At 64.2% G+C, this 104422-nt stretch carries 101 protein-coding genes and 2 tRNA genes (1 of these 103 running past the window's edge); 39 read left to right on the forward strand and 64 right to left on the reverse strand.

Features of this window, described 5'->3' with window-relative positions; all coding sequences use genetic code 11:
- The 10 genes from leuC to FHS69_RS13270 all read left to right on the forward strand — a co-directional run.
- On the forward strand, positions 1-162 hold the 3' portion of the coding sequence (gene leuC / locus FHS69_RS13225) for a 3-isopropylmalate dehydratase large subunit (RefSeq protein ID WP_166778071.1). Its footprint begins 1290 nt before the window's first position; only the last 162 of its 1452 coding nucleotides appear in the window; the start codon falls outside the window, past its left edge; it ends in the stop codon at positions 160-162.
- A gap of 13 nt (positions 163-175) precedes the next feature.
- Entirely contained in the window at positions 176-334 is a 159-nt protein-coding gene (locus FHS69_RS13230; protein ID WP_067468179.1) for an isopropylmalate isomerase, read from the forward strand.
- 26 nt (positions 335-360) lie between these two features.
- Positions 361-1203: an N-acyl homoserine lactonase family protein gene (locus FHS69_RS13235; RefSeq protein ID WP_166778072.1), complete on the forward strand. Its 843-nt coding sequence runs from the start codon at positions 361-363 to the stop codon at positions 1201-1203.
- Positions 1203-1808, forward strand: coding sequence for a 3-isopropylmalate dehydratase small subunit (leuD, locus tag FHS69_RS13240; protein ID WP_172603200.1), 606 nt, complete (start codon positions 1203-1205; stop codon positions 1806-1808). The genes FHS69_RS13235 and leuD overlap by 1 nt, the downstream gene beginning before the upstream one ends.
- Entirely contained in the window at positions 1805-2803 is a 999-nt protein-coding gene (locus tag FHS69_RS13245; RefSeq protein ID WP_067468187.1) for an NADPH:quinone oxidoreductase family protein, read from the forward strand. Before leuD ends, FHS69_RS13245 begins: the two co-directional genes overlap by 4 nt.
- 100 nt (positions 2804-2903) lie before the next feature.
- Positions 2904-3230 carry a DUF1476 domain-containing protein gene (locus FHS69_RS13250; RefSeq protein WP_166778073.1) on the forward strand — a complete coding sequence of 109 codons (327 nt, stop codon included), beginning with the start codon at positions 2904-2906 and terminating at the stop codon, positions 3228-3230.
- Between the two features lie 5 nt (positions 3231-3235).
- Positions 3236-3469, forward strand: a complete 234-nt coding sequence (locus tag FHS69_RS13255) for a BolA/IbaG family iron-sulfur metabolism protein (protein WP_166778074.1) — start codon at positions 3236-3238, stop codon at positions 3467-3469.
- A 35-nt stretch (positions 3470-3504) separates the two neighbouring features.
- Complete coding sequence (grxD, locus tag FHS69_RS13260) at positions 3505-3837, forward strand: Grx4 family monothiol glutaredoxin (protein ID WP_067468195.1); 333 nt, start codon at positions 3505-3507, stop codon at positions 3835-3837.
- A 294-nt stretch (positions 3838-4131) separates the two neighbouring features.
- Positions 4132-4914 (forward strand): NUDIX hydrolase, encoded by a 783-nt coding sequence (locus FHS69_RS13265; protein ID WP_094062653.1) that lies wholly within the window; start codon positions 4132-4134, stop codon positions 4912-4914.
- A gap of 112 nt (positions 4915-5026) precedes the next feature.
- On the forward strand, positions 5027-5935 hold the full coding sequence (locus tag FHS69_RS13270; RefSeq protein WP_166778075.1) for a glycoside hydrolase family 5 protein: 909 nt from the start codon (positions 5027-5029) through the stop codon (positions 5933-5935).
- Positions 5936-5945: 10 nt separating this feature from the next.
- Here FHS69_RS13270 and FHS69_RS13275 read toward each other — a convergent pair whose 3' ends face one another.
- From FHS69_RS13275 to FHS69_RS13295, 5 genes are read right to left on the reverse strand one after another with little or no spacing between them, the layout of a single operon-like run.
- The gene (locus FHS69_RS13275; protein WP_166778076.1) at positions 5946-6752 is read right to left on the reverse strand and encodes a hypothetical protein; all 807 of its coding nucleotides are present in this window, start codon (positions 6750-6752) and stop codon (positions 5946-5948) included.
- Positions 6749-7678 carry a response regulator gene (locus tag FHS69_RS13280; RefSeq protein ID WP_166778077.1) on the reverse strand — a complete coding sequence of 310 codons (930 nt, stop codon included), beginning with the start codon at positions 7676-7678 and terminating at the stop codon, positions 6749-6751. Before FHS69_RS13280 ends, FHS69_RS13275 begins: the two co-directional genes overlap by 4 nt.
- Positions 7679-7707: 29 nt before the next feature.
- Positions 7708-9174, reverse strand: coding sequence for a hypothetical protein (locus FHS69_RS13285; protein WP_166778078.1), 1467 nt, complete (start codon positions 9172-9174; stop codon positions 7708-7710).
- Positions 9171-11057: a glycosyltransferase family 2 protein gene (locus FHS69_RS13290; protein ID WP_166778079.1), complete on the reverse strand. Its 1887-nt coding sequence runs from the start codon at positions 11055-11057 to the stop codon at positions 9171-9173. The genes FHS69_RS13285 and FHS69_RS13290 overlap by 4 nt, the downstream gene beginning before the upstream one ends.
- Positions 11058-11059: 2 nt before the next feature.
- Positions 11060-12991, reverse strand: a complete 1932-nt coding sequence (locus FHS69_RS13295) for a cellulose biosynthesis cyclic di-GMP-binding regulatory protein BcsB (protein WP_166778080.1) — start codon at positions 12989-12991, stop codon at positions 11060-11062.
- Positions 12992-13190: 199 nt separating this feature from the next.
- Here FHS69_RS13295 and FHS69_RS13300 point away from each other — a divergent pair, with 199 nt between their 5' ends.
- Positions 13191-15596, forward strand: a complete 2406-nt coding sequence (locus tag FHS69_RS13300) for a PAS domain-containing protein (RefSeq protein WP_166778081.1) — start codon at positions 13191-13193, stop codon at positions 15594-15596.
- A gap of 67 nt (positions 15597-15663) precedes the next feature.
- On the opposite strand, the gene FHS69_RS13305 is transcribed toward FHS69_RS13300, so the two are convergent.
- Positions 15664-15740: transfer RNA gene (locus FHS69_RS13305), tRNA-Arg, on the reverse strand.
- Between the two features lie 61 nt (positions 15741-15801).
- Here FHS69_RS13305 and FHS69_RS13310 point away from each other — a divergent pair.
- On the forward strand, positions 15802-16533 hold the full coding sequence (locus FHS69_RS13310) for a queuosine precursor transporter (protein ID WP_166778082.1): 732 nt from the start codon (positions 15802-15804) through the stop codon (positions 16531-16533).
- Positions 16534-16614: 81 nt separating this feature from the next.
- On the opposite strand, the gene FHS69_RS13315 is transcribed toward FHS69_RS13310, so the two are convergent.
- From FHS69_RS13315 to FHS69_RS13360, 10 genes are all read right to left on the reverse strand, one after another.
- Positions 16615-19575 carry a TonB-dependent receptor gene (locus FHS69_RS13315; protein ID WP_166778083.1) on the reverse strand — a complete coding sequence of 987 codons (2961 nt, stop codon included), beginning with the start codon at positions 19573-19575 and terminating at the stop codon, positions 16615-16617.
- A 202-nt stretch (positions 19576-19777) separates the two neighbouring features.
- Positions 19778-20803: a P-type DNA transfer ATPase VirB11 gene (gene virB11, locus FHS69_RS13320; protein WP_166778084.1), complete on the reverse strand. Its 1026-nt coding sequence runs from the start codon at positions 20801-20803 to the stop codon at positions 19778-19780.
- A gap of 13 nt (positions 20804-20816) precedes the next feature.
- Positions 20817-21932 (reverse strand): TrbI/VirB10 family protein, encoded by a 1116-nt coding sequence (locus FHS69_RS13325; protein WP_166778085.1) that lies wholly within the window; start codon positions 21930-21932, stop codon positions 20817-20819.
- Positions 21933-21947: 15 nt separating this feature from the next.
- On the reverse strand, positions 21948-22718 hold the full coding sequence (locus tag FHS69_RS13330; protein WP_166778086.1) for a TrbG/VirB9 family P-type conjugative transfer protein: 771 nt from the start codon (positions 22716-22718) through the stop codon (positions 21948-21950).
- Positions 22715-23887, reverse strand: a complete 1173-nt coding sequence (locus FHS69_RS13335) for a TrbL/VirB6 family protein (RefSeq protein ID WP_166778087.1) — start codon at positions 23885-23887, stop codon at positions 22715-22717. The genes FHS69_RS13330 and FHS69_RS13335 overlap by 4 nt, the downstream gene beginning before the upstream one ends.
- Positions 23884-26322: a VirB4 family type IV secretion/conjugal transfer ATPase gene (locus FHS69_RS13340; protein WP_094062642.1), complete on the reverse strand. Its 2439-nt coding sequence runs from the start codon at positions 26320-26322 to the stop codon at positions 23884-23886. The genes FHS69_RS13335 and FHS69_RS13340 overlap by 4 nt, the downstream gene beginning before the upstream one ends.
- On the reverse strand, positions 26312-26596 hold the full coding sequence (locus tag FHS69_RS13345; protein WP_166778088.1) for a VirB3 family type IV secretion system protein: 285 nt from the start codon (positions 26594-26596) through the stop codon (positions 26312-26314). The genes FHS69_RS13340 and FHS69_RS13345 overlap by 11 nt, the downstream gene beginning before the upstream one ends.
- Position 26597: 1 nt before the next feature.
- On the reverse strand, positions 26598-26897 hold the full coding sequence (locus FHS69_RS13350; RefSeq protein ID WP_094062641.1) for a TrbC/VirB2 family protein: 300 nt from the start codon (positions 26895-26897) through the stop codon (positions 26598-26600).
- Positions 26898-26901: 4 nt separating this feature from the next.
- The gene (locus FHS69_RS13355; protein WP_425128231.1) at positions 26902-27531 is read right to left on the reverse strand and encodes a lytic transglycosylase domain-containing protein; all 630 of its coding nucleotides are present in this window, start codon (positions 27529-27531) and stop codon (positions 26902-26904) included.
- 147 nt (positions 27532-27678) lie between these two features.
- A complete protein-coding gene (locus FHS69_RS13360; protein ID WP_166778089.1) occupies positions 27679-28062 on the reverse strand; it encodes a hypothetical protein in 384 nt (127 codons plus the stop codon).
- 266 nt (positions 28063-28328) lie between these two features.
- Between FHS69_RS13360 and FHS69_RS13365 the strand changes: the two genes are divergently transcribed.
- The 3 genes from FHS69_RS13365 (at position 28329) to FHS69_RS13375 (ending at position 33618) form a co-directional block, all read left to right on the forward strand.
- Positions 28329-29897 carry a hypothetical protein gene (locus FHS69_RS13365; protein ID WP_166778090.1) on the forward strand — a complete coding sequence of 523 codons (1569 nt, stop codon included), beginning with the start codon at positions 28329-28331 and terminating at the stop codon, positions 29895-29897.
- A 127-nt stretch (positions 29898-30024) separates the two neighbouring features.
- Positions 30025-32775, forward strand: a complete 2751-nt coding sequence (locus FHS69_RS13370) for a TonB-dependent receptor domain-containing protein (RefSeq protein ID WP_166778091.1) — start codon at positions 30025-30027, stop codon at positions 32773-32775.
- A gap of 507 nt (positions 32776-33282) precedes the next feature.
- Complete coding sequence (locus tag FHS69_RS13375; RefSeq protein WP_166778092.1) at positions 33283-33618, forward strand: hypothetical protein; 336 nt, start codon at positions 33283-33285, stop codon at positions 33616-33618.
- 54 nt (positions 33619-33672) lie between these two features.
- Here the strand turns inward: FHS69_RS13375 and infA are convergent, their stop codons facing one another.
- The 7 genes from infA to FHS69_RS13410 form a co-directional block, all read right to left on the reverse strand.
- Complete coding sequence (gene infA, locus FHS69_RS13380; protein ID WP_166778144.1) at positions 33673-33939, reverse strand: translation initiation factor IF-1; 267 nt, start codon at positions 33937-33939, stop codon at positions 33673-33675.
- A gap of 274 nt (positions 33940-34213) precedes the next feature.
- Positions 34214-34891 (reverse strand): winged helix-turn-helix domain-containing protein, encoded by a 678-nt coding sequence (locus FHS69_RS13385; RefSeq protein WP_166778093.1) that lies wholly within the window; start codon positions 34889-34891, stop codon positions 34214-34216.
- Positions 34892-34996: 105 nt separating this feature from the next.
- Complete coding sequence (locus FHS69_RS13390) at positions 34997-36019, reverse strand: aldo/keto reductase (RefSeq protein ID WP_166778094.1); 1023 nt, start codon at positions 36017-36019, stop codon at positions 34997-34999.
- A gap of 13 nt (positions 36020-36032) precedes the next feature.
- The gene (locus FHS69_RS13395; RefSeq protein WP_166778095.1) at positions 36033-36770 is read right to left on the reverse strand and encodes an SDR family NAD(P)-dependent oxidoreductase; all 738 of its coding nucleotides are present in this window, start codon (positions 36768-36770) and stop codon (positions 36033-36035) included.
- A 14-nt stretch (positions 36771-36784) separates the two neighbouring features.
- Positions 36785-37927 carry an acyl-CoA dehydrogenase family protein gene (locus FHS69_RS13400; protein ID WP_130587062.1) on the reverse strand — a complete coding sequence of 381 codons (1143 nt, stop codon included), beginning with the start codon at positions 37925-37927 and terminating at the stop codon, positions 36785-36787.
- Positions 37928-37940: 13 nt separating this feature from the next.
- Positions 37941-38918: an NAD(P)H-dependent flavin oxidoreductase gene (locus FHS69_RS13405; RefSeq protein ID WP_130587063.1), complete on the reverse strand. Its 978-nt coding sequence runs from the start codon at positions 38916-38918 to the stop codon at positions 37941-37943.
- Between the two features lie 60 nt (positions 38919-38978).
- On the reverse strand, positions 38979-39569 hold the full coding sequence (locus tag FHS69_RS13410; protein ID WP_067468275.1) for a flavin reductase family protein: 591 nt from the start codon (positions 39567-39569) through the stop codon (positions 38979-38981).
- A gap of 154 nt (positions 39570-39723) precedes the next feature.
- Between FHS69_RS13410 and FHS69_RS13415 the strand changes: the two genes are divergently transcribed.
- Positions 39724-40452: a 3'(2'),5'-bisphosphate nucleotidase CysQ gene (locus FHS69_RS13415; RefSeq protein WP_166778096.1), complete on the forward strand. Its 729-nt coding sequence runs from the start codon at positions 39724-39726 to the stop codon at positions 40450-40452.
- Between the two features lie 37 nt (positions 40453-40489).
- Here the strand turns inward: FHS69_RS13415 and FHS69_RS13420 are convergent, their stop codons facing one another.
- Complete coding sequence (locus FHS69_RS13420; protein WP_166778097.1) at positions 40490-41383, reverse strand: HpcH/HpaI aldolase/citrate lyase family protein; 894 nt, start codon at positions 41381-41383, stop codon at positions 40490-40492.
- Between the two features lie 107 nt (positions 41384-41490).
- On the opposite strand from FHS69_RS13420, the gene FHS69_RS13425 reads away from it, so the two are divergent.
- The 3 genes from FHS69_RS13425 to FHS69_RS13435 are packed head-to-tail and all read left to right on the forward strand — an operon-like array spanning position 41491 to position 45090.
- Positions 41491-42702 carry an acyl-CoA dehydrogenase family protein gene (locus FHS69_RS13425; protein ID WP_166778098.1) on the forward strand — a complete coding sequence of 404 codons (1212 nt, stop codon included), beginning with the start codon at positions 41491-41493 and terminating at the stop codon, positions 42700-42702.
- Positions 42703-42721: 19 nt separating this feature from the next.
- Positions 42722-43792 carry an acyl-CoA dehydrogenase family protein gene (locus FHS69_RS13430; RefSeq protein ID WP_166778099.1) on the forward strand — a complete coding sequence of 357 codons (1071 nt, stop codon included), beginning with the start codon at positions 42722-42724 and terminating at the stop codon, positions 43790-43792.
- The gene (locus FHS69_RS13435; RefSeq protein WP_243844663.1) at positions 43789-45090 is read left to right on the forward strand and encodes an MFS transporter; all 1302 of its coding nucleotides are present in this window, start codon (positions 43789-43791) and stop codon (positions 45088-45090) included. The genes FHS69_RS13430 and FHS69_RS13435 overlap by 4 nt, the downstream gene beginning before the upstream one ends.
- Here FHS69_RS13435 and FHS69_RS13440 read toward each other — a convergent pair.
- Positions 45082-46308 carry a TetR/AcrR family transcriptional regulator gene (locus FHS69_RS13440; RefSeq protein WP_166778100.1) on the reverse strand — a complete coding sequence of 409 codons (1227 nt, stop codon included), beginning with the start codon at positions 46306-46308 and terminating at the stop codon, positions 45082-45084. The genes FHS69_RS13435 and FHS69_RS13440 overlap by 9 nt on opposite strands.
- A complete protein-coding gene (locus FHS69_RS13445; protein WP_166778101.1) occupies positions 46305-48032 on the reverse strand; it encodes a class I adenylate-forming enzyme family protein in 1728 nt (575 codons plus the stop codon). Before FHS69_RS13445 ends, FHS69_RS13440 begins: the two co-directional genes overlap by 4 nt.
- A 178-nt stretch (positions 48033-48210) precedes the next feature.
- Here FHS69_RS13445 and FHS69_RS13450 point away from each other — a divergent pair, with 178 nt between their 5' ends.
- From FHS69_RS13450 to FHS69_RS13465, 4 genes are all read left to right on the forward strand, one after another.
- On the forward strand, positions 48211-49446 hold the full coding sequence (locus tag FHS69_RS13450; RefSeq protein WP_166778102.1) for a serine hydrolase domain-containing protein: 1236 nt from the start codon (positions 48211-48213) through the stop codon (positions 49444-49446).
- A 10-nt stretch (positions 49447-49456) separates the two neighbouring features.
- Positions 49457-51493 carry a 3-hydroxyacyl-CoA dehydrogenase NAD-binding domain-containing protein gene (locus FHS69_RS13455; RefSeq protein ID WP_166778103.1) on the forward strand — a complete coding sequence of 679 codons (2037 nt, stop codon included), beginning with the start codon at positions 49457-49459 and terminating at the stop codon, positions 51491-51493.
- Positions 51494-51655: 162 nt separating this feature from the next.
- A complete protein-coding gene (locus FHS69_RS13460; RefSeq protein WP_166778104.1) occupies positions 51656-54394 on the forward strand; it encodes a TonB-dependent receptor in 2739 nt (912 codons plus the stop codon).
- 260 nt (positions 54395-54654) lie between these two features.
- Positions 54655-57627: a TonB-dependent receptor domain-containing protein gene (locus FHS69_RS13465; RefSeq protein ID WP_243844664.1), complete on the forward strand. Its 2973-nt coding sequence runs from the start codon at positions 54655-54657 to the stop codon at positions 57625-57627.
- Between the two features lie 66 nt (positions 57628-57693).
- Here the strand turns inward: FHS69_RS13465 and FHS69_RS13470 are convergent, their stop codons facing one another.
- Genes FHS69_RS13470 through FHS69_RS13485 form a run of 4 tightly spaced genes read right to left on the reverse strand, consistent with a single transcriptional unit; the run spans position 57694 to position 61940 of the window.
- A complete protein-coding gene (locus tag FHS69_RS13470) occupies positions 57694-59103 on the reverse strand; it encodes an efflux transporter outer membrane subunit (RefSeq protein WP_166778106.1) in 1410 nt (469 codons plus the stop codon).
- Positions 59100-60083 carry an efflux RND transporter periplasmic adaptor subunit gene (locus FHS69_RS13475; protein ID WP_166778107.1) on the reverse strand — a complete coding sequence of 328 codons (984 nt, stop codon included), beginning with the start codon at positions 60081-60083 and terminating at the stop codon, positions 59100-59102. The genes FHS69_RS13470 and FHS69_RS13475 overlap by 4 nt, the downstream gene beginning before the upstream one ends.
- Position 60084: 1 nt before the next feature.
- Positions 60085-60828, reverse strand: coding sequence for an ABC transporter ATP-binding protein (locus FHS69_RS13480; protein ID WP_208380357.1), 744 nt, complete (start codon positions 60826-60828; stop codon positions 60085-60087).
- Complete coding sequence (locus FHS69_RS13485; protein WP_208380358.1) at positions 60828-61940, reverse strand: ABC transporter permease; 1113 nt, start codon at positions 61938-61940, stop codon at positions 60828-60830. Before FHS69_RS13485 ends, FHS69_RS13480 begins: the two co-directional genes overlap by 1 nt.
- Positions 61941-62047: 107 nt before the next feature.
- On the opposite strand from FHS69_RS13485, the gene FHS69_RS13490 reads away from it, so the two are divergent.
- From FHS69_RS13490 to FHS69_RS13510, 5 genes are all read left to right on the forward strand, one after another.
- The gene (locus tag FHS69_RS13490; RefSeq protein WP_341801796.1) at positions 62048-62659 is read left to right on the forward strand and encodes a TetR/AcrR family transcriptional regulator; all 612 of its coding nucleotides are present in this window, start codon (positions 62048-62050) and stop codon (positions 62657-62659) included.
- 70 nt (positions 62660-62729) lie between these two features.
- Positions 62730-65789 (forward strand): PAS domain-containing sensor histidine kinase, encoded by a 3060-nt coding sequence (locus FHS69_RS13495; protein WP_166778110.1) that lies wholly within the window; start codon positions 62730-62732, stop codon positions 65787-65789.
- Positions 65782-67443 carry a response regulator gene (locus FHS69_RS13500; RefSeq protein ID WP_166778111.1) on the forward strand — a complete coding sequence of 554 codons (1662 nt, stop codon included), beginning with the start codon at positions 65782-65784 and terminating at the stop codon, positions 67441-67443. Before FHS69_RS13495 ends, FHS69_RS13500 begins: the two co-directional genes overlap by 8 nt.
- An 84-nt stretch (positions 67444-67527) precedes the next feature.
- The gene (locus FHS69_RS13505) at positions 67528-68175 is read left to right on the forward strand and encodes a heme NO-binding domain-containing protein (RefSeq protein ID WP_341801797.1); all 648 of its coding nucleotides are present in this window, start codon (positions 67528-67530) and stop codon (positions 68173-68175) included.
- Between the two features lie 3 nt (positions 68176-68178).
- Positions 68179-69591, forward strand: a complete 1413-nt coding sequence (locus FHS69_RS13510; RefSeq protein WP_166778112.1) for a sigma-54-dependent transcriptional regulator — start codon at positions 68179-68181, stop codon at positions 69589-69591.
- 24 nt (positions 69592-69615) lie between these two features.
- Here the strand turns inward: FHS69_RS13510 and FHS69_RS13515 are convergent, their stop codons facing one another.
- Genes FHS69_RS13515 through FHS69_RS13575 form a run of 13 tightly spaced genes read right to left on the reverse strand, consistent with a single transcriptional unit; the run spans position 69616 to position 79075 of the window.
- Positions 69616-70446, reverse strand: coding sequence for a flagellar motor protein MotB (locus FHS69_RS13515; protein WP_067468333.1), 831 nt, complete (start codon positions 70444-70446; stop codon positions 69616-69618).
- Between the two features lies 1 nt (position 70447).
- The gene (gene motA / locus FHS69_RS13520; protein WP_166778113.1) at positions 70448-71311 is read right to left on the reverse strand and encodes a flagellar motor stator protein MotA; all 864 of its coding nucleotides are present in this window, start codon (positions 71309-71311) and stop codon (positions 70448-70450) included.
- Positions 71312-71336: 25 nt separating this feature from the next.
- On the reverse strand, positions 71337-72248 hold the full coding sequence (locus tag FHS69_RS13525) for a flagellin N-terminal helical domain-containing protein (RefSeq protein ID WP_130587080.1): 912 nt from the start codon (positions 72246-72248) through the stop codon (positions 71337-71339).
- Positions 72245-73585 (reverse strand): flagellar hook-associated protein FlgK, encoded by a 1341-nt coding sequence (gene flgK, locus FHS69_RS13530; protein ID WP_166778114.1) that lies wholly within the window; start codon positions 73583-73585, stop codon positions 72245-72247. The genes FHS69_RS13525 and flgK overlap by 4 nt, the downstream gene beginning before the upstream one ends.
- Complete coding sequence (locus FHS69_RS13535) at positions 73585-73878, reverse strand: rod-binding protein (RefSeq protein WP_243844665.1); 294 nt, start codon at positions 73876-73878, stop codon at positions 73585-73587. The genes flgK and FHS69_RS13535 overlap by 1 nt, the downstream gene beginning before the upstream one ends.
- Before the next feature lie 5 nt (positions 73879-73883).
- Positions 73884-74981 carry a flagellar basal body P-ring protein FlgI gene (locus tag FHS69_RS13540; protein ID WP_130587082.1) on the reverse strand — a complete coding sequence of 366 codons (1098 nt, stop codon included), beginning with the start codon at positions 74979-74981 and terminating at the stop codon, positions 73884-73886.
- A gap of 11 nt (positions 74982-74992) precedes the next feature.
- Entirely contained in the window at positions 74993-75646 is a 654-nt protein-coding gene (locus tag FHS69_RS13545; protein WP_067468518.1) for a flagellar basal body L-ring protein FlgH, read from the reverse strand.
- A gap of 11 nt (positions 75647-75657) precedes the next feature.
- Positions 75658-76446, reverse strand: a complete 789-nt coding sequence (gene flgG / locus FHS69_RS13550) for a flagellar basal-body rod protein FlgG (protein WP_151886301.1) — start codon at positions 76444-76446, stop codon at positions 75658-75660.
- A 19-nt stretch (positions 76447-76465) separates the two neighbouring features.
- Positions 76466-77206, reverse strand: coding sequence for a flagellar basal body rod protein FlgF (locus FHS69_RS13555; protein WP_166778116.1), 741 nt, complete (start codon positions 77204-77206; stop codon positions 76466-76468).
- A 5-nt stretch (positions 77207-77211) separates the two neighbouring features.
- A complete protein-coding gene (locus tag FHS69_RS13560) occupies positions 77212-78024 on the reverse strand; it encodes a flagellar hook-basal body complex protein (RefSeq protein WP_067468354.1) in 813 nt (270 codons plus the stop codon).
- A 15-nt stretch (positions 78025-78039) separates the two neighbouring features.
- Positions 78040-78324 carry a flagellar hook assembly protein FlgD gene (locus FHS69_RS13565; protein ID WP_067468357.1) on the reverse strand — a complete coding sequence of 95 codons (285 nt, stop codon included), beginning with the start codon at positions 78322-78324 and terminating at the stop codon, positions 78040-78042.
- Positions 78321-78731: a flagellar basal body rod protein FlgC gene (gene flgC / locus FHS69_RS13570; RefSeq protein ID WP_067468361.1), complete on the reverse strand. Its 411-nt coding sequence runs from the start codon at positions 78729-78731 to the stop codon at positions 78321-78323. Before flgC ends, FHS69_RS13565 begins: the two co-directional genes overlap by 4 nt.
- The gene (locus FHS69_RS13575; RefSeq protein WP_067502321.1) at positions 78728-79075 is read right to left on the reverse strand and encodes a flagellar basal body rod protein FlgB; all 348 of its coding nucleotides are present in this window, start codon (positions 79073-79075) and stop codon (positions 78728-78730) included. Before FHS69_RS13575 ends, flgC begins: the two co-directional genes overlap by 4 nt.
- A 193-nt stretch (positions 79076-79268) precedes the next feature.
- On the opposite strand from FHS69_RS13575, the gene FHS69_RS13580 reads away from it, so the two are divergent.
- The 9 genes from FHS69_RS13580 to FHS69_RS13620 all read left to right on the forward strand — a co-directional run bounded on the left by FHS69_RS13580 (position 79269) and on the right by FHS69_RS13620 (position 85946).
- Positions 79269-79967, forward strand: coding sequence for a MotA/TolQ/ExbB proton channel family protein (locus tag FHS69_RS13580; RefSeq protein ID WP_166778117.1), 699 nt, complete (start codon positions 79269-79271; stop codon positions 79965-79967).
- Entirely contained in the window at positions 79964-80383 is a 420-nt protein-coding gene (locus FHS69_RS13585; protein WP_166778118.1) for a hypothetical protein, read from the forward strand. Before FHS69_RS13580 ends, FHS69_RS13585 begins: the two co-directional genes overlap by 4 nt.
- 56 nt (positions 80384-80439) lie before the next feature.
- Positions 80440-80955: a flagella basal body P-ring formation protein FlgA gene (locus FHS69_RS13590; protein ID WP_225982166.1), complete on the forward strand. Its 516-nt coding sequence runs from the start codon at positions 80440-80442 to the stop codon at positions 80953-80955.
- Between the two features lie 79 nt (positions 80956-81034).
- Positions 81035-81319 carry a flagellar biosynthesis anti-sigma factor FlgM gene (locus tag FHS69_RS13595; RefSeq protein ID WP_067468377.1) on the forward strand — a complete coding sequence of 95 codons (285 nt, stop codon included), beginning with the start codon at positions 81035-81037 and terminating at the stop codon, positions 81317-81319.
- Positions 81319-81654: a hypothetical protein gene (locus FHS69_RS13600; protein ID WP_243844666.1), complete on the forward strand. Its 336-nt coding sequence runs from the start codon at positions 81319-81321 to the stop codon at positions 81652-81654. The genes FHS69_RS13595 and FHS69_RS13600 overlap by 1 nt, the downstream gene beginning before the upstream one ends.
- Positions 81655-81726: 72 nt before the next feature.
- Positions 81727-82581 (forward strand): transglycosylase SLT domain-containing protein, encoded by an 855-nt coding sequence (locus tag FHS69_RS13605; protein WP_341801798.1) that lies wholly within the window; start codon positions 81727-81729, stop codon positions 82579-82581.
- A complete protein-coding gene (locus FHS69_RS13610) occupies positions 82578-84680 on the forward strand; it encodes a flagellar biosynthesis protein FlhA (protein WP_166778119.1) in 2103 nt (700 codons plus the stop codon). Before FHS69_RS13605 ends, FHS69_RS13610 begins: the two co-directional genes overlap by 4 nt.
- Complete coding sequence (locus FHS69_RS13615; protein ID WP_067676042.1) at positions 84677-85402, forward strand: sigma-70 family RNA polymerase sigma factor; 726 nt, start codon at positions 84677-84679, stop codon at positions 85400-85402. Before FHS69_RS13610 ends, FHS69_RS13615 begins: the two co-directional genes overlap by 4 nt.
- 226 nt (positions 85403-85628) lie before the next feature.
- On the forward strand, positions 85629-85946 hold the full coding sequence (locus FHS69_RS13620) for a hypothetical protein (RefSeq protein ID WP_166778120.1): 318 nt from the start codon (positions 85629-85631) through the stop codon (positions 85944-85946).
- A gap of 31 nt (positions 85947-85977) precedes the next feature.
- On the opposite strand, the gene FHS69_RS13625 is transcribed toward FHS69_RS13620, so the two are convergent.
- The 18 genes from FHS69_RS13625 to FHS69_RS13710 are packed head-to-tail and all read right to left on the reverse strand — an operon-like array spanning position 85978 to position 100763.
- Positions 85978-86370 (reverse strand): flagellar protein FliS, encoded by a 393-nt coding sequence (locus tag FHS69_RS13625; protein ID WP_067502297.1) that lies wholly within the window; start codon positions 86368-86370, stop codon positions 85978-85980.
- Position 86371: 1 nt separating this feature from the next.
- Positions 86372-87733, reverse strand: coding sequence for a flagellar filament capping protein FliD (fliD, locus tag FHS69_RS13630; protein WP_243844667.1), 1362 nt, complete (start codon positions 87731-87733; stop codon positions 86372-86374).
- 59 nt (positions 87734-87792) lie between these two features.
- On the reverse strand, positions 87793-88947 hold the full coding sequence (locus FHS69_RS13635; RefSeq protein WP_067499712.1) for an EscU/YscU/HrcU family type III secretion system export apparatus switch protein: 1155 nt from the start codon (positions 88945-88947) through the stop codon (positions 87793-87795).
- Entirely contained in the window at positions 88944-89729 is a 786-nt protein-coding gene (gene fliR / locus FHS69_RS13640; protein WP_166778122.1) for a flagellar biosynthetic protein FliR, read from the reverse strand. The genes FHS69_RS13635 and fliR overlap by 4 nt, the downstream gene beginning before the upstream one ends.
- Before the next feature lie 10 nt (positions 89730-89739).
- Positions 89740-90012, reverse strand: coding sequence for a flagellar biosynthetic protein FliQ (locus FHS69_RS13645; protein WP_067468411.1), 273 nt, complete (start codon positions 90010-90012; stop codon positions 89740-89742).
- Between the two features lie 5 nt (positions 90013-90017).
- A complete protein-coding gene (fliP, locus tag FHS69_RS13650) occupies positions 90018-90785 on the reverse strand; it encodes a flagellar type III secretion system pore protein FliP (RefSeq protein WP_067468414.1) in 768 nt (255 codons plus the stop codon).
- Complete coding sequence (locus FHS69_RS13655) at positions 90782-91063, reverse strand: flagellar biosynthetic protein FliO (protein ID WP_067468417.1); 282 nt, start codon at positions 91061-91063, stop codon at positions 90782-90784. The genes fliP and FHS69_RS13655 overlap by 4 nt, the downstream gene beginning before the upstream one ends.
- Positions 91063-91386, reverse strand: coding sequence for a flagellar motor switch protein FliN (gene fliN / locus FHS69_RS13660; RefSeq protein WP_082834793.1), 324 nt, complete (start codon positions 91384-91386; stop codon positions 91063-91065). The genes FHS69_RS13655 and fliN overlap by 1 nt, the downstream gene beginning before the upstream one ends.
- 6 nt (positions 91387-91392) lie before the next feature.
- The gene (locus FHS69_RS13665; protein ID WP_067676056.1) at positions 91393-92289 is read right to left on the reverse strand and encodes a FliM/FliN family flagellar motor C-terminal domain-containing protein; all 897 of its coding nucleotides are present in this window, start codon (positions 92287-92289) and stop codon (positions 91393-91395) included.
- The gene (locus tag FHS69_RS13670) at positions 92286-92867 is read right to left on the reverse strand and encodes a flagellar basal body-associated FliL family protein (protein WP_166778123.1); all 582 of its coding nucleotides are present in this window, start codon (positions 92865-92867) and stop codon (positions 92286-92288) included. Before FHS69_RS13670 ends, FHS69_RS13665 begins: the two co-directional genes overlap by 4 nt.
- Positions 92868-92897: 30 nt before the next feature.
- Positions 92898-94175, reverse strand: a complete 1278-nt coding sequence (locus FHS69_RS13675) for a hypothetical protein (RefSeq protein ID WP_166778124.1) — start codon at positions 94173-94175, stop codon at positions 92898-92900.
- A gap of 58 nt (positions 94176-94233) precedes the next feature.
- Entirely contained in the window at positions 94234-94620 is a 387-nt protein-coding gene (locus FHS69_RS13680) for a hypothetical protein (RefSeq protein WP_166778125.1), read from the reverse strand.
- Complete coding sequence (locus FHS69_RS13685) at positions 94610-95941, reverse strand: FliI/YscN family ATPase (protein ID WP_067502273.1); 1332 nt, start codon at positions 95939-95941, stop codon at positions 94610-94612. Before FHS69_RS13685 ends, FHS69_RS13680 begins: the two co-directional genes overlap by 11 nt.
- Entirely contained in the window at positions 95929-96516 is a 588-nt protein-coding gene (locus FHS69_RS13690; RefSeq protein WP_166778126.1) for a FliH/SctL family protein, read from the reverse strand. The genes FHS69_RS13685 and FHS69_RS13690 overlap by 13 nt, the downstream gene beginning before the upstream one ends.
- Positions 96500-97519 (reverse strand): flagellar motor switch protein FliG, encoded by a 1020-nt coding sequence (gene fliG, locus FHS69_RS13695; RefSeq protein WP_067502269.1) that lies wholly within the window; start codon positions 97517-97519, stop codon positions 96500-96502. Before fliG ends, FHS69_RS13690 begins: the two co-directional genes overlap by 17 nt.
- Complete coding sequence (fliF, locus tag FHS69_RS13700; protein ID WP_243844668.1) at positions 97516-99132, reverse strand: flagellar basal-body MS-ring/collar protein FliF; 1617 nt, start codon at positions 99130-99132, stop codon at positions 97516-97518. The genes fliG and fliF overlap by 4 nt, the downstream gene beginning before the upstream one ends.
- A gap of 3 nt (positions 99133-99135) precedes the next feature.
- Positions 99136-99498, reverse strand: a complete 363-nt coding sequence (fliE, locus tag FHS69_RS13705; protein WP_166778127.1) for a flagellar hook-basal body complex protein FliE — start codon at positions 99496-99498, stop codon at positions 99136-99138.
- Positions 99495-100763: a sigma-54 interaction domain-containing protein gene (locus FHS69_RS13710; RefSeq protein ID WP_166778128.1), complete on the reverse strand. Its 1269-nt coding sequence runs from the start codon at positions 100761-100763 to the stop codon at positions 99495-99497. Before FHS69_RS13710 ends, fliE begins: the two co-directional genes overlap by 4 nt.
- 220 nt (positions 100764-100983) lie before the next feature.
- On the opposite strand from FHS69_RS13710, the gene FHS69_RS13715 reads away from it, so the two are divergent.
- Together FHS69_RS13715 and FHS69_RS13720 are read left to right on the forward strand one after the other, a co-directional pair.
- On the forward strand, positions 100984-101811 hold the full coding sequence (locus FHS69_RS13715; RefSeq protein ID WP_166778129.1) for a flagellin N-terminal helical domain-containing protein: 828 nt from the start codon (positions 100984-100986) through the stop codon (positions 101809-101811).
- Positions 101812-102052: 241 nt separating this feature from the next.
- A complete protein-coding gene (locus tag FHS69_RS13720) occupies positions 102053-102583 on the forward strand; it encodes a PilZ domain-containing protein (protein WP_166778130.1) in 531 nt (176 codons plus the stop codon).
- A 248-nt stretch (positions 102584-102831) separates the two neighbouring features.
- On the opposite strand, the gene FHS69_RS13725 is transcribed toward FHS69_RS13720, so the two are convergent.
- The 3 genes from FHS69_RS13725 to FHS69_RS13735 form a co-directional block, all read right to left on the reverse strand.
- Positions 102832-103272: a hypothetical protein gene (locus FHS69_RS13725; protein ID WP_166778131.1), complete on the reverse strand. Its 441-nt coding sequence runs from the start codon at positions 103270-103272 to the stop codon at positions 102832-102834.
- A 93-nt stretch (positions 103273-103365) separates the two neighbouring features.
- The gene (locus FHS69_RS13730) at positions 103366-103644 is read right to left on the reverse strand and encodes a cold-shock protein (protein ID WP_166778132.1); all 279 of its coding nucleotides are present in this window, start codon (positions 103642-103644) and stop codon (positions 103366-103368) included.
- Between the two features lie 688 nt (positions 103645-104332).
- Positions 104333-104409: transfer RNA gene (locus FHS69_RS13735), tRNA-Met, on the reverse strand.
- Positions 104410-104422: the final 13 nt, after the last annotated feature.

Genomic DNA, 104422 nt, shown 5'->3' on the forward strand with positions numbered 1-104422 from the left:
GGTGAGCGCTGCGCCTCGACCAGCAACCGCAACTTCGTCGGTCGCCAGGGACCGGGTGCACGCACACATCTGGTCAGCCCGGCGATGGCCGCTGCCGCCGCTGTTACCGGGCGTCTCGCCGATGTGCGCAAGCTCGCCCCTTGCCAAGCTGCCAGCGGCTGACCATTGAGATCGCATGACCAAGAAGCTTACCGGAAAAGCCGCCATTGTCGGGGCAATTGGCTCCGCCGCCGTTGCCGCTGCGCTACTCTATGCGAACAAGCGCAAGGACAAGAAGAATGGACCCCGCCAGCCGGGCCCCATTCCTTCGGGAGAAAATCCCGAAACCGATTGAGGTCGCTCGTCACAGGGGAGGTAGACATGTCGCCACATTCAGGAATTCTCGCCGCGTTCGCCGCGGTGCTCGCCATGCCGGTCGCGGTGTCCGCGCAGGAAGCGGCGGATGTCGAAATGTGGCGGCTCGATTGCGGGACACTCGAATTGAGCGATACCGGGCCGTTCTCCGACACGCATCTTTACGACGGCCAGCCCCGCCGACTGACCGACAGTTGCTACCTGATCCGCAACGGCACCCGCTACCTCCTGTGGGATACGGGCCTTTCCGGCGCGCTCAAGGGCACCCGCGAAACGCGCGGCGTGTTCACTTCGAGCGTCGACCGGACGATCGTCGAACAGCTGGGCGACCTCGGTCTCGCCCCCGAAGATATCGCGATGGTCGGGATCAGCCACTACCACAACGACCATATCGGCCAGGCAGCCGACTTCCCCCATGCCGAACTGCTGATCGGTGCAGGCGACGCAGAGGCGGTGATTGCGAACGGGCGCGAGGAAACGATCGCACAGCTCGCCCCGTGGTTCGGTGCTGATGCCGACGGCAAGGTTACGCGGATCGCAGGCGATCATGACGTGTTCGGCGACGGCACGGTCAGGATGATCGCGACGCATGGGCATACGCCGGGCCACAAGGCGCTGGTGGTGGAGCTGCCGCGGATGGGCACCTACATGCTGACCGGCGATCTCTATCACTTCGAGGAGCAGATCGAGAACGAGGGTGTCCCCACCTTCAACACCGACCGCGCCGATACGCTGGCATCGTTCCATCGTTTCAACCAGATGGCCGACAGCCTGGATGCCACTGTCGTGGTGCAGCACGAACCGCGGCACATCGAACGCCTGCCAGCGTTTCCGGAAAGCGCAAACTGATGAAAGCCGTTTCCACCATCGAAGGGCGCGCCATTCCGCTCGGCCTCAAGAATGTCGATACCGACGTCATCATCCCTGCACACTGGCTGAAGACGATCAGTCGCGAAGGTCTGGGCAAGGGTGCCTTCGAAACGATCCGCGCGGCTCCGGGCAATCCGTTCGACGTCGAGGATTTCGCCAATGCCCCGATCCTGATCGCTGGCGACAATTTCGGCTGCGGATCGAGCCGCGAACATGCCGCATGGGCCATGCTCGACATGGGACTGACCGCGGTTATCGCGCCCAGTTTCTCCGACATTTTCGCAGGCAATGCGTTCAAGAACGGCATTCTCGCAGTCGAGCTGCCACAGGAACAGGTTGATCGCCTGCTCGAAGTCGCGAAGGATCAACCGGTGACCATCGATCTCGAGAACCAGGTCGTCACCACCCCCTTCCAGGATCGCTTCGAATTCGAAATCGATCCGTTCCGCAAACGCTGCCTGCTCGAAGGGCTCGACGAGATCGGGCTGACGCTCGGCAGCGAAAGCGCGATTACGACGCACGAACATATGCGTCAGGGCAGCATGCCCTGGCTCGACAAACCAAAGAGGAGAGAAGCAGCGTGAAGGCAGTCCTGTCCAAGGAAGTCGGCGGCCCCGAAACCCTGGTCGTCGAAAATATCGACGAACCCACCCCCGGCAAGGGCGAGGTGCTGATCAAGGTCGCCGCCTGTGCGATCAACTTTCCCGATACGCTGATCATTCGCGACATGTACCAGTTCAAGCCGCCCCGCCCCTTCGCGCCTGGTGGCGAGATTTCGGGCACGATCGAAGCGATCGGCGAAGGGGTCAGCGATTTTGCCGTGGGCGATCGCGTGATGTGCGGTGTCGGCAATGGCGGCCTGCAGGAAAAGGTCGCGGTCGCGGCCGAACGTCTGTTCAAGGTTCCCGACGGGATCGACCTGGTGAAAGCCAGCGCGTTGCTCATGACCTATGGAACGACGATCCACGGACTGAAGGACCGTGGCGACATCAAGGAAGGCGAAACCGTGCTCGTGCTCGGTGCTGCCGGCGGGGTCGGCCTTTCGGCAGTCGAGCTGGCCAAGGCCTATGGCTGTCGCGTCGTGGCGGCGGTCTCCACCGAGGAAAAGGGCGAAGTCGCCAGGAAACACGGCGCTGACGAAGTCGTGATCTATCCCCGCGCCCCGTTCGACAAGGACACGTCGAAGCAACTCGCCAGCGACTTCAAGGCTGCGGTGGGCCCGAACGGTGCGGACATCGTCTACGATATCGTTGGCGGCGACTATTCCGAACCTGCACTGCGCGCCATCGCCTGGGAGGGCCGCTTCCTCGTGATCGGCTTCCCCGCCGGGATTGCCAAGATGCCGCTCAATCTCACGCTGCTGAAAAGCTGCGACATCCGGGGCGTATTCTGGGGCGCGTTCACTGCGCGCGAACCCGAACGCAATCAGCAGAACATCGCCGAACTGTTCGACCTGTGGAAGGCAGGCAAGATCGATCCGCTGGTCAGCGAGACCTACGATATCGAGCATGCGCACGAAGCGATCGCCAAGCTCGAGAACCGCGGCGCGATCGGCAAGCTGGTTGTGACGATGGACTGACCGGGTTCGGGGGCGCTTGTCGATCTATCGGACAAGCGCCCTTGCGGCCTCGATGGGGCGGGCCTATTCCGGCCGTGAAATTCCATCCGAGAGGACCATCATGACCGATTTCAAGGATCGCGAGCGCGCCGAAGAAGCGAAATTCGCGTTCGACGAGGAAAACGCCTTCAAGATCGCCGCCCGTCGCAACCGGCTGGTGGGCGAATGGGCCGCCGGCCTGATGGGCCTGACCGAAGAGGAAACCGACGCCTACAAGAAGGCCGTCGTACAGGCCGATTTCGAGGAAGCAGGCGACGAGGACGTGATCCGCAAGCTGCTGGGTGATCTGACCGCGGCCGATTGCGACGTGTCCGAAGCCGATATCCGCACCAAGCTCGAGGAATGCTCCGTCGAAGCGCGCCGCCAGTTCATGAGCGAACGGGGCTGATCGTCATGCCAATGGCAGCCGAGACAATCGTTTCGTTGATCGAACAGGCGCTGCCCGGCGCAACAGTCGAAATGCGCGACCTCGCAGGTGACAACGATCACTGGGCGGCCAAGGTCACCGCACCGCAGTTCGCGGGGCTGACGCGCGTCAAACAGCACAAGCTGGTGTATGACGCGCTGGGCGAACGGATGGGCGGCGAACTGCACGCCTTGCAACTCACCACGCAAGCCCCCACCTGAATTCCACCAACCCAATTCATACAAAGGACGGACCCATGTCCGACACCAACCAGCGCATCGCCGACATCGTCGGCGACAACGATGTCGTCCTCTTCATGAAGGGCACCCCTCTTTTCCCGCAATGCGGTTTTTCGAGCCGCGCGGTGGCCATCCTCGATCACTGCGGTGTCGCCTATGACAGCGTCGACGTGTTGCAGGACATGGAAATCCGCCAGGGCATCAAGGCCTATTCGGACTGGCCGACGATTCCGCAGCTTTACGTGAAGGGTGAATTCGTCGGAGGCAGCGACATCATGATGGAAATGTTCGAAGCCGGCGAACTCCAGCAGATGATGGACGAGAAGCAGGTTTCCAAGGCCGCGTCCTGAACCGCTTAAGCCGCTCGCCGGCAATTCCGACACTGATCAGAACGGGTAAGGCCCGCCGGGTGGAAAACCGGGCGGGCCTTTTATTCGTTCGGGGGCGCTAGGGGGCACACCCACGAAGACTGAACGAATGCACCGGACCGTGCATGCGCCATGCCAATCCACCCCAGGCGGCGCTTTCTTCCCGTTTGCGATGGTAAACGCGAATTTTGCCGCGTCGCTTAGTGTAAAGCAGCCCGACACCCCGCATTTACCTTTGCGCTTGGCAAGCTGCGCGGCCCTCGTCACAACTAGCCTATGAGAGAGACAATCGAGACCGGGCCCGACGGCATACCCGCCGCCACCGTCGTTATCTTCCGCAATGCGCCTGCGGGCGGCCCCCCTGAAATCCTGATGACGATCCGATCCCGCGAGATGGTGTTCGCCGGCGGGATGGCCGTTTTCCCCGGTGGCCGGGTGGATCCGGCGGACTTCGATCTCGGCGCGCGGATCGGCGGCCCACTCGATCCTGACGAGGCCGCGCATCAGGTTGCCGTCGTCCGCGAAACGCTCGAGGAAACCGGCCTGGCGATCGGGCTATCGGGCGAAATCGACGCGGACAAGGCGCGCGCTGCGCGCAGCTTCCTTCAACAGACAGGCGAACTCGCACCGGTGCTCGACCACTTCGGCTGGGACCTGGACCTGCAGCAACTAGTGCCCTTCGCGCGCTGGTTTCCCAAGAACGAGCGCATCCCGCGCGTCTACGACACGCGGTTCTACCTTGCAGATCTCGGGACGGGGGCGGTCGAAATCGAAGCCGATCTGTCGGAAAACACCCATCTGTTCTGGACCAGCGCACAGGATGCGCTCGCTGCGGCCGAACAGGGCGATATAAAGCTGATCTTTCCCACACGTCGCAACCTCGAGCGCCTCGCCCTGTTCGACAGTTTCGCCGCTGCACGCGCGCAGGCCGAGGCGATCCCCGTGCGCACGATCACGCCTTACATCGACGAATCCGAGGGACGCTCGTGGCTGCATATAGGCGAGGACTACGGCTACCCCGTAACCCGCGAGGCGCTCGAGACCGTGGCGCGGGGGTGAGCGCGAGTTGCGCGGTCCGTTCCCAGTTCTCACGCGGCGCACGCTGCTCGCTGCGGCAGCTGCCGCCTCACCGGCGCTGCTGTCCCCCCCGCTGCTTGCGCGACCCGGCGCCATGCTGACCGGTGCGAACCTTATCGAGGATCCCGCGGCTCCCTTTGGCAGCAGCATGGCACGCGAAAGCTTCAGACTGCTTGCCGAAGCTGGCGCGAATATGGTCGCGCTGATTCCCTTCTTCTGGCAGGCCCACGCCGCCGATCCCAACCTCGTGCGCGGCAGCGCGCTTCCCCGTGATCGGCTGCGTCGGGGCGTTCGAGATGCAGTGGATGCAGGATTGCAGGTGCTGGTCAAACCGCATGTCTGGGTGCCCGAGCGCTGGGCCGGCAGCGTGGTCTTCACCGATGAGAGCGCCTGGAGGCAGTGGTTCGCCGCCTATGAGGTAGCCTTGCTCGAATGTGCCGAGACAGCGCAGGAGACGGGCGCGGTTGCCTTCTCGATCGGGACCGAACTCGAACAGACCAGCGCACGGCCGGAATGGATACCGCTCATCGAGAAGGTCCGACGCATCTTTGCAGGGCAGTTGACCTATGTTGCGCACAATACCGCCGAAGCGGAGCGTGTCGGCTTCTGGGACCGGCTCGATATCCTATCTATCTCGACCTATCCGCCGCTTGGCGCGGCGACTGATCGTCATGGCTGGCGTACGGCAATGGAACGCGAACTCGGCGCTCTGCGCAGGCTGGCGGATCGGCATGGCAAACCCGCATGGCTGGGCGAAATCGGGCTGCGTTCGGCCCGCGGTGCCACGCGCAAGCCATGGGAGAGCGCCGAGGAACGCGCCGCTCCGGCCGATCCGGGGTTGCAGCGTGACGTCCTGCAGATGTGGTTCGACATCGCGCGCGCGCATGCAATCGAAGCGGCATTCGTCTGGCGCTGGCTGAGCGATCCGGCAGGCGGCGGCATTCAAGACACCGATTTCACGATCCAGAACAAGCCCGCGCAGGACCTGCTCGGCATGCGCTAGCGGTGCCGGGTCAGAACGAGAACCACACCCCACCGAACATGCCACGCTCGCGCAGCGCGTTCTCGCCGCCCAGCGTTCCCATGACGCCCAATTGCAGGGCGACCGCCGGCGCGACGGTGTAGACACCGCTCAGTTGGACGTTGTGATAGCGGTACTCGTCGAAAATGCCGCGTCCTGCCCCGTCGCTGATCGTGTTGAGCGATTGTGCCATCAGCAGGAAATCCGGGTCGGGCCGGTAGCCCAGCGTCAGATCTGCATGAAATTCGTTCGGCGGGTCTCCTGCGCGCAAGCGATAGCTGGCCTGGGCATCGACGAAGCCGGTATCGCGGCCGAAGGTGAGGTTGCGGAAACCGCGAAGACGCAGATCGTATTCGGCGTCGGTGCTGCCTACCTGCGCCAGGTTGTCGTCGCGCGAAACGCCCGGAATCCGCACGGTAGCCTCCGCGGCGAGCCAGCCGTCCTGATCCCCGGCAAAGCGGTAGCGCCCACCGATGTCGGTATAACCCAAGCCGCGGTCGTCATCGCCTCCCTCTACCGAAACGCTTCGGAAGCTGGGTTTGAAAAGCAGCGTGAAGTCGGGCGCGATCGCGTATTCGGCGAGCAGGAACAGCTCAACCTTCTCGTAGTCCGCAATATCGATCGTATTGCCGTTGGCATCGTAGCCCTTCGTGCTGTTGGAATAATAGAAGGTCGCGATGACCTGGCCGCGGTCGGCCTGCTGGTCGGCATCGGTCACGATACCCTCCTGCGCCAGTGCCGGAGCGGCGCCCGTCACACAGGCCAGGGCGATGGCATAAGCGCTGAATTTGCCGGTCATTGTCGCTCCAGAAGGACTTGTTTGGTGGTATCGATTATCGTGTCGGCGGTTAGCGCCAGATTGCGCGGCTCGGCCCAGGCGGCTTCGGTCCACAACGTCACGCGGTCGGACTGGATCGAGTTGCCATGCGGGATATCCGCCTGTTCCACCGCCTCGCGCGCCTTGCGGTTCCAGGCTTCGAGGTCGGCCGAATGCGGCGCGCCGGGATGGATGAGCATGAACGAACCCGGGCCATTGGCGACCATGAGAATGTCGAGCGCGGCGGGAATTTCCTGCAACAGGCGAGCCAGACGCTGCGTCAGCCGCGTCGCCTTCTCTTCGCCATGTAGCGCGCCATAGGCTTCGAAATCGACGATCTGGATGAAGCTGATCGCCGCCGGGCGATCCTGCGAGCGGCAATCGGAAATGACGAGATCGAGCAGGCGGCGCTTGAGCAGATTGCTGTCCGCATCGATCAGGCTCATCCCGGCCTGCCCCTGCCGGAGCGTTGCGTTCTGGACCTTCAGATCCTCTTCGCGCAGTTCGCGGCGTTGCTGCTCGCGCTTGATCCGCATCAGCGTACGCACACGTGCCAGCAGGCGGATTTCGTCGATCGGCTTGGTCAGGAAGTCGTCCGCCCCCGCCATATAGGCCTGATTGAGCAGTTCCAGGTCATTGGTCGCGGTAAGCATGAGGATCGGCATGTAGCGGGTGCGCCGTGACATGCGCATGTGCGCGCAAACCTCGAGCCCGTCGATATCGGGCATCATGATATCGAGGATCACCATCTGGAATTCGGTTTCGCCCTCGGCCTCTCCCTGCCCGTCGACGGTAACGCCGCATTTCTCGAGCGCCTCGTACCCACCGCAGGCGATTTCGACTTCGGTGAAGTTACCCTTGGCGAGCAGCGACTTGGTTATCAGCGCACTCTCGGGAACGTCATCCACGATCAAAATCTTGGATCGCCGGTTCTGACTCATGGCTGGACCTCGTTGCTCAATTCGTACACCCGCCAACGCGCTCCGTCATAGGCCAAGCGATACCCGCTCGCCCCGCTGTCATAGAGCGTCGGGAAAATTCGGCCAATCCGGTCGCTCCCTAGTCCCGACGCGCGATTGCGTACCACGAGCACATCCGCATCGGTACGGTTGCGCAGCGATGCCAGGCGGAACTGTTGCGTTCCGCTGCTCCAGACGCCCGTTGCATCGTTGCGCAGCGCGATCACTGCAGGGGCGGCTTCCGCGTCGAACAGGATTCTCTCGCGCCCGGTCAATGCCCGGGCAAGGCCGGTCAGTTCGGGATCGCTTTCTGCCACTGACCGGCTGAGCATCGCCGCGCGCCAGCGTTCGGTTTCATGCGCATTGTCGACGAACAGCAAAACGGCCCCGCCGATCAGGCCGGCTGACAGCAGATTGAGCTCGACCCGGTTGAGACGACTGATCGGCCAGCGTGCGACGCAGGCCGCCGCCGCGGTCACGCCCAGGCTCGCCGCAAGCGAAACCGACGGGAAGAAACCGAAGGTCTGCGACAGGAACATCCCCGCCAGCAGGGTGGCGGACACCGCCAGCACAGCATAACGCAGCGGCCCCATGCCCCGCGCGGCCACGAAAAAGGCGAACAGCACCGGACTGACCGCAAACAGGCTGACCGCGGAAAGCAGCAGGTTGCGCACGTCGGACCCGTTGCCGCCGGGCGCCGTGTCGGCCCCCAACCCCGCGCCCTCGCGGCTGATCGTGTGGATGAAAGCGGTTCCATCGCCCACGAATACCCAGTTCACATACATGAAGGACAGCAGGCAGAAGATCATCGGGAACAGCAGCATCAGATACATCGGTATCGGTGCATTGCGCAGCCGGTCCGCGGGCATGACGAGCGCGAGGAACGGCAGGCTGGCGAAGACCAGCAGCATGCCGAAGGGATGCGCGAACGCCATTAGCGACAGGCCCACCGACACCAGCATGAGATCGTTGACCCGCTCGCCGCGGCGCAGGCTGAAAGTGCCCAATGCGGTCAGCCACAGCCCCCAGTGGATCATCATAAAGCCGATACCTTCGGTGGCAGCGCGCAGGAAGACCGGGTTGAGTGCAAGCGCCGCGCATGCGGCGCCGGCCTCGAGCAGCGACAGGCCGTTGGCGCGAAAGGCACCGAACCATGCTACCACCAGCAGTCCCGCCAGTACCGCGCTGGCGACTGCCAGATCGATTGTATCGGACAGCGGGAAGACGTAGCCCAGCCCGATCGCGGAAATATATGGCAGTGGCGGAAAAGCGGTAACGACGTTTTCGAAGCGGATCATGCCGCCAAGCGTCAGCAAAGTCCGTCCCTGCAGGTCGAGATTGCTGGCCGAGACATAACCGCGCGTCCACAGCAGCACCGCCAGCGCGACGATCATCGCGGCGAGCACCAGCGGGAACAGGTAGGGGGCGAAAGCGCGCCAGGTCATCCCGCCAACTGCCCTGCCTGCGCCTTGCTGACTTCCGAGGCGGTATGCTTGGACAGGCCGTGCTCGGTCTTTTCCCAGTAGAACGGTTTGGTGATGAGCTGCCACGCGCCCTTCCATGCAGCGACCGACATCAGCACCCAGTACCAGAACACCGTCAGACTATAGGGTGCCAGCGACAGCCAGTTTCGGCGGAACGGCGCCAGCATCATGATGAACATGAACAGTCCGTTCCCCGCCAGCAGGTTGAACAGCGACAGGTACAGCAGAACTGGCGGGAACAGCGGATCGAACACCCCGGATTCGGTCAGCAGCCAGAAGATGAAGATCAGCCAGAACAGCGGGTTCAGCAGTCCCGACAGCATGGTGCCACCGATGAAGAAGATGAACCCAAGCACGCCGAGCGGGCCGATGGTTTTCATCAGGTGGATCGGGCGGCGCGTATGCACGAGGAAGGTCTGCATGTAGCCCTTGATCCAGCGCGAGCGCTGCCGGATCCAGTTGCTCTGCGACACATTCGCTTCCTCATAGGTGGTCGAGGCGGCAAGCCGGACTTCGTAGCCCTTCTGCGTCAGCCGGATACCAAGATCGGCATCTTCGGTGACGTTGAAGGGGTCCCAGGCACGCAATTCGCGCAGCACGTCCATCTTGAAGTGGTTCGACGTCCCGCCCAGCGGGATCGGCACCTTGAGCTTTTCGAGCCCGGGCAACATGAGATCGAACCACAGCGAATAGTCGAGCGTGAACAGGCGCGTGAGCCAGTTCTCGTCGCGATTGAAATAGTTCAGCCGGCATTGCACGCAAGCGACATTGTCGGGCGCACGATCGAAGGTGACCACCACCTTCTTGAGCTGATCGGGTTCGGGCTTGTCCTCGGCGTCGTAGATCACGAGATACTCGCCCCGCGCAAACTGCAGCGCATAATTGCAGGCCTTGGGCTTGGTCTGCGGTTGCGAGGGCGGAACGAGGATGATTTCGAAAATGTCCTCCAGCCCCAGCGCGGTCGCGGCATCGATGGTCAGCTGATCGCCCTCCTCGAGGACGATCTTGATGTCGAGCCGGCTGGTGGGATAATCCAGTTCGCGCAGCGCATTGGCAAGGATCGGCAGCACGTCCGGCTCGCGGAACATCGGCACCAGCACGGTGTAGATCGGCAAGTCCTCGTTGCGCAGCAGGCTGACCGCGGTGTCGAGCCGCCGTTCGCTGGCATGCTGGTTCTTCCCGCCATACCAGATCAGCACGCTCTTGAAGAGGAAATTGCCGAGATAGAAAACGGTCATCACGAGGTTGATGACGATCAGCGTGGCAATCGGCTCGACTGCCAGCCCGATCGCCGTGGCCGTTACCAGCGCCCATGCGACCACTAACTGGACCGGCGTGAACACCGTCTGCGCGGACATCACCGGATCGTAATTGGCGAGATCGAATACCGCCGCATCGAGATAGCGCTCGGAGAACACCTCCTGCACCGCTCGCTGGATATCCTTCTTGGGCGCGATGCGGATCTTGACCCCCTCGCCCCATTTGCGGCGGGCATAAAGGATAAGCTCGGGTCCGGGGCGTGCAGTGACAATGGTGGTGGCGCCGTTCTCTGCGCGCCATGGAACGGCCAGTTCGCGCATGTAAGTCGCGACATCGGCTTCCTCGAGCAGATCGCGGTCCAGCGGATCGCGTTGCAGATCGACCAGTTCGACGCTGAACCGCTCGGCCAATGCGGTGTAGTATTCATCCTCCGCGATCCAGTTCTTCGTCAGCATGACGTCGGCGAGGTTGGCGCCCCAGCGCACCGCCAGTTCGCTCGCCTCGTTCAATTGCTGCGGCGTGACGAGGCCACGCTCGGCGAGGAAATCGCCGGTCCAGCTATCGATCGAAAGGAACCGCCCCACGGTCAGTCCTTGGATTTGTTCGAAGCGATCACGCGGCGCAACAGGTATACGAAGCCGAGCGTCACGAGAAGCCAGCCCAGACCGATCAGCCAGAGCCTGTAACGCTGGAGAAACTTCGAAATCGTGTTCTCTTCGGGGTAGCGGATATCGATCAATCGCTCGCGCTCGTCATGAAACGCGAAGTCGACCTGGTCCCCGGCAAGAAAGGCGACATTGCCATAGCCCAGCGCCGGCGGGCTCGCGCTCGATCCGAGCGTGGCAAAGTCGCTCCCGGGACGGATCCACAGCACCGAGCGACCATTCTGTTCGAGCAACTGGACGGTGGTCAGCGCATCGATCGCGTCGCGATCGAGGATCGTTTCACCGTTCTCGCCGCTGATTTCGATCGCTCCCTGGGTGAATTGGACCTTGGGTTCGCTGCCCGCCGGCGCATCGGCGCCTACGTAGACCACTGCGCCATTGGCGGGCATGCCATCGAAGGACACGCCCACAGGCCCTTCGCCGCTGGCCAGCGGGTTCAGCAATGCCGCCACCGGGGCAAGGCTGGCGGCGTCGGGCATCACCACGGTGAAACCGCCATTGAGGACGCTCGGAAGATCGGAAAAATCCTGCGGAGACCCTGCCTCACCCAGTTCGATGCGGCTCGAAGGCAGCAATTGCGCGGGATAGCCCTGCGGGACATATTTGCAGTCGCCACCCGCGGCCTGCCTCATCACGCTGACTTCGAGATTGTTGAGCGTATTGGCGAGACCTTCGGGCAGGTCGACCACGATCTGGGTGCGCCCATCCTCTTCGGCTTCGGCACTGGCAAGCAGTACGCCGTTGAACAGGACCGCGATGACGGGGCGCGCTTCGCCACCATCTTCTGCCACCGCAACATCGAGTGTCAGGCCGGTGATGCGCTTCCCTGCGGGGATTGCAGTCGCCGGGATGGCGACGTTCCACTGCCCGCGATCCGCAATGCTCTGGGCCGAGCTATCCGCGCCGAGATCCGCAATGGTCAGCGTCACGCGTTCGCCATCGGCCGAACCACGGCGCGCCGTCGCGAGACTGGACGATGCAGCTATGCTGTTCCAGCGACTGCGGAACAGGCGCGCGCTGGCGACCGGGTCCTCGCCGCCGATCCGGATCGACGGTGCCCCGCCCTCGTTTTCCACGGACAAGGCGGGCGCCGACGCATCCGCGAAACCGATCCGGCCAATCCGCCAGCCGTCCTGCGTCGCCGCATCGTCGGCGCGGGCCCCGCCCAGACGCGAATCGGAACCGCCAAGCATCAGCGTCAGCGCAGCTGCCAACTGTGCCTCGCTCGCTTGCGAGGGCAGCGATAGATCAAGCGCTGCGGGCATGACCGAAGCGACGGTGGAAACGCGGCCGAGACTTGGCCCTTGCAATCGCGCGCGCAGTCCACCTTCGCCAGCGAATGCGAGATAGGCTCCCGACAGGCGCTGATCGACGCAGCGGTCCTCGGTGATTGCTCCCGAATACACGATACGGGTTGCCAGAAATCCGTCCTGCGCCAGCGCGGGATCGACCGGAATGTCGATTACGCCTTCCGATAGGCCCTCGGGCAAGGCGGCAGTGTATTGCGTCCGGCCGCCAATCTCTATCGCGATCGAACGCCGGCTCCCGAACGACGAATCCGCACGATAGGGCAGCGTGAGGCGCAGGTCGTCGACGCCCACTCCGGCAGGTACGGGGAAGTACAATGTACGGCCGCCCGAGAGACCTTCGATTTCGAAGCCGTTGTCGAAGCCGAGTTCATCGAGCGTGATGACCCGCGTGACAGGAGCGAACGAGACCGCAGCCGCATCGGCCTCAGCCGGCGCGGGAACGCTCGGTACGGGGGCTTGCGCGGCCCCGGAAGAGGCCAGAATGGCGCCTGCCGCGATGGCGGATAAGAATTTCTGCTTCTTCATATCGGTCCCTGTACGCATGCATTCATTCCGCCAGCGCATTCCTTATCGAAGAAAAAGAAGCGGTTGAAAGGAATTGAAAACCCCAGCATTCTCGCCGAAATGCCACATTCAACTTCTTTATGGAACCGAGAACCGGGGTTACCCGGGATTGTACCTGCGGTGTCTTTCTTGCATATCGGACAGACAGTTGTGCCAAGCCGATGAATTGAGCCCCTTGATGATGAGTATTGATGTCCTGTCGGTTGTGCTCGGTTTCGTCGCCGGCTTGGCGGTGCTCGGAGCCCTCGTGGCGTACCGTTCACGCAGCCAACCAGGCCATGGGACGTCGTCCGAGACACTCGGAACGCCCACGGTCGGCAGCACGGACGACGTTGCAAATGGTGCGTACTTTGCTGAATTGGCGCGCACCGTGCCGGACATGGTGGTGGTCATCGGACCCGATCGCGTGCGCCGCTACATCAGCCCAGCCTGCGAGTGGTTGCTCGGCTATCCACCCGAAGAAATGATCGGGCAATCGCCCATCAACGGGATCCACCCCGACGACCGCGCCACTACGATGGAAGCCAGCGAGCGGCTGTTCAAGGGCGAGGTCTCGGTCGCGCTCACGACCTATCGCCATCGCCATGCGGATGGCCACTACGTCTGGCTCGAAGCCCATTTTGCCACGCGCTGGAACGAGGATGGTGAGCTTCGCGACTATGTCGGCGTGGTGCGCGACATTGGCGGGCGGCGACGCGAAAAGCTGCTCGATACCGAACGCAATGCGCGCATTCGCGAAAACAACCGCCTGCTGCAGATGGCGGAGCAAGTCGCCAATGTCGGGCACTGGCGCGTCGATGTTCAGGAGGACACGCTGATCTGGTCGGATCAGGTCTATCGTATTCACGGGGTCGACAGCGATTTCACACCTACCGTCGCCGACGGCCTCGAGTTCTATTACGAAGAGGACCGCGAGCGGGTCAGCGAAATGGTCGGCAAAGCCTTCGAGGAAGGCGAGGATTTCAGCTTCCAGGCACGCATCGTCCGCCCCGATGGCGAATTGCGCCACGTCGCCAGCGTGGGCCATGCCGAGACCTCGCCGACCGGCGAAGTGATCACGGTTTTCGGTGTCTTCAAGGACATCACCGAAACCGTGGTGGCGCAGGAGCAACTGCGCCAGTCGCGCGACGAGGCCGAACGCGCCTCGCAAGCCAAGGCCCATTTCCTCGCCAATATGAGCCATGAAATCCGCACGCCGATGAACGGGGTGATCGGTTTCGCCGACCTGCTGCTCGAGAGCGAGCTGGCCGACGAACATCACGAATATGCCCGGATGATCTCGGATTCGGGCAAGGCGATGCTGCGGCTGCTCAACGAGCTGCTCGATTTGTCGAAGATCGAGGCCGGCCGTATGCAGCTGTCGCGCGAAGCGGTCGACTACGGCCATCTGGTCCGCAGCAGCGTCCGTCTGTTCGAACCCAACGCCAAGGCCAAGGGTATCGCGCTCGACATGGAAATCGCGGACGACCTGCCCGAGGGCGTGGGCGACAAATTGCGCGTGCGCCAGATCATCCTCAATCTCATCGGCAATGCGATCAAGTTCACCGAAGAAGGTTCGGTGCGGATCCGGGCGCGCGAAGAGAACGGCAAAATCGTGATCCGCGTGATCGATACCGGACCCGGCATCGCGCCTGACAAGCTGAACTACATTTTCGAAGAGTTCACGCAGCTTGAAACCAACGCCCCTCCGGGAACGGTGGGATCGGGTACGGGCCTCGGCCTCGCGATCGCGCGCCAGCTTGCCGAACTGATGGACGGCGAACTCTCGGCCAGTAGCGAGATCGGCAAGGGCTCGGTGTTCACGCTTACCCTTCCGCTCGTGCGGTGCGGCGCGCAGGCCCCCGCCAAGGCATTGCCGAGTGATGCCGCCTCCTTCCGCACCAGCCTGGTCGGTCGGCATGTGCTGCTCGCCGAGGATGCCGACATCAATCGCAAGCTGGCAGTGGCCATGCTTTCGCGGCTTGGAATGACTGCCGACATCGCCGAGGACGGTCGGCAGGCGGTCGAGCAGGTTCGTGCAGCGCGTGCGCGCGGCGAGATGTTCGACGCTATCCTGATGGACATGCAGATGCCGGAAATGGACGGGCTCGAAGCCACGCGCACGCTAAGGGCCGACGGCTTCACCGCGAACGAGCTGCCGATCATCGCAATCACCGCCAACGCCTATGCCGACGATATCGAGCAATGCCTCGAGGCGGGTATGCAGGACCATCTGGCGAAACCAATCGCGATCGAGCGTCTGGGTCCCTGCCTCGAACGCTGGCTGGTTAAGAAGGCGCCCGCCGCGCCCGTTGCATCGCGCACGGTGCCCAGCGAGGAGGATGAAGCGCGGCAGATGTACGAGCAGCGCAAGGCTCGACTGCGCGACCAGCTCGCGGAGATCGACACCAGCCAGGTTCCCGGCACCGAACAAAGCGGGCATCTGCGCGATCAGCTCCACGTCATGGCCGGGATCGCCGCGCATTTCGGCGATGCCGAACTCGGCGACCTCGCCCGCAAGACCGAACGCGAGCTGAAGCTGAATACCGATGACGGCGCATTGGCCGCGGCCATCGACGAGCTGCAAACCTGGTTCGAGCGCTAGGCGGAAACCTTCCGCATCAGGAAGACGCCATTCCACTCCGAGTCGATCCACCGGAGAATTGACGGATTGGCGCGCCCGGCAGGACTCGAACCTGCAACTCCAAGCTTAGAAGGCTCGTGCTCTATCCAGTTGAACTACGGGCGCGCTGTGGGGGTGCCATAACGCGGGTTTCGCGCGGGGCCAATCGCCACTAACCCTGTTTGCGATGGAAAACACCGCCCAGCCCGCCCGCACCGCGCCGCAGCGCTTCCGCTATTACGATCTCGTAATGGCGGCCTTCGTCACCATCCTGCTGCTGTCCAACCTGATCGGCGCGTCCAAGCCGAGCTACGTGACACTGCCGCTGATCGGCCAATGGTCGTTCGGCGCGGGTGTGCTGTTCTTCCCCGTCAGCTACATCATCGGCGACATATTGACCGAGGTCTATGGCTATGCCCGCGCGCGCCGCGTGATCTGGACCGGTTTCGCCGCACTCCTGTTCATGGCTTTCATGGCCTGGGTCGTGGTCCAGTTGCCCCCCGCGGCTGGTTGGCCGGGCCAGGATGCCTACGAGTTCGTCTTCGGCAACAGCTGGCGTATCGTCCTGGCTTCCATGGTGGCCTTCTGGGCGGGTGAATTTGCCAACAGCTACGTGCTCGCCAAGATGAAGATCTGGACCGCGGGCCGCCATCTGTGGATGCGTACGATCGGATCGACCGTCGTCGGCCAGGGGCTCGACAGTCTGATCTTCTACCCGCTCGCCTTCTGGGGGCTGGCAGGCTGGCCGGTCGAGTTGCTGTGGCAGGTGGTGCTCTCGCAATGGGCGATCAAGACCGCGTGGGAGGCCCTGCTGACGCCTGTAACCTATGCCGCGGTGGGGGCTCTCAAACGCGCAGAGCAAGTCGACCTCTACGATACCGAAACCGATTTCTCGCCCTTCGCGCGCACGCGTGGCTGACGCGCACGAAGAGATGCGCATCGAAAAAGGGGCGACCCGCAGGCCGCCCCTTCCCCCTCTCCCCTATTCGCTGGGGTATCTTTAGAACTTCGCTCCCACCGCGATGCCATAGCGCCGCGGGTCGAGCGTGAAGATGTTGGTGAAATTGCCCGAGCTGGCATCGGTGACGTAGAGCCCCGTTACCGAATTGCTGTCGAAGATGTTCTGCACGAAGCCGCGCACGAACCAGCGGTCGTCCGCACCGTTGAACTGGATCGAGGCATTCGCCTGGACGAAGGGTTCGATCCGATTGACGTTGCCGTTGAACACATTGCCGAACTGTTCGCCGGTATAGGCGAGGTCGAAGCGAGGAACGAGCGACATCCCATTGTCGAATTCGGCAGTGTACTGGACACCGATCGAGGCCTTGTACTCGGGCGCCTGTGGCAGGCGGTTGCCCTTCAGGTTCACTTCGACCCCCGGGCTCAGCACACTGATCGGGCCAAGCGCTGCGAAGGCCGGGTTGGCGGTCTGCGCATCGAGCACGCTGCAGATGCTGAATGTCCCGGTCGAGGCGATTCCGCCATCGCTGGGGAAGGCGGTCGGACCCTGGAGCCCCAGTCCACCATTCACCGCGCCGACGAAGGCATTCGCGCCTGCTCCCGTCACCGCGCACAGCGAGCCGTTCGACAGATCCTTGATGATCACCGCATCGGGATCGCCGCCGCCCGGGTCGCGCGGATTGCTGAAGAACTGGTCACCCGAAACCTTCGCATTGAGATAGCTGAGGTTCATATTGATGAGCCAGTTGTAGCTCGGGCGCAGGATCGTCTCGAGTTCGAGGCCCCAGATATTGGCGTCGATCGTGTCGTTGACCGAAGTCCGCGCCACGATGCGGCTGAGCTGCAGATCCTTGTACTTGTAGTAGAAGCCGGTGAGATTTACCTGCGCGGCACCGTTGAGGAAGGTATTCTTCGAACCGATCTCGAATGCATCGATCTGTTCCGAACCGAAGCTCTCCGAGACCGCGAAGACAGGTGACAGCGGTGGGTTGATCCCGCCCGATTTGTAGCCCCGCGAGTAGGAGAAATAGATGTTGCTGTCGGGCGAGAACTCGTAATCGAGCACGGCGCGGCCGGTGATGGCGTCGAAGCTGACCTCGCGCTCTTGCAGCAACTGGTTTCCGGGCACCCCGGCATCGGCATCGAACCCGCCCACGAAGGGCGAGGTAAACGGATCACCATTGCCGAACGGGTTGAGGAAATTCGCCAGCGTCGTCCGTGCCGAGACACTCTTGCTGTCATCATTGTAGCGCAGACCGCCGGTGAAGGTCAGACGATCGGTGATGTCGAAATAGACCTCACCGAAAATCCCGAAGCTCTTCAGTTTGAAGTCGGTCGTGTTGTTGCGATACATCGAGGTCGCAAGGTACGACGGCGGCAGCGGCGCCGGATTGCCAGCACCATCGGTGTTGGCGAAGGCCGCAAATGTGCCAAGGATCGCCGTGGCATAGTCCAGCCCGAAGCCGTTCACATAGTAGCTGTTCTCGCTGACATCGGTTTCGGCATAGATGCCGCCGAGCAGGAAGTTGAACGGTCCGTCGAAATCGCTGCTCAGGATGGCCTCGCCCGACCACGACGTTTGGTATTGAACCGAGCGGTCGAAAGCGAGCGGCACGTCGGCACACAGGGAATTGCCTTCGAAAGCACCCAGATTGCCATCGTCGTTATCGGACGTGCACAGCTGCCCGCCGGGGCCGTTGGGGATCAGCGCAGCCGCGATGGGGGCGAAATAGGCACTTGAACCGGGGACGAATGCGGGCGCTGGCGGAGCCAGTCCGGTGGGCAGCCCGTTGGCTGCAAAGAACGCCAGCGTGTTGAGCCCGGTGGCGTAACCCGTCCGATCGAGCACGCCGAGGTTGTAGTCCTGTCGCGAATCGACCGTTGTTTCCTGATAGATCCCGGTGAGCGAGAGATTCATGGCGCCGACGGCCTGGTCGAGATGAGCCTGAAGCTGCAATTCGTCGGCGAAATATTCGGGGGTGAAAGCCGTATTCACCGTGCGAACGTCGTCGGGCTCGTCGAAATTGGCGTAGCCGTCGGGTCCGTAGACGCTCCCCAGCGCCAAAGCATCGGGGATGCCCTGGATGCGAAACAGTTCCTGCGACGTCAGAACGGTTGCCAAGGTCGAATTGGCATTGGTGCTGTCAAAGTCGCGACGATTGTTCAGACAGCCGAGCACACCGGTGGGATCGCGCTGGCACAGCTGCTTCTGTATCCGCAGGCGGTCGTCATTCTCGCGGAAGTAGAACGCCATGAGATCGAGCGTCGTCGTCGCGGTCGGCTCGAAACGAAGCGAGCCGCGCACCGCATACATGTCGCGCCCGTCGATGTCGCTGTTATCGTAGAGATTGGTCGTGTAGCCGTCCCGGTTGAGATAGAACCCGGCCGCGCGGAAGGCCAGCGTGTCCCCCAGCGGCACGTTGACCATGCCCTTGGCCTTGATGCTGTTGTAATTGCCATATTCGAACTCGCCCGAAGCGGCAAAAGTGCCGAGTTCAGGTTTGGCGGTCACGACATTGACCACACCCGAGGTAGCGTTTCGGCCGAACAGCGTACCTTGCGGACCACGCAAAACTTCGACGCGTTCGAGGTCGAAATATTCGGTCTCGAACAGGCGGGTCCCGAACAGGGGCGAGCCATTGGTATGGATGGCAGTCGCGCTATCGCAAGTCACGCCGACGCACAGGTCGCCGATGCCGCGAATGGTGAAGCTCGCACTGGTGAAGTTCGACTTGGTAAAGGAGACGTTGGGCAGGGTCAGTTGCAGGTCGCTGGCATTCTCGATCTGCTGCGCTTCGAGCGCCGCGCTGTCGAACGCGCTGACCGCGATCGGCACTTCCTGCAGCGACTGGTTCTGACGCTGCGCGGTGACGATGATGACATTGCTGTTCAGCCGCGGATCGTCGAAATCGGCGAAATCTTCTTCCGTGTCCTGTGCCTGAGCCGGAAACGCAATTGCACTCGCGCAGATACCCGCGAGCAAGGTAGCCCTTACCCTCATTAACCCTCTCCTCTCCATGTGGCCGTCTTTGCGGCCTATGGTGTATTGCTAACACACATTCGTATGCACGCAAGCGCCTGCGCATCAATGTTGCGCAAAACACGGAGGAATTTTGGCGAGTGTTGTCCGCGCACCGCAGAAGCACATCCGAGATTACGCTACGGAAAGCTGAAATTTTTTCAGGCGACGTGAATTGGCGCTGTCAGACCAACGTGTGGCTTTCGGCGATCTGGGCAATGCCGCGTTTACCGTTTTCGTCGCGCCCGAGTTGTACCATCACGTCGATTACGCTGGCCGCATAGGCGATCGTATCGCTGCGCGTGAGGCCGATTCCCGTCTGCATGACCATCAGCGAAAGCTGCTCCAGCGCGCCGCGCAGCGAGTTCGCGTGGACGGTCGAGAAACTGCCCGGATGGCCGGTGTTGATCGCGCGCAGGAAGCTGACGCTCTCGGCGCCGCGCAATTCCCCGAGCACGATACGGTCGGGGCGTAGCCGCAGCGCGGCCTGCAGCAATTCGTTGGCGGTAACCTTGGCCTCGCCCAGTTCGCCCTTCACCGCGACCAGACCCACACCGTTTTCGCCGGGCAGCTTCAGTTCGGGCGTGTCTTCCACCAGCACGACGCGTTCGTGCCCCGGTATCTCTCCGAGCATGGCGTTGAGGAATGTGGTTTTGCCGGTGCTGGTGCCGCCCGAGACGAGAATCGTGCGCCGCTGACGGATCGCTTCGCGCAGAAAGGCGATCGGCTGTGCCTGCGGATCGGGCAGCGCGTCGTGCTGATGCGGTGTCAAAGGGCCGGTGTCATAGGCGTCGAGCGGCAGGTCGAGCCGGCGATGGCGGCGGATCGCCATCGCCCAGTGCTTGCGCGCCGCGGGCGGGCCGCAGAACTGCACACGCGCGCCGCCCGGCAGCGTCGCGCCGAGCAGCGGGTGTTCGCGGTTGATCCCTTGGTGGCTCACCCGTGCGACCTGTTCCGCCAGCCGCTGGATCAGCCGGTCGTCGATGTCTGGGCGCAAGACCTTGTGCATGCCGCCGCGCGCCGCATCCTCGACCCAGACCTCGCCGGGGCGGTTGACGAGGATCTCGGTCACCGTGTCGCATTCGAGCCATTCGCGGAACGGCGCGAGATAGGCATCGAGATAAACGCTGCGCTCGCCGTGCAGGTCGACTGGTGGCGCGTCCTCTTCCGGATGGTCGTCCGGATGGAAGGGATGGATATCGGCGCTCATGTCGGCAGTTCGCTCAGCTGACCGAGGAAAAGTCGAGATCGCGCGCGGTGAAAATGCGGATCGGTTCGCCCTGGCGCACGCGGACGGTGGGGCCGCGCTGGCCATCCTGCTGCGCGGCTGTGGCAGCCGCCGAAGAACTCGCGCCGCCGATCAGCACGCCCGCTGCACCGCCCGTCGCGAGCGAGCCGACGCCGCCCACGACCGACAGCAGCATGGCCGAGCCGAAGCGCTTGAAGAAGCTGTTGCCCGACACCTCGCCGGCAAGCCCCGTGGTTCCGTCGAAGCCGATCGCGGGCGAGGCGAGGTTGACCGAGGCGCCATCGGGGCGGATGAGCCGCGTCCAGATGACATAGGCGCGCTTCTGCCCGTTCTGCAGGCCCGACTGGTACTGGCCGATAAGCCGGCTCGAACGCGGCACCAGCACCTTGGTCCCGTCGAAGCTGCGCACGTCCTGGCTCACCACCGCGCGGACGTAGCCGGGAACGTTGGTGTCGATCGCGGTTTCGAGGATCGCCGGAATCAGCGTGCCCTGTGTCACCGTAGTCGCCGGATTGACCATCGCCCGGGCCTGCGCGGGCGCCCCGCCCACACCGCCGATACGGCTGGCGAAATCGCTGGCGGCATTGCCCGTCGAACCACCGGCCGCTTCGCCCGCAGCGCCCGGTTCGGCGACCGCCAGAGTGGCGGGCGATGTGCCCGCATCATAGACCACGGTGGGATTGGCATAGGGATTGGCGGCAAGGCCGGGCTGCGGCTGTGCGGCGAGCACCGGCTGCGGTGCGGGATCGGGCCGGGCGACCTGCGCGGGCGCCGCGGCAGCGGGCGTCGGCGGCGTCACCGCTTCAGGCGCCACAGCCGGCGCGGCCGCTACCGGAGCCTGCTGTCCGCCGATGCCTTCGGGTTGAGCGACGCGCGTCGAGTTCATGCTCCACAGCGTCACCAGACCAAGCCCAGCGACGATGGCGATCCCCGCCACCATGCCCAGCGCGTCGGACTTGCCTGCGGGGCGCGCCACCGCCGGGAAGGCGTTGCGCTGCGCGAGGTCAATCACCTCGGCATCGCTGTCCTCGCGCGGATCGATATCGTTCGCGACCCCGCTGTCGCCGGGCTTCTTCTCTGGCAGTCGCATGGCAAGGCGCATCGGTTACTTCCCTTTCGCAGCAAGAGCGGGGCCGCCGCTCGCGCCGACTGCAGGCCGTTCGGGCCCGGTGTTAATCAGCGTGGCACTGTCTTCGCCCGACCGCAGCACGATGCTACGGGGCACGCCATCGACCACGATCGTGTCGCCGCGGACAGTGAAATTGACCGGTCCCTCGGTGCCTTCATTATTGGTCACGAGGATCGCGGGCACGTCCTTCCCGCTGGGCCAGGTGAGGAACGTGGCGGTGCCGTCGTCATAGGTGTTCTCGGGCAGGAGCTCGGGATCGCCCGAGGCATTCCACGCGAAATTGAGATTCGCCGGATCGACGACTGCATAGGGATCGCGTGCCGCCTGCCGCTCAACCGCATTGGGGGCTGCGGCCATCTGCACCGCTTCATCCTCCGGCTCGTCGGGATAGGCGAAGCGCATCAGGTAAAGCGGCTTGGCACCGGGGCTGGCGACAAGATCGAACAGGTAGGTGCGTTTGCTGGTGACGACCGTGAGATTGGTCGAGGCGCGCGGCTCGAGCGGTTTGACAAAAAGGATGTTGGCGCGCTTGTTGGGAGTGACCTGCCATGTCGCGCTGTCGCCGATCGCGACGTTCTCGATCACCTCGTCATCGCCGAACATGATACTCGCCTGCACCGCGACGCGCCCGTCGATGCGGACCACCTTGGTCTCGTCATACATCACTTCGACGAGGCGCGGATCTTGCGCCACGGCGGGGCTGGCCAGCAAAGCGAGGGCGAGCGCGGGGATGAGCGCGCGGATCATGCGTGTTTCTCCATGGAACGGTCGAGGGCCTTGGGCGCGGCGGATTTGAACCGGCTTCCGATGCCGGAGCCACGCGCGCGAGCCGAACTTGCGGGGGTTGTCGAATTGGTTGCAGAAGAAGTCGCATAGACCTTCACGGTACGCGAACCGCTGCCACCCGAGCTGCCGCTGTCATTGGCGGCATAGGCGGTCGGAACTGCCGAAACGTCGATCCGGCGGGCCTGCGAACTGGCTTTGCTGGCGGCCTGCGCCTGCGCAAGCGCAGCGGCTGGCGCAGCCTGCTGCGGAGCTTGCGCAGGCGCAGATTTGTCTTCCCGCTCGGGCACCAGCCCGAACACGCTCCAGCCCGCGACCATCGCCCCGGCCACCTTGAACACCAGCACCATCAGCGCGACATGGACCGCGCCGATCATAAAGAATGCCATGCCCGCCTGCGCATCGACCTGCCCCGGAGTAGCGGTCAGCGCGCCGAGGATCGGAACTGCGAGTTCGAGCATCACGCTGCCGCCCAGCACCGCGAACAGCGGGGCCAGCGCGCACAGCGTCAGTCCCTTGACCCAGCCGGTGAACAGGCCGCGCGTGCCGTTGAACAGCGCCATGACCACGAACAGCGGCCCCAGCGCGACGAGCACGCCGAGCGCGATCTTGGTCGTCACCAACAGCCCGACGGTGCCGAGCATGAACAGCATTGCGCCGAACCACATCATGCCTTCGGGCGAGAAGGTCGAAATATCCTGCGCGCCGGCGCTCGCTTCCTGGATCGCCAGGAAGACCACGTCGATCTTCTGTGCGAACACATCGGTCGCGGATCCCTGCGTGCCGGTGAGCACGCCGGCGAGATAATCGGGAGTGGCAACCGCGAGGTTCCACACCACGCTCTGATAGGCGATCCAGCTGGTGGCGAAGGTCAACACCAGGCCGAGCGTCATCATCCGCGGGACGAGACTGCGCACGCCGATATTGGTGCGGCCGGTAAGCAGCGCGAAAGCGAACAGCGCGATGAACAGCGTGAGCACCAGCGTCAGCACAGTGCCGAGCGATCCCCCGGGAGCGAACAGCCGACCGAAGGCGGCGGCACTGGCTTCACCCGCAATGCAATCGACCCCGCGCAGTGCGGCGGCGACACCATTGCCGACCTGCTCGGTGGCCTGCTGGCAGTTCACGCTCATTCGGCGGCCAGCCCGAGGGCTTCGACCCCGGTGTCGCCTTCGTCATTCGCACCGCCCGGCCACTTGGTGCCGGTAAGCGCGGGGAACCATTCGCTCGGGGCATCGCCCAGCGCTTCGCGGAGCAGGTCGAGCCGTCGGACCGAGCTTTCGCGCCCCGACAACAGCGTGAGCACTTCGGGCGCACCCGACAGGTCGAGCCGCACGACGACGCTGGCATCGGGCTGGCGCACGAGGAAACAGCGGCTGTGCGCCGGCAGCGTGCGGATCAGCGCAAGCTCGTGCTCGGTCAGGCCGAAGCCGTCGCAATAGTCTTCCGGCCGCGCGCGGCTGTTGGGCATGAACACCATGGTCGCAGTCTGCTCGACCAATGCGGTCGAAATGCGGCTCTCCAGTGCATCGCGCGCGCTTTGCGTGGCAAAACCGACCAGTGCGTTGCGCTTCCTGAGCGTCTTGAGCCAGTCGCGGATGCGCGCTGCGAAGATCTCGTCGTCGAGCGCTTTCCAGCCCTCGTCGATCAGGATCATGGTCGGCTTGCCGTCCAGTCGCTCCTCGATCCGGTGGAAGAGATACATCATGGTTGGGGTGCGCAGCTTGGGATTCTCGAGCAGCGCGGTCATGTCGAAGCCGAGGACGCGGGCCGACAGGTCGAGCTTGTCTTCCGCATTGTCGAACATCCAGGCGTTCTCGCCCTCACCAATCCAAGCGCCGAGGCGGTCGGCCAGATCGCCCGGCTGAGGGCGGCGGCTGCCGGACAGCAGTTCCTTGAAGTGGCGCAGGCGGCGCAGGCTGGCATCGTTGGCATAGGCCGCATCCACCGCGCCCGCGATGGTCTGCTCTTCTTCCGGCCCTTCGGCCTTCAATAACACCCCCAGCCAGTCGCGCAGGAAGGCCTTGTTGCCGGGCGTATCGGGCAGTGCGAGCGGATTGAACCCGGTCGGTTCGCCCGAGCGGATGCTGTCGTAGCGCCCGCCGATACCGCGCACGAAGAGTTCGGCTCCGCGATCCTTGTCGAACAGGATCGTGCGCGGGCTGAATTTCTGTGCCTGCGCGGCAAGGAAGTTCATCACCACGGTCTTGCCCGAACCGCTTGGCCCGATGACCGAGAAATTACCGAGGTCGCCGTGGTGGAAATTGAAGAAGAACGGGGTCGCGCTGGTGGTTTCCAGCAGCGTCACCGCCTCGCCCCAGTGATTGCCCTGCGCCTGCCCCAGCGCAAAGCCGTGCAGCGATCCGAAGCTCGCCATGTTCGCGCTCGAAATCAGTGCGCGGCGCACCAGATAGGCTTCGTTGCCGGGGAACTGCCCCCAGAAAGCGGGTTCGAGATTGGTGTCCTCGCGCACCGCGATCGCACCGGTATCGGCCAGCGCGGCGGCGCAGGCAGCCATCGCGTCGTCGAGGCGGCCGAGATGGCGTTCCTTGACCATCACGGTGAGGTGATGATCGCCGAAACCGACCGCGCCATTGCCCAGCGCATCGCGCGCGGCCATCATGTCGGCGCGCTCGGCGGCGGCTTCCTCGTCGGCGCTCTTGAGGCGGCGGATCGCGAGGTCCATCCGTTCGCGCGCGGTCTGCCGCTCGGTCGGGGCGTAGCTTTCGCTCACCACCATTTCGAAGGGCAGCCGCAGCAGACTGTCGAGCAAGCCTGGGCTGGTTGCCTCGGGATAGTCCTTCATGCCCAGCACGGCGGCGAAATCGGGCGAGCCCGAGCCGCGCATCTCGATCGCGTCGAGACCGAAGCTGACGCGGCGATAGGGCAACATATGGCCGATATCGACATCGTCGGCGGGCTTGCGCACCGGGCGCATTTCGCCATTGTAGAGCGCGCTCAGCAGTTCGAGCATTTCCGAATTGGTGTTGCCCTGCGGGCCGACGTAGTCGCCCAGCGGGGTCGCGCCATAGGCCTGCAGCGCAGCGACCAGCCCCTGCGAGGCGGCACGCAGGCTCCGCAAGTCCTTGGGATCGGGTTCAAGCCGCTCGCCACCCTTGCGCCTGAACTTCTTGCCCATTCGCTCGACCAGCCCGGCCTTGCCCCGCGCGGGGCGGCGGATCAGCGTGATGAACTGGTCGTTGACGAACAGTTGCCCCGAACCGAGCCGCTCGCGCCAGCGCGCATCGATGTGGCGACTGATCGGATCGGGAAATTCGGCTTCGAGATCGACCGAGACGCGCCGCCGGATGACGTGATGATACAGCACGAAGCGCGCATCGAGCGTCGAGCGCAGCACCACCTCGCGGGTCGCCGCATGCGCATTGAGCGCTTCGCTGTCCTCGGTTTCGAACAACAGGCCGGGAACCTGGATCGCAGTCATTACCGAACCGTCGCGCAGCAGCAGCGTGCTTTCGTCGATCAGGCGCAAATACGGCAGGCGGTCGCCCGCCCGTGCTTCCTTCGCACCCCAGGCGGCAGCGCCCATCCATTTGTCGTTACGCGGCATAGGAATTGCACCCCCAGCGCTGGTAGTTCTTTACCCGCGGACACTTGCTGACCTTGGTGATCCACAAGTCGAAGATGCGCGGTTCGCGCAGGCAGGCGAAATAGCCGATCGCGTGCATCACAGCGAAAACCACCAGCGCCAGCCAGCTCCCGGTGATGAGGAAGGCCTCGGTGGTCACCATCCCGTTGATGATGAAATAGTTATATGTCACCCCCGCGAACATCTGCGGACGCGTCAGCGCGCGGTGGACGGGATGGCGGACCAGCGCGGTCATCTCAGCCGGCCACGCCCTGGATACCGGCCACGATCGAAGCCGCGCCGAACAGGATAAAGACGCCGATGATCACGGTCGCGCCGAAGCGCCAGTTGAGCCGGCCGGTCAGCATCATGAAGCCGACCGCGGCCACTGCCATCACCGCGACTGCGGTGGCGACATTGCCCAGCAAGGTGCCCTGCAGCCAGCCGAGCGCGGCGACGATCGGGCCCGAACCGGCGGGATCGGCGGCCTGCGCGAAGGCGGCGCTGGGGGTCAGGAGGGCGGCCAGTACTGCCGGCAGGGTGAACTTGCGACTCAATTGATTACTCCCGTGAATGATCGGACAGGCGGCCCATGATGGCGGCCACGTAAAGCTGGGTTTCGCGAATGCGCGGAATGCCGCCCGCGCGGATCACGCGGCCGGGGCCGGCATTGTAGGCGGCGAGCGCCTTCTCGAGATCGCCATCGAACCGGTCGAGCTGTTCGCGCAGGTAACGCGCGCCGCCTTCGAGATTGGCGAAGGGATCGTCGGGATCGACGCCAAGGTCGCGGGCGGTGCCCGGCATCAATTGCGCCAGCCCCCGCGCCCCCACGGGCGAGACCGCATTTTCGCGCCAGCGGCTTTCCTGCCACACCAGCGCCTCGATCAGCGTCGGACTGAGATCGAAACGCGCGGAGAGTTCGGCCACCTTTGCCTTGTAGCCATCGGGCACCAGCAGCGCATGCGTGGCGGGATCGGCAACGGCGATATCGGGGACGAAGATTTCGGAAGGGACTTCGGCAAGCGGCTCGACCGCCAGCGTTTCCACGGGCGCAGCCGCTTGCGCGGTGCCTCCGCCGGCAACCCAGCGCGCTCCGTCGGCATCAATCTCCATGACATCCGCCTTCGCATCGAAAGCGGTCAGCGCCGTGCAGGACAATCCCATAACCAGCGCCAAGCGTGCGAGAATCATTGCACCCTCCGTCCGGCCCCCTTGGGCATACTACATGACAGGCGGGTGACAAAAACTCCAATGTGCGACGAAGCCATGGCGAGTGCGCACAAAAAAGCCCGCTTCCTCAAGGGGAAGCGGGCTCGGTGGCTCAACTGCTGCGAAGAATCAGCGGAGCGATAGTGCGTAATAGCGCGCGAATTCACCCCTATCCAGCATGGCCAGCGCCTTGCGCGCGAGGCGACGGGAATCGACCCATTCGCCATCGGCCGTTTCAAGCTCGATGCTGTTGCGCGCACCGGCAGCGGCTTCGAATTCCGCGCGGGCGGCGTCGTAATTGCCGGTCCGCGCCAGTGCGATGCCGTGGTTGATCAGCCGCGCGGGGTCGTTCGCGGCCAGTTCGTCGCAATTCTCGATCGCCTTGCGCGCCGCGACGTTCTCGTTGGCGACCAGTTCTTCGTAGCCGACATCGAACGCGGTGTCCGGGACCTGGGTGGTGGTGGCAGTACCCTGCGCCAGAAGGGCCAAAGCAACGCTAGTGATGATCGCCATGACAGCTCTCCCTTTCCTGTTGTGGGAGCCTTTATGAAACCCGCGAGCGAGAGCTGCAACCAAACTGTAACGATGTCATAAAACTGCAATCTCGGGGCGACCCATCATCTTTCTGCCGCATCGCATACGCGTCGGCGGAAGATAGGTGGCTTTTGCAACATAACGGTCACGAACCGACAAAAACTGTCACGAACCATCCCTAGCGGACGAGTCGCGATCACGAATTCGCATTTCGATTCATCCGGTTTTTGAGGGGACCGTTACCCGTGACCAATTTCCATCGTTCGCTCGTCCTCGGCTGCTCCGCACTGGCTCTCGCCAGCTGCGGTGCCGACGAAATCGTCTCGCCGGGCACCGGCGGTGACGTCATCATCAACAATCCGCCCGCCACTGCCACGCCGACCCCGACGCCGACCCCGACGTCGACGCTGGTGACGCCGGCGGCCGGCTGCCCGACCATTTCGGACCCTGTCGGCCTGACCGACGACAACACCATCACCGGCCCGACCGGCGAATATCGCGTCTGCACCCTGCCCGCGCGCTTCACCGCTTCCTCGACCCTCCCCTATGTCGAAGGCCTTCTCTACCGCATCAACGGCCGCGTCGACGTCGGCACCGATGGCGGTGCAGCCGATACCGGCGCCGATACGGATGTCGAACTGACCATCGAACCGGGCGTGATCCTGTTCTCGTCGGGTTCGGGCTGGCTCAACGTCAACCGCGGCAACACGATCGACGCGAACGGCACCGCCGACCGCCCGATCGTCTTCACCAGCCGCGATAACGTCCTCGGCCTCAACAACGCCAACTCGTCGGGTCAGTGGGGCGGCGTCGTCCTGTCGGGCCGCGCCCCGGTCACCGACTGCATCGCGCCGGGCGCCACGCCGGGCACCACCGCCTGCGAACGCCAGGTCGAAGGCGCGGCGCAGCCCGCACTGTTCGGCGGCGCCACCGTCAACGACAGCTCGGGCAGCATGAGCTATGTGCAGATCCGCTATTCGGGCTTCGTCCTCTCGGGCGACAGCGAACTGCAGGCGCTGACCACCGGCGGCACCGGCACCGGCACGCAGCTGAGCAACATCATGAGCTACAACAGCTCGGATGACGGCGTCGAATTCTTCGGTGGCCAGTTCAACCTGCGCAATCTGATCGTCGTCGGCGCGGAAGACGACAGCCTCGACACCGACACCGGCGTCAAGGTCGACATGCAGAACGTGATCGCGATCCAGCGCCCCGGCGTCGGCGACACGATCATCGAGGCTGACTCCTCGAACGGTCTGGAAGAAGACACCCCGCGCCAGAACACGCGCATCTCGAACGCGACCTTCATCGCCAACAGCGGCACCGGCGACCAGGCCATCCGCATCCGCGGCTTCGCCGACTACACGATCGTCAACTCGATCCTGGTCGACAACGAAGGCTCGACGCCGTGCCTGCGCATCGACAACACCGAAACGCTCAACCGCGCAGCCAATGCCGCGATCGACGAAGCCGGCCCGGTCGTCTTCAACTCGTTCGCGCTCGATTGCTCGGTCGACTTCCGCGACAGCTCGGGTGGCGTGACCGCCGCGCAGATCGAAACCCGCTTCAACGCCGGTTCGAACAATGACGCGGACTTCACCAACACGCTGACCATGGGCTTCGTGAACGGTTCGAACGAAGACGGCGTCGCCGTGTTCGACCCGACCGGGATTTCGTCCTTCTTCCAGCTGCCGACCAGCATCGGTGCCGTCTACGCCGGCAATGACAGCTGGATCCAGGGCTGGACCTGCAACTCGGCCACGGTGACCTTCGACGCCGCGGTGTCCGACTGCACCAGCCTGCCGGTCTACTAATCGGCCAGACGGGCCGCGGGGCGTGCACATCATGCGCGTCCCGCGGCCTTCTTCGCATTTTCGCACTGGAGCCGGACAGCGGCTCCCACCCAGTTTTTAAGGCCTGAACATGAGGGGGTCTCGAACCATGTCGACCGGCAAGCAGCTTTCCGCGCTGCTCCTGCTCACCACCGCGCTCACATTTCCTGCCGGCGCCGCTTTCGCCCAGGATGCGAGCACGGGCGCCGAAGGCGTACCCGCCGAAGAAGATCCCGCGACCGACGCCGTGATGGCGCAAGAGGCCGAGGGCATCGACGACACGCCGCAGGAGGAAGCGTTCGAGCAAACCGAGATCTCGGTCCCGGGCGGCGCGATCGTGGTCACCGGGCGCCGTCGCCAGGACGTCACCCGCGCCTCGTCGCAGGTCGTCTCGGTGCTCGACAGCGCCAGCATCGCGCGCACGGGCGAAGGCGACATAGCCGGCGCGCTGACCCGCGTGACCGGCCTGTCGACCGTCGGCAATGGCCTCGTCTATGTCCGCGGCCTCGGCGATCGCTACTCGCTCGCGCTGCTCAACGGCTTGCCGCTGCCTTCGCCCCAGCCGCTCAGCCGCGTGGTCCCGCTCGACATCTTCCCGACCAGCGTCATCGCCTCCAGCCTCGTCCAGAAGACCTATTCGGCCAACTTCCCCGGCGAATTCGGCGGCGGGGTCATCAATCTCACCACCCGCGCCGTGCCCGATGAAAGCTTCGTCAAGGTCAGCGCGGGTGTCTCGGGCGATACCGAAACCACCTTCGGCACGGGCTACACCTATTTCGGCTCGGATTACGACTGGTTCGGCTTCGACGACGGACGCCGCGATCCCGGCCCAGTGCTGCAGAGCTTCCTCGACAGCGGCCAGTCGATCAACGATCCGGACGTGGACCAGCAGGCGATCCTGACCGAGCTGGGCGATCCCAACCTGATCCTGCTGCAGAGCACCGACGAGCTGCCCGTCAACTGGTCGGGCGGCATCACCGCCGGCACGAGCGTGGACGTGTTCGCCGACGGGCGGTTCGGCGTCATCGCCACCGCTTCGCTCAGCAACAAGTACCGCAATCGCTACATCACCCGCCAGGCGGCACTGAACGGCGATCTCGATCTCGACCAGACGGGCAACCAGTTCCAGACCGACCAGCGCATGCTCGCCAATGTCATGCTCGGCTTCGGTCTCGAGGTCGGCGAACACCGCTTCCGCCTGACCAATCTCTACATCCGCGATTCGCTCAAGCGCGCCTCGCTCGCGCAGATCTCCGATCTGACCGACGACGATGACGACCTGATCCAGAACACCGCCTGGTACGAACGCCAGCTGTTCGACACACAGTTCGTCGGCGAACTCGAATTCGGCGATCTCTCGGTCGATCTGCGCGCAGGCTATGCGCAGACCCAGCGCGAAGCCCCCAATGAATGGGAATTCACCTATTCGCGCGATCTCAACCCCAGCGGCGGGCTCGACGACGTCTATCTCAACATCCAGAACGGCGGCCAGCGCGGCCGCACGACGGTGGCCTTCTCGAATCTGACCGAGGACCTCTATTACGGCGGTCTCGATGTCAGCTACCAGCTCGCGAACTGGCTCGGCGTGACGCTGGGCGGTGCCTATACCGACACCGACCGGCTTTCGCGCCGCCGCGAGTTCGACATCCGCACCACGGGTGACTACCCGATCGCCTTCGGCGCCTTCCGGCCCGACAATCTGCTCGGCGATGCGCTGATCTCGCTCGGCTACGACACCGAAGCGCAGACCGCGGCGGGGATCGGTCCGTTCTCCTACACGATCATCGACACCACCGCGGCCGACCCGGCCTTCTCGGCGGGGCTCGAGATCAAGGCAGGCTATGTCCAGGCGCGAGTCGAACCGGTTGCGGGCATCGCGCTCGACGCGGGCGTGCGCTACGAGGACGCGACGCAGGAAGTCGTCCCGCTCGGCCTCGACGGCCTGCCCAGCGGCTCGGCCAATGCCACGCTGCTGAGCAACGATTACTGGCTGCCTGCTGCCACGCTGACCTGGGAAATCGCCGACAGCCTGCAGGCGCGGTTCAACGCGTCGAAGACCATCGCACGCCCCCAATTCCGCGAGCTGATCCTGCAGACCTATTACGATCCTGAAAGCAACCGCCAGTTCACCGGCAACCCCGGCCTGGTCGACAGCGAGCTGACCAATTACGAAGCGCGTCTCGAATATTACTGGGGTTCGGGCAGCAAGTTCAGCCTCGCCGGGTTCTACAAGGACATCGAGAACCCGATCGAAGTGTTCTCGAGCTTCAACGACAACACCGTGGTCAGCCGCTTCGCCAATGCGCCGCAGGCCGAGCTCTACGGCGCCGAAGTAGAAGTCCAGTGGAACAAGGATCTCTACACGCTGGGCGAATGGTGGGACAGCAAGCGCTTCGTCGCGATCGCCAACTACACCTATACCAAATCGGACATCAGCGTGCAGGCGGGCGACCTCGTGAACGTGCCCGAACTGGGCGGCGAACAGGCGGCGACCAACTTCTTCGAAGACGGCACCGCGCTGACCGGCCAGTCGGACCATATCGCCAACGTGCAGCTGGGACTGGAAGACCTCGACCGGGTCAGCCAGGTCACCTTCCTGTTCAACTACGGCAGCAAGCGCGTGGTCAGCCGCAGCACGCTGTCACGTCCCGACATCCTCGAGAACCCGGGCCTGACGATCGATTTCGTCGCCCGCCAGGGGATCGAGCTGGCCGGAGCCGAGCTCGAACTGAAGTTCGAAGCGCGCAACCTGACGGGCCGCGACCATTTCGAATACCAGACCACCGGCACCACGCGGATCGAGAACAACAGCTACGACGTGGGCCGCAGTTTCAGCTTCTCGGTCTCCGCCGAGTTCTGATCATACCGGATACCCTCGTAGGATAGGGCCGCCCTCGGGCGGCCCTATTCATTTACGTGAGGCTCGCTACAGGTCGCATGAGCGCGAGCTTAAGCCGCTCCGCCTTTGCTCGTTCGAACGTTACCTTCTGCGCCATCTCGGCGAGTCCTCTCCAAGACTTTTCGGCGCGGAGGCTGCGCTGCCTGACATTGTCGAGCGTAGCCGCCTCGGCTTCGAGAGCGGCTTCCTGCGCGCGGGCAGTGTAAAATTCGAATGACAGTCTCATAGTGTACCTCTCTAAGCCGTGCTCAGATTTGGGTGCCCACTCGCGCGCCGGGTCGCAGAGCACGCGAGAGGAACCATTCAAACGCTAGGCGATGCTATTACGACGCGAGTCTCGCGACCTTCGCGAGTTGTCGATGGCAATGTGCTCGGGGAACAGAAGGCTGTTTCGGAACCTGTGTTCAGGATTGCCGCACCGTCAAATTGCGCCTTGCTCCATGCGCAAGCTGCAGCCGCACCCAGACCATGCTGAAACTCACTGATCCGTCCGGCGATGAGGGACGCTTGCGCAAGTTTGGCGATACGGTCGTCAACGTTCGCAGCACCGACAGCGCCCATCAGGGCTCGCTGATGCTTGGCATATTGCTGGTTCAGATCCATCTAGGTTCTCCTGCTTGGGCGGAGATGCTGGTGCATGGCCGCATGTTCGGTCCGCTGATCAATCGACCATCCCGGCGACGATCCGCCGCAGTTCGGCGCTCGGCAACGAGCTTGTGCCCGCTCGATCACGTTTGGCGCACAGCGCGGAGTTTGCGCCATAGCGCAACGAAAGTTTGGGGCGCGACGTATCGCGCATGTTAAGTGCATTCATTGATGTTTTGTCCGGCAGGCTAGCCCGCCGCCTTTACTGATGTCTCAGCGCCTGTATCCGCGCTTTCGAGCACCGGCGGGCATTTGCCCCGGGGTTCGCTCGCGGAAGACGATCCGGCCCTTGGTCAGATCGTAGGGCGTCAGTTCGACATGTACGCGGTCTCCAATGACCGATCGGATTCGGTAGCGACGCATCTTGCCAGCTGTGTAGCAGATGAGACGGTGCTCATTGTCGAGGACCACGCCAAACCGGCCGTCGGGCAGAATCTCATCGATCGCGCCCTCCATCGTAATGAGCTCTTCTTTCGCCAACCAGAACACCCTTGCGTACGAAAAGTCACCCGCACGGACGAATTCCGGTGCGGAGCCAGGAAGGATGAAAGGGATGTGGTGCCGACAGCGCGCCATAGCGCGGGAGGTGGCAATCAATATCCGTCGCAAACGACGTTAGGCAATTTCTATATAGCAGAGTGCAAAGAAATTACAATGCCTAGCGAAAAATAACATGGAAGTTACCGTAGGCATAAAGACCAGCGCAACCGGGCCGGGCAAAGGGGGGCGGCAAAGCCTTTGTTGCCGCCTATGCTCAATCGTAGCTGTCGTAGACATATCCCAGCGAGCGTACCGTGCGTACGCGTTCGCCCGCGCCGACCTTGCGCAAGGCACGACGCAGGCGGCCGATCCAGACGTCGACCGTGCGTTCGTCGATCGGCGGTTCCTGCTTGTCCAGCGCCGCGATCAGGTCGCCGCGCGACAGCACGCGATCGGGGTTTTGTGCGAGGAAATGAAGGAGGCGGAATTCATTGGGTCTGAGGTCGAGCGCCCGGCCGTTCCAGCGCGCCTGCAGCGCCGCCAGATCGACCAGCAGCGCGCCCAGTTCGAGCCGTTCGTTCACGCGCGGCTGCGCGCAGCCCATCTGCAGCGCCATCACCCGGTCGAGCACGGTGGTTCGATCAACCGGGCCGACGAGGTAATCGTCCGCTCCTGCGCGCAGGGCGCGGCGCTTGTCCTCGGCATCATCCTCCTCGAGCACGATGGTGATATGCGCGTCTTCCATGCGCGGGTCCGAGCGCAGCCTGCGGCACATCTCGAGCCCCGAGAGATCATCCATCACCCAGTCGACAAAGGCGCAGACGGGTCCTTCGACCAGTCGTCGCGGGCCGTCGGGAAAGAGGCGTGCGAAAGCATAACGCAGATCGCCATTGTCGAAGTCGGGAAAATCGCCCGCCACCGGGTCGGTCAGGAATATATTGATCGTTCGCACGCGGCTGTCACCCCACCAGTCGGGGCAGCGATGCCGCAGTCATATGACTTGTATGTGACCTCTAAGGCGGGTTTGTAACACTTGGGCGGAAAGGCCCGCTTCGGCCTAGCGCGCCACTTGCGTCAGCGACCAGTCGCGCGGCGCAGTGGAGGCCACGCCGACGGGCGCCTTGGGCAGATAGGGCGCTTCGAGCCGCGCCACTTCCTCGTCGGTCAGGCCAAGCGTCACCGCCTCGAGTGCCGCGCCGATATGACCCGGCTTGGTCGCGCCGATGATCGGCGCAGTCACGCCCTTGGTGAAATGCCATGCCAGCGCCACCGTCGCGCGCGATACGCCGCGATCTGCGGCAATCGCCCCGACTGCCTCGACGATCGCGCGGTCGGCATGCTCCTGCTGGCGGTAGAGCAGCTTCCCGAACCCGTCGGTCTCGCTGCGCACGGTCGTCTCGTCCCAGGCGCGTGCGAGCCGGCCACGCGCCAGCGGGCTCCACGGAATGACCCCCACGCCCTGGTCGGCGCAGAGCGGCAACATCTCGCGCTCTTCCTCGCGGTAGAGCAGGTTGACGTGGTTCTGCATCGCGATGAAGCGCGTCCAGCCATTGGCGCGCGCGACTTCCTGCGCCTTGGCGAACTGCCAGGCGAACATCGATGAGGCACCGATGTAGCGCGCCTTTCCCGCCTTCACGATGTCGTGCAGCGCCTCCATCGTTTCCTCGATCGGCGTGGTATCGTCCCAGCGATGGATCTGGAAGAGATCGACATAGTCCATGCCGAGGCGCGTCAGGCTGTCGTCCACCGCCTGTATCAGCGCCTTGCGCGACAGCCCGCCGGCGTTGGGGGCCTGCCGCCAGGGCAGGAAGGCCTTGGTCGCCACCACGATCTCGTCGCGCCGCGCGAACTCTGGCAGCAGCCGACCGATGACTTCCTCCGACGCGCCGAGCGAATACATGTTCGCCGTGTCGAAGAAGTTTATCCCGGCTTCCACCGCCTCGCGAATGAACGGGCGGCTCTCGTCCTCGGACAGCACCCAGTCGCCATGCCAGCCCTTGCTGGTATCGCCATAGCTCATGCAGCCGAGGCAGAGCTGCGAAACCTTCAGCCCCGAGTGTCCCAGGTTAACATATTCCATCGCTCGGCTCCGTTCATGAAAGCGTCAGTCCGCCGTCGACGCGGATGGTCTGGCCGGTGACATAGGCGGCCAGCGGAGAAGCGAGGAACAGCGCTACCCCCGCCATGTCCTCGGGCGTGCCCATGCGCCCGGCCGGGATGCGTGCCACCGCGCCCGCAGCGCGTTGCGGATCGTCCGTGGTGACCTTTGTCAGCTTGGTTGGCACAAGGCCCGGGGCGATACCGTTGACGCGAATGTCCTCACCCGCCCAGGCCTGCGCGAGCGATCCCACGAGGCTGACCGCGCCCGCCTTGCTGGCGGCATAGGCCGGATTGCCGATCATCGCATGGAAAGCGCCGACCGAGCTGACCACGATCAGCGACCCGCCCCCGTCGGCCAGCGCCGGACGCACCGCACGCGCACAGTCCATCAACGAATTGAGATTGACCTCCATCACCGCGTCCCAGCCCTCGCGCGTAAATTCCTCGCGGTTGTAGCGCACCGTGCCCTGGCACAGCACCACCACATCGAGACGCTGCGGCAGATCGAGCGCGGCAAATGCGCCAGGTCGCGCGACGTCCACGCTGTGGTAGACGAGGTCTGCGAGATCGCTGCCATCCTCTACGCGGTAATCGCCTGCAGAGGCCCGCGTGCCGGTGACATGTACGGCGGCCCCGCGCTTGCGAAACCCATGCGCAATGCCATTGCCGATACCGCTCGACCCGCCGACGACGAGAACGGTCTTTTTTGCGAAATCAAGCGGATCGGACATGGATAAACGTTCCTTCAGATCGAGCGGCTGATAACTTCCTTCATGATCTCGTTGGTACCGCCGAAGATGCGTGTGACGCGCGCGTCGCGCCACAGCCGGGCTATCGCATATTCGTTCATATAGCCCGCCCCGCCATGCAATTGCAGCGCGACGTCGCAGGCTTCCCACTGCAAGTCGGTGTGCCACAGCTTGGCCGCGCTTGCCTCGTCGGTGGTAAGCTCGCCCGCGAGGTGTTTCTTGATCGCCCAGTCCAGATGCGCCCAGCCGACCTGCAGCTTGGCCTTGAGATCGGCGAGCACGAATTTGGTGTTCTGGAATTCGAACACCGTTTTGCCGAAGGCCTTGCGGTCCTTGGTGAACTTGACCGCCTCGTCGAAGGCGCGCTGCGCCGCAGCCTGCCCGCCCACCGCGATGCCCAGTCGTTCCTGCGGCAGTTCTTCCATCAGGTGGATGAACCCGCGGCCTTCGCCGCCGAGGATATTGGTCATCGGCACGCGCACGTCGTTGAAGAACAATTCGGAGGTGTCGGCCGAATGCTGGCCGATCTTGTCGAGGTTGCGCCCGCGTTCGAAGCCCTCGGCATCGGCGTCGACCAGCACCAGCGACGTACCCTTGGCGCCCTGTGCGGGATCGGTCTTGGCGACAACGATGATCACATCGGCGTTCTGGCCATTGGTGATGTAGGTCTTGGACCCGTTCACCACGAGATGGTTGCCGTCCTTGATTGCGGTGGTGCGGATGCCCTGCAGGTCGCTGCCCGCCCCCGGCTCGGTCATGGCGATGGCCGAGATGATGTCGCCCGACACCATGCCGGGCAGGTATTTCTGCCGCTGTTCCTCGGTGCCGAGCCGCTCGATGTAATTGGCAGTGATGTCGTTCTGCAGCGTGAACCCTGCCGAGCTGCCGAGATAGGACAGCTCCTCGCAGAGCACGCAATTGAAGCCGAAATCGAGGCCGAGCCCGCCATTCTCTTCCTTGACCGTGGGGCACAGCATGCCCGCCTCGCCCAGCGCCTTCCAAGCACTGCGCGGCACGATGCCCTCCTCCTCGTGCTGGTCGAGAAAGGGGGTCATGTGCTCGGCAAAGACCTTGCGCACGGTGTCGCGGAAGGCCTCGTGGTCTTCGTTATATGCGGTGCGATAACTGGTATCGAGCATGTTCCGTCTCTCCTCAGCTATCCAGGAAACCGGCGAGCCGCTGGCGGATCAGCACTTCGGCTTCCGCCATGATTCCGTCGATCAATTCCTTGCAGGTCGGAATGTCGTTGATGAGGCCCGCAACCATGCCGCATGACCATGCGCCCGCGTCCATGTCGCCCTCGCTCATGATCCGCGGATAGACGCCCGCGACTTCCTCGATGATGTCCTCGAACTTCAGGTCCGCGCCCAGTGCGCGTTCCTTCTCGAGCAGCCGCTCGACCGCCTCGTTGGTCAGGACGCGCTCGGTATTGCGCAGCGGCCGCATGACCAGGCGCGTGTCGAGTTCGCTCGCCGCGACGATCGCCTTTTTCACGTTTTCATGCACCGGCGCTTCCTTGGTGGCGATGAAGCGCGTGCCCATGTTCATGCCTTCGGCGCCCATCGCGAGGCTGGCGACGAGGCTGCGCGCATCCGCCATGCCGCCGCTAGCGACAAAAGGAATGTCGAGCTCGTCCGCGGCGCGCGGTAGCAGGATCATGTTGGGAATGTCGTCTTCACCCGGGTGACCGCCGCATTCGAAGCCGTCGACGCTGACCGCATCGCACCCGATCGACTGCGCCTTGAGGCTGTGGCGCACGCTGGTGCATTTGTGGATCACCTTGACCCCGGCGTCCTTGAAATAGGGCAGCACCTGCGCGGGATTGTTGCCCGCGGTTTCGACCGCTTTCACGCCGCCTTCGATGATCGCGCGAACCAGTCCGGGGTAATCGGGCGAGTTGACCGTGGGCAGGAAGGTCAGGTTCACGCCGAACGGCTTGTCGGTCATGTCCTTGCAGCGCGCGATCTCGTTGGCGAGCTTCTCGGGCGTGCCCTGCGTCAGGCCGGTGATGATGCCCAGGCCGCCCGCATTCGAAACCGCTGCGGCCATCTCTGCGAACCCGACATAGTGCATGCCGCCCTGGATGATGGGGTGCTCGATGCCGAACATTTCGGTGATGCGAGTTTTCATGTGCTGTGCCTCTTCCCTTGGTTGCTTTTCGCAACGGGTATCGGCAGCGCGGCGCTGAGTCTAGCGCTTCGCCAGTGCTTCTAGCGCGGCCAGCAAATCCGCCCCGCTCGCCGTAAGGGAAAGCCCGCCGCCTTCGCGCTCGGCCAGCCCTTCGCGCTCGAGGTCTTCTCCCGTCGGTGCGCGCATAACCCGTCCATAGCGGCCGCCATGATAGATGAGCGGTTCGGCGTCGCGGCGATCGAAATCGACGACTTCGCCCAGGAAAATGGCGTGATCGCCGCCCTCATACTCGAATTGCGCACGGCAACCGAAACGCGCCGCATAGCCGCTTAGCAGCGGCGCGCCCTCGGGCCCGTCGCACGGATCGAGGCCTTCGAACTTGTCCATGCCCGGTCGGGCGAAACGGTCGGACATGCCTTGCTGGTCGGCTGCGAGCACATGCACCGCCCAGCTCGCTGCATCGCGGAACACCGGCAGGCTTCCGGAGCGCAGCGACAGGCTCCATAGAACCATCGGCGGGTCGAGGCTCACCGAGTTGAAACTGTTCGCGGTCAGCCCATAGGGGCGCCCCTCCCCGTCGCGTGCGGTCACGATGGTCACGCCGGTGACGAAGCTGCCAAGCGCATCGCGGAATGCCTGAGGATCGAACATCTCCTGTCCAGCTAGTCGCGCCCCGACCAATGGGCAACCGTCGTCATCGTCTGGCGGCGTAAAACCATGCGCATGAAGCGGAGCCCCTTCGCATTCTCCGATGTTTCTGCCATGCCCCCGCGCTGCTTCACACGACGGGGACCGACCGAGACTTATGACCGACGCCGAACTTGCCGCCCATCTCGCCCAGGTTGCGGGCCGAATTCTGGTCGAAGTCCGCGACAGCGCCATGTTCACCGGCAAGGCACTGGGCAAAGCGGGCGACGAAACCGCCAACCAGTTCCTCGTCCATGCGCTGCGCGAACAACGCCCAGAAGACGGCTTGCTGAGCGAGGAAAGCAAGGACACCGACGAGCGCCTGTCGAAAGAACGCGTGTGGATCGTCGACCCGGTCGACGGCACGCGCGAATATGGCGAGGCGCGGGCCGACTGGGCGGTGCATGTCGCGCTATGCGTGAACGGCAGGCCTCAAATCGGCGCGGTTGCCCTGCCCGGCCTCGATGTGGTCCTGCGCACCGATACACCGGTAACAGTGCCCGCAGCAGCGCAAACCCCGCGCATGGTCGTCAGCCGCACCCGCCCTGCTGCCGAAGCGGTCGCGGTGTCGGAGGCGATCGGCGCGGAACTGGTCGGCATGGGCAGTGCAGGAGCGAAGGCGATGGCGGTGGTCCGCGGCGAAGCTGAGATCTACCTCCACACTGGCGGCCAGTACGAATGGGACAGCGCCGCCCCCGCTGCGGTCGCGCTCGCGCATGGATTGCACGCCAGCCGGATCGACGGCAGCCCGCTGACCTACAACAATCGCGACACCTACATGCCCGACCTGTTGATCTGCCGTCCCGAATGGGCGGAGCGCGTGCTGGCGGAGGTTGCGAAGCTCTGAGCCGGGCCGAACAACCCGCGTTAGGTACTGGAGGGGTCTAGCCTTCGACCTGCGCGAGCAATTGGCGCGCGCGCGACAGATGCGGTCGATCGAGCATACCGCCCTTCCAGCCAATCGTTCCGGCGCCCGGATTGGCTGCGAACAGATCGACGATCTCGCGTGCTTCTGCCACTTCCTCTTCGGTCGGCGTGAAGGCCTCGTTGATCACCGGCACCTGTGCAGGATGGATCGCGAGCATGCCGCGATAACCCTGTCGGCGCACTTCGATGGCACGCTTGCGCAGCGCCACGAGGTCGCGGAAATTGGTGTCAATCGTCTCCACCGGAACCACTTCGGCAGCCACTGCACCGAGCAGGCACAGGCTGCGCGCGAGTTTGTAGGTGAAAGCGAACTCACCTTCGAAATCCTTGTTGCTCTGCGCACCAAGCGAATCTGCCAGATCTTCCGCGCCCCAGGTCATGGCAGCCAGCCGCGACAGGCCGCCGTAATCGCCGGTAGTGAACATTGCCGCGGCGGTTTCGGTCACCAGCGCAATGACCGGCGTGCTGCCCGGCTCGATGCCGTTTTCCTGCTCGAGCGCGCTCATCATGCTGTCGAGTTGTTCGACATCATGGCGGCCCCGAGATTTGGGCAGCATGATCCCGCCCGGCCCGGCGGGCATGACGGCGGCAAGATCATCGGCCGTCCACTGTCCGTCGAGCGGGTTGACCCGCACCCACAGGCGGGCGCGCTCCTCAACGCTCTTCCCGGCAAGGAATTCGGCAATCGCCGCTCGGGCATCGGCCTTGCCGCTTTCGACCACCGCATCTTCGAGATCGAAGATGACGATGTCGGCGTCGCTTTCGGTCGCCTTGAGCATTTTCTTGCCGCTGTCGCCGGGGGCGAACAGCCAGCTGCGCATGCGGATTCGGAGTTCGGGTATCGCGTTCATGCGCGTGCTTGAGACGCAAAGCGCAGCATTCGTCAAGCATGCCCTAACGTATTTCCGTAAGCGTAAAGCTTGCAGTATGCAGATCGACGGAGATTGAGGAGAGAGACATGGCAACGCAGCTGGAACCACACCTGCATGCCGACGAGGACGCCTTCCGCAGCGAAGTGCAGCAATTCCTCGCGGCCCACTTCCCCGCCGAACTGAAGGGCAAGGCCAATGCACTGGCCGGGGTCGACGGCCCCACCGACGAAACGCCCGCGCAGACCAAGTGGCGCAAAGCGGTCGGCGAACGCGGCTGGGGCACACCGACCTGGCCGAAGGAATATGGCGGCGGCGGCCTGACCAAGGCGCAGGCGAAGATCGTCGAGCAGGAATTCGCCAAGGTCGGCGCCTACAACCCGATCGGCGGCATGGGCGTGATGATGTTCGGCCCGACGCTGCTCGAATATGGCAGTGAAGAACAGAAGCGCCAACATATCCCCCCGATCTGCCGAGGTGAGATCCGCTGGTGCCAGGGCTATAGCGAACCCAATGCCGGGTCGGACCTTGCCAATCTGCAGACCTTCGCCGAAGACAAGGGCGACCACTACATCGTCAACGGTCAGAAGACCTGGACCAGCGGCGGCCAGTGGGCCGACAAATGCTTCGCCATCGTCCGTACCGACAAGAGCGACAAGCACCGCGGCATCAGCTTCATGCTGATCGACATGGATGCCCCCGGCGTCGAAGTGCGCCCGATCACCATGATCAGCGGCACCAGCCCGTTCTGCGAAACCTTCTTCGACAATGTGAAGGTGCCCAAGGAGAACCTCGTCGGCGAGGAAGGCCAGGGCTGGACGATCGGCAAGCGCCTGTTGCAGCACGAACGGACCAACATCTCGGGCGGCGGAGGTCTCGCCAGCATGATGGGGCGCAGCCTTGGTGAGATCGCCAAGAAATATGGCGAGACCGACGCGGCTGGCGAGCTCGCCGACAAGGTGCTGCGCGACCGGATCGCCGATTTTGAGATCCGCTGGAACAGCTTCCTGCTCACCGCGCGGCGCGCGGTGGAAGAAAGCAAGGCGCAGGGCGGCGTGTCGGAAATCAGCTCGGTGCTCAAGAAGCTCGGTACCAAGCTGAGCCAGGAACGCAGCGAATTGATGATCGAGATCCGCGGGCTGCAAGGGCTCGGCTGGGAAGGCGAAGAGTTTACCGACGGCGAACTCGAAGCGGTCCGCGGCTGGCTCTTCGGCAAGGCCACCACGATCTACGGCGGGTCCACCGAAATCCAGAACAACATCATCGCCAAGCGCGTGCTCGGCATGCTCGACCACCAGTAAGAGAGGGGAGCAGGACAACATGGCAGTTCTCAACGAAGAACAGGAAATGCTGCGCGACATGGCGCGCGACTGGGCAACCAACGAAAGCCCGGTCACCGAATTCCGCAAAGTCCGCTCGGCCGGAGAGCCGCAGGCCTATAGTGCCGACGCCTATGCCAAGATGGCCGAAATGGGTTGGGCGGGGATCGTCATTCCCGAGGCGTATGGCGGCTCGGACTTCGGCTTCATGTCGGCCGGCCTCGTGGTGGAAGAACTGGGCAAGACGCTGACCGCCAGCCCGCTGGTCGCCACGACCATCGCCGCGAGCGCGATCATTCTCGGCGGGAGCGACGAACAAAAGGCCAAGTGGCTGCCGAGGCTCGCGAGCGGCGAAACGGTGGCGACGCTCGCGGTCGACGAAGGCGCGCATCACGATCCTTCGGCAATCGAAACCAATGTCTTGGCGGGCAAGCTGACCGGCAAGAAAGCCTTCGTCCACGAAGCGCATGGCGCCGATCTATTCGTGGTCGCGGCAACCGACGGGCTGTATCTTGTCGAAAAAGGCGATGGGGTTGCGCTGACCACCCGCAAGCTCACGGACCAGCGCAGCCATGCCGATGTCGTGTTCGACAATGCATCTGCCGAAAAGCTGGACGATGGCAGCGACAGCCTGCTCGAGGATGTTGTCGCGCGCGCGCAGGTGCTGACCGCGGCCGAAATGCTCGGCATGGCGCAGGCGGTGTTCGACACGACGCTCGACTACCTGAAGCAGCGCGTGCAGTTCAACCAGGTGCTGTCCACCTTCCAGGCGCTGCAGCATCGCATGGCCGATCTGTTCGCCGACCTCGCGCAAATGCGCTCGGCGGTCGATGCGGGTCTGCAGGCGGTCGACGGCGGATACGGCGTGGCTCGCGCCGCGGTCGTCGCCAAGGCCGAGGCGAACCGCGTGCTGCACGTGATCAGCAACCAGGGCATCCAGCTGCACGGCGGCATCGGCATGACCGACGAATACGATGTCGGCTTCTACCTCAAGCGCGCCCGCGTGCTCGAGGCAAGCTGGGGTTCGTCGAGCTATCTCCGGGGCCGTTTCGCCAAGCTGTCCAGCTATTGAACGAACCGCCCGCCACCACGGGCAATGACGAAGTGGCGCGCCCGGACGAAGATGTCTGGGGGCGCCACAACGCCTTCATGGAGGCGAACCTCCGGCGCAATTACGCCACCAATCTGACGCATGGCGTCTTCGGCATGACCGGCTTCCGCCTGATCTACGCCCCGACCATCATCCCCGCCTATCTCTACCTGCTCACCGGCAGCGCGGCCGCAGTGGGCCTCGGCACGGCATTGCTGCAACTGGGCGGGACGGTTTCGCCCATCCTGTCGGGAGCACAGGTCGAAAGCCGGAAGCGCATCCTGCCATATGCCGTCACCGTCGGATCGCTCATGCGGGTCATGGTGCTGGCGCTTGCGATCGCGGCCTGGACGCTCGAGGGCACTGCCCTGCTCGCGGTCACTCTGGCAGCCTTCCTGCTGCTCGGTTTCTTCAGCGGGGCGCAGCGCGTCGCGTTCCAGATGCTGATGGCTAAGCTCATCCCGATCGACAGGCGCGGTCGACTACAAGGCATCCGCAACATGGCGGGCGGACTGATCGCGGCGGGCCTCGCCTGGGTAGCGGGCCATTACTTCATCGCGCAGGAATGGCTTGGCAACGGCTATGCCACCACCTTCCTGCTGGCATTTCTGCTCACTTCGGTGGGTCTCGTAGTGCTCAGGCTCGGCATTCGCGAACCCGACGCGCCGCGATTGCGCCCCGTGTTGCCGCTGCGCGACCGCATGGGCCAGTTCGGCGAGCTGTTGCAGCATCGCGACTTTCGGGCCTTCCTGGTCGCACATGGCCTTGCCGCGGTTGCGCGGGTGGGTCTGCCGTTCTGGACGCTCTTCATTGGCGACCGGCTCGGGCTGGACGGCGCGTTGATCGGCTCGCTCAGCCTCGCATTCCTGGCGGCGGACACGATGTCCAATCTCGTCTGGGGATCGCTGGGCGACCGGATAGGCTTTCGCGCGGTCTATCTGGGATCGCTGTTGTGCAGTCTCGCGGGGCTGGCCCTGCTGGTGCTGGGCGACGGGTGGCTGGTCTATGCCAGCTTCGTCGCGCTTGGCTTTGGCTTCTCGGGCTGGATGATGGCTGCGGTCACGCTGGTGCTCGAATTCGGCGCCCATGAAGACATTCCGATGCGCCTCGCGCTCACCACTACGGTGGAAGGCGGCGTTTCCTCGGTCGGCCCGATACTGGTCGGCCTGAGCATCGCTGCGCTCGGCTATGCCCCGCTGATCGTGGCCGCTTTCGCTGCGCTGATCGGCAGCCTGGCGCTGATGCTGTGGCGCGTGCGCGAGCCCCGCGCTTCAGCCTGACGGAGCGAGCATGCCTTCGGACATCACCGACAGATAGGTTCGCGTCGCTGCTTCCGGCGGATCGAACCGCGCCGCCCAGTGCCGCGCCTCGTAAGCCGAGTTGACCGTCGACATGATAACCTGCCCCGCAACCAACGGGTCGATCGCGCGCACCGAACCATCGGCGATACCGTCGATCAGCATTCCGGCGAAGCGACGCGCCAGCCGGTTCGACCTCGTCACGACGCCGATCTTGTGCTCGGCATCGAGCGCCTGCAGCGCCGTGGTACGCAGCAGTGGCGTACGATCGAAAAACTGCAGGTCGACAAGTTCGGCCAGCACGCTGGTCAGCCGGGTCCAGTAATCGACCCCGATATCGCGCCCGGCGATTTGAACCGTCGAAAGCCGGTCATAGCTGTGCTGGAAGCACGCGAGGACGAGATCGTCCTTGGCTTCGTGGTGATGGTAGAAGCTGCCCTTGGTCACGTTGAGGCTCTCGGCAATACGGTTGACCGATGCCCCGCGATAGCCGCGTTCGTTGATCGTCACCGTCGCCGCACGAAGAAAAGCCTCGTTCTGGCTCGCATCGTCGTCGTCGGACGTGCGCCAGCTCCCGCTGAGCGGTTGAGGCGCGTAAGTGCCGCGCTGCGCAGGCAGGCCGTGCGCGAGCACGTCGAAAAGGCGCTCCTCGATGCGCGCGAAATCGAGCACCGAATACCGCATCGACCACACCGGCCACCACATCATCGCCTCGAGCAGAATGTGCGCGCGCGCGGAGAACAGCGCGCGCTGTGAATTGCTGCTCCATTCGCCGAAAAAGCGCCGCACCAGATCGACGATCCGCAGGTAATGCGCCATCAGCGGATCCTGCACTTCCGGCTCGAGCGTGCGGATTTCGGATAGCGCGGTCGTCAGGCCGTGCTCGCCTGCGCGGATACGCTGACGCAAGGTGACGTGCGCGGCGATGAAATGGCGCAAACGCGCGGCCGGGTCTTCCTGCGCCAGCGCTTCGCGCGCAATGTTCTCCATCAGCGTCAGCGTCTGGTCGTACACCGCGACGACGAGTTGCTCTTTGCGCGGAAAGTAATAGGTCACGCTGGTCGCATTGAGCCCGATCGCGCGGGCCACTTCGGCCAGCGTGGTCGCCTGGACGCCCACCTCGTTGATCAGCACCGCAGCGGCCTGGACGATGGCTTCGCGCTTTTCGCCGAACTTGCGCGTAGCGGCCGGCCTGTTCATGCGAAGAACGCCCCGAGGTCCTTCTTCAGGATCTTGCCATTGGCATTGCGCGGCAGGGTGTCTTCGATGAAAGTGATGCGCACCGGCACCTTGAACTTCGCCAATCGCGCAGCGACCCAGTCACGCAATTCGTCCTCGGTGGCCGTCATCCCCGGCGCGAGATGCACTACGGCGGCAGGTTCTTCACCCAGCGTCGGGTGGGAAATGCCCACCAGCGCGGCATCGGTTACCGCCGGGTGATCGTAAAGAACGTTCTCCACTTCGGAAGAATAGATGTTCTCGCCCCCACGGATGATCATGTCCTTCGCGCGGTCGACGATATAGCACCAGCCCTCCTCGTCGAGCCGGGCAAGGTCGCCGGTGCGCACCCAGCCGTCGACGAAGGTTTCGGCGGTCGCCTCGGGGCGGTTCCAATAGCCTTTCACCACCATTGGGCCGCGCGCCCACAACTCGCCGACTTCGCCGGGTGCCAGTTCGCTGCCATCGTCCCCGACGATCTTGAGATCCGCGACCGCGACCGGCGGCCCGCAGCTGTCGGGCCGGTTGAGATAATCCTCGCCTGAATTGCCGGTGACCGTCGCCATGGTCTCGGTCATGCCCCAGCCATTGGCCGGAAGCGCGCCGAATTCCTCGTGGATCTTTCGAACCAGTTCGGGCGCGGCGGGCGCGCCGCCATAGGCCACCGCCTCGAGGCTCGAGAGATCGTAATTCGCCCGCTCGGGATGTTCGAGCAATTGCCACGCGATTGTCGGCACCCCCCCGGTCAGATTGACCTTCTCGCTCTCGATAAGCTGGAAGGCTTTCACCGGATCCCACTTGTGCATGAAGATCATCGTGTGCCCCGCCACGGCATAGCCCATGAGTCCTGCCGAACAGGCCGTGACATGGAACAGCGGGATCACCGTCAGCCCGACCTTCTGTACCGGAGCGGGCGGCTCCTCACCGCGGCGAAGGGCTGCGAAAGCGCCATTATAGGCGCTCGACACGATGTTCGTGCACAGATTGCGGTGCGTGCCCAGCGCGCCCTTGGGCTGCCCCGTGGTCCCGCTGGTGTAGAAGATCGTTGCCTCGTCATCCGGAGCGATTTCGACCTCGGGCAATTCGGCAGCGGGCAGCGCGCCGTAATCACTCGGTGTCCCGATAATGTCCTCGAGCCGCTCGCCGCCTGCGGCATCACCGCGCGAGACGAACACGGTTTCCAGTTCGGGCAAATCGCCGCGATGCGGAACGATCCGCTCCCATCGTTCGGCATCGCAGACCAGAAGTTTACTGCCGGAATTGGCCAGTCCGAACGCCAGCTCGGGCCCGGTCCACCAGGCGTTGAGCGGCACGCAGATCGCTCCGATCGTCGTGGCGGCGAAAAAGGCCACCGGCCATTCGGGCAGGTTGCGCATGGCGAGCGCCACACGGTCGCCCTTCTCCACCCCGCGCGAACGCAATTCCGCAGCCAGCCTGGCGACCGCGCGGAACCAGCCTTCGTAGCTGACGCGTTCGTCCTCGTAGATCGCGAAGGCGCGCTCGCCATGCGTACGGGCAAGCAGCGCCACCTGCCCGAGGTTCGCCGGGGCGTTCTTCCAGACGCGTGTTGGCACCCCGCGAATATCGATGGTTTCCATCTCGAAGCGCTCGCCCGGTGCAGTCAGGCGCTCGATACATTGCGCTCTGGACATGGCAGGCCAGCCCGGCGGCGGCACGAAATCGATCGCACGCGCGAGGTCGTTCATGGCATTCCCCTCATCCTCGCCTCTGCGGGCGAGTCTCTCTCTCAAACGTGTGGTCTAAACCTGCTTGGCGGGTCTGTGCAAGCCGCCTTCGAAGCAAAGGTATGAGGGTGGCAAGAACAGATGAAATCGCTATTCGTGCAAAACAGAAGCATAGGTATGCGCGGAGAGGAGAGCGATAATGGTCGAACTGGCGGACGCCGGGACGCAGGGTTTCGATGCCGGGAGACTGGAGCGAATAGCGCCGTTCCTATCGCAAACCTATGTCGACAGCGGCAAACTGCCCAACGCGCAATTGCTGGTCGCGCGCAATGGCGAGCCGATCCACTACACCCGCCTTGGCACGATGGGTGACGATGGTCGCGAATTGCGCGACGACGCGCTGTTCCGCATTGCCAGCATGACCAAGCCGGTAACCTCGGTCGCCTTCATGCAACTGGTCGAACAGTGCAAGGTCGCACTGGAGGAACCCGTGACTCGGGTATTTCCCGAGTTTGCCGACCTGACGGTCTATGCCGGCGGTGGCGGGTCCATACCCTTCGCGCCGGGCACACCCGCCCCACCAATGCGCTTCGTCGATCTGCTGACGCATATGTCCGGGCTGACCTACGGCCTGCAGAACCGGACCAATATCGATGCAGTCTACCGCGAGCACAATTTCGACTTCGCACGCGACCATCTCGACAGCGACGGTTTCATCGAACGGTTGTCGAAGCTGCCGCTGGAGTTCGCCCCCGGGCAGGGCTGGAACTACTCGGTCGCGACCGATGTGCTGGGTATCGCGGTCGAACGGATCAGCGGCATGCGGCTGGGCGATTACTTCGCGAAGCACATTTTCGCGCCGCTGGGCATGGCAGATACCGGTTTCGGGGTGGCCGAGGGCCAGAGCGAACGTCTGGTCGATGCCTATGCCTTTCGCCCCGGCCAGGCGCCGCGGATGATCAATGCCGGGGCAACCAGTAAACTCAACCAGGACGGCACTTTCGACAGCGGCGGCGGGGGCCTGATCGGCACGATCGGGGATTACCACCGCTTCGCAACCATGCTGCTCAACGGCGGCGAACTCGACGGCACACGGATCATCAGCCCCAAGACGCTGCGCCTGATGCGCACCAACCATCTTCCCGGCAATGCCGACCTGACCGAAATGTCGAGCAGCCTGTTTTCCGAAGCCAACAATGCCGGAACGGGTTTCGGTCTGGGCTTCGCCATGGTGATCGACCCGGCCAGAACGCTGATGCCGTCGAGCCTTGGCGAATTCTACTGGGGCGGCGCCTATTCGACTGCCTTCTTCGTCGATCCGGTCGAACGCATCACCATGGTCTTCATGACGCAGGTCTATCCTTCGTCGACTTATCCGATCCGGCGCCAGTTGAAAACGCTGATCTATTCCGCACTCACCGAAACCTATGCCTGAGGAGAAACCGATGACCTCCCCCATCCGCACCGAACGCCATGACAACGTCCTCGTGGTCATTTCCGACAATCCGCCGGTCAACGCGCTGGGGCAGGCCGTGCGGGCCGGGCTCAAGGAGGCGATCGGCGAAGCGCTGGCCGACGACAGCGTCGAGGCAGTGGTCATCCGCTGCGATGGCCAGACCTTCTTCGCCGGCGCCGACATTACCGAATTCGGCAAGCCTCCCGTCGGCCCGAACCTGCCAGAGACGCTCGATGCGATGGAGGCCAGCGACAAGCCGGTGGTGGCGGCGATCCACGGCACCGCGCTGGGCGGCGGGTGCGAGGTCGCGCTCGCCTGTCACTATCGCGTCGCCGTGCCCTCGGCGAAGCTGGGCCTGCCCGAAGTCAAGCTCGGACTGATCCCGGGCGCGGCAGGCACCCAGCGCCTGCCCCGTCTTGTCGGCGCGGAAGCCGCGCTCCCGCTTGTCGTGGGTGGCAACCCGATCCCGGCGAAGAAGGCCGAGAAAATCGGCCTGCTCGATGCATTGGTGGGCGAAGACAGCCTGGAAGCCGACGCGATCGCCTTTGCCAAGACGAAGATCGGTCAGCCGGTTCCGCGATCATCCGAGGGCAAGGCGAATGAGGACGGCGTGCGCGATCCCGACCTTTTCGACCGCTTCCGCGCATCGCAGGCCCGCCGCATCCGCGGCTTCGATGCCCCCAATGCGGCGATCGAGGCGGTCAAGGCAGCGGGCGAATTGTCCTATGCCGACGGCGTCGCCAAGGAACGCGAGCTGTTCATGAAACTGATGGGCGGCACGCAGAGCGCCGCCATGCGGCACTATTTCTTCGCCGAACGCGCAGCGAACAAGATCGACGACGTGCCCAAGGACACCCAGCTGATCCCGATCAAGAAGGTCGGCGTGATCGGTGCAGGCACGATGGGCGGCGGGATCGCGATGAATTTCCTGTCTGCGGGTATTCCTGTCACCATCCTCGAAATGGCGCAGGATGCGCTCGATCGTGGCACTGGCGTAATCCGCAAGAATTACGAAAACACTGCCAATAAGGGCCGCATGACCGCAGAACAGGTCGAACAGGCCATGGGTCAGCTGACCCCCACTCTCTCCTATGACGACCTGGCCGATTGCGATCTCGTGATCGAGGCGGTCTACGAGAGCATGGAGGTGAAGAAGGAGGTTTTCGGCAAGCTCGACGAAGTGGTGAAGCAAGGCGCGATCCTCGCCTCGAACACCAGCTATCTCGATGTCGACGAGATCGCCACCGCGACCAAGCGGCCAGGCTACGTGCTCGGCATGCACTTCTTCTCGCCCGCGAATGTGATGAAGCTGCTCGAAGTCGTGCGTGGCAAGGAAACCCGGCACGACGTGCTCGCCACCGTGATGAAACTGTCGAAAAAGATCGGCAAGGTCGCCGCCGTATCGGGCGTCTGCCCGGGCTTCATCGGCAATCGCATGCTGTCCAAGCGCCAGGAACAGGCCAATGAACTGCTGATGGAAGGCGCGAATTACTGGGAGGTGGACGAGGTCCTGCTCGATTTCGGCTTCCCCATGGGACCGTTCCAGATGGGCGACCTAGCCGGCATCGACATCGGCTGGCACCGCGACCCGAGCAAGGTCACGACCATTCGCGAAGCACTGTGCGCGGTCGGTCGCTTCGGCCAGAAGGCGGGCAAGGGCTTCTACGACTATGACGAAGCGCGCAACCGTACGCCATCGGACGAAGTGAAGCAGATCATTGCCGATTTCGCCGCCAAGGAAGGCAAGCCGCAGCGCGAGATCTCGAAGGACGAGATCCGCGAACGCCTGCTCTACCCGATGGTCAACGAGGGCGCACTGATCCTCGAGGAAGGCATGGCGCAGCGCGCCAGCGACATCGATGTGGTGTGGATCAACGGCTACGGCTGGCCGCTCTATACCGGCGGCCCGATGTTCTGGGCGCAGACGGTCGGGCTCGACAAGGTCGTGGCCGGACTCGAGCAGTACGGACTGCCCGTGAGCAATTATCTGCGCACCAAAGCGGAGAATGGCGGAAAATTCGATTGATCGCACGCAGAACTGCGACATTTTAGAAACGCCGGTACGTTAATTCATCGAATGGTGACGTCGTTCGTCCGCTGTCTCTTGACAGCGGACGGGAGGGCGGTTTGAACGGCAACAAAAGATAAATGGGCGCCGCAAAAGCGGCTCCCGGGAAGAGGAGAAATTATGAGTAAGTTTGGTTTACGCCATCAATGTGCCCGGGGCGCACTTGCCTGCGCGATCGCCCTTACACCGGCGATCGCCCACGCGCAGGACGCGGGTGCGGCAAATACCGAAGAAGCCGATCTAATCGATGCCGCCGATGTCGATGAGGGCAATGTCATCATCGTCCGCGCGCAGGGCCGCGAACAGGCTTTGTCCGACGTCCCGGTCGCGGTCTCGGCAGTCTCGGGCGAACTGCTCGAAAAGTCGGGCGTCGCGGACATCCGCGACCTCAACCAGGTGGCGCCTTCGCTGCTGATTTCCTCGACCGGTAACGAAGCCAATGGCTCCGCCCGTATTCGTGGCATTGGTACGGTCGGCGACAACCCCGGCCTCGAAAGCTCGGTCGCGGTCTTCGTCGACGGTGTCTACCGGTCGCGTTCGGGCAACGCGATGGCCGAACTCGGGCCGCTCGACCGCGTCGAAATCCTGCGCGGCCCGCAGGGCACGCTGGGCGGCCGTAACTCGTCGGCCGGCCTGATCAACATCTACACCGCCCCGCCCGAGTTCGAGTTCTCCGGCTACGGCGCTTTCACCTATGGCAATTACGACGCGATCAAGGTCGAAGCCGGGATCAACGCGCCGCTCGGCGATACGGTCGCCGCGCGGATCGATGGCGTCTATTTCGAGCGCGACGGTTTCTACAACGATGTCGTGAACGACGTCCGCATCAACGATCGCGACCGCTACCTCGTTCGCGGCCAGCTGCTGTTCGAGCCGAACAGCGACCTCAGCATCCGCCTGGTAGGCGATTATGCGAAGAAGGAAGAAGCCTGCTGCGCCGCGACCTTCGTCCAGCCGAGCTTTGCGCCACTCGCGCGTGTTTCGCCCGGTCTGGACGGCTTCAACCGCCCGAACGGCGGTCCGGCGCTGACCAGCACGGACAATCCGATCGTGCCGATCCTGCTCGGTCTCGGTCAGGACCCGCGCGCACTGAGCCAGTCGACCTTCGACCGCGATATCTACGTCACCCCCGGGCGGTCCTATGACGGCGAGACGGAAGACTGGGGTCTTTCGGGCGAGGTCAACTGGGACTTCGGCAATGTCACGCTGACCTCGATCACCGGCTATCGCGAATATTCGAACTTCCAGGGTTCGGACACCGACTACACGCAGGTGGACCTGCTGTATCGCGCACCGGGCCCGGATGCAGGCTCGCGCGAGTTCAAGACGTTCACTCAGGAATTCCGCCTGAACGGGACGGCCTTCAACGACACGCTCGACTGGCTGATCGGGGCGTATTACGCCAATGAGAAGCTGGAAACGCGCGACAATCTGCGGTTCGGCAATGACTACGGCACCTTCGCCAACTGCCGCATCGCGCTGGCCATCAACCCGGCGCTGGCCAATCCGTCGGCAGACAACTGCCTCGGCGCCAACGTCGCCGCGATCGACGGCACGCTGACTGGTACGCCGGCATTTGGCGCCGCCACCCCGCTGATCATTGCCGGGATGAACAATCTCGCGCAGGTCCGCGACATCGGCGGCACCGGCGATCGCTACAACCAGAAGAGCGAGAACTTCGCGCTCTTCACGCACAACATCGTCCATGTCACCGATACGGTCGATCTGACGCTTGGCCTTCGTTACACCAACGAAACCAAGGACTTCAACGCCGCCTTCAGCAATGACAACGTGTTCTGCCCGCAGGCACGCAACCTGCTGAACGGGCTGCTCACCACGCCGCTGGCCGGACTTGCGGGCGGCCTGATCTCGCTGTCATGCCAGGGCAATTCCACTGCCGAGCTCGACGGTGTCACGCTGTCCGACACGCGTGACGAGGACGAGTTCACCGGCACCGCCATCCTGAGCTGGAAGCCCGATCCCGACTGGATGGTCTATGGCTCCTACTCCAAGGGCTACAAGGCCGGCGGCTTCAACCTCGATCGTTCGGCGCTGGCGGTTCCGGTCGCCTTCAACGTCAACAACCTCGATCCGAGCGCGTTGCAGTTCGATGCCGAAACCGTCGACGCCTTCGAAGTCGGCGTGAAGTATTCGAGCCGCAAGTGGGGCTTCAGCGTCGCCGCATTCCGCCAGGAATTCGAGAACTTCCAGCTGAACACGTTCAACGGCTCGGTCTTCCTCGTGCAGAACATCAACGGCTGCGACACCGACCTCGGTGGCCTGGACCGTGATGGCGATGCGACGACGGGCAGCTGCGCGACCGACAATGTCGCACCCGGCGTGATTGCACAGGGCGTCGAGTTCGAAACCTCGCTCAGCCCGATCCGCGATCTGACGATGACCGTCGGCCTGACCTATTCGGACACCAGCTACGAGGACAATCTGGTCGGCCGCGACAACGGTTCGCCGCTCGATCCGGCACTCCGGCTGCTCCCGGGCGACAATCTGTCGAACGCCCCCGAAGTGACGGCGACCGCCTCGCTCAGCTGGACCCCGCCGATCGGCAATTCGGGTCTGTCGGGCCTGTTCTTCGTCAACGCGCGTACGACCGGCGATTACAACACCGGTTCGGACCTGCTCTACGGCAAGGAACAGGACGGCTACACGCTGGTCAACGGTCGTATCGGCATCACCGGCCCCGATGATCGCTGGGGTGTCGAAGTCTGGGCAAACAATTTGTTCGACATCGATTACAGCCAGGTTGCTTTCAACACGCCCTTCGTGGCACCGCAGCAGACCTATTCGGCATTCCTCGCCGAGCCGCGGACCTATGGCGTGACCGTACGCGCAGGTTTCTAAGCCCGCCGTTCAGCTGACTTTCGGAAGGCCCGGCATCTTCGGATGTCGGGCCTTTCGTCTTTTGTGCCACTGCGAAAGGCCCTGATAAGGGATTCCCCGTAGGCTCCGCGCTAAGCACCGGAGAAGCTTGAAGATAACGGCATGGTGCAACGCGCAATTTTCAGAAAGACTAAAGCCGCTAACTTGACATAAAGCGAAAGCGCGCTTTCACTTTCGATCGAGAGGTACGCAAGCAGAGACGTACCCCGATGGAGAGGGACATGACCGGATTCACTTTACGCCATAGTTGTGCGCTGGGCGCGCTTGCCACCGCTGCGCTTTACGCATCGCCCGCATTCGCGCAGGCCGAGGTGGAAACCGCCGGTGCCGCCACGCAAAATGACAATCGCATCGTGGTGACCGGATCGTACATCCGTGGCACGCCCGAAGATGCCGCCCTCCCCGTCGATGTGTTCACGGCGGACGATCTTGCCGAACAGGGCGTCGACAGCCCGCTCGAGTTCATCAAGGAACTGCCCTCGGTTGGCGCGTCGCTCGGCGACAGCAACCAGTTCTCCACCGATGCGCAGGGTTTCCAGGGCGTCGGTTCGCTTAACCTGCGCGGGCTCGGCCCGCAGCGCACGCTCGTGCTGCTCAACGGCAAGCGTACCATCCTCAGCCCCGGCGCGGGCTTCGTCGACACGCAGCTGATGCCGCTGTTCGCGCTCGAGCGGATCGAGTTGCTCAAGGATGGCGCAGGTTCGACCTATGGCTCGGACGCGATTGCCGGCGTGGCCAATTTCATCACCCGGTCGACCTTCACCGGTTTCGAGTTCCAGGGCGACTACAATTTCATCGACGGATCGGACGACAATTACAGCCTCAGCGGTCTCGCGGGTTTCGAACTGGGCGATTCCGGCAATCTGGTGTTCGGCGCCGGCTGGCAACACCGCAGCGAACTGGGCACGCCGCAACGTGACTTCGTCAATGTCGGCTATGAGACCAACCCGTCGGCCTATTCCGCGCTGGCAACGCCGGGCCTGTTCGCGGTGAGCTATTTCGACACGGGAACCGGAACGGTGAATACACAGATCCGCCCCGATGTCGGCTGCACCGATCTGGGCGGCACGGTCGATGTGGGCCGGTGCTATTTCACCTATGTCCCGTTCGACAACATCACCGAGGACGAGAACCGCTATCAGGCCTTCGCCGAGCTCACCGTCGATCTCAGCGATACGATCCGCTTTCGCGCCGATGCGCTCTATTCGCGCAGCGAGCTCAAATCACTCAACTATTCGCCCGCCTTCCCGCCGACGCAGGGCCCCAACGGTTCGGGCTTCGTCAGCGCTTTCACCACTTCGCCAGCCAATCCGGGCGTAGCCGCCTTTCTCGATCAGGTCGGATTGCCGCAGAGTTCGGCGACCAACCCGATCGTGGCGGTCACCAACGTTCTCTATCGCCCGTTCGGCTATCTCGGCAATCCGCGCGATGCAGATCGCGGCGCGGGCACCGGTAGCGCCATCAACGACGCCTATCGGTTCAGCGGTGGCTTCGAATTCGCACTCAGCGACACGCTGCGGTTGAACGTGGACGGCACATACTGGCAGTCGAACCGCGATTTCTACGCACCCGGCATCGTCGGGTCGCGGTTGCGGGCTGCGCTCAACGGGCTCGGCGGGCCGGATTGCGACGGTGTTACGCCGGGTGGCAATGGCTGCCAGTGGTTCAACCCGTTCACCAATGCCGGACAAGGCAACGGCACGTTCAACATCTCCAACCCATTCTACCGACCAGGCGCGGAAAATAGCGAGGAACTGGTTGCGTGGCTGCAAGTGCCCAACGGCACACGCGAGCAGGAATCGCAGTTCGTCTTCGATGTGGTCCTTGCGGGCGAAACGGGGATCACCTTCAGCGGCGGTCCGCTGGCCTTCGCAGTGGGCGGCCAGTTCCGCGACAACCGCTACACCAGCGATCCCTACAACGAGGAATCGAACCTCGATGTGAACCCGTGCTTCATCGAGGGCGACCTCAGCTGCGTCGGGACGACCACCGAGGGCGTCGGGCCATTCATCTTCCTCGGCGGTTCGCGCCCGGTCAGCCTGCAACAGGACGTGTATGCACTGTTCGCGGAACTCAATGCGCCGATCACCGACCGGCTTGAACTGTCCGCGGCTATCCGCTTCGAGGATTACGGCAGCCCGATCGGTTCGACCGTCAATCCGAAAGGCTCGCTGCGTTTCGAAGTGACCGATTGGCTGACGCTGCGCGGATCGGTCGGCACAACCTTCCGCGGGCCGCTGGCGTCGAACGTCTCACCCAATTTCGTCACGGCGCTCGAAGGCTTCACCGCCGCCGGCGGCAATTACAAATCGAAGGACATCTACGGCAATCCGACCGATCTTGGCCCGGAAACCGCCTTCACCTACAATATCGGGGCAATCATCTCCGCACCCGTCGGTGGTGGCGATATGACCTTCTCGGTCGACTACTGGTCGATCGATCTCGAAGATCGCATCACGATTACGCCGGGCAATGCGATCGCGAGCGTGGTCGGCAATGGCCAGACAAACGGCCAGGCGCCGGTCGATTGTTCGAGCCCGCTGGTCAACCTGATAACCTTCTCGAACAACCAGTGCGTCCAGGGCACGACGCTAGGGATCGACATCAGCCGCGTGCGGACCGATTTCGTCAATGGCCCCGATGTGAAGATCGCGGGTCTCGATTTCGCGCTCAACGCCAGCTTCCCGCTGGGCGATACCGCCGAATTGTCCTTCGGCGCCAATGCGGTGTGGAATCTCGATTACAGCTTCGACGATTTCATCGTGCAGGGCGTCAACGTGCAGCCCGCCTATGACGCGGTCGGTTTCGGCAATTACTTCCGCGATCCGAACACCGTTCCCGAATGGCGTGCCAACGTCTTCGTCAATCTGGGTTTCGGCGATTTCAACGCGCGCTACGCGATCCAGCATATCGATGGCGTGACCGACGATCGCTGCATCAATCGCGACCCCTGCTTCAGCACCGCGGGCGGCGTAGGGACCAATTTCGGCGTCGAGAGCGGCTCCTACACGCAACACGATTTCGCGGTCACATACGATCTCGAACTGGCCGGTGCCGAGGTCCAGGTGCAGGCGGCGGTCGAAAACTTCACCGACGCCGCTCCTGCTGAAGCCCAGCTTCCGCTAGGCTTCAACCCGTTCATCGGCAATGCGATCGGACGCAATTACCGGCTTGGGCTTCGCACGCGCTTCTAAACGGAAGCCGCCTGACACAAAGGGTCCGGAGCGCTGGCTTCGGACCCTTTTTTTCGGCCTATCGGATCAGCGCAGCGGGCTCCCGCCAAGCGCCTGCCACAAGAGAACCCTCGCCCGCTGCGCGCGGCCCATAGCCGCAGCGGCGCGTTCCCCGCTCGCATCGGCCGCGCGGCGTGCCTCCAGCACAGTCAGGAAATCGGCCAGCCCCGCTTCGTACCGGGTGTTCGCCAGCCGGGCCGCGCGCTGCAGGGCGGCAGCTTCCCGCACGGCAGCAGCGGCTTCTTCATCCGCCGAGGCGACGAGGCCGTAGCCCGCCTCGGCATCGCCCAGCGCCGTGTAGACGACGCCACGATAGGCCTCGAAAGCGGCGCGCTTGCCCGCAGCAGCGCCATCGATTTCGGCCTCGATCCGGCCGAAATCGATCAGCGGACCAGCGATAGCCGCGCCCACCGAGCCGACGAGGGAGTCGTTGTCGAACAGGTCGCCGATGCCGAAGGCAAGCAGACCGATCGCACCCGACAGATCGAACACCGGAAAGCGCCGGCGCGCGGCCGCCGCCAGGTCGGCGTCGGCGGCAGCCAGCTCCGCAGCCGCGGCAAGCACATCGGGTCGATTGACCAGCAATGCGGAGGGAAGCGTCGCCGGGGGCAATGGGCGCGACTGCGCCTCCCCATCCTGCGCCAGCGCCGCACGCACCTGCGCACCGCCCTGCGCGGTCAGCGTAACGAGCCGTCCCAACAGCCGGGCGCGTTCGCTCTCGAGCGCGGACAACCTGCTGCGCGATCCCGCCGCGGCGCTTTCGGCGCGTACACGATCAAAGCCCGGCGCGATCCCTGCGCGTTCGCGCACCCCGGCGAGCCGCGCGAGTTCGTCGGCGGAGGCCAGGTCGCTGCGGATCTCACGCTCGCGCGCTTCGAGCGTCCGCCAGTCGATCACGGTGGCCGCGATTTCGGACAGCAGCGCAAGGCGTACGGCACGCGCGCTGGCGTCCGCGGCATCGGCGCGCGCGAGCGCGGCGCGTTCCTGTGCTCGCAGCCGCCCGAACAGGTCGAGGTCCCAACGCGCGGTAAGATTGGCGGCATAGGACGTCCGCTCGGTGTCTATGGCGATACCGGGTGGCAGCGCTCCCCCGAACGATTCGGGATTGGTACGCTGGCGTGTGACCGAGGCATTGGCCCCGATTTCAGGCAAGCGACTGGCCCCAGCCCGATCCGCACCGGCGCGCGCCTGTTCGACCCTGGCGACCGCTTCCGCCAAGCTTGGCGAGGAGGCGAGCGCTTGCGCCGCCAGGGTGTCGAACGCAGGGTCACCAATCGGCAACAAGCGTTCGAGCGCGACCTCGGTCGTGCCATCCGCTGCGAAGAGATAGCTTTCGGGCAGCACTGGTACCGGCGTGACCACTTCGGGCGGCGGCCCCGCAGCACAGGCTGCCAGCGAGAGCGCGCTCGCCGTCGCGAGGATCGCGCCGCGGATCACTGATCGGCTCCCTCGGCCGCGATATAGGCGTCGACCTGCTGTCCAACGCGGAACAGGCCGTTTGTTTCGGGCAGCTGGTAGATGACCTGCAGCACGCGCACGTCGACCCGCTCGGCGGCACTGTTGGTCAGCGAACGCTTGGGGACGACCAAAGGCTCGGCGCGGACGAAAAGTGCCTCGACCTGCTTGTCCGATGCCCCGCGCGGGCTGACCGTAGCCGGTGCGCCCAGCGCCAGCCGCGGCGCCTGCTCCTCGTCGATGTCGATCCGTACGTGCAGGGGGCTGGTCTGCCCCATCTCGATGAAGGGCTGTGCACCACCCCCGCCCATCGTGCTGACATATTCGCCTTTGCGGATATTGACCGCGAGAATTTCGCCCGCGATCGGCGCGCGCACCTTCAGCCGCGCAATTTCGGTCCGCGCCGAACCGGCGCGTGCCTGCGCCGCGTCCAGCCGGGCCCGTGCCAGCCGAAGCCGTTCACCGGCAGCGGTGGCTTCGCCTTCGGCGCGAATAACCTCGGCACGGCTGACCGCGGCGGGATCTTCGACATTGCGATACAGCGCCAGCTGGCTCGCCGCGGTGTTCCGAGAGCTTTCGGCCTCCACAATCGCTGCGCGTGCTTCGGCAATCGCGGCGTCCGCCTCGCGCAATTGCGCCCGCACCGCACGGTCGTCGACGGTGAACAGCAAGTCACCCTCGCCCACGCGGTCGCCGGGCTGGACATAGAGACCGGTGATCAGACCCGAGAGTGCTGAGCCGATCTGGATCGTCTCGCTCGACGGTTCGACCACGCCCGATCCGGCCACGCGCGCCTCGGCAGCAAGCTGTTCGGGCGCGCGCGGCGGTTCGCGGCCGGGCTCCGACAATTCGCGATCGGGCAGGCCCGCAAGAATGAAAGCGACGGCGGCAAGAAGACCGACGATCGCGATCAGCGGCAGGATCTGGCGCGAGAAACTGAGATTCTTCAAGTCGAGTGCCATGTCAGTGTCCTTCGGGCATGTCCTTGCCGTCATGCGTAATCCGCCCGTCCTCGAGCACGAGAATGCGGTCCGCGAGATCGAAAATGCGGTTGTCGTGCGTCACGATGATGCAGGCGCGATCCTCGGCCACTGCAACGTCGCGCAGCAGGTCCATCACGCGTCGCCCCGACGACGCATCGAGGGCCGCGGTCGGCTCGTCGCACACCACCAGCCGCGGTTCGTGAACCAGCGCGCGGGCAATGGCGACACGCTGCTGTTGTCCGCCCGAAAGCTGGCGCGGCAGCTTGTCCGCCTGATCACCGATATTGAGCTTTTCCAGCATCGCCACCGCGCGCTCGCGGGCCTCGAGCCGATCCATCCCCTGCGCGATCAGCGGGACCGCGGCATTGTTCGCCGCATCGATCGAGGGGATCAGATTATACTGCTGGAAGATGAAACCAATGTTCTGCAGCCGGAATTCGACCAGATCGCTATCGGACAGTTCGTAGATGTCGGTGCCGAAGACCTTTACCTCACCCTGGGTCGGCCACAGTATCCCGCACATGATCGAGATCAGCGTGGTCTTGCCCGACCCGCTTTCGCCGACGAGAAAGGTGAGCTCCCCGGCGCGGATGTCGAGATCGATACCGTGCAGTACGGTAATCGTCTGCTGGCCCGCCTGGAAATCACGGGTCACGGCGCGTGTACAGATCGCCGCTTCGGGCCTGCAGCCACCGATGGCGGTCGTGTCGATCGGAGTCCCCATCAGCGGAACACCGATGCGGGCTCGGTCTTGAGCACGTTGCGCAGCGCCAGCCAGCCGGTCAGCGCGAGAATGAGGAACACCGCGACAAGGCTGATCAGCGGGATCTGCCAGGGAATGTAGAACCCCTTGAAGGTCGGATTGCTCGAGAAACCCCAGATGAAGAACACCGTGCCGACGACGCCGAGGCCGTAGCCCACGAGGCCCACCAGCCCCGCCTGAACCGCGACCATGCGGCGGATCTTGGCATTGGTCACGCCGATCGCCTTGAGTGCGCCGAACTGCTTGATGTTGTCGCGGATGAACAGGCTGAAGGTGAGCCCGACGATCGCGACCCCGACGATGAAGCCGAGCGCGACGGTAATCCCGAAATTGAGCGGAATGCCGGTGTTCTCGATGATGAAGTCGATCCCGTCCTGCGCGAACTCGTCGCGCGTCTGCGCCTTCAGGCCGGTTTCGTCCTCGATCCGTTCGGACAACGCCTTCGCCTGAAGCGGATCCTCGGCCCCGACCAGTACGAAGGACAACCGGTTGCGCGTACCCGGCACGAAATTCAGGGCCTGGCTGTATTTGGTGTAGAGCACCACAGTGCTGGTAAAGCTGGGAATGGCATCCGCGATCCCGCGGATCACCGCGCGCTGGTCGTTGAGTTCGAGCCGCTCCCCAATCGGCGATTGCCCCGGGAACATGCGCGTGGTGCCAACATCGTCGATAATCACGCTGTCGGGCTGCGACAACACCTCGATCGATCCCTCGACCATGCTCTTGGGCAGTCCGATCAGCGTAGCATCGTCAACCCCAATGACCGCAACCCCTTCGAGATCGCCATCCTTGGTGCGTACGCTGGCCTGCGCCCGCAGATGCGGCACGGCCCATTCGACGCCGGGGACGCTGCGCACCTTGTCCAGCGCGGTAGACGGCATGGCATAGGCGACGTCGGTCGTGCGGCTGACCGGGTCCATGACCCAGACGTCGGCGCTCGAGACATTGTACACGCCGCTCGCGCCGCGCTCGATCAGATTGACGAAAATGGTCAGCTGCTGCGTGATCAACAGCGTGGAAAATGCAATGCCGAAGACCAACCCGTAGAATTTCTGGGCGTCGCCGGTCAGCATTCTGATCGCAATCCAGAGCACGCTAGCTTGCCTTCCCTCACCGAACCGTCCATTACTGAACGACAGCGTTCAAGTGAACGGAGGCGTTCAGATTGTCAAGTGGTGAAGTGAAGCGGACCGGTCGACCGACCGATGAGGCCAAGCGCGAGGCCATTCTTACAGCCGCGGCGGACAGCTTCTTTGCGCATGGCTTTGCGGCCAGTTCGATCGAGCAGATCGCCGCCGACGCTGGCGTGTCGAAAGTTACGATCTACAACCGCTTCGGCGACAAGCGGGCGTTGTTCATCGCGGCGGTGGAGCGCGAATGCGAACAATTGCGTGGCAATCTGGAAATGCCTCAGGTCGCGAGCGGCAATCTGCGCGATCGGCTGACTGCGATCGGAGAGGCTATGACCGCGTTTCTCTCGCGTCCCAAAATGGTCCAGTTCGAGCGCCGCATCGCCGCGGAAACAGAGCATGAGTCGTCCGTAGGCGAAGCATTTCTAGTGGCCGGGCCATGGCGGATGAAGCGCGCATTCGCAGCACTGATCGATGCGATGCATGAGGCCGGCGACATAGAGGTCGACGATCCGGAACTCGCGGCCGAGCAGTTCGCCAGCATGTGCAAGGGTATGGGCGATCTCGAACGGCGGTTCGGCGCAGCGCCCGATCCCCAGCGCAACCGCGAGCGCATCGCTGGCGCAGTGGAGGTGTTCTGCCGGGCCTACGCGCGCGACTAACAATCTTCTAACACGCACCGAGGGGGATAACGCGTTGTGCCCCGCGCGAGAATGGGCAAGAACGCTACCGATGTCATTGTCGCTCAGAGGCCTGTTCATTGCGCTGCCTATCGTCGCACTGATCATTGGTGCGATGGCGTGGGGCATTTACAGCGGGAGCATCGACGAAGATCGCGCCGAGGCGATGCGCGAAGTCGGTATCGCCAATGACGCGGCCACCGGGGCCCTCGAACGCGGCATTTCGCTTATCACCGAAACCGAGCAGAAAGCGGTGGCCACGATGACCGCCAAGCTCGATCGCCCGGGGCCGACATCGCTCGACGAGATCTTCGTTCCTGCAGCAGACGGTGCCGCCCATACGCGCGACGAATTGTGGAGCGGGGAACGGACCGCGGGTGCCATCCGCCTCTCCGGGGTCGGCGGATATCTGGCGCCGCCGCAGCCCATCGGCGAACGGCGTGCGGCAATCCTCGCCGCCTTCGAGACGCTTAGGCAGATGACCAACGGCCTGCCCAGCGAGATCGAGAGCCTGTATTTCTTTTCCCCTGCGAACGATCTGCTGATCTACGCGCCGCGCCGCCCCGACGAACTGATGTTCTACCGCACCGCGGCGGCGGATTTCGATTTCCAGAACGCCGAGTTCAGCCGCATCACCTCGCCCGAAGAGAATCCCGAGGGCGAACTCAGCTGCACGAGCCTGCAGACTCCGCTCTATGATGACAGCGGCGACAGCTGGACCACCGGCTGCATGCTGCCCATCCGCATAGGAGGGAGGCATCTTGGCGCCTGGGGCATCAGCATCCCGCTCGACCTGCTGACCGACCGCCTGACGCCGCCGCCCGAAGACGCCTTCACCATCATCGTCAGCGCCGATGGCAAGCTGATCCATCATTCGGGCGCGTCCCAGATGGACAGCGCCGAACTCCAGGCCAATGTCGATCTGGCGACATCCGGAGAACCGCTGCTCCGCGAAGTCTGGGCCTATGTGCAGGGCGGCATCGACGAACGCACGCTCTTTTCCGACGATCTCAATGCCTATGTTTCGGCCAGGGCACTGAGTGCACCCGAATGGGTGGTGCTGACCGTTCTGCCCGAAGAAGCGCTGAGCGCGCGGGCCTGGTCGCTCGCCCAGCGAATGATCCTTGTCGCGCTCACCGGAGCGTTGGCGCTGGGTCTGATACTCTCTGCAATCTTCCACCGTACCGTCGCCTCGCGCGTGTCGCGACTGGTGGCGCGGATCGACCGCGTATCCGCCGTCGAAGGGGTCACGCTGGAGCCGGATTCGAACGACGAGCTCGAACAGCTCGAGCATGCTTTCGACAAGATGGAAGACCGTCTGGCAATGGCACGATCGCGCGAACAGCGCTCGTTCGACGTGCTGGTGAATGCTGCCGAACGCTACGCCATGGTGCTGTATGACGATCACGGGCAATTGGTGCGCGCAAGCAAGGGGGCACTCGATCTCTTCGGTGAACGCCAGTTGATCCATCTCGGCAGCGAATGGGGGCTGACCGCAGAGGCCGCGCCCGAACTGCCTGCGGCGACCGGCTCTCGTCCGCAGCCACGCATTATCAAACGCCAGTTGTCCAATGGCGGCGAAGTCTGGCTCGAGGAATTCCTCATTCCGCTGGTCGACGAGAGCGGTGCGCCGTTCGGCACTGCCTATATCGGACACGACATCACCGAAGCGCACGAAGCGCAGCGTGCGATCAAGGAGAGCCTGCTCTTCCTCGAACTCGCGCAATCGAGCGCCCACGCCGGGCATTTCGCTCTCGATCCGGAGACGATGGACCTGTCTATCTCTACCTGGCTGCGCGAACGTTTCGGCGTTCCAACGGACACTTTGCCGCTCGCCCAAGTAGCCGAGCTCGTGCACGAAAGCCGGCGCGAAGAAACCATGGCGGCCATCGCACATGCGATTGCGGCGAAATCCGAATTCTCCTTCGAGACGCTCGCAATCGATGCCGATGGCAAGCCTGTTGCCGTGGTCGTGCGCGGCACGGCGGTGTTTCGGGAAGGCAACGAAAATGGGCAGCTGGCCGGGTTCTACGGGATCATTCAGGACATTACCGAACAGAAGGAAGCTGCCGAAGCGCTGCTTCGTGCGCGCGACGAGGCGCGCGCCGAAGCCCGGGCCAAATCCGATATTCTCGCAGTCATCTCGCACGAAATCCGCACGCCCATTTCGGGCATTCTCGGCCTGATCGACCAGATTCGTCGCGAGCGGTCGGAAAGCGAACGCAGCCGCGCGCTCACGCTGGTCGAGGATTCATCCGAAGCGTTGCTCAAGACACTCGATGCGACGCTGCAGCGTACGCGATCCGAACAGGAGCGTACGGTCGAGAAGGAGGAGGAGTTCCGCCCGGCCGATCTGATCGAGCGAGTGGCCGAGCTGTTCCGTCCCCTTGCCCGACGCAAGGGTCTGGCGATCGACGTGGATGCCCCGGCGCGCAATTGCGTGATGGGCCAACCGGCCCGGATTCAGCAGGTCCTGGCCAATTTCGTCTCCAATGCGATCAAGTTCACCCCGACCGGTCGGGTGAGCCTGTCGGTAATGGCCCCCGAGCCCGGTTCGACCGACTGGACATTCACGGTAGAGGACACCGGCGGTGGGATCGATCCGGAGCGCATGAAGACGATTTTCCAGCCTTTCGGCGGGAGCGCCCCCGATACGCTCGGGCGCGCCTCGGGCAGCGGATTGGGTCTCTCGATCACGCATGACATCGCCCGGCAACTGGGCGGCAGCGTCAATGCCGGCAGTGCGCCCGGCGGTGGCACGCGCATGCGCCTCGTCTTGCCGCTCGCCGCGGCCGAAAAGAGGTCCGACGAGTTCGCCGAACGTGGCACTATCGCCATCGACTTGGCGCAGGCCTCGCTCGCGATTCGCATCGAGGTGATAGCGCATGAGAAGGGTTTCACTTGCGTCGAGCCCGGCCAGCAGCCTTCACCCGATCTGTTCGTGACCGACGCCGACACTTCTGCAACGGGGCGCTCGGATAGCGGTGGCGGATTTACCGTACGTCTGATCGGTAGCGGACCGGTGGAACGCGGTGCGGATCATCTGCAGGCTACCGAACCCGACCTGCTTGAACTGCTGCCTGGCCTGCTCGACGAGCTCGCCGATGGATAAAATGGAAGACCTTCCACCTCAGCGTCGCGCCGAGATACTGGCCGCGCGACTGGAGCGGAGCCAGCGGGCCCTCAGCGATGCCGAAGATGCGCTGGAATCGCGCATGAAGCAGCTGTTTCGCGCCAATCAGGATCTGAGCCTTCGCGAAAGCGAGCTGGCCCGCAAGCTCGAGATCGAGAGCACGCTGCTGCTCGGTGCGCTCTCGACCATCGGCATGGCGACCGTCTATGGCGAGCGCGAGCGCGGTTTCACGCTGTCCGAAGGCGCCAATGCCATCCTTGGCCTGCCCGACGGCGAAGCAGCGACGGTGGAACGCCTGGTGGCCGCCTTGCACCCGCTCGATCGCGACCGCATCGTGCGCGAAGGGCGTCGATTCTTCTCGGAGAAGGCTGCAGGCGTCCCCCATGTCTATGAACACCGGATCATCCGCTATGGCGATGGCGAAACGCGCTGGCTGAGCTGGTCGATCACGCGCGAAGAAAGCCGCGAAGGGCGCCCGGCCTACTTGCTCGCAACGGTTCGCGACATCACCGAGGAACGCCAGAACAAACGTCGGGTCAGGGCGCTGCAATTGCGCGCCGAACGACGGGTCGCAGAGCTGGCCAGCCTGCAGGCCGAACTGGCTGCGGCGAAGGAGCGGGTCGAGGACACGCTGAGCGCGCGCAACCGCTTCATTTCGGAAATGGCGCATGCAATCCGCACCCCGCTCGCCGCGTTGACGGGCGGGCTGGAATTGCTGCAGGCCAAGGTTCGCGATGACGGCCTGCAGGACCTCACCATTGCGCGCAACGCCTCAGACCAGCTGGGCGAACTCGCTTCACGTCTGATCGAGCAAGCCGACAGCGGGGACGAAGCCCCTTCGCCGAGCTTTCCCGGAACGGCCGCGTTGCCAACGCCTTCCACCGCAACCGCCATTCCCGATCAGCCCAAGGTGCTGCTCGCCGAGGACACGGAAAGCAATCGCTACGTCGTTGAACGGCTGCTGGCCGAACTGGGTTGCGTGGTCACTTCGGTCGAGAACGGCGCAGCGGCGGTCGAGGCAGTCCGGCGCGAGGATTTCGATCTGGTCCTGATGGACGTGATGATGCCGATCATGAACGGCGAACAGGCGACCCAGACGATCCGTGGGCTCAGCGGTCGCGCCGCGCGGACGCCGATTATCGGAGTGACCGCGCACAGCCTGCAGTCCGAACGCGAACGGCTGTTGTCCGCAGGCATGACCGCATGCCTTGCAAAACCGGTGCGCAAGGAAGCGCTGGATACGGCAATCCGCACCGCGCTGATATCGGGGCGAGATGTGAGCACCAACCAGGCGCGGTTCGATCACGAGCTGTTCCGGCGAACTTTCGGCGATTTGCCCCCCGCCTATCGCAGCCGCATGCGCGATGCCGCGAAGAAGGACATAACACGCTATGCCGGCGAAGTGCTGGAAGCGGTCGAAACGAATGACGACGAAGCGCTGTCGCGCGCGGCGCATTCGCTGACCGGCGTATCGCTCAACATCGGTGCTATCGGGATCGTCGAGGAACTGGCTGCCTACCGTGAGGCGGCCCCGCTTGGCGAGGTGTCGATCGAACCGTTCCGCGAAGCGGTCGCCGCTTGCCTGCTGGTAGTCGACGACCTCTACGACGCGCTGGTGTCCGGAGCGGAATAGGCTTCCGCTTCCGGATATCTCCCGGTTCGCATTTCGCAACCGATTCTTGCAATCTGCGAGACCTTTATTGCATTTTGCAAGAATGTGCTGCATATTGCAGCAATCTCGGACCTGTACTCACCCGATACGCCTGCCTTCAATCCGGCACGGCCTTTGCAATGGTGCGTTGACTACGCAGCAGAGCATTCGGAGATTACGGTGAAAGGCATCATTTTTACGGAGCTGGTCGGCTTTCTCGATCACGCGGGCGGCCCCGACTTTGCCGAGAAGGTCTTGGAGGATGCGGGCCTGCCTCATGGAGGCGCCTATTCGCGCGTTGCCCGCTACCCCTGGCAGGAGGCGGTCCGGGTAGTCGAGGCGGCCTCGCGCGAAACCGGGGCCGAGTTCAGCGACTTGTGCCAGCAGTTCGGCGCCTATCTGTTCGAGCGCTTCACCGTACTCTATCCCGAGATCATCGGACGATACTCGGACGCCGAAGCCCTGCTGTCGCATGTCGAGGACCACATCCACGAAGATGTGAAAATCCTCTATCCCGATGCCGAGCCGCCTACCGTGACCGTACGCAACGAGGGCGATCGCTTGCGCGTGGAATATGCGTCGCACCGTCCGTTCGCGCACATCGCACACGGGCTGGTGGCCGGTGCGATGAACCATTTCGGCGATCTGCGCGATCTCGAGTGGCTGACTTCGAGCGAGGGCGGCACCCGCGCGGCTTTCGCCATGACGAGGTAATCGATGTCCAAGCCCGCCGTCCTCATTATCGAAGACAGCGCCTCGCTCGCCTTGGGCTATGCTGCGCAGCTCGAGGAAGCAGGCTATGAGGTGACGCTCGCGGCGACGCTGGCCGAGGCAGAAGATGCACTGGCCACCAACCGCTTCGCAGCGACCCTGCTCGATCTCCAGCTACCCGATGGCGACGGCCTGTCATTGCTCGAGAAGCGCAATGCAACCTCGCCTGCCTTCGTCGTCATCACCGCCGACGGGTCGCTGTCGCGCGCAATTGCGGCGATGCGGCTCGGCGCTTTCGACTTTTTGGTCAAGCCGGTGGCGGGCACCCGCCTGCTGGCCACTGTCAGAAGCGCCGCCGATCAGGCGGATACGCCGGCCGCACCAGCCAAGAAGTTACCCGCGGCGCAGGAACCGGGGCGATTTCACGGTTTTATCGGCCAGTCTCCCGGCATGCAGGGCGTTTTCCGCACGATCGAACAGGTAGCCGATTCACGTGCTGCGGTGTTCGTCACCGGCGAAAGCGGCACCGGCAAGGAAGTTACCGCCGAAGCCCTCCATTCAGCCTCGCGCCGACGCGACCGGGCCTTCGTCGCCATCAATTGCGGTGCCATTCCCGAGAACCTCCTCGAGAGCGAGTTGTTCGGCCATGTAAAAGGCGCCTTCACCGGTGCGGTCGAAAACCGCATCGGCGCTGCCAAGGCTGCCGACGGAGGGACACTGTTTCTCGACGAGATCTGCGAAATGGAGCTCAAGCTGCAGGTAAAGCTGTTGCGCTTTATCCAGACCGGGATGATCCAGCGCGTGGGATCGGCCAAGGCAGAGCCAGTCGATGTGCGGATCGTCTGCGCCACCAATCGCGATCCGCTGCGCGAAGTGGCGGAGGGGCGTTTCCGCGAAGACCTCTACTACCGGCTCAATGTCATTCCCATCCACTTGCCGCCGCTGCGCGAACGCGGCGACGATATCCTCATGCTGGCCGACCATTTCCTGCGCCGCATCGCGGAGGAAGAGCGGCGTTCGCCCTTCGATCTCGACAGCACGACGCGCGCAGCGATCCTCACACATCCCTGGCCGGGCAATGTTCGTGAACTCCAGAATGTGCTGCGACGGGCAGCGATCACCTCATTGGACAGCACGCTCGAAATTCATGAACTGACGACCCGCCCACTGGCAAGCCGCCCCGATGCGCATGCCGAGCCCTCGCCGCGCCCTGCTGCCGGCGTGGCTGTACCCGCGGATCCCGTATCCGCACCTTTGTCGGAAACCCAGTTGGCAGGAATGACGCTGGCGCAGATCGAACGCATCGCGATCGAAGGTGCGCTTGCGCGGCACGCGGGCAATGTCACCCGCGCCGCGAAGGAACTGGAAGTGAACCCCTCGACGATCTATCGCAAGATGGAGCGCTGGCAGCAGCCGTAACCCCGGCGCATCGCTCACCGACCTTTAAGATCGTTCGAGCGTGATCGAAATCCGTCGGTTGCGCGGATCGCTCGGATCATCGGCGATCAGCGGCTCGGTATCCGCTACCCCTTCAATCCGGCGAAAGCGTTCGCGCACGATGCCGTGACGGATCAGGTTCTGGCGCGTCGTTTCCGCCCGCCCGGCCGATAGCGACCAGTTGTTCACCCGGCTCGGATCGCGATATTTGAGCGCGTCCGTGTGGCCTCGCACGGTAATCTTGCCGCCTTCGGGGCCGATCGCCTGCGCGATCAGGTCGAGCAGTTCGCGCGCATCGGTGGTCAGCACGGTGGTGCCGAGCGAGAACATCGAGAAATCGGCGTCATCGACCAGGTCGATACGGATCCCCGTCGTGGTGTCGATCATCCGGACCTGGCGCATCAGCCGTTCGAGCCGCTTCTTGTCGGCGATGGCATCGTCGACGCGCTGCTGGATACGACGGATGCTGGCCGCCCCTTCCTTCGGTCCCCCGGTAGCGTCGCGCGGAACGGTAAGCGTCTGCGTGCCGGTCTGACCCGCGGCGTGCGGATAATTGTCGACATCGACCAGCGACGAGCCGCCGAGAACGCCGTCGGCGCCCGCGCTCTGTTCCTTGGTCTTGACCAGCGTGGGCGTGAAATAGTCCGCCAGCCCCTTGCGCTGGTCCTCGGTCGTGGCGCCGAGCAGCCACAGCAGCAGGAAGAAGGCCATCATCGCGGTGACGAAGTCCGCATAGGCCACTTTCCAGGCGCCGCCGTGATGCCCCGCCTCGACAACGGTCACCTTCTTGACGATGATCGGGGCGGGGTCGTTGCGACCCGCGGCGGAGCTGGCCATCTTACCGCCCCCGCAACGCGTCGAGCAATTCGTTCAGCCCGGGGCGGACCGTGTGGCCGAGTCCGGAACGCGCGCTTTCTACCACGAGCGGCTGCGGATGGCCGTAAAGCGAAGCGATGATCACCTGCTTGACAGCATGGAAAATCTGTTCGTCCTGTTCGAGAACCTGCTTCAGGCGCCCCGCCAGCGGCCCGACGATACCATAGGCAAGCAGAACGCCGAGGAAGGTTCCGACCAGCGCAGCGCCGATCATCTTGCCGAGGATTTCGGGCGGTTCGTTGATCGATCCCATGGTCTTGACCACGCCCAGCACGGCGGCGACGATTCCCAGTGCGGGCAGCGCGTCGGACAGCGTAGTCAGATTGTGCTGCGGCTCGTGCATCTCGTGGAAATGCGTTTTCATCGCATTGTCCATGACCTCTTCTACTGCATGCGTCTCGAGCGTGCCCGAAGAGACCACCAGCAGTGTCAGAGTGTCGCAGATCAGCGCGATGAGCGGTTCGTTGGCAAGCAAATTGGGATAGGCGCTGAACACGGTGGAACTGGCCGGATCCTCGATATGCGGTTCCAGCGCGACCGGTCCATCGTTCTTGAGCATGCGCATCAGCTGCGTGGTCAATGCGATCGCGTCGATATGGTCCTGCTTGGTGTGACGCGGCCCCTTGAAAATCTTCTTGAATGCCGCGCCGACGGCCTTGAGACCGTCGAGCGAATTGCCGGCCACCATCGCGCCGACCGCGGCGCCGCCGATGATCAGCATCTCGTAGGGCATGGCCGCCATGACGGGCCCGAGCGCACCACCGCTGAGCGTAAACCCGCCAAAGACCATGACGAGAAGGACGATAATGCCGATAACCGCGTACATTTCGAATTTCCTTCGGTTGGCGCGATCAGCGCAACATTGAGAACAGCGAGAGGTTGGCGAGACGCACGAAGCTGGCCTGGCTGGCTTCGAGCACGGTGAGCGTTTCCTGCAGTCGACTCATCGCTACGGCGATATCGGCGCCGCCGACCTGGGTCCGTTCGTCGGCAACCCGTTCGGAATTGATCTCGCGGCGTTCCGACATCAGGTCGACCCAGTTGAGCCGCGAACCGATCACCGTCTGCGCGGTGGTCACCTTTTCGAGGCCCGCATCGAGATCGCTCAGCACGGCCGAACTGGCCTGCGCTGCCGCATCGCCTCCGGCCGAAAGTGCGGCGGCGAAATTGCCCAGCACCGCAAACAGGTCGGTGGCCCCATTGGCGGTGTCGAACTCGAACACTTCGGGCCCGGTCAGCCCGGGCATGACCGATTGGCCCTCGCCGATCTCCACCGGAGTGAGCGCGCCACTGCCGACGAACTCGATCCCGTTGCCATTGTCGGCATAGGCCGCGCCCGAGGCCTGTCCGCCAAGGAGGGCGTGACCCGAGATGTTACGGCTGTTGGCCAGCAGCACGAGATTGTCGCGCAGGCTCGCCACTTCGGTGCCGATGACCGAACGCTGCGCATCGCTCAGCGTGCTCGAGGCGGCCTGTACCGCCAGTTCGCGCACGCGGACGACGACATCGGCAATCGAGCCGAGCGTTTCGTCGGTAAGCGTCAGATCGGCTTCCGCGAGTTCGGAATTGCGCGTATCGACGGTCGAGATGCGCTCGTTGCGCGCAAGCATCCGCAGCCGCGCAGCCGCGACCGGATCGTCGGATGACCGCTCGAGCCGCTCGCCGGTGCCGATCTGCTGTTGCAGCGATTCCGCCTTGGCGCGAAGCGTGCCGATCTGGCTGGTGCTGCGCTCGTAGAATGCGCCGGTGCTGAGATTGATCATCGCCCGATCCCCAGGAGAGTGTCGAATATGTCGCTGGCTGCCTGCATGGCGCGGCCCGAAGCCTGGAACGCCTGCTGGAACCGAATGAGATTGGCGGCCTCGGTATCGAGGTCCACGCCCGACTGCTGTTCGAGCGAGATACGCGCCGAAGTCGCGATCGTGTCGAGCGCGCTTTGCGTCACTGCGCGTCCGGCGACCTTGCTCGAGATGTCGAACAACACGCCGTTGAGCTGCTGTGCGGGATCGAGCGCGGTAAGCGACTGGCGCAACGCGTTGAGATTGGAGTCGTCGCGGCTGCCTGCCGCCGCACCCGCCGGGGCGGTGGCCAGCCCCGCGCCCCCGGTCATCACGACCCGCAGCGTCCCGGCCGTGGTACCGGCGAAAATCGGCTGGCCCTGCGTACCGTCGAGCGCGACGCCCGCAGCCTGCGCATTGTTGACCGTGTCGGCAATGCCCGCGGCCACAGTATCGAGCCGCTGGCGCAAACTGGCGAGTTCGGTCAGCGCAAGCGACGCGCCTTCCAGGCTGCCCGAACCAGGGGTCATGGCCTGGCCATCGACCGCGAAGAAAAGCGTACCATCGGCCGCAGTGGCCGAGGTGAGCGTGCCAGCCGTACCGCCCTGCACGAAGCTGCGCGGCGGGTTGCTGCCCAGCGACACGGCCACCGTGCCGTCGGCGGCAAAGGAGGTGGTGAGCGAACTGAACCCGCCCAGCCGTTCGAGCAATTGGTCGCGCTGGTCGAGCAGTGCAGCGCGATCGCTGCTGCCGCTGCCTGCGCGCGTCAGCCGCAGGTTCACGCGCGCGAGTTCGGCGCCGATGATGTTGGCGTCATTGACCTCGGCCTCCGCATCGAAACGCAGGCCGTCGCCCACCGCGTCGAAGCCCGAGGCAGTGATGTTGAACTTGTTCGCCAGCGTGCTGGCTTCGGCGATCACCGCGGCGCGGCGCGACGGATCGACCGGATCGCTCGAAAGCTGCTGGAGCACGGCCTCGAATTCGACGACCGCAGTGAACACGCCCGACTGTTCGAGCGCGCTTTCCATGTTCTGCAGACCCGACAGCTCGACATTGGCGCGCTGCAGATCGCCCGATGTACGGCGGACCTCACCCTGGAGGAATGCATCGGCATTGCGGCGGATTTCCGCGACACGGGCACCAGACAGCGAAATGTCGCCGATCCGACCTGCCCCGCCCGAAGCGGACACTTCCTCGATCCGCAGGCTGCGCCGGACATAGCCATCGCTCGAGGCATTGGCGATGTTCTGCGCGGTCACATCGAGCGCGCTGCGCGCTGCACGTGCGCCGCTAGCGGCGATCGAGAGCAGGTCGGATGCCATCAGTCATCTCCCTCGGGCAGGAACCGCGCCAGTTGGTGTTCGATCGCGGCCGCAAAACCGAGCTGACCCGATTGCGCGGTAACCTCGGCGAAACGCGCGTCGCGCATCTCACGGAAGGTGTCGTCGCTTTCCCCGAACAATTCGTTGCCGCCGAAATCGGTATTTCGCGCACTCGCCAGCATCTGCCGCAGCAGGATTGCCTCGAACTGCTGCGCGGCTTCGCGCAATTCGCCATCGACCGGTTTCGCCGCGCGTTCGGGCAGGCCGGTCGTGCCGGCGGGACTGATTGCCAAGCCCGTCATATGATCACCAGCTCCGCGGTCAGCGATCCCGCCTGCTTGAGGCCTTCGAGGATTGCCACCAGATCGGCCGGGCTGGCGCCCAGCGCATTGAGCGCGTCGACCACTTCGGCGAGCGAAGCGCCGGGGCCGACACGCGAAACCACATTGTCCTGCTGGCGCGCGGTGATCGTGCTGTTGGGTTCGAGCGCAGTCTGCCCGCGCGAGAAGGGTTCGGGCTGCACCACGGCTGGGTTTTCATCGATCCGGACCACCAGGCTGCCATGGCTGATCGCCGCAGGAGCCAGCCTGACCGCGCTGGAAATCACGATCGTGCCAGTACGGCTGTTGATCACCACGCGTGCCGCGCGCTCGGCGGGGCTCACGTCGAGCATTTCGATGTTCGCCATGATTTCCGCGCGCGTATTGGCACCCGGCGGCAACATGAGCGCGAGCGTGACCCCGTCCTCGACCTGCGCCATGCCCGGATAGAAGGCGTTGATCGCATCGCGCACGCGCGAGATGGTGAGGAAGTCGGCCTGGTAGAGGTTCCAGCGCAGCACTTCGGTGAAATCGAAATTGCTGGCCACTGCCTGCTCTACCGTGGCGCCATCGGCAATGCGGCCAACGGTCGGGACATTGACCGTCAGTTTCGAGCCGTCCTGGCCCGAAACGCCCAGTCCCCCGACTGCGAGATTGCCCTGTGCCATCGCGTAGATCTGGCCGTCGGCACCATAGAGGGGTGTCATGACCAGTGCCCCGCCGCGCAGCGACTTAGCCTTGCCCATGGTCGACACGGTCACATCAATCCGCTGGCCGGGCTTGGCGAAAGCGGGCAGTTCGGCGGTGATGATCACTGCCGCAGCATTCTTGAGCGCCGGATTGACGCCCGGCGGCAGTTGCAGGCCCAGCCGCCCCGACACGCCGCGCATGGCCTGCGTGACATAAGCGAAGTTGTCGTCGCCCGAACCGTCGAGGCCGACGACCACGCCATAGCCGGTAAGCTGGTTGGAGCGCACCGACTGGAATTGTCCGAGATCGCGCACGCGTTCGGCAGCCGCCGGAACCGGAAGCAGCGTGAGCATGGCGACGAGAAGCAGGGAGAGACGACGGATCATGATGGTCATCCTCAGAAGGGCGAGATCGCGCCGAAGAACCGCGACAGCCAGCCTTCGCGGCTGGCGCGCTGGACCGAGCCGGCGCCCGAATAGGAAATGCGCGCATCGGCCACGCGGATCGACGGGATGCGGTTGTCCTGGTCGATATCCGACAGGCGGATGATGCCCGAAAGCTGGACCCATTCTTCGCCCTGACTCAATTGCATCACCTTTTCCCCGCGTACCAATGCCGTTCCGTTGGGTCGAACCTCGGCAATCGTCACGGTCAGGTCGGCCCGGATGGAGCTGGCCTGCGATGCATCGCCCGATCCCTTGAACGACGATCCGCCCGAAGCATTAAGGTCGGCGTCGTCGATGCCGATGAATTGCGGCAGCGAAAGACCGATGTCCCCGTCGCGCTTGGTCGAACCGCTGGTCGACTTCGACGTCTGCGTGCGTTCGACCAGAACGATCGTGACGATATCGCCGACCCGGGCCGCGCGATTGCCGTAATAAAGCGGCGCATAGCCATGGCTGGCCTGGTAGATCGCCCCGTCCTGATGCCGCGCGGGCGCAGCCTGCGGGGCCGGCGGCAGCGCCGCGGCGAACCCTTCGGGGCGAGCGGACCCGCCGCCGCAAGCGGCCAGCGCAAGGGTCAGCGGGATGAGGCAGAAAGTGGCTTTCATGGCGTTCGTCCTCACAGCGTCTGGTTGGCGTTGCGCAGCATTTCGTCGACGGCGGAAACCATCTTCGAACTGATTTCATAGGCGCGCTGCGCTTCGATCATCTCGACGAGTTCCTCGACGATGTTGACGTTCGAGGCCTCGAGCATGCCCTGGCGAATATTGCCGCGACCGTTCTCGCCGGCAGGCGCCAGCTCGGCGGCACCGCTGGCGGCCGTTTCAACGAGGAAGTTGTCGCCGATCGCCTGCAAGCCCGCCGGATTGGTGAAACGCGCGACCTGGATCTGGCCGAGTTCGGTCGGTTCGGCTTCGCCCGGCACGGTTGCCGACACGGTGCCGTCGGGCGATACCGCGATCGAGGTCGCGCCTTCGGGTACGGTGATAGCCGGCTGCACGGCATAGCCCTGCTGCGTGACCAGCTGGCCCTCGGCCGAGGTGGTGAAATTGCCCGCACGAGTATAGCCGACACGGCCGCCCGGCAGCTCGACTTCGAAATAGCCATCGCCATCCAGGGCGAGGTCGAAGGCATTGCCCGTGGTGTTGAGCGCACCCTGCGTCATGATCTGGCTGGTCGACTGGACCGCAACGCCGGTGCCGAGATTGAGCCCGGTGGCATAAGCGGTTTCGCCCGACGAACGCTGCCCCGCGACGCGCGCGTCCTGATAGGCGAGCGTGGCGAAATTGGCGCGATCGCGCTTGAAGCCGGTCGTCCCGACGTTGGCGAGGTTGTTGGCGATGACGCGCATCCGCGCATCCTGGGCCTCGAGCCCGGTGCGGGCGACCTGAAGGGCTGAAGTGGGCATGGGTTATCCTTTCCCTTGATTAGCCGAGGCGCATGAGCTGCGCGCCGCTTTCGTCGATTTCGCGTGCGGTCGAAATGAGCTTGCTGCGCATGGCGAACAGCCGCTGCGCATCGATCATGTCGACCAGGACTTCGGTGGTTTTGACATTGGACTGTTCGAGCGCGCCGACCTTGACGGTAGCTGCCTCGTCGCCCGGCAGGATGCCCCCGCCCTCGACACGGAACAGGCCGTCGAGCCCCTTGCTGACCGGAGAACCTTCCCACGTGGCCAGCTTGATCCGGCCGACCTCCGCGGGCGGCTGGTCGGGCGCGGCGGGATCGGCGATGGTGATCGTGCCGTCGGGCGCGATTCCGGGGATGCCGACCGGCGGAATGGTGATCGGGCCGTTCTCGCCCAGCACAGGGCGCCCCTCGCCATTGACGAGAAGCCCCGTTGCCGAGATCGAAAGGTCGCCGCGTCGCGTATAGGCTTCGGTTCCGTCGACCGCCTGCACCGCCATCAGCGCGTCGGTTTCGATCGCGATATCGAGATTGCGACCGGTATCCACGATTTCGCCCGCAACCATATTCGCGCCGCGCACCCTGGCGGTCTGCATCGCGCGCGCCTCGTTGGGCTGGCCCTCGATGGTGACGGCGCGCTGGTCGAGCATCTCGGCCCGAAAGCCGAGCGTGTTGGCGTTCGCCATATTGCTCGCGATGACGCGCTGGCTGTCCATCGACGCGCGCATGCCCGAAAGCGCTGTATGGATGAGGCGATCCATGGCGATCAGGTCCGCAGGTTGATGACGGTCTGCGAGATCTGGGTCGCGGTGTCGATCGCCTTGGCGTTGGCCTGGAAATTGCGCTGGGCGGTAATCAGACCGACCAGCTCTTCGGCAATATCAACATTCGAACGCTCGAGCGCGCCCGACAGCAGCGAACCATAGGCGCCCGAGCCGGGCGAACCGTAGCTGGCGGGACCGGACAGGCCAGTGCTTTCCCAGTTTGCCGAACCAACCTTCTTGAGGCCGGTGGGCGAGATGAAGCTGGCCAGCGCCACGGCGCCGATCGGTTCGACCGAACCATCGGCATAGGATGCCTGAACGAGGCCGGTGGAGGTGATCGTGACACCCGCAAATTCGGAACCTGCGGCATTGGTCGGCGGGACCTGTGCATCGCTCACTGCATTGCCGGTGACCTGCCCGTTCGCATCGACCGCGAAAACCTGCAGGCGGTTGCCCGCGCTGTCGGCGATGTTGCCGCTCTCGGTCATCGTGAAAGATCCGGCGCGCGTGTAAAGCGTCGAACCGTCGCTGGCCGAGCGCGTGGTGAAGAAGCCGTCGCCCGTGATCGCGAGATCGAGCGCGGAGCCAGTCTGCTCGACCGGGCCAAGCGCGAAGTTCTGGGTGATCGATTCCACCGAGGCACCGATGCCCTGGATCATGCGCGGGTTGGTCAACGCCGAACCGGCGACGATCTCGGAAAATTCGGTGCGGCTGCGCTTGAAACCGTAGGTCTCGGAGTTCGCGATATTATGCGAGATCACGCCGAGCGAGGTCTGCGCGTTCTTCATGCCGTTGAGCGAGGTGTAGAAGGACATCGTATGTCTCCTGGATCAGATTTCGGAAGCGGACTGGGTGGTTTCGATCAGCAGGTCGAGCTTCTCCGCGATCTGCTCGAGCGTGGCATTGGTTTCGGAAACGCCGGCGAGCGAAGAGAACTGCGCCATCTGTGCGAGCATTTCCTTGTTATCGACCGGGTCGAAGGGGTCCTGCTGCTGCATCTGCACGGTCAGCAGACGCAGGAAGTCGCCCTGCCCCAGCGAATCCATTCCGCGGCCGGTGGTCGCGGCGGTCGTCGTGGTGGCGCCGGCCACCTGATTGGTCGTCGAAGTGATCATTTCATCCTCATCGTTTCGAGCATGAGTTGCTTGGCGGTCGACATCGCTTCGACCATGTTGCGGTACTGGCGCGAGGCTTCGAGCATCTCGACCATCTCGGCATTCTCATCGACCGGGGCTTCCCAGACGTCGCCATTCTCGTCGGCGAGGGGATGGCCGGGGTCGTGGCGACGTATCGCGGCGACATCCTCGCGCACGACACCGCCGACACGGACCGATGAGAGGCCCGAAGCCCGGTCGAGTTCCTGTTCGAAGACGGTGCGCATGGGCCGGTAGGCCTCTTCCTCGCTGCCGGCGATCGAGCCGGCATTGGCGAGATTGGAAGCCGCCGTATTCATGCGCACGAGCTGCGCGGACATGGCGCGATGGCCGACCTGAAAGAAGGAGGTGGGGCCGCTCATCGTCATTCGCCCCGGATTGCGCGGGTGACGGTTTCGACCCGCCCGCGCAGGAAATTGAGCGTCGCGGTGTAAGCGACCGCGTTTTCCGCAAAGGCCGCCTGCTCCGTCGACATCTCGACCGTATTGCCATCGAGGCTGGCCATCGTCGGAATGCGATACTGGATTGCCCCGTCGGTCGCGCGGTCCGCCGCTGCGCCGCCCAACCGGGCCTGCAGCGCGGATGCGAAATCGACGTCGCGGGCCTTGTACCCCGGGGTTGCCGCATTGGCGATATTCGAACCGAGCACACCCATGCGCTGCGACCGGATCTCCAGTGCCGCCCCGTGTATGCCGAACAAACCTTCGCTCATCTGAGCCTCCGCAAAAAATTACGGAACCCAATCAGCAAGGGGCGTGCCAAACCGCCTTTGCCGGCTCAAAACCCCCGAAATCGGGCGAAAGCGGCAGCATGTGGCAAGCTTTTGCCGGATAGCGGCAAAGTTCGTCCGCTGTATAAAACTCGCCCTTGCCGCGCCGTTCTGCTCGACAAGGAGTAGCTACCCGATGCTGGAAAACTGGTTCGATCCCGAAGCGATCGCCATCGTGCTGTGCGGCACGCTGGCCGCCACGATGCTGCGCTGCGGCCTTGCCGACAGCCGCATCGCGCTGGTCGCTTTGCGTCGCCTGTTCGGCAAGAAGTTCGATCCGGCGAAGGCCAAGGCGGAGCTGGCCCTGCAGGTCCGCGAGATCGCCGACGACGGCTTCCTGCGCGCAGAACCCCGCCATTTCGGCGACCCGGAATTCGACAGCCTATCCGACCTGATCATCACCCAGCGCTCGATCCAGTCGCTGCATGGCGCGCACAGGACGTTCGCGACAGCGCGCCTCGCCCATGCGCAGACCGCCACGCGGGTCTTCGAAAGCGCCGCCGAACTGGCGCCTGTTTTCGGGCTGGCCGGTACGCTCGTCGCCCTGGCGCAGGCACCAGCAGGCGCGCCGCAGGGCGGCGGACTGGTTGGCGCGATCGCGATGGCGGTGGTCACGACGCTGTACGGCCTGATCGCAGCCAATTTCATCTTCGCACCACTGGGCAACGCCATTGCCCGCAAGTCGCGCCGGGAAGAGAGCGGTCGCGAGGAAGTGCTGACCTGGCTGGAGGATAGCGTCCGCCGCGTGGATGCAGCACGACCGCGCCCTGCCGCCGACACGCCCTCTATCGAAGAGGTGCAGACCGACGCCGAAGCGGCGCCAGCTGCGGCATGATCCCGCGCGTGACTTCGGGCTGGCAGACGATCACCGCCGATCTGGCGCTGATCCTGTTCCTGATTACCGCGCAGGCGGTAGCGAAGCCGCATGAGCCCGAAACGGCTCCGGCGACCGACACTCCCCCTGCCGAATCCACCGCGGCACTGGCCATGCACCGCCCCGCCAGGGGTGAGAACATCAGCGAGTGGCTGGCCGCCAGCGTCAGCGACGAGCGTCAGGTCGCAACGATCGCGATCGACTACGCGCCCGGCAACAGGAACATTGCGCTGACCGAAGGCACGCGGTTGCTCGGCAATGCGGACGCTGCGCGCGTAACCGCGCGGTTGGTCCTTGCCCCTGCAGCGCGAAACGCGACGCTGGTGTCGATCGATTACCTGCGCGAAGGCGAAGCTGGCACGGACCTTGCTCAATAAGCTGGCGAACGCCTCCTCGCGAGGGGGCCGAATGCCAGACGGAGTCAGGAACGACCATGCGCCACATGTTTCTCGGATCACTCGCGGCCGCCGCGCTTGCGGCCACGACCGCCAACGCCGCCACGCCGATGGACCTTTCGATCATCGATCGTGCAGTGGCCGATTTCACCGGCGCCACGATCGGACAGCCCGGCGGGGCCAAGCTTCCCGTCGACCGGCGCCTGCGCCTGGCCAGCTGCAACGCCCCGCTCGACCTGCAATGGTTCGGTCGCGACCAACGCTCCGTGCAGGTCGCCTGCCCCACTGCCGGTTGGCGCATCTATGTCGCGGTCGACGCTGGCGCAGGCGGAGGACATGGGGCTTCCCCACAATATGGTCAGACGCTCGTCAAGCGGGGCGAGAATGTCAGCATCCTCGTCCGCGGCAGCGGTTTCACCCTCACCCGGCAAGGCTCTGCCGTCGAGGATGGAGCGCAGGGCGAATGGATCAAGGTTCGCGCGACCGGCCAGCGCACGGAAACCCTGCGCGCCATGGTCATCCGGCCAGGCCAGGTCGGCATCGATTTGCCGTAACCGGCAATTTTCTTGCCGGGGTGTTAAACCCCAGCATCGTTCGCCGTTCTGTTGGATGACCAGCTAATGGAGCGAAACGATGCGTATAGTCGGATTGCCGGAATTCGGGAGCTCGGTGCGGCGGCCCAGTGCTGCCGTATCGCCAGCAGAGAAGATCACGCCCTCGCAAGAGGTCGCGGCCCGTGCGCGCGAAGCGGAGGCCCCCGTGGCCACCTCGCAGATCGCTTCGGGACGCGAGGTCCCGGTCGATCACGAACGTGTGGCCGAGATCCGCAAGGCGCTTGAAGACGGCACCTATCCGCTCATTCCCACCGAGATTGCCGACGCCATCATCGCGTCGCGCCTATACGGAAAGGTCGGTTGATGACCCGCAAACAGGAAACGCTGGCGACCCTGCAACAGATGCTTGCACTTTTGCAGGGTGAGCGGCAGGCCCTTGCCGCCCTCGACCTCGAGCGCATCACCAATTGCACCGACAACAAGCTCGACCTGTGCGCCAGGCTCGAAGCGGTCGAACAGGACAGTCTCGACGAGGAATGCCTCGGCGTGCTCGACGCAGTGCGTCGCCTGAACGAGATAAACCGCCGCCTGCGCAACCTTATCGCCAGCAATGTGCAGAACCGCCTGGGCGCGCTCAGCGGCACCAATGCACCCTATGCCGCGCTGCCCCGGCAGGGCCTGAGCATGGCGCACGCCTGAGCGGGCACCGCCCTCCATACGATTTGGCACGCCTCTTGCTGAACTTCCGGGACAATCAATCCCGGAGGTTCCGTGCCTACAATCAGTCCAGTCCAGTCCGTCGACGTGCAGGGGGCAATCGCTCGCGCTGCCACGCGGACCGGTGTCGACTTCGATTACCTGCTTGCGCAGGCCCGGCTTGAATCGGGCCTCGATCCGAGCGCCAAGGCGCGCACGTCGAGCGCGACCGGTCTCTACCAGTTCATCGATTCCACCTGGCTGCGCACGCTCGACCGCCACGGCGCCAAGCATGGCATGGACTGGGCGGATGCCGCGATCGGCTCGAATGGCCGCGTAGCCGACCGCGCGACCCGCGATCACCTTCTCTCGCTGCGCCACGATGCCGACACGTCTTCGTTGATGGCCGCCGAGCTGACGCGCGAGAATGCGGCGGGGTTGCAGACGGTCCTCGGGCGCGAGGCGGAGCCGGCCGAACTCTACCTAGCGCATTTCATGGGCCTCGGCGGCGCGCAGCAATTCCTCGGCGCGCTGGCCAGCAACCCCGACCAGTCTGCCGCGGCGCTGATGCCGCAGGCCGCGCGCGCCAACCGCTCGATTTTCTATTCGGGTGGTTCGCCGCGCTCGGTCGGCGAAGTGATGTCGCTGATGCGCGACAAGGTGGCGAAGGCCTATGGCGATACGCCCGTGCCGGGCGCTGCGCCGCGTATCGAACACGAATTCGCCGGGCTCGTTTCGCACCAGCCGCGCAACCAGCAATCGTCTTATGGCGCTACTCTCTCTCCCGCGCCGCTGCCGCCCGCCGCGCGCGCCCGCCCCTCGATGGCGGATACGCTGCGTTCCACCTTCGGGGACAGCGGGACAGCGGGCGGGCGGGCGCACGCCAACATCGCCGCAGCCTATGACAAGTTCAGGGCGTTCGGGCTATGATCGGGCGCCAGTATCTCAATCCGGGCCTCGCGCTGCCGGTCGGCATTCTCACCATCATCCTGCTGATGGTGATGCCGATCCCAGCCCTGTTGCTCGATGTGTTCTTCGTGCTCAACATCGCGCTGTCGGTTTCGGTGCTGATGGCAGCGATGAATGCCAAGAAGCCGCTCGATTTCTCGTCCTTCCCATCGGTGCTGCTGTTCGCGACGCTGCTGCGGCTGGCGCTCAACGTCGCCTCGACGCGCATCGTGCTGCTCAACGGCCATGAAGGCGGTGCTGCGGCGGGCAAGGTGATCGAGGCCTTCGGCGCGTTCCTAATCGGCGGGAATTTCGCGGTCGGCATCTTCGTCTTCCTGATCCTGATGATCATCAACCTGATGGTCGTGACCAAGGGCGCCGGACGCGTCTCCGAAGTCTCGGCCCGTTTCACGCTGGACGCATTGCCCGGCAAGCAGATGGCGATCGACGCCGATCTCGCCGCCGGACTGCTCACCGCCGACGAAGCCAAGGCGCGCCGCCGCGAGATCGCGACCGAGGCCGATTTCTACGGTTCGATGGACGGTGCCAGCAAGTTCGTGAAGGGCGACGCGGTTGCGGCGCTGCTGATCCTGCTGGTCAACATCATTGCGGGTCTCGTGCTGGGCATGTCCACGCACGGCCTGTCGGCGGGAGAAGCCGCGGAATTCTACGTCACGCTGGCGGTGGGCGACGCGCTTGTCGCTTCGGTCCCCGCGCTGCTGCTGTCGATTGCCGCGGCGGTCATCGTTACCCGCGTTTCGGACGCGCGCGATCTCACCGGGCAGATCAGCGGCCAGTTGGCCGATCCCAAGATCTGGCTGCCGGTCGCGTGCATCCTGCTGGTCATCGGCTGCATCCCCGCGATGCCGCAATCGATCATCCTGCCGCTGTCCGGCGGCGCGTTCTGGCTCTGGCACAATTTGCGCAAGCGCCAGGAAGCGGTCGACAACGCGCCCGAACCCGTCATCACCCCCGATCCCGCGCATATCGGGATCGACGAGGTCACCGACCAGACGCTGGTCACGATCCAGCTCGGCTACGGTCTCATCCACCTGACCGACGAGAAGCACGGCGCGACCCTGGTCAACCGGCTGACCGGCCTGCGCAAACAGATGTGCCAGTCGTTCGGGTTCATCGTGCCACAGTTCCGCATAGAGGACAGTTTCGAGGTCGAACCCGACAGTTACCGGATCACTCTCGGCGGCGCGGCGATCGGCGGCGGGAAGATCAAGCCGCACCACCTGCTGGCGATCGATACGGGCGAAGTCATGCATTCGCAGCCGGTCCCGGGCCAGGCGACGGTCGATCCCAGCTTCGGCTGCCCCGCGCTGTGGATCGAACCCGGTTCGCGCGACCTCGCAGTCGCCGAGGGCTATCTTGCGGTCGATCCCGAAAGCGTCATCGCAACGCAGATCCACCAATTGCTAGCCGCACGGGCGCAGGATCTGCTCGGCCCGGACCAGGTCCGCGACCTGATCGACCATCTGCGCGCCCGCCACGGACAGCTGATCGAGACGATCACGCCGCAGCCGCTCACGCTTGCCGCGGTCACGCGCCTGCTCAAGGCCCTTCTGGCCGACGGCATCTCTCTGCGCCATTCGCTACGCGTCTTCTCCAGCCTGTCGCTGGCGGCACAGCAAACCGCCGAACACGATCGGCTGATCGATATCGTCCGCGCGGACCTCGGCGCGATGATCGTGGCCGAAGCCTGCCCGCCCGATGCCAAGCTGCCGGTCATTACTCTCGCCGCACAGCTCGAGGAAATGGTCGTTGGCGGACTGCAGGACCCGGCCTCGGGAGAGATCGTGATCGAACCCGACCTGGCGCGCTCGATCGGCGAACGGATCGCCGCCATCATCGCACAGCGAGACCCGGCCGCCACGCGGCCTGCGCTGATCGTCCAGCCGCGCGCCCGACGCGCGCTTACCGCCCTGCTGCGGCTGCGTGCCCCGCAGTGCCTGGTGCTGTCGATCAACGAATTGCCTGCCGCCCAGCCGATCGAAGTGATCGCTGTGGTCGGCGACGAAGCACCCGCAACGGCCGGCGAACTCGGCCATGAAACGGAGGCCCTTGCGGCATGAAGTACGACCATTCCAACTTCAACGCGCAGCGCGCCTACTCCGGCGCCGCCAACGACCGGATAGCCAATTTCCTGCCGATGGTGCGCAAGCTGGCGTGGTATTACGAAGGCAGCTGTGGCGCCTCGCTCGACATCGACGACCTGCTCCAGGCAGGAATGATCGCGCTGACCGAATGCGCACAGCGCCACGACCGGCCTGGCGAGGACGGCTTTGCCGCCTATGCCAAGATGCGCGTGCGCGGCGCGATGATCGACCTGCTGCGCACGCAATCGCCGCATGCACGCGGCGCTGCCGGCCAACGACGCCGGATCGAGGCGGCAACCGATCGGCTCCGCACCCGGCTGGGGCAGGAACCGTCGGCAGCGGAAATAGCGGCAGAAATGCAGATATCTGTGGGGGAATATCACGACATGCGCACGCAACTGGCAACCCGGGTGGTGGACCTCGAAGATTGCTATTCGGATTCCAATCCGATGTTCGAATCCAGCGAACCCGACGCCGAGGCTCAGTTGCTCGAGCAGGATGATCGCACGGCGCTGGCGGAAGCGATCGGCTTGCTGCCCGAACGGCTGCAACTGGTCATCAAGCTTCACTTCATCGAGGAACTGAACCTGACCGAGATTGCTGCAGTGCTCGACGTGAGCGTGCCCCGCGTACACCAGCTTAAATCATCGGCTCTCTCGAAACTGAAATTGGCGGTTCTGGCAAGCAGCGAGGCCTGACCAATACGCTTCGCGTGTTGGGAAGCCCAATATTTATCGGGTGATATCGGGGTTCGCCCGGATAACATCGAGCTGTAACACGGTGTAATCTTCATGCCGCGCCCGCCGATGTGGGCGCCGCCGCAAGGAATAGACACCGATGTCTTCTTGGGACGCAAGCCTACTGACCTTTGTCGATAGCTGCTCTGTCGGCGATTTCGGCACGGCAGCGCAAGCGGTTCTGGCGATGGCCGAGATCCTGGATGCCGCGCCCGCGCATTACGCCCCGCTTATCTCGCCTCGCGCCGATGCGGACCGGATCGCCGAATTGCTGGCAGCCGATGCGCCGCTATGCGCCGCCATGGAACTGGTCGGTCCCTTGTGCGGCGTGCTGCTGTCGCGCTCTGCCGGTGGCACCGCATCGGGAATGGTCAAGATCATCGACGAGGTCGACGAAGGCAATTTCTTCGCCGAAGATCCCGCGATTGCCCTTCTGGGCGCCTATGGCACGGCGCTGGTGGCCGTTATCGCGCGGATGGACGGAAGCGGTCGGCTGACACCCTAGAAAGCGGCGCCACCTCGTTCGGGGAAGGGGATCAGTGTCCGCTTGCGGCGAGTTTGGCCGCCCGGAACGCGAAAGCGATTTCGCGCAGGTCGTCGCGCAGCTGGCGGACCTTCCCCAGATCGAGCGCGCGGATGGAGTCGAGCATCAGGTTCTTGGCCGCGCCGTAGAACTGCGCCAGGCTCGATGCGAGTTCGGCCTCGCGGTCGATGCCCATCTCGAGCGCGGTCAGCGCGGTGACACAGCGGGTGAGCGTACGGCTGCGCGCTGCGCGATCGTCCCGCTGTTCCACGATTTCAAGCACGCCGAGGTTCTCGATCAGGTCGTCGAGACAGATCAGCACCAGATCGTCGCGATCGCTCGCCATCAGGCGGACATCGAAATTGCTCTGCCGATAGGCTTCGCCGGGTTTTGCGCGCGCCAGCATGTCAGTCGTTCTGCGAGTTCCAGACGTCAATCTGGGACTGGAGGAATGACAGGGTGGATTGCGATGCCGCCATGCGGTTGTCGGCCTGCGCGAAGCGCGCGACCATCGTGGCGCGCAGGTTCTCCTGCTTCTCCGCCAGCTCTTCCAGTTGCAGCGCAACCTGTTCGGACTGCGACTGGTAGCGCGCGACCGATCCGGCAAGCGACCCGGGATCGCTGGCCATCGCATTCGATCGCGCCATCCGGTCGATGGTCGCGTAGATGCCGTTGATGCCGGTGGTGAACATGGCCGCGACACCCGATGCGTCGCGTTCAAGCGCGGCGGTCAGCGTGTCGCTGTCGAAACGGAAACTGCCATCGCGTTCGATTGCCAATCCCAGTTCGGCAAGCGTGCGCGGCGCACCTGCAGGTGCATTGGGCATGATTACCAGCGAACCGAGCGCAGCCAAGTCCTGCCGCAATGCCCGCGCACCGCTGTCGCGCGCGAGGTCCCCGGTCATCGGATCGGTCGCGCTGCGCAGTTCCGAGGCGATCTCGTTGAGCGCTCCGGTTATGTCCTGCATCGCACTTTGCAGCGCGCTGCCCGGATTGTTGAAGCGGATCGTCGCCGGAGCGCCCGCATTGGTCCCGGTCAGTGACAAGGACAGTCCCGGCGCCACGGCCGAAATCGTATTGGAGGAAGCGCTCCGGGCGATACCGTCGAGCACGAATTCCGCATCGGCCGAGGTGTTGATCAGCCGCGCCGGATCATCGCCCGGCTGCCATGCAAGCGTCGAGAGCCCGGGATTGTCGGGATCTTCGGTTGCCTCGATGACGAAGCCGTTCTGTTGCCCGTCTGCGCCCTTCACGACCAGCTGCGCGCCCGCAGCAGTCTGCGCAATATAGGCGTTGAGGCCGGCGTTCTGGCCGTTGATCGCCCTCGCGACGTCCTTGAGCGTCGCGCCCTCGGCGATATCGATCGTGAGCGGTGTGTGCCCGGTGTCCTCGGTAAAGCCGCCCGTCGTCGCTTCGCCGAAACGGATCGTCAGCGTACCGACACCGACCGTATCGGTCTCGCTCCCATAGGCCGGACTGCTCAACACCTGGTTGCGCGCCAGCTGCGTGACCTCGAGCGAATAGGTCCCCTTGCCGATCGTCCCGATCGGGCTTGAGACCGCAGCGACGGCCGAATTGCTGATCGTCGGCAGCGGTGCAAGATCGCCGGTCCGCAGACGATCGCCCAGTGCCGACGCAAAGGTCGAAAGCGTGCTGCGTATCGATCCCGCCAGCGAGATCCGCCGCTCGAGCGTCTCGGACTGCAGGGTCAGGCGCTCGTTGCGCCCGGCGAATTGCGCCACGGCGAGCTGCTCGGCGAGACCGGTCATGTCTACGCCGCTGCCAACACCCAGAGAGGACGCGATCGAGGAAGCCGAAATACTCATCGTTATGATAACGGCGCCTGGGGCTGCGGATTAACCGCCAGCCGCCCTTCGGTGTCGAAGCGCAGTGCTGCGGGCACTTCGACCGCGGGCACCGGAGGCGTTTCGCCGCGCTTGAGCGAGAAGACATAGGCAAGCACCGATGCGACCGCGCCGTAGAGGTCCTCGCAGATCACCTGCCGTTCGCGCGTGGTGTAATAGACCGAACGCGCAAGCTGCGGCATCTCGACGGTAGGCAGTTCCAGTTCGCGCGCGAGTTCCTTCATCGCCAGTGCCTTGTCGCCACGTCCCTTGGCGAGCACGATCGGCGCGGAGGCCTTGTCGGGATCGTAGGTCATGGCGACCGCGAAATGGGTCGGGTTGGTGATCACGAATTGCGCCTCGCGCATCGCCCCGGCCACCGAACCGGTAGCAATATCGCGCTGGCGCTGACGCCGGGCGGAACGCATCTCGGGCGATCCCTCGGTTTCCTTGTTCTCGTCGCGCAGTTCCTGATGGCTCATCTTGAGCCGCTTCTGCTGGCGCAGCCACTGGATTGGCAGGTCGACCATGGCGATGACGATCAGCCCACCCGACAGGGCGAAGATCAGCGAGATGATCGCGTACCAGGCCGCCGAAAGCTGCGCCGAGAGGTTGCCCCGCCCCAGCCCGATCACGGTTTCCATGCTGTTCCACCACCATGCCGCAGCGATGCTGCCGAGCAGCGCGATCTTGAGCAGGCCCTTGCCCATTTCGATCAGCCCCTGCGGTCCGAACATCCGCTTGAGCCCCGACAGCGGGTTGATCCGCTGCCCCTTGGCCTTGAGATTGTCCAAGACCCAGCGCCCGCGCCCGAAGCCTAGTTGCGTCAGCAGTGTGACGAGAATTACCGGCACTGCCAGAGTGAGAATTGCCGGCACGCCGAGCAACAGGCCCTGCAGCAGCAGGTCCGAAACGCCGAAATCGCGAATGTCGCGCGCATCGAAGAGGAAGGCATCGCGGGCGAGCTGCGCCAGGCCTTCGAGCAGATAGGGGCCCGCTAGCGCCAACCAGGCACCGCCGAGCAGCATCACCGCCGCGGTCCCCGCATCCTTCGACCGCAGGACGTCGCCCTTCTTGGCGGCATCGGCCAGCCGCTTCTCGGTTGGCGCGAAGGTCTTTTCACCGGCGGTCTCGCTCATGGCGCGATCACGCTTTCGGTCTGTTCGAGCGCGTCACCCACCAGCCCGGTGAACTGGTCGTAGATGAGCGGCGCGGAAATGATCAGCGCCGCCATGCCAGCGAGGACGCCCGCCGGGAGGCCAAGGGCGAAGAGGTTGAGCGACGGCGCCGAGCGGCTGAGGATGCCGGTGAGCACCTGCACCAGCAACAGGATCACGGTCACCGGCAGCGCGATGCGCAGCGCGGTCTCGAACATGAAGCTGGCGAAGCCGGCGATGGCCGCGAAACGGTCCGCACCCAGCCAGGTCTGGCCCGGCGGGAAGGCGTTGTAACTTTCGGCGAGCAGCGCGATCCAGTGCAGGTGCGCACCGGTCGCAAGGAAGATCAGCGTCAGCACAATGACGAAGTACTGGCCGAAAGAGGTCGTCGTCCCACCGCCCATGGCATCCGGCGACACCGCCATGCTCATCCCCATCCCACCGCTGATCAGCTCGGCGGCGACGGTCGGCGCTGCGAAAGCGAGCTGCAGCACGAAGCCGAGCGCCAGCCCGACGATGACCTCGCCCGCAATGGCCAGCAGGCCGGCCAGCGAAAGCAGCGCGTCGGGCGTGGCGACGGCGGGCATCCACACCGATACGAAAATGGCCAGCGCCCCGGTGATCGCGATGCGGACCGACATCGGCACGGCAGTCGCGCCGAAGAAGGGCGCTGCCAGCAGTGCGGCACCGATGCGGGTCATCAGGAAGACCACCCGCCACATGTCCTGCTCCAGCGCGCCAATACCGAGATCGAGGCCGTTCACCGCGCGTGCCTCAGTCGCCGATCGCCGCGATTTCGGCAAAGATGTCCTGCGTGAAATCACCGACCAGCGCGATCATCGAGGCACCGAGGATCACGAGCACGAAGGCCACCGCCGCCAGCTTGGGGACGAAGGTCAGCGTCTGTTCGTTGACCGAGGTCGCCGCCTGGATCAGGCCGATTACGAGACCGATGGCGAGGCTTGCGAGCAGGATCGGAGCCGCGACCAGCGCGGCGATCCACAGCATGCGATCGGCCATGGAAAGGAGTACGGCGCTTTCGTCCATGAAATCTATCCGAAGCTTGAGGCGAGCGAACCCATCAGCAACGCCCAGCCGTCGACGAGGACGAACAGCAGCAGCTTGAAGGGTAGCGAAACGATCATCGGGCTCATCATCATCATGCCGAGGCTCATCAGCACGCTGGAGACGACGAGGTCGATAACCAGGAAGGGCAAGAACAGCATGAAGCCGATCTGGAAGGCAGTCTTGAGTTCGCTGGTAACGAAGGCCGGCAACAGGATCGAGAACGGCACATCCTGCGGGCTGGCGAATTGCCCTGCTCCGGCAATATCGGCGAACATCTCAAGGTCGTATTCGCGCGTCTGGCGGATCATGAAGGCGTGGAACTGGTCACCCGCCTGTTCGATCGCGACCTCGGCACCGATCTCGCCCGCCGAATAGGGCGCAATAGCGGTTTCGTTCACACGTTCCAGCGTAGGCGCCATGATAAAGAGCGAGAGAAACAGGCTGATCCCGATCAGCACCTGATTGGGCGGCGATTGCTGCAGGCCCAAAGCCTGACGCAGGATCGCCAGCACCACGATGATCCGGGTAAAGCTGGTCATCATCAGCAACAGCGCGGGCAGGATGGTCAGCAGGCCCATCACCAGCAGCAGTTGGAGCGACAGGCTCAGCGGTTCGCCGCCGGCCCCCGCCATTTGCCCGAAGGCACGGTCGAGCGCGCCCGAGACAGCGGCCTCGCCGGTTTGCGCGCGCGCCAGCGCCGGATAGGCAAGCGCGGCGAGCGCGGCAGCGATCTTCGACAACCGGGCGATCACTGGACTACATCCTCGTCCTGCACCCGCGCGGGCGCTTCGGCCAGCCGGGTCAGTCCGTTGCGCGAGGTCGACACGAGGATCTCGCGGCCGTGGAACTCGATCACCGCAAGCCGCAGCGTGGGCGAGAGCATGGTCGTCTCGACGATGCGCACCGCCTTGCTACCACCGGTGGGTGCACCGAACTGGCCCTGCATCTTCTTGGCCAGTTTCAGGCTGCCCCAGATCATGAAGCCGATCAGCGGCAACAGGATCAGCAGCTTGAGGATGTACCAGAACATCAGGCAGCCTCGCTGGCACCGGTCGGCGTAACGGTGATCGGCTGCGCACGGCGCTCGATCGCCGGATCGCCCGAACCGGCACCGACGATCTCGATGACGCGGATCGCGAAGCGATTGCCCTGAGCGACCACTTCGCCACGAGCGATGAGCTTGCCGTTGACGAACATGTCGAGCGGCTCGTCGGTCAGGCGATCGAGCTCGATCACGCTCGATTCGCCGAGTCCGAGAACGTCGCGCAACTGCATCGACTTGCGGCCGAGTTCGACGGTGAGGCGGACATCGATGTCCTGGATGAGGCCGAAGCCGTCAGCATGCGAAGCCATAGCGAATTACTCCGAGAGAGAGGTGTGATTGAGTTCGAGTGCGACACGGTCGTCGAGTTCGCCGACGCTGCCATGTGCAATGGTGAGGTTGCCGATCAGCAGCGGCACGTTGCGATTGATCGCGACCGGGATGACCGAACCGGGCTGCAGGCTGGCCAGCTTGGCGATCGACATCGGCACGTCGACCAGCACCGCGCGCAGTGGAAGGTCCACTTCGGCGATCGCCGAACCATTGATCCCGCGCGCGCCGATCGAACGGCCGGTGGCGGGCGAGACGGCGCGCGTTCCGACCAGTTCGGCAATGGTCTGGCGACACGCCGCGATGCGGATGGTCCAGTTGCAGTCGGTCTTGGTGCTGCTGATGGTAAGCGTTGCCGTCCACAGCTTGTCGCCGACAGCATAGGGCGCGACCTGTTCGACCTCTTCGCCATTCGCTGCGGCTGCAATACCCCGCCGATCCCCGGCACGGCGGAGGACTTCGCCCATGCGATCCTCGAACTGCTGCGCGAAATAACGGGCAGAGGCCGGCAGTGCGGTATAGCTGTCGTCCACTGCTCCCGACCCGCCGAGAATGCGTTCGAACTGTGCGACGATCTCGCCGATGCGTACCGACACAAGGATGCCGCGACTTTCCTGGCCCAGGGCAAAGAAGCTGTGCCGATGGGCCGTGCCGATATCGGCATACCATTCGCTCACCGGCACCAGTGCGGTCTCGCCAAGCTCTGCAACGATCCCGCGATCGTCGCACAATTCGCCGATCTGGCTTGCCGCCTGCACCGCGCAGCCGCGAGCGAAGCGTGCGAACTCGTGATCGAGATCGGGCGGTGTTGCCGCGCGGCTCAGCAGTTCCTCGCAATGCGAGGCTGCGCGCGCCGTGGCGTTGGGAACGGGCGTGCTGATCATTGGACGATGAACGAACGGAAGTAGACGTTGTCGACGCCGCCGAAGCCTTCACGCTCCTCGAGCGCCTCGTTGATCGCCTTGGTCAGTCGCTGCTGAAGCTCTTCCTTGCCCTTGATGCTGGCCAGATCGGCTTCGCTCGTGGCTGCCAGTTCGGCAAGGATACGCGAGCGTAGTGCGGTTTCGTGCTCGTCGAGCCACATGAGGACGCGCCCGTCGTAATGCGTCGAAGCCGCCAGGCTGACCTGGACCAGCCCCGAACTGTCGGCGAGGTTCGAAGTGAACTCCTCGGTGAAAGCGTAATAGGCGGTGCGATACTTGCCCCCGCCCGCGCCATGCACGACCTCGACCTTGTCTTTCGACGCGCTGTCTCCCGTCGGATAGGGATCCTCGGCGCCCTTGAGCACCAGCTTGGGGTTCGGATCTTCCTTTGCGGCGCCGGTGTCGAGCATCCCGCTGGCAAAGGCCGCGTAGGTACCGCCGCCGCCCGCACCGAGCAGCAGGACGGAGAGCAGCACGAGCTTCAGCGCGCCGCCCTTCTTCTTCTTTACCGGTTCCTGAGGAGCGTTTTCATTCGACATGATGATATCCTGCTGAAATCCCGAAATTGATCAGGCGTAGAGCGCATCGTCGGAAGACGACGGTGCGGCATGGGGTTGAGATTGTGAGGCGGACCCGCCCTGACGGCCGCGATGATCGGAACCGGGTGAGTGACGCTCATCGGTATCCGCATGGCCCGCACCGTTGCCCGAGGCATTGGTGCCGGAGCCGCGCTCGCCACCTGCCGGGGCGTTGGCGTTCGTCGTGTTGGCGGCAATCGAGGCGCCGTCGTGTTGACGCGCGACCGGCCGTTCATTGGCCATGGCGGCAGCGAGTGCGCGCTGCGTTTCACCGTCCTGCGCGGCGACTTCGACGTTCATCCCGTCTGCAGTGCGATCGAACGTCACGGTCAGCTGGCCGAACTCGCGATGCGCGACGGCAATGGCTGCGGGCTTGGAAAGATCGGCCTGGCGCGCGGCCATGATCTGGTCGACCACGCGCTCGACATTGGCGAACTGGTCGCTGGCGATCGGGCGCGCGCTGCTGGACAGCGGACGTAAATCTGCATTCGTTTCCGCTCCTGGCAAGGTGAATGCCTGCGCAACCGGTTTCGCGGCCTCGCCATTGCCGGCTGCGCGGGGTGCTGCAGCGGTCTTGTCGGCGAAGGCGGTGTCGTCGTTCGCGCGGCCTTCGCCCTCGCCCGTCGATGCCGCGGTGTCGCCGGTACGGATGGCAACGGGCGCAGCGACGGCCGCGCGCTCGGCGGAAGTGGCGGTCGATGGGCTTTCGGGCTTTGCCGATGCGAGAGGAAGTTCGATCGCTGCGCGCATGTGCTGCTGCGCGCTGGGCTGTGTGTCGCGCGCGTCCTGCGGCGCGGGTGCTGCGGAGATATGTAGCTTGAGCTCCGCCTTGGCGGTGACGCCTTCTTTGGCGGAAGATGCTTGGGCGATGGTTACACCAGCGCGCGGATCCGCAGCCTTGGCTTCAGTTGCCCCCCCGGTGCCGTCGGCCTTCGAACCCAATGCAAGCTGAGCGGCGGCCACGGGCACCACCGCCAGCCCCAGTTGCGGGTCTGCGGCTGCTTCCCCACCGGTGCCTTCGGCGGCAACCGGCAAACCGGCAAGATTGACCGGCAAATCCTTGCCGCCCGGCAATCCGGCATCTTGCCGCCCCGTCAGAAGCCCCAGCGCCTCGGCGTCGGCGGGAAGAACCGCGGAAAGCTGGTCGAGCAGTTCGGCGAACCCGTCCGCCCCCTCGGAAGGCACGCTTTTTGGCGACTTTCCGCCCTCGAGCCCGGCCAGGAACGACAGGACATCGGGGGATTTGGGAAGCGAAGAGAAAATGGTCATGATAGATCCGCTGCTTGTTCACGGATTAACTATCAAGAAGCGTGCCAATTCGTGCGCGCTACCCCTTTTCAAGTCCGGCGACGATGGTCTTCACCAGATCGCGCGTGCTCTCTTCGGCCTTGCGCAAACGCAAATCCGATTGCGCGAAATCCTCCCGCTTGCTGCGCGACAGCAGTTCGGCTTCCTCGGCCTGCTTTTCGCTGAGCTCGCTCAGCTTTTGCAGCTGTTCGCCCATGGCCTTGCCGCTGCGCAGATCGGCGGCCACCATTTCCCCCTCGCGTCGGCCGTAATGCGCGGCCAGGTTGCGCGTTCGTTCGGCCACGCCGAACAGACGTACCCGCGTGGCCTCGGCCTCGCTGGCAGCCAGCGCGGACTGCATGCGCTCGACCGTGCGCACACGCTGGATCAATTGCGCGCGCTTGAGCTTGCGTTTCTCAGGACTCACGGCCGACCAGTTCGTTCATCTGCGCGAATGCGGTGGCCAGATCGACGCTTTCTTCGCCGGGCTGCGACAGGAACTGGCACATGCGCGGGTAAAGCGCGATGGCCTCGTCCAGCAACGGGTCGGCTCCCTGGCGATAGGCGCCCATCATCACGAGGTCGCGATTGGTTTCATATGCCGCTGCCAATGCACGGAATCGGCGCGCAACCGCGGCGTGCTCGGCAGGGACGATGTCGTTCATCACGCGGCTGAGCGACGCGCCGACATCGACCGCCGGATATTGCCCGCGCTGCGCAATGTCGCGCGACAGCACGATATGCCCGTCGAGGATTGCCCGCGCCGTATCCACCACGGGGTCGTTCTGGTCGTCGCCATCGGCAAGCACGGTGTAGAGCCCGGTGATCGCGCCCCCCGATTGTTCCGAATTGCCAGCCCGTTCGATCAGTTTGGTGATCGTCGCCAGGGCCGACGGCGGATAACCGCGTGCGGCACCCGGCTCGCCCAGCAGGATGCCGATCTCGCGCGCGGCATGCGCGACGCGGGTCAGGCTGTCGAGGATCAGGAGCACGCGCTTGCCCTGAGCACGCAGATGTTCGGCAATCGAGGTCGCGAGCATCGCTCCGCGCAAGCGCAGATTAGCGGCATGATCGGCAGGCACCGCCACGATCGCGGTGGTGGCGGCACGGTCGCCCGACATATGCCGGGTGACGAAATCGGATACTTCGCGCGCACGTTCGCCGATCAGCCCGACGACGACCGCATCGGCCTTCGCGCCATCGACAATCATGTCCATCAGCACCGACTTTCCCACGCCCGAACCGGCCATAATGCCGATCCGCTGGCCGACCCCGAAAGTGGTCAGCGCATTGAGCGAACGGATGCCGCTGTCGAAAACCTGCGTCACGCGCGATCGGTCCAGCGCGCCGACGCGATAGCCACCCGCCGGCCAGCTTTTGGTTGCCATCACGGGGCCGCGGCCATCGATCGGTTCACCCGAGCCATCGACCGCGCGGCCGAGAAACTCGGGTCCGACCGCGAGCATGCCCGGCTGGCCTTCGGGACGCACGATCGCGCCCGGACGCAACAGCACCGTGTCGCCGAGCATCATCATCATGGTGTGGCCGTTGCGGAACCCGATAGTTTCGGCACGATGTTCGGTGGCCGCGCCCTGCGCGATCGTGCAGATCGTGCCGATCGGCACGCCGAGGCCCGAAACCTCGATCAGCCCGCCGTCGCAGGCCACGACGCGGCCGAACCGACGCGGCGCGAGGTCCAGCGAAGCGGTTTCGACCGTCGCCAGCGTGCGATCGATCAGGGCGTGCATGTGTCGAATATCTCGGCCAGCGCCCGGCGCCACTGCTGCGGCCCGTCCTCGACCCCGCCATCGTCGGTTTCGACGCGCAGACCGCCGCGTTCGACGCTGGCATCGGCCACCAGTTCTAGATCGCCGGTCACGCTGCTGCGGACCAGTTCGAGATCATCGGGATGGATGTGCACGATCCGCTGGTCATGCTTGCGTTGCAACATGGCCGCAGCAGCATCGACGCGCCGGGCGAGCCCTTCCGCATCGAGCGCGAGCGGCAGTACGGCTTCCTCGCACAGCGCATGGACAGTGGCGAGGATCCGTTCGCGCAGATGGCGTTCGCTGTCGGCATCGAACCGTGCGAAAGCGAGCTCGATTGCCCCGCGCGCCGTACGTTCGGCCTGCAATGCCGCTTCGAAATCCGCGCGTGCGGACACCTGCCCGTCTTCGTAACCGGCGCGATAGGCCTTCTCCGCGGGATCTTCGAGCGGGGCTGCAGGCGCTGCACCGGCGGGCTGCGCGGTATAGCGCGCGTCGCGGGAAAAACTGCCCCGCCTGCCCAAGGCGGCATAGGCCACCCTAGACATAGTCTTCATCCCCCTCGCCCAGCATCAGGTCACCCTGCGCGATCAATCGCTTGGCGATCGCGACGATTTCCTTTTGCGCGGTTTCGACTTCGGTTTTCTTGACCCGTCCGCGCATCTCGATCTCGTCACGCAGGCCATCCGCCGCGCGCGAGGACATGGCGCCGAAGAACTGTTCGCGCCGATCTTCTTCCAGACCCTTGAGCGCGAGGATCAGCGTGTCGCTTTCGACTTCGCGCAGCAGCACGCCGGTCATCTTCAGGTCGAGTGCGAAGAGATGTTCGAACTTGAACATCTCGTTTTCGAGTTCCTTGGCCAGTTTCTTGTCGATCTTGCCGATCGACGGCATCACGCGCTTCTCGACGCTGCGGTGCGAGCTGTTGATGATCTCCGCCGCCTGCTTGATGCCGCCCATGGTCAGCGGGATCGTGCCATGCAGCTTCTCGATCTTGGCATTGAGCGTGCTCTCGAGGATTTCGATCGCCTGCCGCGATACCGGGCCAAGACGCGCCACGCGATGCAGCACCGGAGTGTGCAATTCCTCGGGCAATGCTGCCAGCGCTGCCGCGGCCACCTCGGAATCCAGCTGCAAGAGCAGAACCGCAATTGCTTGCGGATGTTCGTCGGCAAGGATCTCGCCGATGATCTTCGGATCGAGCCAGCGCAGCAGGCCGAGCGCGGGAAGGTTCGATTCCTCCGCTTCGGGCGCGACCTGGCGCATCAGGTTCTCGGTCTTCACCTCTCCCACCGCGCCATTGAGCAGCTTGCGTACGCTGTCGACGCGGCCATGGCCGGATATGCCGCTGCTTTCGGTGGAGCGCGAAAAACCGGCGATCGCGTCGGCAATCGCCTGCGGTTCGATTTCGCCGATCCCGCACATGGTGCCGGCCAGTTGGCGCAATTCGTCGGGCGTGAGCTGGCCCAAGATACGCGAGGCATCCTCTTCCGCCAGCAGCATCACCATGATCGCGGCCTTGTCGGTACCGCCGAGAACCGGATTGAGGGGCGCGGTCATGCCGAAGCTCCCGAGCGTGCATCCTCGGCCAGCAGGCGACGCAAGGCGAGTACCGCATCATCGGGGTTCTCGCGCGCGATGCGCTGTGCGAGCTCGATCTGTCCGTCGAGCGCCTGCCTGTCGATGGGCGGCGCCTGCTCGTAGGCAGCGTAGCTGCCCCCGCCTTCCGCTCCCGGCGCGGGCAGCGCTTCGGGTGACTTGGGACCGCTGCGCAGCGCCTTGATGGCGGGGCGCACGGCGAGGAACAGCACCAGCAGGACCGCCAGCAACGCCACGCCATTGCGGACCGCCATGCCGAACCAGCTGGTTTCGTAGAACGGAACGCCCTCGGCCTCGACCTTTTCGAACGCCCGCATCACCACGGTGACCTTGTCGCCGCGATCCTCGCGGGCACCGACTGCTGCCGAGACCAGTTCCTTCACCTTGTTGATGTCCGCCGCGCTCGCCTTGTCGAGCGCCGCCTGGTCGATCGCCACCGCCACCGACAGGTAACGCACCGAACCCGGAGCGAGATTGGAGACCGAAACTTCGCGGCCCAGTTCATAGACGCGCGTGGCGCTGCTTTCGCCCACCCCACCCGCCTGTGCGGCATTTTCATTATCCTGCGGCGCACCTTCGCGCGCCTCGGCTTCGGCGGGCGGCGTATTGGCGAGAACGCCCGGGATACCGCCTGCCGCTGCGCCGCCGCTTTGCGACAGCTGCGTGGTTTCGCGCCGGACCGTCCCGTCCTTGTCATAGCTCTCGCGCGCCGAAGTCACCTCGTTCATGTCGAGCTCGACCTGCACCTGCGAGGTGAATGCGCCGGCCCCGAACATCGGCGCAAGCAATTGGTCGACCTGCGCATTGAGCTTGGCTTCCATCTGCGCCTGCAGATCCATCCGCCCGCTGTTCGGATCGCGCTTGCTGGTCAGCAGCTTGCCATGCTGGTCGATCACCTTGACCGCGTCGATCCCGAGCCCCGGGACCGAGCCCGCGACGAGATTGGCGATTGCGGTGACCTGTCCGTCGGCGAGCTGGCGACCGCGCGCCATGCGCACCATGATCGAAGCCGACGGCGCGACATCCTCGCGCACGAAGACCGAACGTTCGGCCTTGGCGATATGCACACGCACCGCCTCGACCCCGTCGATCTCCATGATCGTCATCATCAGTTCGCGTTCCTGCGCGGCGCGCAGCCGGTCGCCTTCAAGCGTGCGGCTGGCGCCCATCGGCAGGTTCTCGATCAGGTCGGCCCCGCTTTCGGGGGCGGCGAGCGATCCGTCCGAGGCAACCAGCATGCGTGCGCGATAGACATCGTCTTCGCCCACGGTCAGCGCGCCGGTATTGTTGTCGATCGTATAATCGATCCCCGCCTGGTCGAGCGTCGCAACCACGCTGGCACGTTCGCCATCTCCGAGCGAGGAATAGAGCGTGCGCTGCGGAGCCGGCGACAAAGTCGCCCAGGTCAGCGCCAACAGGCCGAGACCCGCAGTGCCCGCGAACAGCGGCAGGACCTTGCGTACCGGCGGTTGCGCGGCGAAGGCCCGCAGGCGTTCGCCGAACGTCCCGGTGCCGCTTGTCAGCGGGGACAGCATGCCCGGGCTGGCATTATCGGCAGGAACGAGACCGTTCATCTATCAGACCCCCATCCGCATGGTTTCCTGGTACGCGGCAAGAAGCTTGTTGCGCACCTGGAGCGTGGCTTCGAAAGCCACACCGGCTTCCTGTCGGGCCAGCATGACCTTGGCGATATCGGTTTCCTCGCCGCGTTCGTATGCTGCGGTGATCCGGCCGGATTCGGCCTGGACCGAATTGACGTTGTCGAGCGCAGTGCGCAGCGAATCCCCGAAACTCGGCGTCGTCCCGGTCGCCTCGGTCGGCGCTGCGGGCTTGGTCTCGTGAAGTTCGGTAAGGACCTTCGAACGATCGATGATCTGCTGGCGCAGCGCGATGATCTGTTCGATCGATCCGCCACCGCCAATGCCGCCTACGGGGTTCATCGGCCTGCTCCCACTGCAATTCCGGCTTCACGGAAGGAGGCCAGGCGATAACGCAATGTGCGTTCGCTAATCCCCAGCGCACGGGCGGCGTTGGCCCGGTGGCCACCGACCGATTCAAGCGCATCCATGATCGCGCGGGCTTCGGAAATCTGGACGATTTTCGACAGTTTCGCCGGGCCCCTGGTTGCAGCCGCGGTCGCGATGTCGGCGACCGGCGCGGGAGCCGGCTTCTCGACCGCACGGGCAGTCATGTCGAAGATGATGTGTTCTTCCTCGATAGCCGGCTTGCCCTGCGACAGCAGGAGTGCACGGCGCATCACGTTCTCGAGTTCGCGGACATTGCCCGGCCAGGCGTAATCGCCCAGCACTGCAAGCGCGGCATCGCTGATCCACGGAACCGCATCGCCCTTGGCGACGTGGCGCAGGACCATGGTGAACGCGAGCGGAGCAATATCCGCGCGGCGCTCGCGCAGCGGCAGCATCTCGATCGGAAAGACGTTGAGGCGGTAATAGAGGTCGGCGCGGAACCGGCCCTCGGCGACTTCATGCGGCAGGTCGCGGTTGGCGCAGGCGATGATGCGGACATCGACCTTGATCGGGCGTGTCGCGCCGATCGGAACCACTTCGCCTTCCTGCAGCGCGCGCAGCAGCTTGGCCTGCAGCGACAGCGGCATCTCGGCGATTTCGTCGAGCAACAGCGTGCCGCCATCGGCAGCGCGGAAGAAACCTTCGCCCGCGGCATTGGCGCCGGTGAATGAGCCCTTCTCATGGCCGAACAGCATGGCTTCGAGCATGGTTTCGGGGATCGCGGCGCAGTTCACGGCAATGAACGGCTTGTCCTTGCGCTCGCTGCGGCGGTGGATGAAGTTCGACAGCACTTCCTTGCCCGTGCCCGTGGGACCGTTGATCAACACGGGGATGTCGGTCCGTGCAAGCCGGTCGGCCAGCGCAATGATGGAAAGCGAAGCGGGGTCGGCTGCCACCGGGCCCTGGCCCGAATAGGTCATGGCCACCAGCGCAGCGATGCTGCTTTCGGCGATCGGATCGGCATAGGTCAGTCGGCCGCCGCTGCCGGCAAGCTCGATACGTCCCTGTTCACCGCGCGCCAGCGTGATGGTCCGCGCATCGCGGCCCGCAGCCAGATCGCTTTCATCCGCCAGCGTGACCGGGCGCTCCATGAACAGCGAGGATGCAATCCCCGCCATCCGAGCTTCGATCGTGCTGTGCACGCGCGAGAAATTCGCGCTCTTGGTAATCCCGTCCATTTTTGCCCCCACATGGCATGTCTTATCGACGAAGCCTGTTTTGGCGGGGGCACGGCCAAAGATTGGATAATTTTAGGGCTGGTAGATTTACGAGTATGGTTAATTTTTGCCGGAGTGAATTTCACAACGCCCTTAATCCCGGCTGGTTCCTGCCGGTCTGGTTTCTGGCTGCCGCATCCCGCCAAGGGGGCAGTGATCGTAGACCAAAGGGAAACTAGCCATGAACGTCATCAACACCAATATCGGCGCGCTGAAGGCCGCCAATGCATCGAATGCCGCGGGCAAGGCCCTCGGAACCGCCATGGAGCGCCTGTCGACCGGCAAGCGCATCAACTCGGCCAAGGACGACGCTGCCGGCCTCGCCATCGCCACCAGCATGACCTCGCAGGTGCGCGGCATGAACCAGGGCATCCGCAATGCCAACGACGGCATCTCGATGGCGCAGACCGCTGAAGGCGCGCTCAACGAAGTTACCAACATGCTGCAGCGCCAGCGCGAACTGGTCGTCCAGGCGTCGAACGACACCTATTCGACCGACGACCTCGCAAACCTGAAGTCCGAAATGGACGCGCTCAACACGCAGATCGACAATGTCCTGACCAACACCGAATTCAACGGCCAGAAGCTGTTCGATGCATCCGCGGGCACCGCCGGTGTCGTCTCGGTCCAGGCCGGCGCGAATGAAGCCGACGCGATCGACATCGATCTCTCGACGAACCTTACGACCGACACCGACCTCGCAGCTGCCGCTGGTGTCGACGTGACCGCTCTGGCTGCCGGCGACATCGCGCTGTTCGATACGGCCATCAAGACCGTTTCGACCGTCCGCGCCGGCCTCGGTGCGTCGCAGAACCAGCTGGAATCGGCGGTTGCCAACCTCGGCAACAACATCACCAACCTGTCCGATGCGCGTTCGCGGATCGAAGACACCGACTACTCGGCTGAATCGACCGCGCTCGCCAAGGCGCAGATCCTCAGCCAGGCTTCGGGCGCCATGCTGGCCCAGGCCAACCAGAGCCAGCAGAACGTTCTCTCGCTGCTCCGCTAATCTTCCCGCTACCCACATTACGGGAAGGAGGCCCGTCGCTCGCAAGAGCGGCGGGCTTCTTCATATGTGGGGCCCCTTAGCTCCCGCGCTCATCGAGGGCTTCGCATTCCGGCACTTACGTGATAACGCTTAGGGTCGCGCAGAGCCTATTTTCGGGACTGGTGGACCATGCGCTTGGCGGGGACGATTGATGTTATCAGCAGCATACGAACAGCCTGAACAATATCCCGATTGCGCGCGCGTGGAACCACGCACGAACATGTTCGTGATGGCGGCCCTCGTTACCGGCCACACGCGCGAAACCGTCAAGGTCCGCAACATGTCCGCCAGCGGCGCTCTGGTCGAGGGCTCCACGTTACCGCATCCCGGCACACAATGCCTGCTCAACCGCGGCGAGATCGCGCTTGAAGCAGAAGTCGTGTGGATGAAATTCGGCAAGGCCGGGCTGCGCTTCGCACGGCGCGCGGATGTCGCGCAGTGGCTACCCTCGGGCCGCCGGTCGCAGTCCGATGTCGATGATGCCGTGCGCCAGGCCAAGGCGGCGCAGGCCGCACCGGTGCCGCCGCAATCGCGCCCGGTTCCGCCACCGGCCGCCCCGCTGTTCGCCACCGAGCTCAGCCGCGAAGACGTGGGCCAGACCGCCGCTGCGATCGAACAGCTCGCCGATCAACTGGCCGGCGATCCCGACGTGGTGGCACGTTACATGACCAAGCTGCAATCGCTGGACATCGCCGCGCAGACGCTGCGGAAACTCGCCGAGCAGATGCCCTGAGCGCAGCCTCTCAAGGCTGCCGATCTCCGACAATCCCGTACCTCTCCGAGCGCTACCGCGCGGGGCAGGCCTTGCGGGTCTTCATGATCGTGTTTGGGCACGCGGACGGCCCCGCTGTGTGGCGAGGCGCTGGGCTGTTCGGGGATGTGGTGTGGGTGCTACACCGGTGGTTGCGGGGGCTCGATTTGGCCTTTTGCAGAACTCGCGTTCGTTTAATGACCCACACGGTAGCGAGAACGCGGAGATAATTAGCGCGAAGTATTGCGTAATGAATCGGCGGAGAGCTGGCGCAAGTGTTCGGCCATCGCTAGGTCGAGATCCTGATATACATAAGGCCCTACGTGATACTGACGTACGGTCTTGCTTGTCATCCCCTCGGGTAGGGCAGCGAATTGGGGCGGATCGAGCGCTCCACCCTCATCCTCCCAGCCATCGATTGCCTTGGCTGGCGAGAACTGCTCGGCAGAGCCGGCATAGGTGCCGTAGATGATCGTACCAGGATCGGGAATAGCGGCCGGTCGTGACATGGGGGGCGTAACGGGCGCGTTCCGCATCTCGCGAAGTTGGCGCACCCGTTCGGCATATTCCGCCACCTTGGCGAAGTGGTTGTCGCGGGCGCACTGATCGCCAGCGGCGCTCGCCCGGATCACTTCGGTCTGGTGCGCGTGGAGAAGTTCGTTGAGGTCCATGGTCGGCCCCTTTTCCGAGAAAGATCGAAAGCGGATCGAACTGCCACTCAGACGCGCAAGTGAGAACGCGCCCGAGTGGCAGCGGATCAGGGGTTAGTGGGCCTGCGCGCGCGGTGCGCCCTGCGTACCGCGTTCGCCTTCCTGCTGTTTCTTCCCCTGTTTCTGCTCCTGGCGGCGCAGATTGGTGGCTGAAGGCTTCCCGCCATCGACCTGACGGGTTTCGTAACCCCAGCGCTGCCCCTGCTCGGGCGCGGTCGCCTGCGTCTGCAGGTCGTCCTTACCGAACATGAGCGCATCGCCGCCCTTTTCGGGAGTGATCGTGCCGCTACCCTTGCCGCTGTCATAGCTCTTGATGGTGCCGAAATGTGTCATGAGAACTTCTTTCGAATACACGCAGGCGTTCAATAGCGACCGCTTGTGCGCGGGCTAAGAGGCGGAATGGAAAGAAGGGAAGGCAACTCGCCTTCGGGACCGTCTATCTCGACTGGTAGCTGGTACTAAGATGGGCACGATGCATTTCAAAACAAGTGTATCGCATGAAAAATTTTGTTCGCATTCGAAATCAGCGGCGGAGGTTCTGAAGGTGAGCTTCACCCCCTAATCGGACATAACCTGTGCTGATTGTCGGAGCAAAAGCTGCCGGTCGGCTTTTGGGCGTAAGCGGTCTGTCCGCTCGCGGCTCTAAGCTTACGAAGCAGACAAGTGAGATGCAGCCTCCAGCCAGCTTAGACCAAGAGAATTTCTGGCAGGTCGAAGCGAATACGTTGGTGATGACCAGCGTCATGGCCATTTTTGCGGCGTGCCGATTCGGCGGTTGGCCAGGGTCGTCTTGCCCACACGGAGAAAGCCAGCGAACTAGGTTATGATCTTCGGTCGGCACTCGACGATGAGCGCGTGAATACCCAAGCAGCCGAGATCCTCAGCTTACTCATCCGGAGCATAACAATCCATCTCGGCGAGAATGCCAAGGCCGAAGTGTCTGCAGATGTGGTGGATTTGATGAGCTACGCCGCCCTGGACAACGCTGAGTGGGAGGTCCGAAGGGAGTGTTCTGTAGCGGTGGTTGCGGGGGTTGGATTTGAACCAACGACCTTCAGGTTATGAGCCTGACGAGCTACCGGACTGCTCCACCCCGCGGCACCTTTTTGTT

It is taken from the genome of Qipengyuania flava, from assembly GCF_011762005.1.
GTDB lineage: Bacteria > Pseudomonadota > Alphaproteobacteria > Sphingomonadales > Sphingomonadaceae > Qipengyuania > Qipengyuania flava.

Excerpts from the sequence above, each read along its gene's own strand:
- FHS69_RS13230 (WP_067468179.1), top strand. The coding sequence starts at position 176 with ATGACCAAGAAGCTTACCGGAAAAGCCGCCATTGTCGGGGCAATTGGC.
- FHS69_RS13235 (WP_166778072.1), top strand. The coding sequence starts at position 361 with ATGTCGCCACATTCAGGAATTCTCGCCGCGTTCGCCGCGGTGCTCGCC.
- leuD (WP_172603200.1), top strand. The coding sequence starts at position 1,203 with ATGAAAGCCGTTTCCACCATCGAAGGGCGCGCCATTCCGCTCGGCCTC.
- FHS69_RS13250 (WP_166778073.1), top strand. The coding sequence starts at position 2,904 with ATGACCGATTTCAAGGATCGCGAGCGCGCCGAAGAAGCGAAATTCGCG.
- FHS69_RS13255 (WP_166778074.1), top strand. The coding sequence starts at position 3,236 with ATGCCAATGGCAGCCGAGACAATCGTTTCGTTGATCGAACAGGCGCTG.
- grxD (WP_067468195.1), top strand. The coding sequence starts at position 3,505 with ATGTCCGACACCAACCAGCGCATCGCCGACATCGTCGGCGACAACGAT.
- FHS69_RS13265 (WP_094062653.1), top strand. The coding sequence starts at position 4,132 with ATGAGAGAGACAATCGAGACCGGGCCCGACGGCATACCCGCCGCCACC.
- FHS69_RS13270 (WP_166778075.1), top strand. The coding sequence starts at position 5,027 with ATGCTGACCGGTGCGAACCTTATCGAGGATCCCGCGGCTCCCTTTGGC.
- FHS69_RS13275 (WP_166778076.1), bottom strand. The coding sequence starts at position 6,752 with ATGACCGGCAAATTCAGCGCTTATGCCATCGCCCTGGCCTGTGTGACG.
- FHS69_RS13285 (WP_166778078.1), bottom strand. The coding sequence starts at position 9,174 with ATGACCTGGCGCGCTTTCGCCCCCTACCTGTTCCCGCTGGTGCTCGCC.
- FHS69_RS13295 (WP_166778080.1), bottom strand. The coding sequence starts at position 12,991 with ATGCGTACAGGGACCGATATGAAGAAGCAGAAATTCTTATCCGCCATC.
- FHS69_RS13300 (WP_166778081.1), top strand. The coding sequence starts at position 13,191 with ATGATGAGTATTGATGTCCTGTCGGTTGTGCTCGGTTTCGTCGCCGGC.
- FHS69_RS13310 (WP_166778082.1), top strand. The coding sequence starts at position 15,802 with ATGGAAAACACCGCCCAGCCCGCCCGCACCGCGCCGCAGCGCTTCCGC.
- FHS69_RS13315 (WP_166778083.1), bottom strand. The coding sequence starts at position 19,575 with ATGAGGGTAAGGGCTACCTTGCTCGCGGGTATCTGCGCGAGTGCAATT.
- virB11 (WP_166778084.1), bottom strand. The coding sequence starts at position 20,803 with ATGAGCGCCGATATCCATCCCTTCCATCCGGACGACCATCCGGAAGAG.
- FHS69_RS13325 (WP_166778085.1), bottom strand. The coding sequence starts at position 21,932 with ATGCGACTGCCAGAGAAGAAGCCCGGCGACAGCGGGGTCGCGAACGAT.
- FHS69_RS13330 (WP_166778086.1), bottom strand. The coding sequence starts at position 22,718 with ATGATCCGCGCGCTCATCCCCGCGCTCGCCCTCGCTTTGCTGGCCAGC.
- FHS69_RS13335 (WP_166778087.1), bottom strand. The coding sequence starts at position 23,887 with ATGAGCGTGAACTGCCAGCAGGCCACCGAGCAGGTCGGCAATGGTGTC.
- FHS69_RS13340 (WP_094062642.1), bottom strand. The coding sequence starts at position 26,322 with ATGCCGCGTAACGACAAATGGATGGGCGCTGCCGCCTGGGGTGCGAAG.
- FHS69_RS13345 (WP_166778088.1), bottom strand. The coding sequence starts at position 26,596 with ATGACCGCGCTGGTCCGCCATCCCGTCCACCGCGCGCTGACGCGTCCG.
- FHS69_RS13355 (WP_425128231.1), bottom strand. The coding sequence starts at position 27,531 with ATGATTCTCGCACGCTTGGCGCTGGTTATGGGATTGTCCTGCACGGCG.
- FHS69_RS13360 (WP_166778089.1), bottom strand. The coding sequence starts at position 28,062 with ATGGCGATCATCACTAGCGTTGCTTTGGCCCTTCTGGCGCAGGGTACT.
- FHS69_RS13370 (WP_166778091.1), top strand. The coding sequence starts at position 30,025 with ATGTCGACCGGCAAGCAGCTTTCCGCGCTGCTCCTGCTCACCACCGCG.
- FHS69_RS13375 (WP_166778092.1), top strand. The coding sequence starts at position 33,283 with ATGCTGAAACTCACTGATCCGTCCGGCGATGAGGGACGCTTGCGCAAG.
- FHS69_RS13390 (WP_166778094.1), bottom strand. The coding sequence starts at position 36,019 with ATGGAATATGTTAACCTGGGACACTCGGGGCTGAAGGTTTCGCAGCTC.
- FHS69_RS13395 (WP_166778095.1), bottom strand. The coding sequence starts at position 36,770 with ATGTCCGATCCGCTTGATTTCGCAAAAAAGACCGTTCTCGTCGTCGGC.
- FHS69_RS13400 (WP_130587062.1), bottom strand. The coding sequence starts at position 37,927 with ATGCTCGATACCAGTTATCGCACCGCATATAACGAAGACCACGAGGCC.
- FHS69_RS13405 (WP_130587063.1), bottom strand. The coding sequence starts at position 38,918 with ATGAAAACTCGCATCACCGAAATGTTCGGCATCGAGCACCCCATCATC.
- FHS69_RS13410 (WP_067468275.1), bottom strand. The coding sequence starts at position 39,569 with ATGTTCGATCCTCAGGCATTCCGCGATGCGCTTGGCAGCTTCGTCACC.
- FHS69_RS13415 (WP_166778096.1), top strand. The coding sequence starts at position 39,724 with ATGACCGACGCCGAACTTGCCGCCCATCTCGCCCAGGTTGCGGGCCGA.
- FHS69_RS13420 (WP_166778097.1), bottom strand. The coding sequence starts at position 41,383 with ATGAACGCGATACCCGAACTCCGAATCCGCATGCGCAGCTGGCTGTTC.
- FHS69_RS13425 (WP_166778098.1), top strand. The coding sequence starts at position 41,491 with ATGGCAACGCAGCTGGAACCACACCTGCATGCCGACGAGGACGCCTTC.
- FHS69_RS13430 (WP_166778099.1), top strand. The coding sequence starts at position 42,722 with ATGGCAGTTCTCAACGAAGAACAGGAAATGCTGCGCGACATGGCGCGC.
- FHS69_RS13440 (WP_166778100.1), bottom strand. The coding sequence starts at position 46,308 with ATGAACAGGCCGGCCGCTACGCGCAAGTTCGGCGAAAAGCGCGAAGCC.
- FHS69_RS13445 (WP_166778101.1), bottom strand. The coding sequence starts at position 48,032 with ATGAACGACCTCGCGCGTGCGATCGATTTCGTGCCGCCGCCGGGCTGG.
- FHS69_RS13450 (WP_166778102.1), top strand. The coding sequence starts at position 48,211 with ATGGTCGAACTGGCGGACGCCGGGACGCAGGGTTTCGATGCCGGGAGA.
- FHS69_RS13455 (WP_166778103.1), top strand. The coding sequence starts at position 49,457 with ATGACCTCCCCCATCCGCACCGAACGCCATGACAACGTCCTCGTGGTC.
- FHS69_RS13460 (WP_166778104.1), top strand. The coding sequence starts at position 51,656 with ATGAGTAAGTTTGGTTTACGCCATCAATGTGCCCGGGGCGCACTTGCC.
- FHS69_RS13465 (WP_243844664.1), top strand. The coding sequence starts at position 54,655 with ATGACCGGATTCACTTTACGCCATAGTTGTGCGCTGGGCGCGCTTGCC.
- FHS69_RS13475 (WP_166778107.1), bottom strand. The coding sequence starts at position 60,083 with ATGGCACTCGACTTGAAGAATCTCAGTTTCTCGCGCCAGATCCTGCCG.
- FHS69_RS13480 (WP_208380357.1), bottom strand. The coding sequence starts at position 60,828 with ATGGGGACTCCGATCGACACGACCGCCATCGGTGGCTGCAGGCCCGAA.
- FHS69_RS13485 (WP_208380358.1), bottom strand. The coding sequence starts at position 61,940 with ATGCTGACCGGCGACGCCCAGAAATTCTACGGGTTGGTCTTCGGCATT.
- FHS69_RS13495 (WP_166778110.1), top strand. The coding sequence starts at position 62,730 with ATGTCATTGTCGCTCAGAGGCCTGTTCATTGCGCTGCCTATCGTCGCA.
- FHS69_RS13500 (WP_166778111.1), top strand. The coding sequence starts at position 65,782 with ATGGATAAAATGGAAGACCTTCCACCTCAGCGTCGCGCCGAGATACTG.
- FHS69_RS13510 (WP_166778112.1), top strand. The coding sequence starts at position 68,179 with ATGTCCAAGCCCGCCGTCCTCATTATCGAAGACAGCGCCTCGCTCGCC.
- FHS69_RS13515 (WP_067468333.1), bottom strand. The coding sequence starts at position 70,446 with ATGGCCAGCTCCGCCGCGGGTCGCAACGACCCCGCCCCGATCATCGTC.
- motA (WP_166778113.1), bottom strand. The coding sequence starts at position 71,311 with ATGTACGCGGTTATCGGCATTATCGTCCTTCTCGTCATGGTCTTTGGC.
- FHS69_RS13525 (WP_130587080.1), bottom strand. The coding sequence starts at position 72,248 with ATGATCAATCTCAGCACCGGCGCATTCTACGAGCGCAGCACCAGCCAG.
- flgK (WP_166778114.1), bottom strand. The coding sequence starts at position 73,585 with ATGGCATCCGACCTGCTCTCGATCGCCGCTAGCGGCGCACGTGCAGCG.
- FHS69_RS13540 (WP_130587082.1), bottom strand. The coding sequence starts at position 74,981 with ATGATCCGTCGTCTCTCCCTGCTTCTCGTCGCCATGCTCACGCTGCTT.
- FHS69_RS13545 (WP_067468518.1), bottom strand. The coding sequence starts at position 75,646 with ATGAAAGCCACTTTCTGCCTCATCCCGCTGACCCTTGCGCTGGCCGCT.
- flgG (WP_151886301.1), bottom strand. The coding sequence starts at position 76,446 with ATGCCCACTTCAGCCCTTCAGGTCGCCCGCACCGGGCTCGAGGCCCAG.
- FHS69_RS13555 (WP_166778116.1), bottom strand. The coding sequence starts at position 77,206 with ATGGATCGCCTCATCCATACAGCGCTTTCGGGCATGCGCGCGTCGATG.
- FHS69_RS13560 (WP_067468354.1), bottom strand. The coding sequence starts at position 78,024 with ATGTCCTTCTACACCTCGCTCAACGGCATGAAGAACGCGCAGACCTCG.
- FHS69_RS13565 (WP_067468357.1), bottom strand. The coding sequence starts at position 78,324 with ATGATCACTTCGACGACCAATCAGGTGGCCGGCGCCACCACGACGACC.
- flgC (WP_067468361.1), bottom strand. The coding sequence starts at position 78,731 with ATGACGATGAGCGGCCCCACCTCCTTCTTTCAGGTCGGCCATCGCGCC.
- FHS69_RS13575 (WP_067502321.1), bottom strand. The coding sequence starts at position 79,075 with ATGAGCGAAGGTTTGTTCGGCATACACGGGGCGGCACTGGAGATCCGG.
- FHS69_RS13580 (WP_166778117.1), top strand. The coding sequence starts at position 79,269 with ATGCTGGAAAACTGGTTCGATCCCGAAGCGATCGCCATCGTGCTGTGC.
- FHS69_RS13585 (WP_166778118.1), top strand. The coding sequence starts at position 79,964 with ATGATCCCGCGCGTGACTTCGGGCTGGCAGACGATCACCGCCGATCTG.
- FHS69_RS13590 (WP_225982166.1), top strand. The coding sequence starts at position 80,440 with ATGCGCCACATGTTTCTCGGATCACTCGCGGCCGCCGCGCTTGCGGCC.
- FHS69_RS13595 (WP_067468377.1), top strand. The coding sequence starts at position 81,035 with ATGCGTATAGTCGGATTGCCGGAATTCGGGAGCTCGGTGCGGCGGCCC.
- FHS69_RS13600 (WP_243844666.1), top strand. The coding sequence starts at position 81,319 with ATGACCCGCAAACAGGAAACGCTGGCGACCCTGCAACAGATGCTTGCA.
- FHS69_RS13610 (WP_166778119.1), top strand. The coding sequence starts at position 82,578 with ATGATCGGGCGCCAGTATCTCAATCCGGGCCTCGCGCTGCCGGTCGGC.
- FHS69_RS13615 (WP_067676042.1), top strand. The coding sequence starts at position 84,677 with ATGAAGTACGACCATTCCAACTTCAACGCGCAGCGCGCCTACTCCGGC.
- FHS69_RS13620 (WP_166778120.1), top strand. The coding sequence starts at position 85,629 with ATGGCCGAGATCCTGGATGCCGCGCCCGCGCATTACGCCCCGCTTATC.
- FHS69_RS13625 (WP_067502297.1), bottom strand. The coding sequence starts at position 86,370 with ATGCTGGCGCGCGCAAAACCCGGCGAAGCCTATCGGCAGAGCAATTTC.
- fliD (WP_243844667.1), bottom strand. The coding sequence starts at position 87,733 with ATGACCGGTCTCGCCGAGCAGCTCGCCGTGGCGCAATTCGCCGGGCGC.
- FHS69_RS13635 (WP_067499712.1), bottom strand. The coding sequence starts at position 88,947 with ATGAGCGAGACCGCCGGTGAAAAGACCTTCGCGCCAACCGAGAAGCGG.
- FHS69_RS13645 (WP_067468411.1), bottom strand. The coding sequence starts at position 90,012 with ATGGACGAAAGCGCCGTACTCCTTTCCATGGCCGATCGCATGCTGTGG.
- FHS69_RS13655 (WP_067468417.1), bottom strand. The coding sequence starts at position 91,063 with ATGTTCTGGTACATCCTCAAGCTGCTGATCCTGTTGCCGCTGATCGGC.
- fliN (WP_082834793.1), bottom strand. The coding sequence starts at position 91,386 with ATGGCTTCGCATGCTGACGGCTTCGGCCTCATCCAGGACATCGATGTC.
- FHS69_RS13665 (WP_067676056.1), bottom strand. The coding sequence starts at position 92,289 with ATGATCAGCACGCCCGTTCCCAACGCCACGGCGCGCGCAGCCTCGCAT.
- FHS69_RS13670 (WP_166778123.1), bottom strand. The coding sequence starts at position 92,867 with ATGTCGAATGAAAACGCTCCTCAGGAACCGGTAAAGAAGAAGAAGGGC.
- FHS69_RS13675 (WP_166778124.1), bottom strand. The coding sequence starts at position 94,175 with ATGACCATTTTCTCTTCGCTTCCCAAATCCCCCGATGTCCTGTCGTTC.
- FHS69_RS13685 (WP_067502273.1), bottom strand. The coding sequence starts at position 95,941 with ATGCACGCCCTGATCGATCGCACGCTGGCGACGGTCGAAACCGCTTCG.
- FHS69_RS13690 (WP_166778126.1), bottom strand. The coding sequence starts at position 96,516 with ATGAAGACTATGTCTAGGGTGGCCTATGCCGCCTTGGGCAGGCGGGGC.
- fliG (WP_067502269.1), bottom strand. The coding sequence starts at position 97,519 with ATGACCGCGCCCCTCAATCCGGTTCTCGGCGGTACCGACAAGGCCGCG.
- fliF (WP_243844668.1), bottom strand. The coding sequence starts at position 99,132 with ATGAACGGTCTCGTTCCTGCCGATAATGCCAGCCCGGGCATGCTGTCC.
- fliE (WP_166778127.1), bottom strand. The coding sequence starts at position 99,498 with ATGAACCCCGTAGGCGGCATTGGCGGTGGCGGATCGATCGAACAGATC.
- FHS69_RS13710 (WP_166778128.1), bottom strand. The coding sequence starts at position 100,763 with ATGGACGGGATTACCAAGAGCGCGAATTTCTCGCGCGTGCACAGCACG.
- FHS69_RS13715 (WP_166778129.1), top strand. The coding sequence starts at position 100,984 with ATGAACGTCATCAACACCAATATCGGCGCGCTGAAGGCCGCCAATGCA.
- FHS69_RS13725 (WP_166778131.1), bottom strand. The coding sequence starts at position 103,272 with ATGGACCTCAACGAACTTCTCCACGCGCACCAGACCGAAGTGATCCGG.
- FHS69_RS13730 (WP_166778132.1), bottom strand. The coding sequence starts at position 103,644 with ATGACACATTTCGGCACCATCAAGAGCTATGACAGCGGCAAGGGTAGC.